The sequence below is a fragment of the Sphingomonas melonis genome, assembly GCF_013409985.1.
In the GTDB taxonomy this organism is placed as follows: domain Bacteria; phylum Pseudomonadota; class Alphaproteobacteria; order Sphingomonadales; family Sphingomonadaceae; genus Sphingomonas; species Sphingomonas melonis_A.
In genome coordinates this window covers 165,171-277,481 of record NZ_JACCBY010000003.1, presented here as the reverse complement: position 1 = coordinate 277,481, position 112,311 = coordinate 165,171, and the positions used below count along the sequence as shown (strand labels likewise).

Annotated in this window: 109 protein-coding genes, 1 tRNA gene and 1 pseudogene (2 of these 111 running past the window's edge); 48 read left to right on the top strand and 63 right to left on the bottom strand. The window is 69.1% G+C overall.

Annotation, left to right across the window (positions count from 1 at the left end):
- The 18 genes from ftsA to HD841_RS11970 all read right to left on the bottom strand — a co-directional run.
- A protein-coding gene (gene ftsA, locus HD841_RS12055; RefSeq protein ID WP_179509122.1) for a cell division protein FtsA crosses the window boundary here: on the bottom strand, positions 1-90 show its start. The gene continues 1,173 nt to the left of window position 1, outside the view; the window shows 90 of its 1,263 coding nt (coding positions 1-90); it begins with the start codon at positions 88-90; the stop codon falls past the left edge of the window.
- Positions 90-1,019: a cell division protein FtsQ/DivIB gene (locus HD841_RS12050; RefSeq protein ID WP_179509121.1), complete on the bottom strand. Its 930-nt coding sequence runs from the start codon at positions 1,017-1,019 to the stop codon at positions 90-92. The genes ftsA and HD841_RS12050 overlap by 1 nt, the downstream gene beginning before the upstream one ends.
- The gene (locus tag HD841_RS12045) at positions 1,016-1,954 is read right to left on the bottom strand and encodes a D-alanine--D-alanine ligase (protein WP_179509120.1); all 939 of its coding nucleotides are present in this window, start codon (positions 1,952-1,954) and stop codon (positions 1,016-1,018) included. The genes HD841_RS12050 and HD841_RS12045 overlap by 4 nt, the downstream gene beginning before the upstream one ends.
- A gap of 163 nt (positions 1,955-2,117) precedes the next feature.
- Positions 2,118-3,038: a UDP-N-acetylmuramate dehydrogenase gene (gene murB / locus HD841_RS12040; RefSeq protein WP_179509119.1), complete on the bottom strand. Its 921-nt coding sequence runs from the start codon at positions 3,036-3,038 to the stop codon at positions 2,118-2,120.
- Positions 3,017-3,217 (bottom strand): hypothetical protein, encoded by a 201-nt coding sequence (locus tag HD841_RS12035; RefSeq protein WP_257015480.1) that lies wholly within the window; start codon positions 3,215-3,217, stop codon positions 3,017-3,019. The genes murB and HD841_RS12035 overlap by 22 nt, the downstream gene beginning before the upstream one ends.
- Positions 3,214-4,629, bottom strand: coding sequence for a UDP-N-acetylmuramate--L-alanine ligase (gene murC / locus HD841_RS12030; protein ID WP_179509403.1), 1,416 nt, complete (start codon positions 4,627-4,629; stop codon positions 3,214-3,216). Before murC ends, HD841_RS12035 begins: the two co-directional genes overlap by 4 nt.
- A gap of 223 nt (positions 4,630-4,852) precedes the next feature.
- Positions 4,853-6,004, bottom strand: a complete 1,152-nt coding sequence (murG, locus tag HD841_RS12025; protein ID WP_373563020.1) for an undecaprenyldiphospho-muramoylpentapeptide beta-N-acetylglucosaminyltransferase — start codon at positions 6,002-6,004, stop codon at positions 4,853-4,855.
- A complete protein-coding gene (locus HD841_RS12020) occupies positions 5,995-7,227 on the bottom strand; it encodes an FtsW/RodA/SpoVE family cell cycle protein (RefSeq protein WP_257015478.1) in 1,233 nt (410 codons plus the stop codon). The genes murG and HD841_RS12020 overlap by 10 nt, the downstream gene beginning before the upstream one ends.
- Positions 7,224-8,519 carry a UDP-N-acetylmuramoyl-L-alanine--D-glutamate ligase gene (gene murD, locus HD841_RS12015; protein WP_179509116.1) on the bottom strand — a complete coding sequence of 432 codons (1,296 nt, stop codon included), beginning with the start codon at positions 8,517-8,519 and terminating at the stop codon, positions 7,224-7,226. The genes HD841_RS12020 and murD overlap by 4 nt, the downstream gene beginning before the upstream one ends.
- Positions 8,516-9,586 carry a phospho-N-acetylmuramoyl-pentapeptide-transferase gene (gene mraY / locus HD841_RS12010; protein ID WP_179509115.1) on the bottom strand — a complete coding sequence of 357 codons (1,071 nt, stop codon included), beginning with the start codon at positions 9,584-9,586 and terminating at the stop codon, positions 8,516-8,518. Before mraY ends, murD begins: the two co-directional genes overlap by 4 nt.
- A complete protein-coding gene (locus tag HD841_RS12005) occupies positions 9,586-10,980 on the bottom strand; it encodes a UDP-N-acetylmuramoyl-tripeptide--D-alanyl-D-alanine ligase (RefSeq protein ID WP_179509114.1) in 1,395 nt (464 codons plus the stop codon). Before HD841_RS12005 ends, mraY begins: the two co-directional genes overlap by 1 nt.
- Positions 10,981-11,098: 118 nt before the next feature.
- Positions 11,099-12,514, bottom strand: a complete 1,416-nt coding sequence (locus HD841_RS12000; RefSeq protein WP_179509113.1) for a UDP-N-acetylmuramoyl-L-alanyl-D-glutamate--2,6-diaminopimelate ligase — start codon at positions 12,512-12,514, stop codon at positions 11,099-11,101.
- Positions 12,515-12,524: 10 nt separating this feature from the next.
- On the bottom strand, positions 12,525-14,237 hold the full coding sequence (locus HD841_RS11995; protein ID WP_179509112.1) for a peptidoglycan D,D-transpeptidase FtsI family protein: 1,713 nt from the start codon (positions 14,235-14,237) through the stop codon (positions 12,525-12,527).
- Entirely contained in the window at positions 14,234-14,860 is a 627-nt protein-coding gene (locus HD841_RS11990; RefSeq protein WP_179509111.1) for a hypothetical protein, read from the bottom strand. The genes HD841_RS11995 and HD841_RS11990 overlap by 4 nt, the downstream gene beginning before the upstream one ends.
- Positions 14,857-15,795, bottom strand: coding sequence for a 16S rRNA (cytosine(1402)-N(4))-methyltransferase RsmH (rsmH, locus tag HD841_RS11985; protein ID WP_179509401.1), 939 nt, complete (start codon positions 15,793-15,795; stop codon positions 14,857-14,859). Before rsmH ends, HD841_RS11990 begins: the two co-directional genes overlap by 4 nt.
- Positions 15,796-15,800: 5 nt before the next feature.
- Positions 15,801-16,301, bottom strand: a complete 501-nt coding sequence (locus tag HD841_RS11980; RefSeq protein ID WP_179509110.1) for a division/cell wall cluster transcriptional repressor MraZ — start codon at positions 16,299-16,301, stop codon at positions 15,801-15,803.
- Positions 16,302-16,600: 299 nt separating this feature from the next.
- On the bottom strand, positions 16,601-16,876 hold the full coding sequence (locus tag HD841_RS11975; protein ID WP_373563006.1) for a hypothetical protein: 276 nt from the start codon (positions 16,874-16,876) through the stop codon (positions 16,601-16,603).
- Positions 16,877-16,987: 111 nt separating this feature from the next.
- Entirely contained in the window at positions 16,988-17,956 is a 969-nt protein-coding gene (locus HD841_RS11970; RefSeq protein ID WP_179509109.1) for a cysteine synthase A, read from the bottom strand.
- A gap of 187 nt (positions 17,957-18,143) precedes the next feature.
- Here HD841_RS11970 and HD841_RS11965 point away from each other — a divergent pair, with 187 nt between their 5' ends.
- From HD841_RS11965 to aat, 4 genes are all read left to right on the top strand, one after another.
- A complete protein-coding gene (locus HD841_RS11965) occupies positions 18,144-18,530 on the top strand; it encodes a hypothetical protein (protein ID WP_179509108.1) in 387 nt (128 codons plus the stop codon).
- Between the two features lie 110 nt (positions 18,531-18,640).
- Positions 18,641-19,351 (top strand): ParA family protein, encoded by a 711-nt coding sequence (locus HD841_RS11960; protein WP_179509107.1) that lies wholly within the window; start codon positions 18,641-18,643, stop codon positions 19,349-19,351.
- 37 nt (positions 19,352-19,388) lie between these two features.
- Positions 19,389-20,003 (top strand): glutathione S-transferase, encoded by a 615-nt coding sequence (locus HD841_RS11955; RefSeq protein ID WP_179509106.1) that lies wholly within the window; start codon positions 19,389-19,391, stop codon positions 20,001-20,003.
- Between the two features lie 73 nt (positions 20,004-20,076).
- Positions 20,077-20,808 (top strand): leucyl/phenylalanyl-tRNA--protein transferase, encoded by a 732-nt coding sequence (aat, locus tag HD841_RS11950; protein ID WP_179509399.1) that lies wholly within the window; start codon positions 20,077-20,079, stop codon positions 20,806-20,808.
- A 35-nt stretch (positions 20,809-20,843) separates the two neighbouring features.
- On the opposite strand, the pseudogene HD841_RS11945 reads toward aat, so the two are convergent.
- The 5 genes and pseudogenes from HD841_RS11945 to HD841_RS11925 form a co-directional block, all read right to left on the bottom strand.
- Positions 20,844-21,077: pseudogene (locus tag HD841_RS11945) on the bottom strand (DUF2155 domain-containing protein); the annotation flags it as partial.
- Positions 21,078-21,277: 200 nt separating this feature from the next.
- Positions 21,278-21,673, bottom strand: coding sequence for an NADH:ubiquinone oxidoreductase subunit NDUFA12 (locus HD841_RS11940; RefSeq protein ID WP_179509105.1), 396 nt, complete (start codon positions 21,671-21,673; stop codon positions 21,278-21,280).
- 256 nt (positions 21,674-21,929) lie between these two features.
- The gene (locus HD841_RS11935) at positions 21,930-22,427 is read right to left on the bottom strand and encodes a DUF192 domain-containing protein (RefSeq protein ID WP_257015476.1); all 498 of its coding nucleotides are present in this window, start codon (positions 22,425-22,427) and stop codon (positions 21,930-21,932) included.
- 4 nt (positions 22,428-22,431) lie between these two features.
- Positions 22,432-23,034, bottom strand: coding sequence for a cold-shock protein (locus tag HD841_RS11930; RefSeq protein WP_179509104.1), 603 nt, complete (start codon positions 23,032-23,034; stop codon positions 22,432-22,434).
- A 64-nt stretch (positions 23,035-23,098) separates the two neighbouring features.
- Positions 23,099-23,629, bottom strand: coding sequence for a regulatory protein RecX (locus tag HD841_RS11925; protein WP_179509103.1), 531 nt, complete (start codon positions 23,627-23,629; stop codon positions 23,099-23,101).
- 97 nt (positions 23,630-23,726) lie between these two features.
- Between HD841_RS11925 and HD841_RS11920 the strand changes: the two genes are divergently transcribed.
- The 4 genes from HD841_RS11920 to HD841_RS11905 all read left to right on the top strand — a co-directional run bounded on the left by HD841_RS11920 (position 23,727) and on the right by HD841_RS11905 (position 29,652).
- Positions 23,727-25,502 carry a fatty acyl-AMP ligase gene (locus tag HD841_RS11920; RefSeq protein WP_179509102.1) on the top strand — a complete coding sequence of 592 codons (1,776 nt, stop codon included), beginning with the start codon at positions 23,727-23,729 and terminating at the stop codon, positions 25,500-25,502.
- Positions 25,503-25,700: 198 nt separating this feature from the next.
- The gene (gene otsB / locus HD841_RS11915; RefSeq protein WP_179509101.1) at positions 25,701-26,447 is read left to right on the top strand and encodes a trehalose-phosphatase; all 747 of its coding nucleotides are present in this window, start codon (positions 25,701-25,703) and stop codon (positions 26,445-26,447) included.
- Complete coding sequence (locus HD841_RS11910) at positions 26,444-28,249, top strand: glycoside hydrolase family 15 protein (protein ID WP_257015474.1); 1,806 nt, start codon at positions 26,444-26,446, stop codon at positions 28,247-28,249. Before otsB ends, HD841_RS11910 begins: the two co-directional genes overlap by 4 nt.
- Complete coding sequence (locus HD841_RS11905) at positions 28,231-29,652, top strand: alpha,alpha-trehalose-phosphate synthase (UDP-forming) (RefSeq protein ID WP_179509100.1); 1,422 nt, start codon at positions 28,231-28,233, stop codon at positions 29,650-29,652. Before HD841_RS11910 ends, HD841_RS11905 begins: the two co-directional genes overlap by 19 nt.
- On the opposite strand, the gene HD841_RS11900 is transcribed toward HD841_RS11905, so the two are convergent.
- From HD841_RS11900 to HD841_RS11885, 4 genes are all read right to left on the bottom strand, one after another.
- Positions 29,591-30,694, bottom strand: coding sequence for a mechanosensitive ion channel family protein (locus tag HD841_RS11900; RefSeq protein WP_179509099.1), 1,104 nt, complete (start codon positions 30,692-30,694; stop codon positions 29,591-29,593). The two genes, HD841_RS11905 and HD841_RS11900, sit on opposite strands and share 62 nt — an antisense overlap.
- Before the next feature lie 145 nt (positions 30,695-30,839).
- The gene (locus HD841_RS11895) at positions 30,840-31,943 is read right to left on the bottom strand and encodes a PepSY-associated TM helix domain-containing protein (protein WP_179509098.1); all 1,104 of its coding nucleotides are present in this window, start codon (positions 31,941-31,943) and stop codon (positions 30,840-30,842) included.
- On the bottom strand, positions 31,940-33,967 hold the full coding sequence (locus tag HD841_RS11890; RefSeq protein ID WP_179509097.1) for a TonB-dependent receptor: 2,028 nt from the start codon (positions 33,965-33,967) through the stop codon (positions 31,940-31,942). The genes HD841_RS11895 and HD841_RS11890 overlap by 4 nt, the downstream gene beginning before the upstream one ends.
- A gap of 67 nt (positions 33,968-34,034) precedes the next feature.
- Positions 34,035-34,472, bottom strand: coding sequence for a DUF2946 family protein (locus HD841_RS11885; protein WP_179509096.1), 438 nt, complete (start codon positions 34,470-34,472; stop codon positions 34,035-34,037).
- A 99-nt stretch (positions 34,473-34,571) separates the two neighbouring features.
- Here HD841_RS11885 and HD841_RS11880 point away from each other — a divergent pair, with 99 nt between their 5' ends.
- The gene (locus HD841_RS11880) at positions 34,572-35,240 is read left to right on the top strand and encodes a hypothetical protein (protein ID WP_257015473.1); all 669 of its coding nucleotides are present in this window, start codon (positions 34,572-34,574) and stop codon (positions 35,238-35,240) included.
- A gap of 496 nt (positions 35,241-35,736) precedes the next feature.
- Here HD841_RS11880 and HD841_RS11875 read toward each other — a convergent pair whose 3' ends face one another.
- A complete protein-coding gene (locus HD841_RS11875) occupies positions 35,737-36,351 on the bottom strand; it encodes a DUF4893 domain-containing protein (RefSeq protein ID WP_179509095.1) in 615 nt (204 codons plus the stop codon).
- Positions 36,348-37,133, bottom strand: a complete 786-nt coding sequence (locus HD841_RS11870) for a 3-hydroxybutyrate dehydrogenase (protein WP_179509094.1) — start codon at positions 37,131-37,133, stop codon at positions 36,348-36,350. The genes HD841_RS11875 and HD841_RS11870 overlap by 4 nt, the downstream gene beginning before the upstream one ends.
- 104 nt (positions 37,134-37,237) lie before the next feature.
- Here HD841_RS11870 and ypfJ point away from each other — a divergent pair, with 104 nt between their 5' ends.
- Positions 37,238-38,155, top strand: coding sequence for a KPN_02809 family neutral zinc metallopeptidase (gene ypfJ, locus HD841_RS11865; protein ID WP_179509093.1), 918 nt, complete (start codon positions 37,238-37,240; stop codon positions 38,153-38,155).
- A 30-nt stretch (positions 38,156-38,185) separates the two neighbouring features.
- Here the strand turns inward: ypfJ and HD841_RS11860 are convergent, their stop codons facing one another.
- Positions 38,186-39,430 (bottom strand): N-acetylmuramoyl-L-alanine amidase family protein, encoded by a 1,245-nt coding sequence (locus HD841_RS11860; protein ID WP_257015472.1) that lies wholly within the window; start codon positions 39,428-39,430, stop codon positions 38,186-38,188.
- A 488-nt stretch (positions 39,431-39,918) separates the two neighbouring features.
- Between HD841_RS11860 and HD841_RS11855 the strand changes: the two genes are divergently transcribed.
- Positions 39,919-42,669 (top strand): Rne/Rng family ribonuclease, encoded by a 2,751-nt coding sequence (locus HD841_RS11855; RefSeq protein ID WP_179509394.1) that lies wholly within the window; start codon positions 39,919-39,921, stop codon positions 42,667-42,669.
- A gap of 177 nt (positions 42,670-42,846) precedes the next feature.
- Positions 42,847-44,568: a hypothetical protein gene (locus HD841_RS11850; RefSeq protein WP_257015470.1), complete on the top strand. Its 1,722-nt coding sequence runs from the start codon at positions 42,847-42,849 to the stop codon at positions 44,566-44,568.
- A gap of 228 nt (positions 44,569-44,796) precedes the next feature.
- Here HD841_RS11850 and HD841_RS11845 read toward each other — a convergent pair whose 3' ends face one another.
- Together HD841_RS11845 and HD841_RS11840 are read right to left on the bottom strand one after the other, a co-directional pair.
- Entirely contained in the window at positions 44,797-45,786 is a 990-nt protein-coding gene (locus tag HD841_RS11845) for an NADP-dependent oxidoreductase (protein WP_179509092.1), read from the bottom strand.
- A 110-nt stretch (positions 45,787-45,896) separates the two neighbouring features.
- Complete coding sequence (locus HD841_RS11840; protein ID WP_179509091.1) at positions 45,897-47,156, bottom strand: DUF2171 domain-containing protein; 1,260 nt, start codon at positions 47,154-47,156, stop codon at positions 45,897-45,899.
- 248 nt (positions 47,157-47,404) lie between these two features.
- Here HD841_RS11840 and HD841_RS11835 point away from each other — a divergent pair.
- The 3 genes from HD841_RS11835 to HD841_RS11825 all read left to right on the top strand — a co-directional run bounded on the left by HD841_RS11835 (position 47,405) and on the right by HD841_RS11825 (position 49,019).
- Positions 47,405-47,480, top strand: a tRNA-Ala gene (locus HD841_RS11835).
- A gap of 64 nt (positions 47,481-47,544) precedes the next feature.
- Positions 47,545-48,291: an NUDIX domain-containing protein gene (locus HD841_RS11830; RefSeq protein WP_179509090.1), complete on the top strand. Its 747-nt coding sequence runs from the start codon at positions 47,545-47,547 to the stop codon at positions 48,289-48,291.
- A complete protein-coding gene (locus tag HD841_RS11825) occupies positions 48,291-49,019 on the top strand; it encodes an extensin-like domain-containing protein (protein ID WP_179509089.1) in 729 nt (242 codons plus the stop codon). The genes HD841_RS11830 and HD841_RS11825 overlap by 1 nt, the downstream gene beginning before the upstream one ends.
- Before the next feature lie 20 nt (positions 49,020-49,039).
- Here the strand turns inward: HD841_RS11825 and HD841_RS11820 are convergent, their stop codons facing one another.
- From HD841_RS11820 to HD841_RS11805, 4 genes are all read right to left on the bottom strand, one after another.
- Positions 49,040-49,594 (bottom strand): hypothetical protein, encoded by a 555-nt coding sequence (locus HD841_RS11820; RefSeq protein WP_179509392.1) that lies wholly within the window; start codon positions 49,592-49,594, stop codon positions 49,040-49,042.
- A gap of 249 nt (positions 49,595-49,843) precedes the next feature.
- On the bottom strand, positions 49,844-50,119 hold the full coding sequence (locus HD841_RS11815) for a hypothetical protein (RefSeq protein WP_179509088.1): 276 nt from the start codon (positions 50,117-50,119) through the stop codon (positions 49,844-49,846).
- Between the two features lie 70 nt (positions 50,120-50,189).
- Positions 50,190-50,969: a transglutaminase-like domain-containing protein gene (locus HD841_RS11810; RefSeq protein WP_179509087.1), complete on the bottom strand. Its 780-nt coding sequence runs from the start codon at positions 50,967-50,969 to the stop codon at positions 50,190-50,192.
- A gap of 79 nt (positions 50,970-51,048) precedes the next feature.
- Complete coding sequence (locus HD841_RS11805) at positions 51,049-51,801, bottom strand: Bax inhibitor-1/YccA family protein (RefSeq protein ID WP_179509086.1); 753 nt, start codon at positions 51,799-51,801, stop codon at positions 51,049-51,051.
- 134 nt (positions 51,802-51,935) lie between these two features.
- Between HD841_RS11805 and thpR the strand changes: the two genes are divergently transcribed.
- Positions 51,936-52,511, top strand: coding sequence for an RNA 2',3'-cyclic phosphodiesterase (gene thpR / locus HD841_RS11800; protein WP_179509085.1), 576 nt, complete (start codon positions 51,936-51,938; stop codon positions 52,509-52,511).
- Positions 52,512-52,532: 21 nt separating this feature from the next.
- On the top strand, positions 52,533-53,069 hold the full coding sequence (locus tag HD841_RS11795; protein WP_179509084.1) for a superoxide dismutase family protein: 537 nt from the start codon (positions 52,533-52,535) through the stop codon (positions 53,067-53,069).
- Positions 53,070-53,574: 505 nt separating this feature from the next.
- On the opposite strand, the gene HD841_RS11790 is transcribed toward HD841_RS11795, so the two are convergent.
- From HD841_RS11790 to HD841_RS11775, 4 genes are all read right to left on the bottom strand, one after another.
- A complete protein-coding gene (locus tag HD841_RS11790) occupies positions 53,575-55,143 on the bottom strand; it encodes a spinster family MFS transporter (RefSeq protein WP_179509083.1) in 1,569 nt (522 codons plus the stop codon).
- A gap of 101 nt (positions 55,144-55,244) precedes the next feature.
- Positions 55,245-55,997: a hypothetical protein gene (locus tag HD841_RS11785; protein WP_179509082.1), complete on the bottom strand. Its 753-nt coding sequence runs from the start codon at positions 55,995-55,997 to the stop codon at positions 55,245-55,247.
- Positions 55,994-57,229 carry a TIGR04063 family PEP-CTERM/XrtA system glycosyltransferase gene (locus HD841_RS11780; RefSeq protein ID WP_179509081.1) on the bottom strand — a complete coding sequence of 412 codons (1,236 nt, stop codon included), beginning with the start codon at positions 57,227-57,229 and terminating at the stop codon, positions 55,994-55,996. The genes HD841_RS11785 and HD841_RS11780 overlap by 4 nt, the downstream gene beginning before the upstream one ends.
- 35 nt (positions 57,230-57,264) lie before the next feature.
- Positions 57,265-58,155: a LysR family transcriptional regulator gene (locus tag HD841_RS11775; RefSeq protein ID WP_179509080.1), complete on the bottom strand. Its 891-nt coding sequence runs from the start codon at positions 58,153-58,155 to the stop codon at positions 57,265-57,267.
- 125 nt (positions 58,156-58,280) lie between these two features.
- Here HD841_RS11775 and HD841_RS11770 point away from each other — a divergent pair, with 125 nt between their 5' ends.
- From HD841_RS11770 to HD841_RS11750, 5 genes are all read left to right on the top strand, one after another.
- Positions 58,281-59,255: a zinc-binding dehydrogenase gene (locus HD841_RS11770; protein WP_179509079.1), complete on the top strand. Its 975-nt coding sequence runs from the start codon at positions 58,281-58,283 to the stop codon at positions 59,253-59,255.
- Between the two features lie 71 nt (positions 59,256-59,326).
- A complete protein-coding gene (locus HD841_RS11765; protein WP_218845519.1) occupies positions 59,327-59,731 on the top strand; it encodes a GFA family protein in 405 nt (134 codons plus the stop codon).
- A gap of 94 nt (positions 59,732-59,825) precedes the next feature.
- Positions 59,826-59,993 (top strand): hypothetical protein, encoded by a 168-nt coding sequence (locus tag HD841_RS11760; RefSeq protein ID WP_179509077.1) that lies wholly within the window; start codon positions 59,826-59,828, stop codon positions 59,991-59,993.
- The gene (locus HD841_RS11755; RefSeq protein ID WP_179509076.1) at positions 59,986-61,341 is read left to right on the top strand and encodes a putative O-glycosylation ligase, exosortase A system-associated; all 1,356 of its coding nucleotides are present in this window, start codon (positions 59,986-59,988) and stop codon (positions 61,339-61,341) included. Before HD841_RS11760 ends, HD841_RS11755 begins: the two co-directional genes overlap by 8 nt.
- Positions 61,342-61,546: 205 nt before the next feature.
- Positions 61,547-62,587, top strand: a complete 1,041-nt coding sequence (locus tag HD841_RS11750; RefSeq protein WP_179509075.1) for an acyltransferase family protein — start codon at positions 61,547-61,549, stop codon at positions 62,585-62,587.
- Between the two features lie 100 nt (positions 62,588-62,687).
- Here the strand turns inward: HD841_RS11750 and HD841_RS11745 are convergent, their stop codons facing one another.
- The gene (locus HD841_RS11745; RefSeq protein ID WP_179509074.1) at positions 62,688-63,254 is read right to left on the bottom strand and encodes a DJ-1/PfpI/YhbO family deglycase/protease; all 567 of its coding nucleotides are present in this window, start codon (positions 63,252-63,254) and stop codon (positions 62,688-62,690) included.
- A gap of 111 nt (positions 63,255-63,365) precedes the next feature.
- Here HD841_RS11745 and HD841_RS11740 point away from each other — a divergent pair, with 111 nt between their 5' ends.
- Both HD841_RS11740 and HD841_RS11735 read left to right on the top strand, forming a co-directional pair.
- Entirely contained in the window at positions 63,366-64,382 is a 1,017-nt protein-coding gene (locus HD841_RS11740) for a DNA topoisomerase IB (protein WP_179509073.1), read from the top strand.
- Between the two features lie 11 nt (positions 64,383-64,393).
- Positions 64,394-65,602, top strand: a complete 1,209-nt coding sequence (locus tag HD841_RS11735) for a mechanosensitive ion channel family protein (RefSeq protein ID WP_179509072.1) — start codon at positions 64,394-64,396, stop codon at positions 65,600-65,602.
- Here HD841_RS11735 and HD841_RS11730 read toward each other — a convergent pair.
- From HD841_RS11730 to putA, 3 genes are all read right to left on the bottom strand, one after another.
- A complete protein-coding gene (locus tag HD841_RS11730; protein WP_373563005.1) occupies positions 65,553-65,846 on the bottom strand; it encodes a PIN domain-containing protein in 294 nt (97 codons plus the stop codon). The genes HD841_RS11735 and HD841_RS11730 overlap by 50 nt on opposite strands.
- Positions 65,847-65,959: 113 nt before the next feature.
- Positions 65,960-66,181, bottom strand: coding sequence for a type II toxin-antitoxin system VapB family antitoxin (gene vapB, locus HD841_RS11725; protein ID WP_179509071.1), 222 nt, complete (start codon positions 66,179-66,181; stop codon positions 65,960-65,962).
- Between the two features lie 102 nt (positions 66,182-66,283).
- Positions 66,284-69,259 carry a bifunctional proline dehydrogenase/L-glutamate gamma-semialdehyde dehydrogenase PutA gene (gene putA, locus HD841_RS11720; protein ID WP_373563019.1) on the bottom strand — a complete coding sequence of 992 codons (2,976 nt, stop codon included), beginning with the start codon at positions 69,257-69,259 and terminating at the stop codon, positions 66,284-66,286.
- Positions 69,260-69,418: 159 nt separating this feature from the next.
- Here putA and HD841_RS11715 point away from each other — a divergent pair, with 159 nt between their 5' ends.
- From HD841_RS11715 to HD841_RS11705, 3 genes are all read left to right on the top strand, one after another.
- Complete coding sequence (locus HD841_RS11715; protein ID WP_373563004.1) at positions 69,419-69,877, top strand: MaoC family dehydratase; 459 nt, start codon at positions 69,419-69,421, stop codon at positions 69,875-69,877.
- Positions 69,878-69,934: 57 nt separating this feature from the next.
- Complete coding sequence (locus HD841_RS11710) at positions 69,935-71,113, top strand: acetyl-CoA C-acyltransferase (RefSeq protein WP_179509069.1); 1,179 nt, start codon at positions 69,935-69,937, stop codon at positions 71,111-71,113.
- Positions 71,114-71,464: 351 nt separating this feature from the next.
- Positions 71,465-71,947, top strand: coding sequence for a pyridoxamine 5'-phosphate oxidase family protein (locus tag HD841_RS11705; RefSeq protein WP_179509068.1), 483 nt, complete (start codon positions 71,465-71,467; stop codon positions 71,945-71,947).
- Positions 71,948-71,986: 39 nt separating this feature from the next.
- On the opposite strand, the gene HD841_RS11700 is transcribed toward HD841_RS11705, so the two are convergent.
- Positions 71,987-73,219, bottom strand: a complete 1,233-nt coding sequence (locus tag HD841_RS11700; protein ID WP_179509067.1) for a polyhydroxyalkanoate depolymerase — start codon at positions 73,217-73,219, stop codon at positions 71,987-71,989.
- Positions 73,220-73,392: 173 nt separating this feature from the next.
- On the opposite strand from HD841_RS11700, the gene HD841_RS11695 reads away from it, so the two are divergent.
- Together HD841_RS11695 and HD841_RS11690 are read left to right on the top strand one after the other, a co-directional pair.
- Positions 73,393-75,162, top strand: coding sequence for an ABC transporter transmembrane domain-containing protein (locus HD841_RS11695; RefSeq protein ID WP_179509066.1), 1,770 nt, complete (start codon positions 73,393-73,395; stop codon positions 75,160-75,162).
- Between the two features lie 570 nt (positions 75,163-75,732).
- Positions 75,733-76,881 carry a saccharopine dehydrogenase family protein gene (locus tag HD841_RS11690; protein WP_179509065.1) on the top strand — a complete coding sequence of 383 codons (1,149 nt, stop codon included), beginning with the start codon at positions 75,733-75,735 and terminating at the stop codon, positions 76,879-76,881.
- 339 nt (positions 76,882-77,220) lie between these two features.
- Here the strand turns inward: HD841_RS11690 and HD841_RS11685 are convergent, their stop codons facing one another.
- Positions 77,221-77,688 (bottom strand): dihydrofolate reductase, encoded by a 468-nt coding sequence (locus tag HD841_RS11685; RefSeq protein ID WP_179509064.1) that lies wholly within the window; start codon positions 77,686-77,688, stop codon positions 77,221-77,223.
- The gene (locus HD841_RS11680; RefSeq protein ID WP_179509063.1) at positions 77,685-78,479 is read right to left on the bottom strand and encodes a thymidylate synthase; all 795 of its coding nucleotides are present in this window, start codon (positions 78,477-78,479) and stop codon (positions 77,685-77,687) included. Before HD841_RS11680 ends, HD841_RS11685 begins: the two co-directional genes overlap by 4 nt.
- Positions 78,480-78,556: 77 nt before the next feature.
- On the opposite strand from HD841_RS11680, the gene HD841_RS11675 reads away from it, so the two are divergent.
- On the top strand, positions 78,557-78,946 hold the full coding sequence (locus HD841_RS11675) for a JAB domain-containing protein (RefSeq protein WP_373563003.1): 390 nt from the start codon (positions 78,557-78,559) through the stop codon (positions 78,944-78,946).
- A 172-nt stretch (positions 78,947-79,118) separates the two neighbouring features.
- Here HD841_RS11675 and HD841_RS11670 read toward each other — a convergent pair whose 3' ends face one another.
- From HD841_RS11670 to HD841_RS11660, 3 genes are read right to left on the bottom strand one after another with little or no spacing between them, the layout of a single operon-like run.
- A complete protein-coding gene (locus tag HD841_RS11670) occupies positions 79,119-79,793 on the bottom strand; it encodes a class I SAM-dependent methyltransferase (RefSeq protein WP_179509389.1) in 675 nt (224 codons plus the stop codon).
- Between the two features lie 50 nt (positions 79,794-79,843).
- Positions 79,844-80,971 carry a peptide chain release factor 2 gene (gene prfB / locus HD841_RS11665; RefSeq protein ID WP_179509062.1) on the bottom strand — a complete coding sequence of 376 codons (1,128 nt, stop codon included), beginning with the start codon at positions 80,969-80,971 and terminating at the stop codon, positions 79,844-79,846.
- 56 nt (positions 80,972-81,027) lie between these two features.
- Positions 81,028-83,544, bottom strand: a complete 2,517-nt coding sequence (locus HD841_RS11660; protein WP_179509061.1) for a penicillin-binding protein 1A — start codon at positions 83,542-83,544, stop codon at positions 81,028-81,030.
- 414 nt (positions 83,545-83,958) lie between these two features.
- Between HD841_RS11660 and HD841_RS11655 the strand changes: the two genes are divergently transcribed.
- The 4 genes from HD841_RS11655 to HD841_RS11640 all read left to right on the top strand — a co-directional run bounded on the left by HD841_RS11655 (position 83,959) and on the right by HD841_RS11640 (position 87,962).
- On the top strand, positions 83,959-85,311 hold the full coding sequence (locus HD841_RS11655; protein ID WP_179509060.1) for a M48 family metalloprotease: 1,353 nt from the start codon (positions 83,959-83,961) through the stop codon (positions 85,309-85,311).
- Complete coding sequence (locus HD841_RS11650) at positions 85,308-86,021, top strand: DsbA family protein (RefSeq protein ID WP_179509059.1); 714 nt, start codon at positions 85,308-85,310, stop codon at positions 86,019-86,021. Before HD841_RS11655 ends, HD841_RS11650 begins: the two co-directional genes overlap by 4 nt.
- Positions 86,022-86,274: 253 nt before the next feature.
- Positions 86,275-87,204 (top strand): ABC transporter ATP-binding protein, encoded by a 930-nt coding sequence (locus HD841_RS11645; protein ID WP_179509058.1) that lies wholly within the window; start codon positions 86,275-86,277, stop codon positions 87,202-87,204.
- A complete protein-coding gene (locus HD841_RS11640; RefSeq protein WP_179509057.1) occupies positions 87,201-87,962 on the top strand; it encodes an ABC transporter permease in 762 nt (253 codons plus the stop codon). Before HD841_RS11645 ends, HD841_RS11640 begins: the two co-directional genes overlap by 4 nt.
- Here HD841_RS11640 and HD841_RS11635 read toward each other — a convergent pair.
- From HD841_RS11635 to HD841_RS11610, 6 genes are all read right to left on the bottom strand, one after another.
- Positions 87,934-88,668: a CPBP family intramembrane glutamic endopeptidase gene (locus HD841_RS11635; RefSeq protein ID WP_179509056.1), complete on the bottom strand. Its 735-nt coding sequence runs from the start codon at positions 88,666-88,668 to the stop codon at positions 87,934-87,936. The two genes, HD841_RS11640 and HD841_RS11635, sit on opposite strands and share 29 nt — an antisense overlap.
- A gap of 206 nt (positions 88,669-88,874) precedes the next feature.
- The gene (glpX, locus tag HD841_RS11630; protein WP_179509055.1) at positions 88,875-89,837 is read right to left on the bottom strand and encodes a class II fructose-bisphosphatase; all 963 of its coding nucleotides are present in this window, start codon (positions 89,835-89,837) and stop codon (positions 88,875-88,877) included.
- Between the two features lie 130 nt (positions 89,838-89,967).
- Positions 89,968-91,383 carry a carbohydrate porin gene (locus HD841_RS11625; protein WP_179509054.1) on the bottom strand — a complete coding sequence of 472 codons (1,416 nt, stop codon included), beginning with the start codon at positions 91,381-91,383 and terminating at the stop codon, positions 89,968-89,970.
- A 161-nt stretch (positions 91,384-91,544) separates the two neighbouring features.
- Positions 91,545-91,967, bottom strand: coding sequence for a hypothetical protein (locus HD841_RS11620; protein ID WP_179509053.1), 423 nt, complete (start codon positions 91,965-91,967; stop codon positions 91,545-91,547).
- Positions 91,964-92,716: a prepilin peptidase gene (locus tag HD841_RS11615; protein ID WP_179509052.1), complete on the bottom strand. Its 753-nt coding sequence runs from the start codon at positions 92,714-92,716 to the stop codon at positions 91,964-91,966. The genes HD841_RS11620 and HD841_RS11615 overlap by 4 nt, the downstream gene beginning before the upstream one ends.
- Position 92,717: 1 nt before the next feature.
- Positions 92,718-92,930, bottom strand: a complete 213-nt coding sequence (locus HD841_RS11610; RefSeq protein WP_179509051.1) for a hypothetical protein — start codon at positions 92,928-92,930, stop codon at positions 92,718-92,720.
- 369 nt (positions 92,931-93,299) lie between these two features.
- On the opposite strand from HD841_RS11610, the gene HD841_RS11605 reads away from it, so the two are divergent.
- Complete coding sequence (locus HD841_RS11605) at positions 93,300-94,487, top strand: acetyl-CoA C-acyltransferase (RefSeq protein ID WP_179509050.1); 1,188 nt, start codon at positions 93,300-93,302, stop codon at positions 94,485-94,487.
- Positions 94,488-94,859: 372 nt separating this feature from the next.
- On the opposite strand, the gene HD841_RS11600 is transcribed toward HD841_RS11605, so the two are convergent.
- Complete coding sequence (locus tag HD841_RS11600; protein WP_179509388.1) at positions 94,860-95,348, bottom strand: SH3 domain-containing protein; 489 nt, start codon at positions 95,346-95,348, stop codon at positions 94,860-94,862.
- A 101-nt stretch (positions 95,349-95,449) separates the two neighbouring features.
- Between HD841_RS11600 and HD841_RS11595 the strand changes: the two genes are divergently transcribed.
- Both HD841_RS11595 and HD841_RS11590 read left to right on the top strand, forming a co-directional pair.
- Positions 95,450-96,442: a 2-hydroxyacid dehydrogenase gene (locus HD841_RS11595; RefSeq protein WP_179509049.1), complete on the top strand. Its 993-nt coding sequence runs from the start codon at positions 95,450-95,452 to the stop codon at positions 96,440-96,442.
- A 94-nt stretch (positions 96,443-96,536) separates the two neighbouring features.
- Positions 96,537-96,734 (top strand): hypothetical protein, encoded by a 198-nt coding sequence (locus HD841_RS11590; protein ID WP_179509048.1) that lies wholly within the window; start codon positions 96,537-96,539, stop codon positions 96,732-96,734.
- Between the two features lie 25 nt (positions 96,735-96,759).
- On the opposite strand, the gene HD841_RS11585 is transcribed toward HD841_RS11590, so the two are convergent.
- Positions 96,760-97,224 carry a hypothetical protein gene (locus HD841_RS11585; RefSeq protein WP_179509047.1) on the bottom strand — a complete coding sequence of 155 codons (465 nt, stop codon included), beginning with the start codon at positions 97,222-97,224 and terminating at the stop codon, positions 96,760-96,762.
- A gap of 16 nt (positions 97,225-97,240) precedes the next feature.
- Entirely contained in the window at positions 97,241-98,644 is a 1,404-nt protein-coding gene (locus HD841_RS11580) for an NAD(P)H-dependent flavin oxidoreductase (RefSeq protein WP_179509046.1), read from the bottom strand.
- Positions 98,645-98,856: 212 nt separating this feature from the next.
- Between HD841_RS11580 and HD841_RS11575 the strand changes: the two genes are divergently transcribed.
- On the top strand, positions 98,857-99,315 hold the full coding sequence (locus HD841_RS11575) for a hypothetical protein (protein WP_257015461.1): 459 nt from the start codon (positions 98,857-98,859) through the stop codon (positions 99,313-99,315).
- Between the two features lie 32 nt (positions 99,316-99,347).
- Here HD841_RS11575 and HD841_RS11570 read toward each other — a convergent pair whose 3' ends face one another.
- From HD841_RS11570 to HD841_RS11560, 3 genes are all read right to left on the bottom strand, one after another.
- Positions 99,348-100,481 carry a glycosyltransferase gene (locus HD841_RS11570; protein ID WP_179509045.1) on the bottom strand — a complete coding sequence of 378 codons (1,134 nt, stop codon included), beginning with the start codon at positions 100,479-100,481 and terminating at the stop codon, positions 99,348-99,350.
- Positions 100,482-100,577: 96 nt separating this feature from the next.
- The gene (locus tag HD841_RS11565) at positions 100,578-101,816 is read right to left on the bottom strand and encodes a DUF418 domain-containing protein (RefSeq protein WP_373563002.1); all 1,239 of its coding nucleotides are present in this window, start codon (positions 101,814-101,816) and stop codon (positions 100,578-100,580) included.
- Positions 101,813-102,670 carry an alpha/beta fold hydrolase gene (locus HD841_RS11560; RefSeq protein WP_179509044.1) on the bottom strand — a complete coding sequence of 286 codons (858 nt, stop codon included), beginning with the start codon at positions 102,668-102,670 and terminating at the stop codon, positions 101,813-101,815. Before HD841_RS11560 ends, HD841_RS11565 begins: the two co-directional genes overlap by 4 nt.
- A gap of 37 nt (positions 102,671-102,707) precedes the next feature.
- Here HD841_RS11560 and HD841_RS11555 point away from each other — a divergent pair, with 37 nt between their 5' ends.
- From HD841_RS11555 to HD841_RS11540, 4 genes are all read left to right on the top strand, one after another.
- On the top strand, positions 102,708-104,066 hold the full coding sequence (locus HD841_RS11555; RefSeq protein WP_179509043.1) for a protein adenylyltransferase SelO family protein: 1,359 nt from the start codon (positions 102,708-102,710) through the stop codon (positions 104,064-104,066).
- A gap of 136 nt (positions 104,067-104,202) precedes the next feature.
- Positions 104,203-105,615 (top strand): succinylglutamate-semialdehyde dehydrogenase, encoded by a 1,413-nt coding sequence (gene astD, locus HD841_RS11550; protein WP_179509042.1) that lies wholly within the window; start codon positions 104,203-104,205, stop codon positions 105,613-105,615.
- A gap of 2 nt (positions 105,616-105,617) precedes the next feature.
- Positions 105,618-106,163, top strand: coding sequence for a hypothetical protein (locus HD841_RS11545; protein ID WP_179509041.1), 546 nt, complete (start codon positions 105,618-105,620; stop codon positions 106,161-106,163).
- Positions 106,164-106,170: 7 nt separating this feature from the next.
- Complete coding sequence (locus HD841_RS11540; protein ID WP_179509040.1) at positions 106,171-106,362, top strand: hypothetical protein; 192 nt, start codon at positions 106,171-106,173, stop codon at positions 106,360-106,362.
- Between the two features lie 30 nt (positions 106,363-106,392).
- On the opposite strand, the gene HD841_RS11535 is transcribed toward HD841_RS11540, so the two are convergent.
- Positions 106,393-107,106 carry an EAL domain-containing protein gene (locus HD841_RS11535; protein WP_179509039.1) on the bottom strand — a complete coding sequence of 238 codons (714 nt, stop codon included), beginning with the start codon at positions 107,104-107,106 and terminating at the stop codon, positions 106,393-106,395.
- A 344-nt stretch (positions 107,107-107,450) separates the two neighbouring features.
- Here HD841_RS11535 and cobA point away from each other — a divergent pair, with 344 nt between their 5' ends.
- The 6 genes from cobA to HD841_RS11505 form a co-directional block, all read left to right on the top strand.
- Positions 107,451-108,281: a uroporphyrinogen-III C-methyltransferase gene (gene cobA / locus HD841_RS11530; RefSeq protein WP_179509038.1), complete on the top strand. Its 831-nt coding sequence runs from the start codon at positions 107,451-107,453 to the stop codon at positions 108,279-108,281.
- Positions 108,278-108,574 carry a DUF2849 domain-containing protein gene (locus tag HD841_RS11525; protein WP_038661225.1) on the top strand — a complete coding sequence of 99 codons (297 nt, stop codon included), beginning with the start codon at positions 108,278-108,280 and terminating at the stop codon, positions 108,572-108,574. Before cobA ends, HD841_RS11525 begins: the two co-directional genes overlap by 4 nt.
- A 672-nt stretch (positions 108,575-109,246) precedes the next feature.
- Positions 109,247-110,878: a nitrite/sulfite reductase gene (locus HD841_RS11520; RefSeq protein ID WP_179509037.1), complete on the top strand. Its 1,632-nt coding sequence runs from the start codon at positions 109,247-109,249 to the stop codon at positions 110,876-110,878.
- Positions 110,871-111,302, top strand: a complete 432-nt coding sequence (locus HD841_RS11515) for a DUF934 domain-containing protein (RefSeq protein ID WP_137897461.1) — start codon at positions 110,871-110,873, stop codon at positions 111,300-111,302. Before HD841_RS11520 ends, HD841_RS11515 begins: the two co-directional genes overlap by 8 nt.
- The gene (locus HD841_RS11510) at positions 111,295-112,053 is read left to right on the top strand and encodes a phosphoadenylyl-sulfate reductase (RefSeq protein WP_179509036.1); all 759 of its coding nucleotides are present in this window, start codon (positions 111,295-111,297) and stop codon (positions 112,051-112,053) included. The genes HD841_RS11515 and HD841_RS11510 overlap by 8 nt, the downstream gene beginning before the upstream one ends.
- Positions 112,054-112,154: 101 nt before the next feature.
- Positions 112,155-112,311 carry the start of a histidine kinase famiy protein gene (locus HD841_RS11505; RefSeq protein ID WP_179509035.1) on the top strand. It continues 1,472 nt past the right edge of the window, so only the first 157 of its 1,629 coding nucleotides appear in the window; it begins with the start codon at positions 112,155-112,157; its stop codon lies off the right edge, out of view.

The window sequence follows — 112,311 nt, the reverse complement described above, 5'->3', positions numbered from 1 at the left end:
GCCATCGCCCTTCTGCGCGATCATCGCCGAGACCTTCGACGACCCGATGTCGAGCGCCGTGATCAATCCTTCCGGTGCAACCTTCGCCATTAGCCCTCAGCCCCCGCTTGCCTGTTGGTCGTATCGGTCGACGGTGTCGCCACCTCGCTCGGGTCCGGCACGTTATGCGCCATGCTCGCCCCCGGCTTGCGCGCGACCAATTTGCTCGGATCGCGCATGTCGAATCGAATCCAGCCGCGTCCGAGCAGCGGCCGCGCGCCATCGAGTTCGGCGAATTTCAGCAATGCCGCCGGCGCGCCGTCCTCGGGCAGCGCCAGCGTCTCGCCGCTGTCGAAGGTGAGGTCCCAGCGGCGGTTGCCGATCCAGGTCGCTGCCTTGACGCGCGGTTTCAGCGCGGGCGCGGCGGCGAGCAGCGCCTGATAGCCCGCCTCCTGCCGGTCGGCGCCGGGGCCGATCACCAAAGGCAGATCGGGGATCGCGTCGGGGCGCACCGGTTCGAGCAGCACGCCGTCCTTGTCGATCAGCGTCAGCTGGCCGTTGTCCTGCCACACCGCCGCCGGGCTGCGCTCGACGATATCGACGAGCAACGTATCGGGCAGCCGCCGCGAAACATGCGCGTCGGCGATCCAGCCGTAGCGGAGCAGCTTCTGGCGCACCGCCTCCAGATCGACGAGCGGCATCGCACGGCTCTGCTGGTCGAGCGCGACCGCATAGACGCTCATCCGGTCCATCCGCTTGAGGCCGGTCACCTCGATCTGCTCGACGCGAAAGCCCGCCTGCCCCGCCCCTTCGGCGATGGCGGCGCCGATCATGCCGGGAATGCCGATCCACGTCACGGCGGCGAGCGCCAGCGCGATGCCGCCGCCGGTGATCGTCCAGGTCGCCGCCTTGCGGATCGTGTCCTCGCTGACCGGCATCGCGGACACCGCGCGCTCGACCAGCGAGACCTTGCGCACCGGCTGCTTGCGCCGCCCGGTCGGCCGCTTGGGCGGCGGCCCGCGCTTGATCGTGCGGCTCATCCCCGATGGTCCTTCGCGGCGCGATCCTTGAGCGCTTCGTCGACGATCGCCTGGACCAGCTCGGCGTAGCTCATGCCGATATGGCGCGCCTGTTCGGGGACGAGGCTGAGCGGGGTCATGCCCGGCTGGGTGTTGACCTCGAGCAGGAACAGCCCGTCGACGTCGCGCTCGTCGTCCCAGCGGAAGTCGGAGCGCGATGCGCCCTTGCAGCCGAGCAGGCGATGCGCCTCAAGCGCGAGGCTCTTGCAGGCATCGGCGATGCGGTCGGGGATGTCGGCGGGGCAGACGTGCTCGGTCAGGCCGTCGGTATATTTGGCGTCGAAATCGTACCAGCCGTTCTTGGGCTTCAGCTCGGTGACGCCGAGCGCGCGGTCGCCGAGCACAGCGGTGGTCAGCTCACGGCCGCGCACATAGGGTTCGGCGAGCAGCTGCTCGAATTCCTGCCACGGGCCGGCGACGTCGCGGCCGATCGGATTGCCGTAATTGCCGTCCTCGGTGACGATCGCGACGCCGACCGAAGAACCTTCGTTGATCGGCTTAAGCACATAGGGCCGCTGCAGCGGATCGCGCTCGAAGACCTCGGCGGACTGGACGATGCGGCCGCCCGGCATCGGCACGCCGGCGGGGACGAGCACCTGCTTGGTCAGCACCTTGTCGATCGCGATCACCGAGGTGGCGAGGCCCGAATGGGTATAGGGGATGCCCATCAGGTCGAGCATGCCCTGCACGCTGCCGTCCTCGCCGGGCGAGCCGTGCAGCGCGTTGAAGACGAGATCGGGCTGCGCCTCGGCGAGCCGGGCGGCGACGTCGCGGCCCATGTCGATCCGGGTGACGCGATGGCCGAGCGATTCGAGCGCGTCGGCGCAGCCGTTGCCCGATTGCAGCGACACCGGTCGTTCGGCGGACCAGCCGCCCATGAGGACTGCGATGTGCATCAAATCCTCCCCCGCCAGGGGGAGGTGGCGCGCCCGGAGAGCGTGACGGAGGGGGAGGATACGGTGAGATTCGCGTTTGGGGAAACGCCCCCTCCACCACCCGGCTGAGCCGGGCGGTCCCCCTCCACCGCTAAAGCGAGGGAGGAATTGATCGTCGTCGCCATCACTTCGCCACCCCAACCCGCTGGATTTCCCATTCCAATGTCACGCCCGAATGTGCCTTCACCCTGTCGCGTACCTCTTCGCCCAGCGCCTCGATCTCCGCCGAGCTGGCCGAGCCGAGGTTGAGCAGGAAATTACAATGTTTCTCCGACACCTGCGCATCGCCACGGGTCAGGCCGCGACAGCCGGCGGCGTCGATCAACGCCCACGCCTTGTGGCCGGCGGGGTTCTTGAAGGTCGAGCCGCCGGTCTTCGAGCGCAGCGGCTGCGACGCCTCGCGCTCGGCGGCGATCCGGTCCATCTCGGCGGCGATCGCGGCGGGCTCGGCGGGGTGGCCGCGGAAGGTCGCCGCGACGACCACCGCGCCCGCGGGCAGCGTGCTGTGGCGATAGGTGTAGCCGAGATCGGCCGCCGCCAGCGTGCGGCGCTCGCCCGAGCGCAGCACGACGTCGCAGTCGACCAGCACGTCCTTGACCTCGCGGCCATAGGCGCCGCCGTTCATCCGCACGAAGCCGCCGACCGTACCGGGGATCGAGCGCAGGAATTCGACGCCGCCGATCCCGGCATCGCGCGCGGTCGAGGAGACGAGGATGCCGCTCGCGCCGCCGCCGCAGCGCAGCGTCGTGTCGTCGAGCCGCTCGACCTGCGCGAACGCCTTGCCGAGCCGCACCGCCACGCCGGGCACGCCGCCGTCGCGGACGATCAGGTTCGAGCCGAGCCCGAGCGCCATCACCGGCACCGCCGGGTCGAGATCGCGCAGGAAGTCGGCGAGATCGTCGGCATCCCGGGGTTCGAACAGCCATTGTGCGGTGCCGCCAGACTTGAACCAGACGAGCGGCGCCAGCGGCGCGCCCTCGGTCAGGCGCCCGCGCACGGCCGGCAGCGCGATGGTGTCCGCATTCACCAAGGGCCGACACCCCATAGTCGCGTCCACGCCTGGATCGCGGCGAGATTGGCCTCGGCGGCCTTGCGGGTCGCCTCCTGCGCCTGGACCAGTGCCTCGCCGGCGCCAATCGCATGGCTGCCGGCCTCCAGCGACTTACGCTGCGCGTCGAGCATCTGCTTCTGGAGCTTCAGCCCCGCATCGAACCAGTCGTTCATCGCCGCTCTCCGATCGCCGTGGCCAGCCCCGCCGCCCATTTGGTGATGTCGCCCGCGCCGAGGCAGACGATCATGTCGTCCGCCTGGATCGTCGCGGCGAGTTCGTCCGCCAGCGCATCGGCATCGGCGATCGTCGTCGCCGAGCGATGGCCGCGGCGCTTGAGCCCGTCGACCAGCGCCTGCGCATCGACGCCCTCGACCGGCGCCTCGCCCGCGGCATAGACCGGGGTGACGAGCACGCGGTCGGCGTCGTTGAACGCGGTCTGGAAGTCCTCCATCAGATTGCCGAGCCGCGAATAGCGGTGTGGCTGGACAACCGCGATCACCCGGCCGCGCGCGCCCTCGCGCGCCGCGGCGAGCACGGCGCGGATCTCGACCGGATGATGGCCGTAATCGTCGATGATCGTGACGAACCCGCCGTCGACCGCGACCTCGCCGACCTTGGTGAAGCGCCGCTTGACGCCGCCGAAGGCGGAGAAGCCCTGCTGGATCGTCGCATCGGGGATGCCGAGTTCGAGCGCGACGCCGATCGCGGCAAGCGCGTTCTGGACATTGTGGCGACCGGGCATCGGCAGCTCGACCCCCTCGATCGAGCGGGTGGTGCCGTCCCGCTCGCGCACGATGCACTCGAAGCGGTTGCCGCCCGGCACCGGCGTGACGTTGACGCCGCGGATATCCGCCTGTGCCGAGAAGCCATAGGTGACGACGCGGCGGTCGCGGACGCGCGGCAGCACGTTCTGTACCTCGGGGTGATCGAGGCAAAGCAGCGCCGCGCCGTAGAAGGGCACGTTCTCGACGAACTCGACGAAGGCGTCCTTGACCGCGTCGAACGAGCCGTAATGGTCGAGATGCTCGGGATCGATGTTGGTGACCACCGCGATCGTGCCGTCGAGGCGCAGGAAGCTGCCGTCGCTCTCGTCCGCCTCGACCACCATCCAGTCGCTCGCGCCCAATCGCGCGTTCGAGCCGTAGCTGTTGATGATGCCGCCGTTGATGACGGTCGGATCGATCCCGCCGGCATCGAGCAGCGCCGCGACCATCGAGGTCGTCGTCGTCTTGCCGTGCGTGCCGGCGACCGCGACGGTCGATTTGAGGCGCATCAGCTCGGCGAGCATCTCGGCGCGGCGGACGACGGGGATGCGCCGCTCCAGCGCCGCCTCGACCTCCGGATTGGTGCGGGTGATCGCGGTCGAGGTGACCACCACCGCCGCGTCGGCGACATTGGCGGCGGCATGGCCGATCGTCACTGCGATGCCCTTGTCGCGCAATCCCTGCACGACATAGCCCTCGGCGACGTCGGAGCCCTGCACGGTATAGCCGAGGTTCTTCATCACCTCGGCGATGCCGGACATGCCGATGCCGCCGATGCCGACGAAATGGATCGGCCCGATATCGGTCGCGACGCCGCGGATCATGCGCGAATCCTCGCTACGCAGGAAGAAGGCGCCGCCGATGAGACCGGGACGGGCGCCCCAAGACATCCGTCACCCCGGACTCGTTCCGGGGTCCACCGCGCCTCAACCCCACGCTCGCGCTTCAAGCCGTTCCCCTCGCCGCAGAGTGGACCCCGGAACGAGTCCGGGGTGACGGGGTAGGTGAGGACGCGGTCGGACCCGAACATGCGACGACGGGCGATCACGCGAACGCCTCCTGCCGCGAGCCGGACGTGGCGACCGGCAGGCGCGACACCGGCGCGTCGAGGCTCTCGACCAGATCGGCGAGGTCGCGGACCGCATGCGGGCGGCCGACGCTCTTGGCGCGGGTCGCGGCATTCTCCAGCGCGACCGGGTCGAGGCCGAGCTTCTGCATCTGCTTGGCCAGTTCGACCGCAGTGAATTCGGGCTGCGGGATGGTGCGCGCGCCGCCCGCCTTGGTGATCTCGCGCGCGTTGGCGGTCTGATGGTCGTCGGTCGCGCCGGGCAGCGGCACGAGGATCGCCGGCCGCCCCGCCGCGGTCAGCTCGGCAATGGTCGAGGCGCCGGCGCGCGCGATCACCAGATGCGCCCAGGCGAGCTGTTCGGGCATATCGGGGAGATAGGTGGCAAGCTCGGCCGGAATCTGATGCTCGGCATATTGCGCGCGCACCGCGTCGATATCCTCGATCCGCGCCTGATGCGTGACCTGCAACCGGCGGCGGAAGGTGATCGGCAGCATCGCCAGCCCGTCCGGTACCACCTGGCTGAGGATGCTCGCGCCCTGGCTGCCGCCGGTGACGAGGACGCGGAAGATGCCGTCCTCCTCGAGCAAAGGATAGGGCCGCGCCCGCAGCGCCAGCACCGCGTCGCGCACCGGGTTGCCGACCAGATGCACCTTGGCCTCATGCTTCGCCGCCAGCCGCTCGGTGGTGGCATAAGAGGTCGCGATCGCATCGACGCGGCCGGCGACGAGTCGGTTGACGCGGCCGAGCACCGCATTTTGTTCGTGCACCGCGGTCGGGATCTTGTTGGCGAAGGCGGCGAGCAGCGCCGGCATCGCGGGATAGCCGCCGAAGCCGATCACCGCCGCGGGCTTGAAGGTGCGGTACAATTCGCGCGCCATCGCCCGGCCGCGCAGCATCTCGCGCACCGCCGACGGCCAGCCCTGCGGCCGCTTCACCTGGAAGCGGCCGGCGGGCAGCACGTGCGTCTGGATACCGTCGAACAGGCCGGGAAAGCGGACGCCGCGCTGGTCGCTGATCAGCGCGACGCGATGGCCGCGGCGGGTCAATTCCTCGGCCAGCGCCGCGGCGGGGACCATATGCCCCCCCGTACCACCCGCGGCGAGGACGTAATGCTTGCTCAATTCGATCCCCATCTCACCACATACGGGCTGCGCGTCAGGAACGGGTTGCGCCGCGTGAACGCGAGCAGCAGCCCCATGCCGATCGACAGCGCGATCATCGACGAACCGCCGTAGCTGATGAACGGCAGCGTCATCCCCTTCGACGGCGCCAGCCCGGTATTCACCGCCATCGACACCAGCGCCTGCGCGCCGAACTGCACCGCGAGGCCCGACGCGGCAAGCAATTTGAACTCGTCCTGCTCGTCGAGCAGCTTGACGAAGACACGCACGACGATGGCGAGGAAGACGATCGCGATGATCGCGCAGGCGATCAGGCCGAATTCCTCGCCGATCACCGAATAGATATAATCGGTATGCGCCTCGGGCAGGCCGAACTTGACCGTGCCGCCGCCGGGGCCGGTGCCAGTCCAGCCGCCGCTGGTGATCGTCGCATGCGCGGCGTTGGTCTGGAAATGGTCACTCGCCCCCTCGCCCTCGACGCTCGGGAACAGGAAGGCGTCGATGCGGTTGCGCGCGGTGCCGTAGAACATGTACGCCGCGGTCAGGCCGACCGGGACCAGCGCGATGATCCCGCCGAGGACGCGCATCGGCGTGCCCGCGATCATCAGCATCGCCAGCCAGACCGTGCAGAAGATCACCGTCTGCCCGAAATCGGGCTGCAGCATCAGCAGCCCCGCGATCAGCGCGGTCAGCGCCCCGGTGATCAGCACGGTGGGCAGTTCCGGGTCCTTCGCCTTCAGCGACATCAGCCAGGCGACCGTGACGATGAACATCGGCTTGAGGAATTCGGACGGCTGGATCTGCGCGAAGCCATAGCCGATCCAGCGGCGCGCGCCGTTGATGCTGTTGCCGACGAAGGGGGTGAGCGCGAGGCAGGCGATCAGCACCGCCGCGCCGCCGAGCGCCAGCCGCCGCGCCAGCGGCACCGGCAGCATCGACACGCCGAACAGCACCGGCAGCGATACGCCGACCCAGATCAGCTGGCGCCAGAAATAATAGAGCGGCGTGAACTTGTGATGCTCGCCGGAATAGCGGACCGCGGTCGCCGGGCTCGCCGCCGCGACCGCGATCAGCCCGATCGCGATCAGGAACAGCGTCAGCAACAGGAGCATCCGGTCGATGTCCCAGAACCAGGTGCCGAGCGGCGAACGGTCGCCCCGGCCGCCGCGCCGCTTGACCTTGGCGATCAGCGTGTCGCGGTGCGCGTCGGTCATACCGGCACTGGTCATGCGAGGGCCTCCACCGCCGCGCGGAACGCGGCGCCGCGCTCCTCGTAATCGCGGAACTGGTCGAAACTAGCACAGGCCGGCGACAAGAGCACGGTATCTCCGGGGCCCGCCGCCGCCGCCGCCTGCGCGACCGCGGTGGCGAGGTCGCCGCTGTGCGTCACCGCCGGAACGCGGCCGTTCAGCAGGTCGGCGAACAGCGGCCCCGCCTCGCCGATCGTATAGGCCGCGGCGACATGATCGAAATAGGGCGCGCAGGCATCGAGGTCGTCGCCCTTGCGCTTGCCGCCGACGATCCAGTGGATGCGCCCGAACGCGCCGAGCGCGGGCGCGGTGCTTTCCGGGTTGGTCGCCTTGCTGTCGTCGACGAAGGTCACGCCGTGGCGGACCGCGACGGTCTCCATGCGATGCGGCAGCCCGGTGAAGCTGGCGAGGCCGCGATCGATGTCCGCCTCGGTCACGCCGAGCGCCTTGACCGCGGCGATCGCAGCGAGCGCGTTCTGCGCGTTGTGCGGACCTTGCAGCGCCGGCCAGCGCGACTGGTCCATGCAGACGCCGGGGGCGATCTTGGTGAGATGGTCGCCCCGCGCGGACAGGCCGCGCGCGATCTGCGCCGAGGGGGCGTCGCCGATGCCGACGATCGCGTCATGCTGCGGCGACTGCATCGCGAACAGCCGCGCCTTGGACGCGGCATAGGCCTCGAACCCGTCATAGCGGTCGAGGTGGTCGGGGGTGACGTTGAGCAGCACCGCGACCTCGCAATCGAGGCTCTGCGTCAGGTCGATCTGATAGCTCGACAGTTCGAGGACGTAGACGCCGCCGGCCGGCAGCGGCGCCTGTTCGAGGATCGGCAGGCCGATATTGCCGCCCATCAGCGTCGGCACGCCCGCGGTCTTCAGGATGTGGTGGATCAGCGCGGTGGTGGTCGACTTGCCGTTGGTGCCGGTGATGCCGACGACCTTGTGCGGCGGCAGGTCGCCACGCGCCTGCGCGAACAATTCGATATCGCCGATCACCGGCACGCCCGCCTCGCGCGCGCGCGCGGCAAGCGGATGCGTGTTGAGCGGCACGCCGGGCGAGACGACCAGTCCCGCCGCGCCGTCGAGGCTCAGCTCGGCGATATCGTGGACGATCACACCGTCGATCGCGGATGCGCGCTCGCGCGCGTCCGCGCTGGTGTCCCAGCCGACGACATAGGCGCCGCTCGCGGCGAGCGCGCGGACGGTGGCGAGGCCGGAGCGGGCGAGGCCGAGCACCGCATAGCGCCGGCCGGCGAAGGTCGGGCTGGTGATCACCGCAGCTTCAACGTCGACAGGCCGGCGAGCGCGAGCACGAGGCTGATGATCCAGAAGCGGATGACGACGGTCGGCTCGCTCCAGCCGAGCTGCTCGAAATGGTGGTGGATCGGCGCCATGCGGAAGACGCGCTTGCCGGTGCGCTTGTAGAAGAACACCTGGATGATCACCGACAGCGCCTCGACGACGAACAGGCCACCGACGATGCCGAGCACGATCTCGTGATGCGCGACGACCGAGATCGTGCCGAGCGCGCCGCCGAGCGCCAGGCTGCCGGTGTCGCCCATGAAGACCGCGGCGGGGGGCGCGTTGAACCAGAGGAAGGCGAGCCCCGCGCCGATCACCGCGCCGCAGAAGATCGCCAGCTCGCCCGCGCCGGGCACGTGCGGAATGCCGAGATAGGTGGCGAACTTCACGTTGCCGGCGAGATAGACGATCAGCATGAAGGCGACGCTGGCGATGATCACCGGCATCGTCGCGAGCCCGTCGAGCCCGTCGGTCAGGTTCACCGCATTGCCGAAGGCGACGATGGTGAAGGCGGCGAACAGCGGAAAGGCATAGCCGAGGTCGAGGTACAGCCGGTCGGTGAACGGCAGGTAGAGGTGCGGCCCGTTCTGGCCCATGATGATCCACGAGGCGATGCCGGCGATGGCGAATTCGAGCAGCAGCCGGGTCCGGCCAGAGATGCCCGCGGTGCTCGCCTTCCTCACCTTGTCGTAATCGTCCATGAACCCGATCGCGCCGAAGCCCAAGGTCACGAACAGGCACGACCAGACATAGGGGTTGCTGAGGTCCATCCAGATCAGGATGGCGAGGCTCATCGCGGTCAGGATCATCAGCCCGCCCATCGTCGGCGTGCCGCGCTTGGCGAGGTGGGTCTGCGGCCCATCGGCGCGGATCGGCTGCCCCTTGCCCTGGCGCACGCGCAGCCAGCCGATGAAGCGCGGCCCGATGATGAGCCCGATCAGGAGCGCCGTCGCGACCGCCGCACCGGTCCGGAAGGACTGGTAGCGGATGAGGTTCAGCAATCCGGTGAAGCCCAGATGCTCGGCGATCCAATATAGCATTACGTTCCGCCCCCCAGCGATCGCTGATCGCCCGCATTGGCGAGTCCCGCGACCACCCGCGACAACCCGACACCGTTAGACCCTTTGACGAGCACCGCATCCCCGGCGCGGGCCAGGTCCTTCAACCGGCCGAGCGCGGCGGCGGCGTCGGCCACATGCATGACTTGGGTGCGTCCCTCAAGGGCCTTGGCGAGCGGCGCCATCGCTTCACCGACCAGCACGGCCGCTTCGACCCGCGCGGCGAGCACCGGATCGGCGAGGTCGGCGTGATAGGCGTCCGATCCTTCGCCCAGTTCGCGCATCTCGCCGAGCACGGCGAGGTGGCGGCCCGACTCCTCGGCCAGCACCGCGAGCGTCGCACGCATCGAGGCGGGGTTGGCGTTGTAGCTTTCGTCGATCACCAGCATCTCGCCGCCCTCGACGGGCGCGACGAAGCGCGCGCCCCGCCCGGTCAGCCCACCGAGTTCGGCGAGCGCAAGGCCGGCGCGGGCGAGATCGGCCCCCGCGGCATCGACCGCGGCGAGCACCGCCAGCGCGTTGGAGACCCAGTGCATGCCGGGCTGCGACAAGGTGAACGACAGTTCGCGCTCGCCGATCTGCGCGGTGACGAACGAGCCGCCGGCGGGCAGCCGCATCGCCTCGATCGCGCGCACGTCGGCGCCCTTGGTCAGGCCGAAGGTGACGGTGCGCGCCGCATAGGGCGCCGCCGCGGCGATCAGCCGGTCGCGATGCGGGCTGTCATAGGGGACGATCGCGACGCCGCCGGGTTCGAGCGCGCGGAAGATCTCGCCCTTGGCGTCGGCGATCGCGCTCTCGTCGGGGAAGAAGGCAGTGTGCGCCGGCGCGATGGCGGTGACGATCGCGATATGCGGGCGCACCAGTTGCGTCAGTTCGGCGAGTTCGCCGGCGTGGTTCATGCCCATCTCGAACACGCCGACCCTGGTGTCGCGCGGCATGCGGGCGAGGCTGAGGGGCACGCCGGTATGGTTGTTGTAGCTCTTGACCGAGCGGTGGACCGCGCCGGGCAGCGACCGGTCGAGCGCGGCGAACAGCGCCTCCTTGGCGCTGGTCTTGCCGACCGAGCCGGTGACGCCGATCACCGTCCCCGCCATGCGCGCGCGGGCGGCGCGGCCGAGGTCGTTGAGCGCCGCGAAGGTGTCGGCGACGCGGACGTGCGGATGGTCGGTCGGGTCGGAGACGATCGCGCCCGCCGCGCCCTGCGCGAACGCCTGCGGCAGGAAGCGGTGGCCGTCGGTGCTCTCGCCGGTCAGCGCGACGAACAGGTCGCCGGCGCCGACCTCGCGGCTGTCGAAGGCGACGCCGGTGGCGGCGAACTCAGCGGAGGCGGTGCCTGCGGTAGCGGCGGCGATCTCGGCGGCGGTCCAGAGCGTCATACAAGCCCCTCCCCTTCAGGGGAGGGGTTGGGGTGGGGCGGTGTCTTACCGAGGACGCATGGGACTTCCCCACCCCCAGCCCTTCCCCTGAAAGGGAGGGGAGCAACAGTGCCGCCCTTCACGCCGCATACTCCCGCGCGACGGTGACGTCGTCGAAGGGCAGTTCCATGTCGCCGACGATCTGGCCCTGTTCGTGGCCCTTGCCGGCGATCAGCACGATGTCCTGCGGCCCCGCCTCGCCGATCGCCGCGGCGATCGCCTCGCGACGGTCGCCGATCTCGCGGGCGTTGGTGGCGCCCTTCAGGATCGCGGCGCGGATCGCGGCGGGGTCTTCGGTGCGCGGATTGTCGTCGGTGACGATGGCGAGGTCGGCCTGCATCTGCGCGACCTGGCCCATCGTCTCGCGCTTGCCGGGGTCACGGTCGCCGCCGGCACCGAAGACGACGATCAGGCGGCCGCCGGCATGCGGCTTGAGCGCGGCGATCGCCGCCTCCAGCGCATCGGGGGTATGCGCGTAATCGACATAGACGGGCGCGCCGCTGCGCGCGATCGCCGCGCGCTCCAGCCGGCCGCGCACCGGTTGCAGCCGCGCGAGATCGGCGATCGTCCGCGCCACGTCGCCGCCGGTGGCGATCACCAGCCCCGCCGCGACCAGCGCGTTCGCCGCCTGATAGCCGCCGATCAGCGGCAGCATGACGCGGTGCGTCTGCCCCTCCGCCTCGATCGTCAGCCCCTGCCCCAGCAGCGTCGGGTCGCGCTCGACCAGCCGCAGCGTGGCGCCGCGCTCGCCGACCGTCACCAGCCGGTTGCCGCGCGCCTGCGCCAGGTCGATCACCCGCGGCGCATACATGTCGTCGGCCCAGACCACGGCGGTCCCCTCCGGGCTCAGCACCTCGGAGAACAGACGCAGCTTGGCGGTGAGATAGGCGCCCATGTCGCCGTGATAATCGAGATGGTCGCGGCTGAGATTGGTGAAGGCTGCGGCGGCGACGGTCAGCCCCTCGGTGCGATACTGGACGAGGCCGTGGCTCGACGCCTCGAAGGCGACATGGGTGATCCCCTCGCGCGCGAGGCCGGCGACGTTGGACAGGAAGGTGACGACGTCGGGCGTGGTCAGGCCGGTGGTCACGCGCTCGTCGGCGGTGGTGACGCCGAGCGTGCCGATCGAGGCGGCATGCGCCCCCGCCATCCGCCACAGCTGCCGCGTCATCTCGACCGTCGAGGTCTTGCCGTTGGTGCCGGTGACCGCCACCGCGACCTCCGGAAAGGGCGCGAAGAAGGCGGCGGCGGCGCGGGCGAAGCGTTCGCGCGGATTGTCGTCGACGATCGCGAAGGCGCCCTCGACCGGCACGCCCGGGCGGGTCACCACCGCGATCGCGCCCGACCGGACCGCGTCGGCGATATAATCCTCGCCATTGACGCGTGCGCCCTGGAAGGCGCCGAAGACGGTGCCGGGGGCGACCTTGCGATGGTCGATCGCGAAGCCGGTGACGATCGCCTCTTCGTTGCCGCCGGTGAGTGCGCCCAACCTCATCTCACCCTCCTCAATTGCCGTTCGCCGTCTTGCGCGTCGGGTCCTGCCAGATCAGCGGCATCAGGTCCGACACGTCGATGTCCTGCCGCTCGTCGGGCACCACGCCGAGCATCGCGCCGACGCGCGAGATCGTCCGCCCGACGACGGGCGCCGCATTCCAGGCGGCAGTCTTCCAACCGAACGTCTCCTTCGTGCCGAGCGGCGAATCGAGCATCGCCAACACGACATAGCGCGGCGCGTCCATCGGGAAAGCCGCGGCGAAGGTCGCGACGTTGCGCGAATGGTCGTAGCCGCCCGCCACCGCCGCCTCGGCGGTGCCGGTCTTGCCGCCGACGCGATAGCCCGGCGCCTCGCCCTTGCGCCCGGTGCCGCGCAACACGATAAGTCGCAGCATCTGGCGCATCCGCGCGCTGGTCGCCTCGCTGATGACGCGGCGGCCGACCGGCGCCTTGCCTGGCTCCACCTTGAGCAAAGTCGCCGGCCGCCAGATGCCGCCATTGACCAGCGCGGCATAGGCGTTGGCGAGATGCAGCGGCGTCACCGCGATGCCATGGCCGTAGGCGGTGGTCATCGTCGTGGTCCGCGCCCAATAGGTCGGCATCAGCGGCCGCCCCTTTTCGCGCAACTCGATATCGGGCTTGGTGTCGAAACCCAGTTTGCGAAACATGGCCTGCATCTTCTGCGGCCCGATTTCGTCGGCGATGCGCGCGGTCGCGATGTTCGACGAATAGATCAGCGTCTCGGGCATCGACAGCCAGCGCTGCGGATCGCCGCGCTCGTCATGGATGGTGAAGCCGCCGACCTTCAAGGGGTGCGTCGCGTCGAACTTGCGGTTGAGCGTCACCGTGCCGGTGTCGATCGCGGTGGCGACGGTGATCGGCTTGAAGGTCGAGCCGAGCTCGAACACGCTCTGCGTCGTGACGTTGCGCAGTTCCTCCGAGCCCGCCATGCCGACGCGATTGGGGTTGAACGTCGGCAGCGAGACCATCGCGATCACCTCGCCGGTGGCGACGTCGAGGACGATGCCGCCTGCGCCCCGCGCCGAGAAGGTGTTCATCGCGCGGCTCAGCTCGCTCTCCATCGCCGCCTGCACCCGCACGTCGAGCGACAGCGCGACCGGCTGACCCGCCTTGGTCGGATCGAGCAGCCGCTCGTCGAGCACGCGCTCCATGCCGCTCATGCCGTGGCCGTCGGTGGAGAGGAAGCCGAGCGCGTGGCTCGCCATCGTCGATTGCGGATAGAGGCGCTGCGTCTCGCGCGCGAAGACCAGCGCCGGCTCGCCGATCGCATTGACCTGCTCGACCAGCGCGGGGCTGGCGCGGCGCTGCAGATAGACGAAGCTGACCGGACGGGTGAGCTGGCCGTAGAACCACGCCTGATCGCCGCGGTCGGGCATCAGCGCGGCGAGGCGGCTGGCGATCTCCATCTTGTCGCCGATGATCTGCTTGGGGTGGACCGCGATCGTCCAGGCGTCGATCGTGCGCGCGAGCGGCGCGCCGTTGCGGTCGACGATGTCACCGCGCGCGGCGAGCGCGGCGACGCGCGCCTCCGCCTCGCCGCCCGACATGATGCCGAGCATCGCCAGCCGGCCGATGACGAGCGTCACCGCCGCCGCGAACAGCATCAGCAGCATCATCAGACGCATGTGCGACGTCGCCACCAGCGCATGGCGCTGGGTGGCGTTGCGCCGCTGCTGTGCGGGCCGGGCGACGATGACGGTCAACGCTTGCGGGCCTCCGCACGCGCGCTGCTGAGGATGTCGCCGAGCGTGGTGTCGGAGAGCAGCTTCTTGTCGAGCATCGCGACCGCCTGCGGCCGCACCTTGGCGACCGCGACCTTGCCGCGCGCCGCCTCGTTGAGCTTGGCGAGCATCGGCGCGCTCTTCTCCATCGCGGCGACCTTGATGACGGCGCGCTTGGCGGTCGGCAGCGCGGCGGCGACCTGGACGACGGCGGGCGCGGGCGTGGCGGCGGGGGCGGCGACGTTGACGGTGGCGAGCGAGGGCACGACGAGCGCGGCCATCTTCGTCCCCGGCGCCGGCGCGCCGACCCGGTTGACGTCGAGGCTGGCGAGCGCGCTCTCGTCGGTCACGAACTGGCCGGCGACGGGCGCGGCCAGCGCCAGCGTCTCGCCGTTCCATTTCTCGAGCTGGGCGAGGTTGGCGCGCGTCTCGAACTCGGTCTCCAGCGCGCGGATGTCGCGCTGCGCCGAATCGATCTTGCGATCCATCGTCTCGAGCTTCTTGCGCTCCGCCGCGACCTGCAGCGAGACCAGGTAGAAGCCGAGGACGATGGCGACGCAGCCACCGAACCACCCGATCCCCTTCAACCGATACGCCGCCGTCATGATGTCACCTCCGCCAGATTGCCATTGCCCCAAGCGGGCGCCGCCGTTCGCCGGGCGGTCCGCAACGTCGCCGAGCGCGCGCGGGGATTGCGCGCGACCTCGGCCTCGCCGGCGCGCACCGCGCGGCCGACGGCCTCGAAACTCGGAGCGATGCCCGCATCCGCCTGCGGCAGGTGCCGCGAACCGCCCGGCGCATTGCCCGACCGGTCGCGCAGGAAGCGCTTGACCAGCCGATCCTCCAGACTGTGGAAGGTGACGATCGCCAAGCGACCGCCCGGCTTCAAAACGCGCTCGGCCGCGGCGAGGCCGTCGGCGAGTTCGCCCAATTCCCGATTCACGTGGATGCGGATCGCCTGGAAGGTGCGCGTCGCCGGGTCCTTCTTGTCGTGCGGGCGATGGCCGAGCGCCTTGCGCACCACATTGGCCAGCTCCGACGTACGGGTCAGCGGCCGCGCCGCGACGATCGCCCGCGCGACGCGGCGCGACTTGGGCTCGTCGCCATAGTGATAGAGGATGTCGGCGATCGCCTCCTCGTCGGCGGTGTTGAGGAAGTCGGCGGCGCTCGGCCCCTCCTGGCTCATCCGCATGTCGAGCGGCCCGTCCGACTGGAAGGAGAAGCCGCGCTCGGCCTGGTCGAGCTGCATCGACGACACGCCGATATCCATCGTCAGCCCGTCGACCGGCGAATCGAGTGCCGCCTCCAGCGCCGAGAAATCGCTGTGCACCAGCGTCAGGCCGGGCAGGTCGGCGGCGCGGCCGGCGGCAATCGCATCGGGGTCGCGATCGAAGGCGATGACCTGCGCCCCCGTCGCGAGGATCGCCCGCGTGTAGCCGCCCGCGCCGAAGGTCGCGTCGACGATTCGCTCGCCCGGGGCGGGGGCGAGCGCCGCGACGACCTCGTCGAGCAGCACCGGGATGTGCGGGGCGTCATTCACGCCGGTCACAGCGCGATGCCCTTTTCCTGGCAGTAATAGCGGCAGGCGGCGACCATCTGCGGCGCGATGTTGGGCGTCGACAGCAGGGTCTTCGGATCCCAGATCTCGATATAGTCGAGCGTGCCCCAGAAGAAGGCATGGGCCCCGATACCGGCATAGAAACGGGGAAAACCCGGCATGATGAAGCGCCCCGATCCGTCGAACGGCACGGCTTCGCCATTGGCTCCGCCGCGCTTGATATTGTGGTCGATCTTGCCGTCGGGACCGCGCGACAGCGCGACCCGCTCGTTCAGCTCGCGCTTGAGCTCGGCGAGATAGGCAGGATCGTAGGCGATCAGGCAGGGCTGGTCCTCGTGCGCGGCGATGATGACCGTGCCACCGTCCTTGCCGTCGGGGCGCGGCGCATTCTCGGCCAACGTCGAGCGGAGCGCATTGGGGATGGCGACGCGACCCTTGTCATCGACAAGGGCAAGACCGCTTCCCTGATAATCGCCCCTTTCTGCCACGCCCGTCTCGCACCCTGACGTGCACAGCCCACCGTTCCGAAAAGCGACGCGCCGTCGCCCTTCGGTCCGCTGCGATTGAACGCAACCGGTGATGCCTGCCCCGTTGACGCTGTTGGTATCAACAGCACCCCGGGGACGCAACGGGATTTTTGGGGAAATGCGGGGAAACGGCCCCGCCCCTTGCTATCCGGGCGGGCGGACGGCGCGTACGACGCCCCGCGCGGCCTTGCGCGAAGGCATTAAAATGCATCTACTTACGCAGAAAATCGCCGCGATCCCCGGATTTCCCCGGCGGATCATCAACGCGGCGCTTGGCTGTTGCTGGTCGAGGGGGCGACGCCCAATTCGGCGAGCGGCTCGCCGGAGGCACCGGCCGCGGCGGCGGCAGCGGCGCCGGTGTTGGTCATGGCGATGTTGGCGACGACATCGGCCTGCGCCGAGCCGGCGGCGGCGATCGGCCGCTCGCGCGTCGCCGAGCCGAGAATCGCGCTGGCGACCGCGATCAGCAGCATCACCGCGACCAGGCCGATCACGCCGACCTTGATCCGTTGCATCGTCTGCTGGCTGTCTCGCACGGCTCTCATCTTGCCGTATGTCTGTAACGGTTCGTCACCGCTTTGTCGAATAAGCGGTTTGCGGTGGGTTAGACAGCCGGTGCGACTCGCGCCGCCGACCCCTCCGCCGCGTTATGCCAGCCCCTTCGCGGCGCGCCATTCAGGGTCGTACAGCGACGAGAGATAGCGGAAGCCGGTGTCGCACAGGATGGTCGCGATCCGCTTGCCCGGCCCGAGATGCCCGGCGAGCCGCACCGCGCCCGCGACGTTGATCCCCGACGACAGGCCGAGGCACAGCCCCTCCTCGTCGAGCAGCCGCCGCACCCAGCGATAGCCCTCCTGATCGGAGATGCGGAATTGCGTGTCGATCGGCGCGCCTTCCAGATTGGCGGTGATCCGCCCCTGCCCGATCCCCTCGGCAACCGAACTGCCCTCGGCACGCAGCTCGCCATGCGCGTAATATTCATACAGCGCCGCGCCGTGCGGATCGCTGAGCGCGATGCAGATCCGCTCGTCCTTCGCCTTCAGCCCCAGGCCGACCCCGGCGATCGTCCCGCCGGTGCCCGCCGCGCAGGTGAAGCCGTCGATCCGCCCCTCCATCTGCTGCCAGATCTCCTCGGCGGTGCCGACGATATGCGCGCGGCGGTTGGCGACATTGTCGAACTGGTTGGCCCACAGCGCATTGTCGCGCTCTTCGGCGATCCGGCGCGAGGTGTGCACGAAATGATAGGGGCTGGCATAAGGCGCCGCCGGAACCAGCACCAGCTCCGCGCCGAGCGCGCGCAGCGTGTCCATCTTCTCGCGGCTCTGCGTCTCGGGCATGACGATGATCGTCCGATAGCCCTTGGCATTGGCGACCAGGGCGAGGCCGATGCCGGTGTTGCCGGCCGTCCCCTCGACGATCGTGCCGCCGGGATGGAGCACGCCGCGCGCCTCCGCATCCTCGACGATGGCGAGCGCCGCGCGATCCTTGACCGACGCGCCGGGGTTGGCGAATTCGCATTTGGCGAAGATGTCGCACCCGCTCTCCTCGCTCGGCCCCTTGAGGCGGACGAGGGGGGTATTGCCGATCAGGGCCAGGGTATCGGGCGTCGTGTGCATCGCCGCTAGATGGCGCGTGGCGAGGCCAGCGGCAAGCGAAGCTAAGCTTCGCCGCAGCCAAGCCGGAGCACGTCGCTTGCGGCCGCCCTGCGCCGGGCGGCGTTCGGCGCATTTTCCCGAGCTAGGTCACATACGTCAGTCATCTTGCTTGACGCTCCTTGCTGCATGCGCGAAGCGTCGCGCCGCTATGAAGAGCCCTCTCCTCCTCTCCGCCACCGCCGCGCTGCTCGCGCTGGCGGCCTGCAACTCCAAGCCCAACTCGGCCGAAGTGCTCGATTCCAACCCCGATCCGATGGCCAACGCGCTGGCCAACCGCGGCCCGGTCGAACTGCCGCCCGCGATCAAGGCGGAGAAGACCTTCCGCTGCAAGGACAACAGCCTCCTCTACGTCACCCTGTTCGAGGGCGACAAGCTGGCGCTGGTCAAGACCACGCAGACCGGCACGCCGACGCGCCTGACCGCCGACAAGGCGGGCGATCCGCTGGTCGCCGAGGGCGGCTGGAAGCTGACCGGCGATCCCAAGACGATCACCGTCACCCAGCCCGGCAAGCCGTCGCAGAGCTGCAAGTCCTAACTGCGGCACCGCACAATCCCGGGGGCCGGTGGAGCGATCCGCCGGCCCTTTTGCATGGCGGCGCTCATCCGCCGTTGCCGATATAGGTCCATTCCGGTACGCACGCGCGCATGGCGACGATTGCGATCTACAGTTCGAAGGGCGGCGTGGGTAAAACCACGCTGTCGGTCAATTTGTCCTACAGCAGCGCCGCGGTGTCGAAGCGGCGCACGATCCTGTGGGATCTCGATCCGCAGGCATCGAGCAGCTGGGTGCTCGGCCGCACGCCGGTCGGCGATCATGCGCGCGCGCTGTTCACCAAGGACGCCAAGCCCGCCGCGCATACCCGCCCCACCGACGTCCCGCTGCTCGACCTGATCGCGGCCGACGATTCGCTGCGCACGCTCGATCTGGTGCTGCACGATATCGGCAAGCGCCGCCGGCTCGATCGCCTGATCGAACAGATCGGCGACTACGACCATGTCCTGCTCGATTGCCCGCCCGGCCTGACCGAGACGAGCGAACAGGTGATCCGCGCCGCCGACCTCATCGTGCTGCCGGTGATCCCCTCGCCCTTCGCGCAGCGCGCGCATGACGAGGTGGTCCGCCACCTCGGCGGCAAGGTGCCGGTGCTGCCCGTCCATATGATGGTCGACCGCCGCCGCCGCCTCCACGCCGATGCGCTCGCCGCCCATCCCGACTGGCCCGTCATCCCGATGGCGAGCGCGGTCGAGGCGATGGCCGAGCATCGCGCCCCCGTCGCCACCTATGCCCCGCGGTCAGCGGGCGCGCAGGCGTTCGCCAAATTGTGGACGACGATCGAGGCGCGGCTGGCGAAATAACCGACGCTTCCACCCCCATCTCGAAAGGATTGGCCCCATGCGTTTGATCGGCATGCTCGATTCGCCCTTTGTCCGCCGGGTGGCGATCACGATGAAGGCGATGGACCTCGCCTTTGAACACGAACCCCTGTCCGTGTTCCGCGACTTCGACGCGTTCAGCGCGATCAACCCGACGGTGAAGGCGCCGACGCTGGTCACCGACGACGGCACCGTGCTGATCGATTCGACGCTGATCCTCGGCTATCTCGACCGTATGGTGCCGGCGGAACGGCGCCTACTGCCCGACGATCCCGCCGCCTTCCTGGCGTCGCAGCGCGCGATCGGCCTGGCGCTCGCCGCCTGCGAGAAGACCGTGCAGATCGTCTACGAGACGACGCTACGCCCCGCCGACAAGCAGCACCAGCCATGGCTCGACCGCGTACGCGGGCAATTGCAGACCGCCTACGACCTGCTCGAGGACAGCTATGCCAGGGTCGAGGACTGGCTCGTGCCCGGCCGGCGGATGCAGGCGGACATCACCGCGGCGGTGGCGTGGCGGTTCACCAGCAACGTGCTGCCGGATGCCGTACCCGCGGCACGATGCCCGGCGCTCGCGGCGCTGTCCGCGCGGGCCGAGGATACGCCCGAGTTCGCCGCGCTGCCGCTCGGCTGACCGACCCGCTCGGGCCGGGCGGCAGCGTGCAGGCCACTTGCACCACCGCCCCGCCTGCGCCACCTCAGCGGTGATGGACATGCTTGATCCGCAAACCGTGCTCGGCGCCTATGCGGTCGGCGTCTTCCCGATGGCGGACCATCGCGACGCCGCCAGCGTCTATTGGGTCGAGCCGCGCAGCCGCGCGATCCTGCCGCTGGACGGCTTCCGCCTGTCGCGCTCGCTGCGCAAGACGATCGCACGCGACCGGTTCCGCGTCACCGCCGACACCGCGTTCGACCGGATGATCCAGCTCTGCGCCGAAAGCGCCGAGGATCGGCCGGACACGTGGATCAACAGCGGTATAGAACGCGCCTTCGTCATGCTGCACCGGATGGGCTTCGCGCACGCGATCGAATGCTGGGAGGGCGACGAGCTGGTCGGCGGCCTCTACGGCCTTGCGCTCGGCCGTGCCTTTTTCGGCGAATCGATGGTCAGCCGGCGCACCGATGCCTCCAAGGTCGCGCTCGCCTGGCTGGTCGCGCGGCTGAAGGTCGGCGGCTTCACGCTGCTCGACTGCCAGTTCCAGACCTCGCACCTCGCCTCGCTCGGCGCGGTGGAGATCGACCGGTCGGATTATTGCGCGTTGCTCGCCGGGGCGCTGGAGGGGACGATCGGCTCGTCGGGCGTCGCGTCGGCATCGTCGGCGGCGGGCGACTTCTTCGCGCTCGACCGGCTGCCCGCGGGCGCACCGCCGGACAGCGATGTCGTCTCCGGCCCGGTCGCCGGCCAGGACATCGTGCAGCTCTTGGTCCAGACATCGTAGACCGGGTGCTGGACGACGTTGAGCGCGGGCCGCTCCTTGAACAGCCAGCCCGAGAAGGTGCGCCGCCACTGACGGTCGCTGCCGCGCACGTCGAGCTGGACGAAGGCGCCGGTAAGCTGGTCCTGCTCCCAGGGCGCGGTATGTTCGCAGGCGCGCAGGCGCACGATCGCATCGTCGACCCGGACCGCCTGCCCCGGCTTCAACGTGAGGTCGCGGCTGATGCCGTTGCGCTTGTTGAGCAGGCCGACCACCGCCACGCGCTGCGCCATCGGCGTGCCGCCGGTCGGCAGCGCGACATCGGTGGTTTCGACCGTCTCGATCGCCTCGCCCGGATTGGCGCCGCTCGGCGTGAAATCCTGGACGGCGACCGCGCGGTCAGCCTCCTGCGAGCGCTGCCACGCGCGAAAGCCGAACACCCCGGCCAGCCCCAGCACCACCAGCAGGACGCCGGCGGCGAGCCAGCGTCGCGTCACCCTTCCGGCGTCCAGGCTTCGTAGTCGCCGGTCGCGGCGGCGCGCTTGCCGCCCTTCTCCAGCGCGCCCGAGGGGCGATAGGCGAGCGGCGTCCCGGTCATGTTGGGCACCGGCGGCTTCTGCCACGGCCGCGGCGCGGGCAGCGCGCGATCGGGCACGTCGTCGATATGATGGTGCAGCCAGCTGAACCATTCGGGCGGCACGCGGCTGGCGTCGTTCGCGCCCTCGTAGATCACCCAGCGGCGCGCACGGCCGCTGCCGTCCTTGCCCCCCTGATAATAGACGTTGCCAAGCGAGTCGGTGCCGACCTGAGTCATGCCGCGCAGCCCGTAGAGCATCGTGCCCCAGGATGCGCCGTTCCACCAGGTAAAGGGATTGAGGTTGATGCCCATGATGCGCCTGCGCTTACCCGCTGCGGCGGCGCCCTTCAACCGGGGATCGTAGCGTTGGCGGCGTTGGGGCGGAAGCATGGTGCGGCGAACACCGGAAACCACGGCGTAGGTCGCATGTGCGGACCTGCCCCTTCAGTGCCGCCGAACCTTCGCGCCTAAGCGCCTACGCACGCCGGGAGCCGTGGTGCCTCCGTCGCGGCAATACGAAGGCCCGCCCGTATCGGGTCACAGGACAGCCCAACCTCCGCAGGTGCCGTCACTTGGGCCAGGTCACCTTGTCGCCCTCGGCGATGCCGAGATCCGCGGCGCGGCCACCGACCAGTTCGAGCACCGCGACGACCGGCTCGCGCGAGGGCACCGGCGTTTCAGAGAAGGGCACGGTGTTCTCGACCAATGTCGCGATCGTGCCGTCGGCACGGATGAACAGCATGTCGAGCGGGGTCGGCGTGTTCTTCATCCAGAAATTCGCCTCGCGCGGCGCGCCGCCGCCGGGGGGATAGGGATAGAAGAGCATGCCGCCATCGGGGTTGAGGTCGGTGCGGTACATCAGCCCGCGCGTCTGCTCCGCGGTGGTGACCGCCCGCTCGACGCGGAAGACGTGCGGGCCGTTGGCGCTGGTGATCGTCACCGGCAGCATCCTGGCCGTCGCTTCGGTCGCCGCCGTGCCGGTGAACACCCCCTGGCGGAGGGCGATCAGCGCCACGCCGATGCCGAGGACGGCGATCACCGCCAGGATCGCCTTCGATCCGATCATGATCCTAGGCCGGCTCGACGCTGACGGCGAGCGGGCCCTTGCGGCCGGCGACGATGCGCGCGCGCAGCCGCTGTTCGGGCTCGATCGCGCCGACGCCCGCGCGGCGCAGCGTCTCCATATGGACGAACACGTCGCTGCCATCGCTGTCGCGCACCAGGAAGCCGTATCCCTTCAACCGGTTGAACCATTTGACCGCGACGCCCTCGAACGGCCCCGCCTCGTCGATCAAGGCAACCGGATCGACGCGGTCGGCGGCGCGCGGCGGGCGCGGCGCCTCTTCGACGGCGTTCGACAGGTCGATCGCGACCACTTCGCGCGCCTGATAGCCACGGCCACGCTGCACCGCGAGCGTCTCGACCCGCGCGCCCTCGGGCAGGCTGCGGCGGCCATAGGGTTGCAGGACGGAAAAATGGATCAGAACGTCGCCGAGCGCGCGATCGTCGGCGACCGCGAAGCCGAAGCCGCGCGTCACGTCGAACCATTTGATCACCCCGGCGATGGTGATCGGCCCCTCGCCGTCCTTGGTCGCGGATTGCACACCAGCACGGTCGCCGGGCGTCACCCCGTCGTCGCGCTCGTCGCCCTCCCATTGCGGCTCGCTACGCATCACTGCACCCCTATTGACGCTACGCTAGCACGGTTCATCGCTGCTGCAATTGCGAAAGGGGGGTCTAGTCGAAATCTCCCAGCTCCGCTTCGTCCCGCGCTGCGACAATCCGTTGGGACAAGGCCATTGCATGTCCGGCGCGAAGCATGGCGGCGAGTTGCTTGTCGCGGACCGCGCGGTCGTCGTTGGGCGGCCCGAACGGCCCGATCCGCTTGCGGCGGGCGAAGGTCAGCGCCGCTGCCGCCGCCTGTTCGCGGATCGCCGGCGCCAGCTCTTCGGTCTCCGCCTCCCCGACCCGCGCCTGGCGCAGCGCCATCGTCACCCGCCGCGCGCCCAGCCCGCGCCGTGCCAGCGCCGCCGCCTTGCTCTCGGCGTACAGCCGGTCGTCGACATAGCCGAGATCGGCCATCCGCTGCGCCAGCGCCTGCGGATCGGCGGCCTCGCCGTCCCAGCCCCGCTCGCGGATCTTGCGGTGCAGATAGTCGGCCAATTTGCCGCGCGTCGTCGCGAACCGCTCGACATAGCGCAGCGCCAATCGCTCCAAAGCGGCGGCATCGAGCGGGGGAAGAGTGCGCCGTTCCTGCCTCATGGCCATGTTGTTGCCACACTGGCACCGGATTTAGAACGATGATCGCGCGTTATAGCGCACAGTAAGATGGTTTCGCCCGATGGCGAATGAACAGGATTTTGTGATGACCGAGCAGTCTGCGCCTTCGCCGACGCCCCAGATGGCGGCCACGCCGACGCTGGACGACCTGCCCCGTCGGTATGCCGATTTCGCCACGCTGGGCGACGCGCTCGACTATGCGGCGCAGGGCGTGCGCGGCCTCAACTTCCACGATGCGCGCGGTGCGCTCGCCCGCCCCTATCCCTTCGCCGAGCTGCGCGCCGATGCGATCCTGATGGCCTATCGCCTGATCGGCGCCGGCGTGCAGCCCGAGGATCGCATCGCGCTGGTCGCCGAGACCGGGCCGGAATTCGCCGCCCTGTTCTTCGGCGCGGTCTATGCCGGCGCCTGGCCGGTGCCGCTGCCGCTGCCGACCTCGTTCGGCGGCCGTGATTCCTATATCGAACAGCTCCGCGTCCAGCTCGCCAGCTGCGAACCCAAGATGCTGATCTTCCCGCCCGAGCTGGCGGCGATGGCGGCCGAGGCGGCCCGGCTCGCCGGCACCGAGGGGCTCGACTGGTCCGAGTTCGGCGCGCGTCCGGCGCCCGCGACGGCGCTGCCGCAGGCGGACGGGCAGGCGATCGCCTATCTGCAATATTCGAGCGGCTCGACCCGCTTTCCGCACGGCGTTGCGATCACCCACCACGCGCTGCTCAACAATCTGGCGGCGCACAGCCACGGCATGGAGATCGCGCCCGACGGCACCGATCGCTGCGTCAGCTGGCTGCCCTGGTATCACGACATGGGCCTCGTCGGCTGCTTCCTGTCGCCGATCGCCAACCAGGTCTCGACCGATTACCTCAAGACCGAGGATTTCGCGCGCCGCCCGCTTGCCTGGCTCGACCTCATCAGCCGCCACGACGGTACGACGCTGAGCTATTCGCCGACCTTCGGCTATGACATCTGCGCGCGCCGCATGTCGTCGCAGACCAAGGCGTCGCAGCGCTTCGACCTGTCGCGCTGGCGCGTCGCGGGCAACGGCGCCGACATGATCCGTCCCGACGTGATGCAGGCGTTCGTCGACGCCTTCGCCGACGCCGGCTTCAAGGCGAGCGCCTTCCTGCCCAGCTACGGCCTCGCCGAGGCGACGCTGGCGGTGTCGCTGATGCCGCCGGGCGAGGGCATCCGCGTCGAACTGGTCGAGGAGACGCAGCTGTCCGGCGGCGCCGATTCGATCGCGGCCAACGACGGCCCGCGCCCGCAGCGCTTCCGCGCCATCGTCAATTGCGGCAAGCCGGTGCGCGACATGACGGTCGAGATCCGCGAGGAGGACGGCACTCCCCTGCCCGACGGCGCGATCGGCAAATTGTGGTGCAAGGGGCCGAGCGTCATGGTCGGCTATTTCCGCGATTCCGCGGCGACCGACGCATGCATGAGCGACGGCTGGCTCGACACCGGCGACATGGCGTACATGTCGAACGGCTACATCTACATCGTCGGCCGCGCCAAGGACATGATCATCGTCAACGGCAAGAACCATTGGCCGCAGGACATCGAATGGGCGGTCGAGCAGCTGCCCGGCTTCAAGGCGGGCGACATCGCCGCCTTCGCGATCACCACGCCCGGCGGCGAGGAGACGCCGGCGGTGCTGGTCCAGTGCCGCAGCAGCGACGAGGCCGAACGCCAGCGGCTGCGCGAGGAGATCCGCGAGCGCGTCCGTTCGGTGACCGGCATGAACTGCGTCATCGAACTGATCCCGCCGCGCACGCTACCGCGCACCAGCTCGGGCAAATTGTCGCGCGCCAAGGCCCGCAACCTGTACCTCAGCGGCGACATCAAGCCGTACGCGATCGCCGCGTAACCGGGTGGACGCGGGCGAGCAGGCTCGCGCCCGCCCCCGCCGCGTCAGCGCTGCGGGCAGCCCTTTCCGTTGGGCCGGGGCGGAGTTCGCGGAGGGGCGCTTTTCGTCCCGACGTAGCGGCAACTTCGGCAAGCTTCGCGCACCGCGGCCGCCGCCGCCACCTTGACCCCCGCAGCCCAATCCCCGACACCGCGCCGCGTGACCGATCTCCCCCCGCCCCCCGCCGACCTGCTGCGTGACGCCGCGCTGTTCCTCGATTTCGACGGCACGCTCGTCGAACTGGCCGACCATCCCGAAGCAGTCGCGGTCGACGCCCGCCTCGCCGCCCTGATCGAGCGGCTCGCCGACGCGCTCGACGGGCGTGTCGCGATCATCTCGGGCCGGCCGGTCAGCGGCATCCGCGCGCTGTTCGGCGATCCGCGCTTCGCCGTCTCGGGCAGCCACGGCCTCGAAGTGCTCTGGCCCGACGGCCGCCATACCCGCGCGGAACGCCCGGCGGCCCTCGACCGTATAGTGACCGAGATGAAAGCCTTCGCAACTGCAACACAGGGTGTGCTGGTCGAGGAAAAGCCGCTGGGCGCCGCCCTCCACTATCGCGCGGTGCCCACCGCCGAGGCCGAGGCGCACGCGCTCGCCGGCCGGCTCGCCGCCGACGCCGGCCTGCACCTCCAGACCGGCAAGATGATGGTCGAGGTGCGCGTGCCCGGTGCCGACAAGGGCACCGCGCTCACCGCCCTGATGCAGAGCCCGGCGATGGCCGGCAAACGCCCCGTCTTCCTCGGCGATGACGATACCGACGAACCGGCGATGGTCGCGGCGCGTGCGCTCGGCGGCGCCGGCGTGCTGATCGGCGCGCCGCGGGCGACCGCCGCCGCCTATCGTCTCGAAAGTGTCGCACAGACCCTCCATTGGCTCGAAGCCGCAACCGAAAGCCTCGCTGCATGACCTCTACGCCCGACGCGTCCGCGATGAGCGTCGACCTCTGGCCGATCGGCAATTGCCAGGTCAGCGCGCTGATCGACCGCGCCGGTCGCTTCGTCTGGGCCTGCGTGCCCCGCGTCGACGGCGATCCGCTCTTCTCCGCTCTGGTCGGCGGTGCCGAGCCCGACAGCGGCTATTGGGCGATCGGCATCGAGAATTCGGTCAAGGTCGAACAGCATTATATCCGCAACACGCCGATCCTGGTCAGCACGCACACCGACGATGCCGGCAACGTGCTGGAGGTCACCGACTTCTGTCCGCGCTTTGTGCGGACGGGGCGCACCTACCGCCCGGTCGCCTTCGCGCGCATCGTCCGCCCGATCGCCGGCAGCCCGCGCGTCACCGTCAAGCTGCGCACCACCTGCGGCTGGGGCGGCACCTGCCGCGAGCAGATCGGCGGCTCCAACCATCTGCGCATCGTGCTCGATTCGATGCAGTTGCGCCTCACCACCACCGCGCCGATCGGCATGGTGCAGGAAGAGCGCGCCTTCCGCCTCGAACGGCCGCTGCACTTCTTCCTCGGGCCGGACGAAAGCTTCAGCGGCGACCTCGCCGAGACGGTCGAGGCGATGCTCGCGCAGACGATCACCGAATGGCAGGAATGGGTGCGCGGCCTCGCCATCCCGCTCGAATGGCAGGATGTCGTCATACGCTCGGCGATCACGCTGAAGCTGTGCCAGCACGAGGAGACCGGCGCGATCGTCGCCGCGCTCACCACCTCGATCCCCGAACATGCCGGGTCGGAGCGCAACTGGGACTATCGCTATTGCTGGGTGCGCGACGCCTATTACACGGTGCAGGCGCTCAACCGCCTGGGCGCGCTCGACGTGCTGGAGGGCTATCTCGGCTATCTCCGCAACATCGTCGACAGCGCGGCGGGCGGCCACATCCAGCCGCTGTATGGCGTGCTCGGCGAACCGACGCTGGAGGAGCGTTTCGCTCCCGCCCTCGCCGGTTATCGCGGCATGGGTCCGGTGCGCGTCGGCAACCAGGCCTATGAGCAGATCCAGCACGATGCCTATGGCCAGATCGTGCTGTGCAGCGTCCACGCCTTCTTCGACCAGCGGCTGTTCCGCCAGTCGGGTCGCGAGGATTTCGAGAGCCTGGAGCATGTCGGCGAACGTGCCTGGCAGTTCCACGACCAGCCCGACGCCGGCCTGTGGGAGCTGCGCACGCGGCAGAGCGTCCACACCTATTCGTCGGCGATGTGCTGGGCGGCATGCGACCGGCTCGCCAATGCCGCGCAGGTGCTCGGCCTCCAGGAACGCTGCGCCTTCTGGCAGGATCGCGCCGACAAGATCCGCGCCGAGATCGAATCGCGCGCCTGGCGGCCAGAGACCAACCGCATGTCGGCGACCTTCTCGGGCGACGATCTCGACGCCAGCCTGATCCAGTTGCTCGACCTGCGCTTCTTCGAGCCCGACGATCCCCGCTTCATCGGCACGCTCGACGCGGTCGAAAAGGGGCTGCGCCGCGGCAGCCACATGTTGCGCTACGACACCGAGGACGATTTCGGCCTGCCCGAAACCGCGTTCAACGTCTGCACCTTCTGGCTGATCGAGGCGCTGCACTTCACCGGCCGGCACGCCGATGCGCGTGCGCTGTTCGACGAGATGCTGGCACGGCGCACCGCAGCAGGGCTTCTTTCGGAGGATATCGACCCGACATCGGGTGAATTGTGGGGTAATTACCCGCAGACCTATTCGCTGGTCGGCATGATCAATTGTGCCGCCCTGTTGTCAAAACCATGGAGTTCGATCCGCTGAGCCGCCTGATCATCATATCCAATCGCGTTTCCGCCCCGAAGGGCTCCGACTCGGGCGCACAGGGCGGCCTTGCCGTCGCCCTCGCCTCCGCATTGCGCGAATATAAGGGGATCTGGTTCGGCTGGTCGGGCGATCAGACCGACGAATATACCGGCCAGATCACCTTCCAGCGCAACGAGGGCGTCACCACCGCGACCGTCGACCTCGAAGAGCAGGATATCGACGAATATTACAACGGCTATGCCAACCGCACCTTGTGGCCGCTGTTCCATTATCGCGTCGATCTGGCTGAATACGAACGGGAATTTGCCGGCGGCTATCAGCGCGTCAACGAACGCTTCGCCGATACCGTCCAGCCGCTGATCGAAGAGGACGACGCCGTCTGGATCCAGGACTATCACCTGTTTCCGCTCGGCGAGGAATTGCGCAAGCGCGGCGCGACCAACCGGCTCGGCTTCTTCCTGCATATCCCCTGGCCGCCGCGCCGGCTGCTGTCGATCCTGCCCGAGGCGCAGGCGCTGGTGCGCAGCCTGTTCGCCTATGACGTCATCGGCTTCCACACCGACGAATGGCTGCATTCGTTCCGGGATTATGCGCTCGCCGAACTCGGCGCGCAGATGGAGGGCGACGAGCTGGTGCTCGACGACCGCCGGGTGAAGGTGATGGCCTGCCCGATCGGCATCGACGCCAAGGAATTCGCCGGCCTTGCCACCAGCACGCGCGGCCGCCTCGCCTTCCGCCAGATGCGCGACGCCGCGGTCGGCCGCGACATGATCGTCGGCGTCGACCGGCTCGATTATTCCAAGGGGCTGGAGGAGCGGTTCCTCGGCTACGAACGCTTCCTCAACGAGCATCCCGAGGAGCGCAAGGAAGTCACCCTGCTCCAGATCGCGCCGCCGAGCCGCGCGACCGTCGGCAGCTATCAGAAGATCCGCAGCAACCTCGAGGGGCTCGCGGGGCGGATCAACGGCGCCTATGCCGATATCGACTGGGTGCCGATCCGCTACGTCAACCAGGGCTATCCACGCGACGTACTCGCCGGCATCTATCGCGCCGCCAAGATCGGCCTCGTCACGCCGCTGCGCGACGGCATGAACCTCGTCGCCAAGGAATATGTCGCGGCGCAGAACCCCGAGGACCCCGGCGTGCTGATCCTGTCGCGCTTCGCCGGCGCCGCCTGCCAGCTCACCGACGCGGTGCTGATCAATCCCTATTCCGCCGAAGAAATGTCCGACGCGATCATGCTCGCGCTGCGCATGCCGCGCGAGGAACGGATCGAGCGCTGGACCAAGATGATGGACGTCATCACCCGCGAGGATATCGGCTGGTGGCGCAAGACCTTCACCGATGCGCTGATGGGTCCGGGCCTGGAGACGGAGCAGGCGCAGACGGAGCCCGCATGATCCGCTCGCGGGGCAGCGCCTCGGGCATCTCGGCGCGGATGAAGGCGTAGATCGCCTCGCGCACGTCGCAGCGCAGGTCGAACGCGGTCGAGGCGTCCTTGGCGGTCATCAGCCCGCGCAGCTCCATCGTCCCGTCCGGCTTCGAGTCGGTCACCTGGAGGTTGAAGAAACGCTGATCCCAGCGTGGATTGGCGCGGACCACCTCCTCCAGCTTGGCGCGGATGCGCGGCACGTCGGCGGCGGGATCGAGGTACCAGAACACCGAGCCGAGCAATGCACTGGTCTCTCGGGTCCAGTTCTGGAAGCTGTTCTCGAGGAACTTGGACACCGGCACCACCAGCCGCCGGTCGTCCCAGATCCGCACCACGACATAGGTCAGGCGGATATCCTCGATCCGGCCCCATTCATTGTCGATGATGACGACGTCGTCGATGCGGATCGGTTCGGTGAACGCCATCTGGATGCCGGCGATCAAATTCTTGAGCGCGGGCTGCGCCGCGGCGCCGATCGCGAGGCCGGCGACGCCGGCGGAGGCGGCCAGCGTCACGCCGATCGTGCGGACGCTGGGAATGCTCATCAGCATCATCATCACGGTCAGCAGGATCAGCACGAACACGCCGATCCGGTGCAGGATGCTGATCCGCGTCCGCCGCCGCCGCGCGCGGAGGTTGTCGGTGGCGGTGATATCAAACCGCACCTCGCTGAGGTCGCGATAGGCGGTGAGCGCGGCGAGCAGCATCCAGCCGAACATCGCCGGGGTGAGCAGGCCGATCACCCGCTGCCAGATCGTCTCCCAATAGCGCGGCAGGTCGAGCCCCGGCCCCGACGCGGCAAGCGCGACGCCGATCATCAGCCAGAAGGTCGGCCGCCCCAGCCGGGCGATCAGGATGTCGTCGGTCTTCGTCGCGGTCCGGCTGGCGACCTTGCGCAGCACCGCGAACAGGACGCGATGGACCAGTCCCAGCACCAGCACGAACGCCAGCACCCCGGCCAGCCGCCCCGCCCATTCGGGCAACGTCACGTCGAGATAGGGGATATGCATCGCCCTAACACGCACGACACAGGTTAAGGCTCCCTTGCCTGCGGTAAATCATGTTGCAGGTGCGAAGACGGTCCACGCCGCCGCACTCCCGCATGACCATACATCCTCTCTTCGCGCCTTCGCGCCTTCGCGTGAAACCCCTTCTTCACCGGCCCGCAGACCGCGCCCGCACCCGCCACCGCCAGACACCGGTGACGAACAGCACGGCAGGCAGCAGCCCCGACACGAACACCAGCCAGCGCCCGAACAGCCCGAACGCCTCGCCGTCGTGCAGCGGACGCAGCCACGTCAGCAGCACGTCGCCGCCGCTGTCACGGCGCTCGTCGCGCACCGCGAGCACCCGCCCGTCATAGGGATCGAGCCACACGTTGCTGCGCGGGAAGCGCCGGCTCGGCTCGCCGGGCACCGCCAGATTGACCCGCACCACCCCGCGCGCATCCGCCGGCGTCTCGATCCACGCCAGCGCGGCGCCCGGCAGCACCCGCTCGGCGCGCCGCACCAGATCGTCGAGCGGCAGGAATCCCGTCGGCCGCGGTTCGCTCGCCAGCCTGGGCGTCGCGGACAGCGGTGACACCCGCGCCACCACCGGCCGGACCTGATCGGGGAGGTCGAGCAGCGCACCCGTCGCGGTCACGACGATCAGCACCATTGCGCCGCCGATCCCGCTCCATTTATGCCAGTCGTACAACCGGCGCGAGCGCCCCGCCCCCCGCTTCCACGCCAGCGAGCGCCGCCAGCCACCCGGCCGCGGCCACCATGCCCACAGCCCGCTGACCAGCAGCGCGAGCATGACGAAACCGGCGATCCCCATGGCGATCGCCCCGGGCCCTTCGAGCAGCAGCCGGTAGTGGAGGTCGTAGATCCACGTCGTCCAATATCCGCCCCAGAAGCCGCGCCGCACCACGCGCAGGCTCACCGGATCGACCCACAGCATCATCGGCGCGAACGCCCGGCCGCGCGTCTCCACGGGCTGGTAATAGCGGACCGGGATCGGCCCGCCGTCGGGCGTCACCTCGATCCGCCACGCACCCGTTCGCGCCGGCTCGGCGCGGCGCAGCGCCTCATACACCGCCTGCCACGACGGCGGCCGGGCGCCGGCTTGCACCCGCGCCAGTGCCGGATGCAGCGCAGTGTCGAGCGTGGTGTAAAAGACCAGCACGCTCCCGGTCAGTCCGGTCAGCACGAACAGCGCGCCGATGCTCAGCCCCAGCCACAGATGGATGCGCCGGACGAGGACCCGCGCCTTCACAGCGTCAGCCGCACGCTGCCATAAAGCGCGCGGCTGTCGGCGGGCGAGTGCAGCACCTGCGTTCCGTCGTACCAGACATATTCGTACCGGCGGTTGCCGAGGTTCTTGAGCTGCGCCGCGACCTCGAGCTGCGGCAGCACCCGCCACGCCACCTCGCCGGTCACCACCAGATAGGCGCCGTAGCGCGGCAGGGTGTTGGCGGGCGTCAGCTCGTAGCTCGATTGGCCATTCCCCCAGAGCGACACGCGCCACCGCTCGACAGGAACGACGTCGATCCCGCCGGAGAACAGATTCTGCGGCACGTGGTCGATCCAATTGCCCGCCTGCGACGGGGTCGCCGGATCGGGCGTGACGATCCGCGCGCGCTGATACGAATAGGCGCCCCACAGGTTCGCCCCCCGCACCGGCGTCACGCTGAGTTGCACGTCGAGCCCGCGCCGCCGCGTCGCGCCGAGATTGTCGCTGTCGCCCGAGGGATCGTTGAGCCGCCGCTTGATCTCGCCGCTCGCGGTCTGCTCCCACAGCGCGACCCGCGCCTCCAGCCAGCGCCCGCGCGCCAGCTTGACGCCCGCCTCCCAGCCCTCGTTGATCGATGGTGCCAGGTCGGTGGTGCGCGGCGGCACCTTATAGGCACCCGCGCCGACGCCGATCTGGAACGTCCGGCCGTAATTGCCATAGGCGGTGACGCCCGCGACCGGCGTGATCGCGACGCTCAGCTTGGGCTGGCTGATCGTGCCATAATCGTTGATCGGATAACGCTGCCCGTTCATCCGGTTGCGCAGCGTCCCGGACACCGTGTCGAACCGCCAGCCCGGCGTGATGCTCAGCCACGCGGTCGGCTCGATCACCGCCTGCGCATAGCCGCCCGCGACGGTCAGCCCGAACGCCTGATCGCGCGTCTGGCTGGTGATGCGGCGGTCCGCGGTCAGATAGCGCAGGCTCTCATTGTCCTGCACCTGCACGTCGCCGCCCACTTCGAGCATCAGCCGGTGCAGGACGGCGACCTTGGGATGATAATGGAGCGTCGCCAGCCCGCCATATTGATCCTCGCGCGCCAGCCGGCGCTGCTGCGCGACGGTGGCGGAGAAGCGGACGTAGCGGTCGTCGTCGAGCGCATTGGCATAGCCCTTGGCGCTCAGCGCCAGCGTGTCGGTCAGGTCGACGTCGAGGTGCAGGCTGTACTGGACCATCTGCCGCCGCCCGCCGTCGCTCGCCGACACCGCATAGGAGCGGCGCCGATCGGCATAGGCATCCGCGTCGGTGAGATAGCCGGGCTCCTGCGCCTCGACCTGCGCGTAGCGCGCGATCCCACCGAGCCGCACCGCGCCCCAGTCGTAGAACCATTTGCCGGCGAGGCTCACGCGATCGAGCCCGGCGTGATCGCGGAAGCCGTCGCTGTGCCGGTAGCCGACGAAATAATTCTGGCTGAGCCCGCCCGTCTCGAGGCCGGCGGAAAGCTGTCCCTCCGCGGTGCCGAACGCGCCGCCGAGGCCGCGCACGTCGAGGTAATTGCCGCCGATCCGCGTCGTGATATCGGCGCTGCCGGCGATCGCATGCAGGCCATATCGCGGATCGGCGGTGCCGCGCACCAGTTCGACCTGCGCGATATCGAGCGGCATCACCGCGTCGATGAACGGCATGCCGCCGTCATTGGCGTTGCTCGGGACGCCGTCGATCAGCAATTTGACCGCGCTGATCTCGCCCTCGCCGTTGAAGCCGCGGATCGAGAAGCGACCCGAGGTCGTCCCCTGGTTGAAGTCGGTCAGCGAGACGCCGGGTAGCCGCGCGAACAGCTCCCAGCTGTTGTCGACGCTCTGCCGCTGCGCGACATCGCCGCCGAGCCGGTCGATCGAGGTGACGATATTGCTGGTCGAGCGCGCCATGTCGCGCGCGGTGACGACGATGTCGCCGACCGAGAAACTGGTGTCGTTGGCGTCCGCATCATGGTCGTGTCGCTGCGCCCATGCCGGTGCCGCGAGGGCAAGCGCCACGCTCGCCGCCGTAGCGGTTCGTAAGAAGATCATGCAGGCAATTCCCGATCCTGGCGCGTGCCCTCTCCCGGGCCGCACCGTCAGTGTCGTTGTGGATGGATCAGGAGTGGCGTGGCGGTCCGCGCATCGGGGGCCGCAGATAGGCGCGGTCGCGCAGCGCCGGCCGCGGCGCCGCCCGCACGCCGAGCGCCATGACGAAGGCGATCGCCAGCACGAGCAAGGCGGGATCGACCGGCGTCGTCGCGACCTGCGCCAGCCCGGCATAGGGACAGGGCATGTCGGCAGCCGGATGATCGGACTCGCGGTGGCCGTCCCGCTCGTGATGGCTGCCGCGCACGTGATGAGCGTCACCATGCGCCATCGCCATCGCCGTTGCGGCGACCGGGCCGAAGCCGTCGCACAGTTGCAGCACCGGCCGCCCGTCGATGGTGCCGACCATGAAACCCGCCGGCACGAGCAGCCGCACCGCAAGCGCCAGCGCCGCCAGCCACAGGGCGAGCGCACGATGATCCAGCAACAGGCGGCGGAGCGACGTCACGCGAACGTCTTAGGCGACGCCACCGCAGCTGTCATCGACTTGATTTCAGTAGGATAATCGTAATGCGCGCGGGCTATTTTTCCGTCTATTATGAAGATCATGCACCGGTCCCTGCTCCGCCCGCTCCTCGCGCTGTTCCTGCTGCTCGGCACGCTCTTCGGATCGGCACCGGCCTGGGCGGCGGTGACGATCACCTTCTGGAGCCACGAGCTCGGCAACAGCTTCCCGCACACCTTCTTCACGCTCCGCGGCGTGCAGGACGCCGGTGGCCCGCCGGTCGACGTCAATTACGGGTTCACCGCCAAATCGATCTCGCCGGCGCTGCTGATGGGCAGCGTCGCGGGGCGGCTCGACATCTCCAAGCCCTTCTACATCGGCGGCAGCGACGCGCAGTTCTCGGTGGTGCTGAGCGACGCGCAATATGCGCAAATGCTGGCGCTGATCGCCGCCTGGGATGAGAAGACGGGCGACGGCCGCTACAATCTCAACGACCGCAACTGCATCCACTTCGTCAAGGAAGCCGCGCGGATCGCCGGGCTCACCAACCTCGACTATCCCAAGCTGATGAAGAAGCCGCGCTCGTATCTGCAGGCGGTGGCGGCGGCCAATCCCGATCGGGTCACGATCATCCGCATGCACGGCAAGGCCTATCTCGCCTCGCTGCCGCCGCTCGCGGCCGTGCCGGTGACCGTCGCGGCGACCGGCACGGTGCCGGCAGTCACGCCCCCGGCACCGACGGCGACCGTCCAGCCGATCCCCGCGCAGTAATCATTTCTCTAGGGGCCGGGGTCCGAAGGGCGGATGCTCCGCACGCAGCGAGAGTAAGCCCGTCAGGCGGCATCGACATTCCGTATCCCAGCGACATTCCTCCCCCGCCAGGGGGAGGTGGCATGCCGAAGGCATGACGGAGGGGGAGGTAAGCGACATCCCCCGTTGTATCTCCCCGTCCGTCGCAAATCCGCCAAGGAGAGAAATGTGATCGAAGGTCGACCCCACCCAGGTTGGTTCGACATACAAGATTCGGAGGAATGAGGCTGGCTGTCGATCCGGCCTAATCACCCCGTCGCCCCGGACGTGTTCCGGGGTCCAGCGGGCCACAAGGGAACGGTGTCCCATCAAACCTTTCTCCTCGCCGCAGGGTAGACCCCGGAACACGTCCGGGGTGACGGACAAGAAGAGGATGCCGACCGAACCACATCATTGCGGCGATAGGCGATAGCCCTCCCCCGGCGGGAGAGGGATTGGATCGAACGTCGATCTCACCCTAGCCCTGCACGATCTCCATCACGTCCAGAGTCGAATGGAAGCCGGGGAACGGCAGCACCAGCCGCCAGCGTGCCGCACCGATCCGCTCGACCAGCCCGGCCATGTCCCGCTGCCGATCGCGGCCATAGCGCATCGGCCGATCCTCGTCGCCGAGCGCCAGCGTACCGAGGAAGATGGTGCGCGAATCGGTGCTGTCGAACAGATTGCCGCTCGCCCGCTGGTCGCCATCGGTGACGAGGTGGCGGACGATCCCCGTCTCGCTGACCCGGCAGCTGGTCCAGCCGCCGCTCAGCAGCGGCTTGGACCCCGGTCCGATCCCGCCGAGCCGGTGCACGCGGCACCGATAGGCACCCGGCAACAGCGCCGCGCCCTCGATCACCCGGTCGGGATCGAACAGCACCGGGTCGCTCGCCAGCCGCTCGCGGCCCTCGGGCGTCGCGCGCACCTTGGTGAGCGCCTGCACCCAGGCATTGCGCCAGCCACGCAGCCGCTCGCGATCCTGCCGTGTCGCGACCTTGCGCCAGTCGCTGTCACCCGAATCCTGCGCGCGCACGGCGGCGGTGGCGAGCATCGCGCCGGCGAGCGTCACCACGAGGAATCGTGCCGCCTTCATGCCGCGGTCCACCCGCCGTCGACCGACAGATTGGCGCCGGTGATCGCCTTGGCCTCGTCGCGGCACAGGAACAGCGCCAGCGCCGCCACCTGTTCGGGCGTGACGAATGCCTTGGTCGGCTGTGCGGCGAGCAGCACGTCGTTCATCACCTGCTCGCGGGTCAATCCGCGCGCCCTCATCGTATCGGGGATCTGCGCCTCGACCAGCGGCGTCCAGACATAGCCCGGCGAGATGCAATTGACCGTGACGCCATGCTGCGCCGTCTCCAGCGCGACCGTCTTGGTCAGCCCGACCAGCCCGTGCTTGGCCATGACATAGGCCGATTTGTTGGGGCTGGCGACGAGGCTGTGCGCCGAGGCGGTCGAGATGATCCGCCCCCAGCCCCTCGCCTTCATATGCGGCACCACCGCCTTGGCGAGATACCAGGCCGACAGCAGGTTGATCCGCACGATCGCCTCCATCTTCTCGTCGGGAAAATCCTCGATCGGCGCGACATGCTGGATGCCGGCATTGTTGACCGCGATATCGACGCTCCCCGTCTCGCGCACCGTCCGCTCGACCAGCGCGGTGATCTGCTCGGGCTTGGTCATGTCGGCGGGGTCGTACAAGGCCGCCGCGCCGCTGGTCGCGGCGAGTTCGGCGCGGATCGCCTCGATCGCGCCCGCATCGCCGAAGCCATTGATGACCAGCGCCGCGCCCTCCGCCGCGAACGCCCGCGCATAGGCCAGGCCGATGCCCGACGTGGACCCGGTGACGATCGCGGTCTTGCCCTTGAGGAACATGGCACGTGCTCTCCTGCTACGCCTCCCGTCTGCGTCGATGTGCGCGCTGTTGCAACCGGGGGCGGGGTTCGGGCATTCGTAACGCAAGCTAAACGGAGCCTTGCATGCGCCTCGACGATTTCGATCCCAATATTGACGTCGGCGATCAGGGGAACCGCGGCGGCGGCTTCGGTGGCGGCGGCGGCGGCGGGGGCCTGCTGTTCGGCCTGCTGCCACTGATCGGCAGCCGTTTCGGCTGCGGCGGCATTGTCGTCGTCCTGCTGCTGATGGCGGTGTTCGGCGGACTGGGCAATCTCGGCAGCCTTGTCGGCGGCGGTGGCGGCGGCAGCGGCACGCAGGTGACCCGCAGTGCCCCTGCCGAAGGCGGCTCGGCCACGGCGATCTGCACATCCGATCCCGCCAAGAAGGCGGCATGCGACGCGTTCAGTTCGGCGCAGAAGACGTGGACGGCCTTGTTCGCGCAAAGCGGCCAGCGTTTCACCGCGCCCGGCCTGCGCTTCTTCTCGCAGAACGGCCAGTCGGGCTGCGGCGCCGCGCAGTCGGCGATGGGCCCCTTCTACTGCCCGACCGATCAGCGCATCTATCTCGACACCAGCTTCTTCGATGAACTCGCCAACCGCTTCGGCGCCAAGGGCGATTTCGCGCAGGATTATGTGATCGCGCATGAGTTCGGCCATCACATCCAGAATTTGCTCGGCACCTCGGACCAGGTGCAGCGCGTCCAGCGCAGCGGCAGCGAGACCGAAGGCAATGCCGCCTCCGTCCGGCTCGAACTCCAGGCGGACTGCTATGCTGGCGTCTGGGCTGCGCAGAATCGCAGCCGCATGGAGCCGGGCGATCTCGAAGAGGGGCTGACCGCCGCACAGGCGATCGGTGACGACACGCTCCAGAAGGAATCGACCGGCCGCGTCGTCCCCGACAGCTTCACCCACGGCACGTCGGCACAGCGCATGCACTGGCTCCAGCGCGGCATCCAGACCGGCGACCCCGCCCAGTGCGACACCTTCTCGGGCGCGATCTGACCTTCCGTCCCCTCCCCGCACGGGAGGGGATCAGCGGCCCGCCAGCTGCCGCGCGAAATGCACCTCGACCGCCCTGGTCACGCTTTGCGCGATGCGGTCGCGCCCCTCGTCGCTGTCGAGGAACGCCGCATCGACGGGATTGGAGATATAGCCGGTCTCGAACAGGATCGACGGCATATCCGGCGCCTTCAGCACCATCAGCGACGCCATGCGGTGGAACACCGGCTTGGTCGGAATACGCGGCTTCGCCTCGCGCCCGAGCAGCCGCGCGAAACTCGCCGAGCTGTTCATCGTCTCGCGTTGCGTCAGGTCGATCAGGATCGACGACACGTCCCGCCCGGCATTGCCGAGGTTGACGCCGGCGATCACGTCCGCCTTGTTCTCGCGCAGCGCCAGCCGCGCCGCTTCCTTGTCCGAGGCGACCTCCGACAGGGTGTAGACCGAGGCGCCGCTCGCATCGCCGCTGCCGACGCTGTCGCAATGGACCGAGATGAACAGGCTCGCCTTCAGCCGCCGCGCGATCCCGTAGCGCTCGCGCAGCACCAGGAAGCGGTCGTCGTCGCGGGTCAGCGCCACCCGCACCCGTCCGCTCGCCAGCAACGCATCGCGGATCGCGCGGGCGATGCGCAACGTCACGTCCTTCTCGCGCAACCCGGTCACCGGATTGATCGCACCCGGATCGACGCCGCCATGGCCCGCGTCGATCACCACCAACGGCCGGGTGTCGTCGCCCCGCACGCGCGGCAGCGCCACGCGCCGCGCCGGCGGCGGCACGGGAACCGAGACCTTGTACGTCGGCCGTGCGGTCCATTGCGCGAGATCGACGGCGAAGAACCGCATCGGCTCCGCCGCAGCCGCCGCGGCAAAGCGCCCCGCGGTCGCGGGCTCGATCGCCAGCGTCAGATCGCCATCCGCGTCGAAGCCTCCGTCGCCGATCACCGCCGGCCGGGCGAGATCGAACAGCACGCGCGTGCCATCGCCCCTTCGCACCTGTCGCACCCCGCTGACCGGCCCGTCGGTGACGGCACGGACGCCGGGCAGCGCCTGGGCGACGTCGAGCGCGATCTGCCGGCTGCCGCGCAGGACGGTGGCGGTCGCCTCGATCACCGGTCCGTCGAAGCGCACGATGATGCGGCCGCGATCGACCACGATGCTGCGGATCGCCGTTGCGGCATGGGCCGGCACGCTCGTGCACCAGCCGAGGATCAGGGCAAGGATCGCGAACATCGGGCGACCTTGCCGCGCCGCAAGGGCGCCGGTCCAGCGAAAAGCCATGACTATCCCTTGGACGATGGTCTCTGGCCATCGCCTGAACGGCGGCGATAGCGGGCGGGTGCCAACGGCGGGTTTCGCGACACGGTTAATGCATGATTCGGCATGCTTTGGCCGCCGATCCGGCAAATTCGTGCCAGTTGCGATACGAGAAGCGCAATGCTACCAACGGACTGCACCCGTGCGTCGCGCTTCATTCGTGCAAGCGATGCATCGGTACCCCACGCCGTCCTGGCGCGGTTTTAACCAGGTTGACGCTCGCATGACGCACTTATCCAACGCTCGACACCGCCCGGCTCCGGCCGGCGGCGTGGCGAGCGTGTGGGAGGGCCGTGCCCCCCGACGTGCGCGGCGAGCAGACGCATTTCCACCACTTCGCGCCGGTCCGCCCGGCGCCATCTATCAACGCGCATGCGCGCCCTCCGCCCCATCCCGTCCGGGATCGGCCGCAGGAGCGCCACGCGCGCGGAGACCATTCAATGACCACGCGTATGCTGATCGACGCACGCCACCGGGAAGAAACCCGCGTCGCCGTCGTCAAGAATAACCGGATCGAGGAATTCGATTTCGAGAGTGCCGAGCGCAAGCAGCTCAAGGGCAATATCTATCTCGCCAAGGTGACCCGCGTCGAACCGTCGCTGCAGGCGGCGTTCGTCGATTACGGCGGCAATCGCCACGGCTTCCTCGCGTTCAGCGAAATCCATCCCGATTACTACCAGATCCCCAAGGAGGATCGCGACGCGCTGCTGCGCGAAGAGGCGGAGCATGCCGCCGAGGAAGCCGCGCTGCGCGCCGAACATGACGGCGACGACGACGATCACGAGGGTGACGATCACGGCGACGACGACCACGACGATTTCGACGATGCCGACCATCACGACGACGGCGAGCATGACGAGGGCGACGGCGCGGCCGAGGGCACGTCGAAGAAGCCGCGCAGCGCGAACGACGAGGAGGTCGAGGCGCTGCGCCAGCGCCGCATGAACCTGCGCCGCCGCTACAAGATCCAGGACGTGATCCGCCGCCGCCAGGTGCTGCTGGTCCAGGTCGTCAAGGAAGAGCGCGGCAACAAGGGTGCGGCGCTGACCACCTATCTGTCGCTCGCCGGCCGCTATTGCGTGCTGATGCCCAACACGTCGCATGGCGGCGGCATCAGCCGCAAGATCAGCAACGCGTCGGATCGCAAGCGCCTGAAGTCGATCATGGCCGACATGCAGTTGCCGCCGTCGATGGGCTGCATCGTCCGCACCGCGGGCCTCCAGCGCACCAAGGTCGAGATCAAGCGCGACTTCGACTATCTCGCCCGGCTGTGGGACGGCATCCGCGAGGCGACGCTGAGCTCGGCGGCGCCGGCGCTCGTCTATGGCGACAGCGACCTGATCAAGCGCGCGATCCGCGATATCTACAACAAGGATATCGACGAGGTCATCGTCGAGGGCGAGGACGGCTTCCGCCAGGCGAAAGACTTCATGAAGCTGCTGATGCCCAGCCACGCACGCCGCGTCCGGCAATATGCCGACGCCGTGCCGCTGTTCCAGCGCGCGCATGTCGAGGACCAGCTCGCCGCGATGTACCATCCGGTCGTGCAGCTGAAGTCGGGCGGCTATCTCGTCATCAACCCGACCGAGGCGCTGGTGTCGATCGACATCAACTCCGGCCGCTCGACGCGCGAGCACAATATCGAGCAGACCGCCACCGCGACCAACCTCGAAGCGGCGCAGGAGATCGCGCGTCAGCTCCGCCTGCGCGACATGGCCGGGCTCGTCGTCATCGACTTCATCGACATGGACAACAATTCCAACGTCCGCAAAGTCGAGAAGGCGATGAAGGAAGCGCTCAAGGACGATCGCGCCCGCATCCAGGTCGGCCGCATCTCGTCCTTCGGCCTGATGGAAATGAGCCGCCAGCGGCTGCGCACCGGCGTGCTGGAGGCGTCGACGCGCCCCTGCCCGCATTGCGAGGGCACCGGCCTCGTCCGCACCGCCTCGTCGGCGGGCCTGTCGGCGCTGCGCCTGATCGAGGAAGAGGCCGCCCGCGGCCGCGGCTCGCTGCTGACGCTGCGCGCCAGCCAGGAAGCGACGATCTACGTCCTCAACCGCAAGCGCGCCGATATCGCCGAGATCGAGGATCGCTACGGCGTGCAGGTCGAGATCATCCCCGATCGCGAGGAAGAGGGCGCGCGCATGTCGGTCGAGGCCTCCGGCCCGCCGCCTGCTTATGCGCCGAAGATCGAGGCGCTCGTCGAAGAGGATTATGACGACGTCCCCGAGGAGATCGAGGAAGAGGAAGAGGAGGAGATCGTCGAGGCGGAGGAAGAACCCCGTCGCGAAGGCGGTCGCCGTCCCGAGCGCGAGGAGCGCGGCGAGGACGAGGGCGAAGGCCGCGGTCGTGGCCGCCGTCGTCGCCGTCGCGGCCGGCGCGGTCGCAAGGACGAAAATGGTGAGGGCACGCAGGACGAGACCCGCGTCGAGGCGGACGCCGATGAGGGCGTCGAGAGCGACACCGTCGCCGACGAGGTCGACAGCGAGGCACCGAACGGCGAGACCGGCGAGCGCCCCGAGGGCGAAGGCCGTCGTCGCCGTGGCCGTCGCGGTCGCCGTGGTGGTCGCCGCCAGGAGAATGGCGCCGATCTGGCCTCGACCGAGGACGGTGCCGAGGCCGCCGCAGCCGAGACCGCGGACGACGATCTGCCGCCCCCGGCCGATCTCGAGCCGATCGTCGAGGCGGGCGATGCCGCGCCGGTGATCACCGGCCTCAACGCTCCCGAGCCGGTCACGGTCGAGGACGAGCCGCCGGTCGAAGCGCCGAAGACGCGTCGCCGTCCGCGCGCCCGCGCCGCTGCTCCGGCGGCCGAGGTGGCAGCCGAGGTCGCCCCCGCGCCCGCGGCCCCGGAACCGGTCGCCGCGCCGGCAGCGGAGGAACCCGCCGCCAAGCCCAAGCGCACCCGCAAGAAGAAGGCGGATGCCGAGGCGATGCCTGAGGTCGTAGCGCCTGAGGCTCCCGAGGCTCCCGCCGAAGCGCCGGTCGCCGAGGAGAAGCCGAAGCGCCGTCGCACCCGCAAGGCGGCGACCGCTGACGCCGCGCCCGCCGAAACGGTCGAGGCGCCTGCCCCGACCGCGCCGACCGCCGAGCCGGCAACCGACGACGCCGAGCCGACGCCCCCGGACGCCGCCGCGGATGCCGCGCCGGACGGCGGCGAGACGCCGCGCCGCGGCTGGTGGCAGCGCACCTTCGGCGCCTGAGCCGATCCCTCCCCTCCCCTAACCGGGAGGGGGGCAAGCGTCCGGATCGACGCACAGCCATCAAGCTTACGCCGGCCGCACACCACCATCGAAGCCGTTCCCCTCCCCGCACGGGAGGGGAACAGGCCCGCCACCATCATGGACATGCCGGATCGGCCTGCCTAAGCATCGCCGGTCATGCAGGCATCGCCCCCGGGGAGCATCCGTCACACCGCCCGCCGTCTCCTGGCCGTGGTGATCGTCTACCTCATCGCCATGGCGCTGTTCTTTCGCCTGCCGATCCTGAGCGGCTTCGACCTCGGCTTTGGCGACCGCGGCGACGCGATCATCGAGATCGCGATCCTCGAACATTGGCACAACGTGCTGCGCGGCGTCGCCGCGTGGAACACGACCTTCTACTTCCATCCCTATTCCGGCACGCTCGGCTATAACGACGGCTATCTGCTCTACGGCCTCGTCTACAGCGGCTGGCGACAGGTTGCCGACCCCTTCCACGCCGACACGCTCAACATCCTGACCTTCAAGACGATCGGCTTCCTTGCCGCTTATTGTCTCGTCGCGCGGACCTTGCGCTGGGGCCGCCCCGCCGCGCTGCTCGTCGCCCTGCTCTGGACCGTCGCCAGCAACATCTCGCTTCAGGCAGTCCATGCCCAGTTGCAGAGCGTCGCCTTGCAGCCGCTCGCGATGATGCTGGCGATCGATATCGTTCGCGCCGAGCGCCAGCGCCGTTTCGGCCGCGCCCGGCTCCGCGCCGTCGCACTCGCCGTGCTGATGGCGGCATGGCTGCTGACCGCTTATTACATGGCCTGGTTCACGATCTTCTCCGCAGGTCTGTTCGTGCTCTGCTGGGCCCTTCTAAGCGGCAACTGGCGTCCCGCCGCCTGGCTGCGCCTGGTCCGCGATCATGCCGGCACGCTCGCCTGCGGCGGGATTGCCTTTGCGATCGGCATCATCCCGTTCCTCAGCGTCTACCTGCCCAAGGTCCACGAGACCGGCGGCGAGCCATTCTACGAAATGCTCGGCTATCTCGTCACGCCGGTGATCGACATGATCAACGTCGGTCCGGACAATTATCTCTGGGGATGGATCTTCCGCCCATTGTTCGCGCTGGTCCATGCCCTGCTTCCCGCCGACCCGGCGCTGCCCCGCCGCGTCTTCGGCGGCGAGCATGAGGCGGGCTTTCCGCTGCTGTTCTGCGCGTTGCTCGTCATCGCCGCGTGGCAGATCATCGTACACCGTCGCCTCGATAGCGAACGTGCTGCCCCCGTCACCCTGCGCGCCTTCGCGCTGGCGATGATCGTCGCCTGGCTGCTCACCCTGCAATTCTGGGTGCTGTCGCCCTGGGCGCTCGTGTTCGAACTCGTGCCGGGCGCCAAGGGTTTGCGCACCGTGTCCCGCTACCAACTATGGCTCACTCTGCCCTTCCTGCTCATCGCCGTCGCGGCCTGGCGCCGTCGTGCGTCGCTGCTCGCCCGGTCGAAGCCATGGCTGGCTGCGGCGATCGCGCTTCTGCTCGTCGCCGAGAATCTCAGCGCCGAGACACCCGCGCAGATCAGCCGCGCCACGCAGCGGGCCGCCCTGTTCCACATCCCCCCGCCGCTACGCGACTGCACCCGTTTCTACGTCGTCGCTGCGCGGGCCAACGAACCACTCTACATCAACGCCGAGTTGCACGCGCTCTACCCGCACAACGTCGATGCGATGCTGCTCGCGGAACTGTGGGCTGTGCCGACGATCAATGGCTTTTCCACCTTCAACCCGCCCGACTGGAACTTCGCCAAGCCCCGCGCAGCCGATTACGCCTCGCGGGTGATGACCTATGCGCGGCGCCACCGTCTGTCCGGCCTGTGCCGCCTCGACATGCGACACGCGCAGCCATGGTCGCACGTCGGCAACTGACGCCCGCTCGAACGTGACGGCAGCGGTGTCCTGTCGCGCCCAGCGGCCCGCAGGCGAGCAGCCGCCTTCTTGCGGTTAGTCCTCATGCGGCCGCAGCGTCGATCCGGACGAGCGCACCGAATGCATCATCGCCGCGACGATCAAACGCATCCGCTATCTGGACGCCGTTCGCTGACCGGGAGGCGGACCGGTGCGGAGACTCGTCCGCGCCGGTCCGCCCCCGAGCCGTCACAGCTTGACGAGCATCTTCCCCATATTGCCGCCCGAGAACAGGCCGAGGAACGCCTCGGGCATCCGCTCCAGCCCCTCGAACACCGTCTCGTTGCGCTTGAGCTTGCCGTCCTTCAGCCAGCCGCCCATGTCGCGGTAGAAGTCGGCCGAGCGATCCTTGAAGTCGCTGACGATGAACCCCTGGATGCGGATGCGATTGCCGATCAGCCGCGCGAGGTAGCGCAGCTCGGTCGCCTTGTTGCTGTTGTAGACGTCGATCATCCCGCACACGGCGAACCGCGCGTGCAGATTGGCGTGCGCCAGTGCCGCATCGAGATGATCGCCGCCGACATTGTCGAAATAGACGTCGATGCCGTTGCGCGCGACCTCGCCGAGCGCCTTCACCACCGGCGTGCCGCTCTTGTAGTCGATCACCGCATCCGCGCCGAGTGACTCCACCCAGGCGCATTTCTCCGCCCCGCCGGCCGAGCCGATGACACGGCAGCCCTTCGCCTTGGCGATCTGCACCACGGTCGAACCGACCGCGCCGGCGGCGGCGGAGACGAACACCGTGTCGCCCTCCTTGGCGCTCGCGACCTCGAGCAGGCCGAAATAGGCCGTCATTCCCGGCATGCCGAGCTGGCCGAGATAGGCCTGCGGCTCGACATCCAGTTCGGGCAAAGACTGGACCTGATCGGCGGGCAGCACCGCCTCGTCGCGCCAGCCGGCGAAATGCTGGACCGTATCGCCCTCCTTGAACCGGTCTGAGCGGCTCTCGACGACGGTGCCGATCGCGCCGCCGTCCATCGGTGCGTTCAGCGCGAACGGCGGCGTGTAGCTCTTCACGTCGTTCATCCGGCCGCGCATGTACGGATCGACCGACAGCCATTGGTTGGCGATCCGCACCTCACCTTCGCCCAGATCGCGGCGGTCGAGATCGATCAGCGCGAAATTGTCGCGCGTCGGCAGGCCCTGCGGCCGCGATGTCAGGCTCCACGCTCGTGCCATCGTTTCAGTCTCCTCAAAATGCGGCCGGCCAGTCTGGTCCGATCCGTTGCATATCGCAACGCAAAAGGCCCGGGACATGCCCGGGCCTTCGCGTGGTTCTCCGATCGGGCTCAATAGGTGCCCGAGAAGCTCCGGTTCAGCGTCCTGTCGCCATCAGTGCCGGTCGTGCCCGCCGTGCCGCCGCTCGCGGTAGTGCTGGACGAGGCGGACGACTGGCTCGCGCCGGCCCCCGTCGTCTCCGACTGGGTCGAGGCCGAACGGCCGCTCGCATAAGGCTCGCGACGCGGCCCTTCGTGGTCGTCGCCGAACAGCGCCTGGTTGCGCTCCTCGTCGCGCCACGCCCTTTTGGCTTCGGCGGCGGTCTTGCTCAGCGTCACCTTGTCGTCGACCGACTGCAGCCAGCTCGACGGGATCGAGTGGTGGCGACCACCGGCGTCGGCGTCATTCTTGGTCAGCAAGATGCGGTCGCCGCGCACCTTGTCGACGGTGCCGACATGCTCGCCGTCGGAGCCGACGACATCGGCATGTTCCTCGACCTTGTTGAGCAGATCGCGCTGCGACTGGCGGTTGGTGCGCCACGAGCTGAATTCGTTCTCGAACTTCGAGCGATGCTCGCGGCGATATTCGTCATAGTCGCGGTCGAGCGACTGGATCTGGCCGCGACGCCAGCTGTGATAATCATTGTCGCGGTCGTTGTAGGCGCGCTCGTCGAGCCGCGAGTCGAACTCGCGGCGCCGCTCCGCATCCTCGTCGCCGAACCACGAACGGACCTCGTCCCCGGCGCGCGCGAAGAAGCCGCGCTCCTCATAGTCATAGCCTTGCGGCTGGCGGCCGTAGCCCGGACGATCCCGACCCTCGTTGCGGCCCTGATCGCGCCCGGCGCGCTCGCGGCTCCGGTAATCGTCGTCATCGGCATGGCGATAGGGGCCGAAATCCTCGAACCGGCGCCCGCCTGCGCCATAGCTGCCGTGATATTCGCGCTCGCCGCGATCGCGGCCGGCGTCGGCCCCATAGCGGCTGCGCTCGACATAGCGATTGTCGGAATGGCGATCCTCGTCGTAGCGGCCGTGGCTGTCGCGGCCCTCGTCCGGATAGCGATCATAGCCACCGCGGCCGCCGTAATAGTCGCGCCCGCGGCCATAGGCCTGGTCGCGCTGCTCATACCGCTGGTTACCATATTCGCGCGCGCCATAGCTCTGGCGGTCATAATTCTGGCGGTTGCCGCCGAGGCGGCCGGCGGCCTGATAGTCGCGCGCGCTCGAATAGCTGTAGTCCCGGCCCGAGCCGTAGTCGCGGCCGTAGCCGCCGAAGTCGTCGCGCCCATAATCGTCGCCCTGCGCGTTGCTGCGAGGATAGCGTTCGTAGACCATGATCGTCTCCTTGTAGGATAGCTCCTGCGGGCGCCGGCTACGTCGTTGCTGCGCGGCCGTGCTCCTGATCCAGATAAAGATCAGGTCAGGGCTTCGTTCCTATCGTTGCGCATCGGCAACGACTTTGCGTCGCATGCTGCTATCGGTCTGTCGCACCGGAATTTTCGGAAGGAGCGATCGGGCCTGTTGCATCGCCCGCCGGGGGCCGCTAATGGCGTCGCTCTCGGGCACGGCCCGAGCCGGGGTGCGGGGCTGTAGCTCAGATGGGAGAGCGCTGCAATCGCACTGCAGAGGTCAGGGGTTCGATTCCCCTCAGCTCCACCACCACCCCGACATCTCGCCTCATCGCCGACGCTACCTTCGCCGCGCTGTCGCGTTACAGCGTGCTATGGCCAGTGTACCCATCCCCGCCGCGACGCTCGTCGTCTTCCGTGATCGTCCCGACGGCCCGCCCGAACTGTTGATGGTCGAGCGGGCGAAGGCGATGGTCTTCGCCGGCGGCGCGATGGTGTTTCCCGGCGGGCGGATAGATCCCGGTGACCAGGCGCTCGCTGTGACGATCGGCGCCGGCGACGACGGCGCGGCGCGTATCGCCGCGATCCGCGAGACGATCGAGGAGGCGGGGCTCGCCATCGGCCTCGATCCCGCGCCCTCTCCCGACACGCTGACGACGCTCCGCGCCGCGTTGCACCGTGGCGCATCGTTCGCCGCGCTGCTTGCCGAGGCCGGCATCGCGCTCGACCTCGGCGCGCTGGTGCCGTTCGCCCGCTGGCTGCCCGATCATGAGACGACGCGGGTCTTCGACGCGCTGTTCTTCCTCGCCCGCGCGCCCGAGAACGCGGCGGCGAGTGTCGATGCGACCGAGAACGTCCGCCTGACCTGGACCACCGCCGAGGCGGCGCTGGCGGAGGCGGATGCCGGGCGCACGACGATCATCTATCCCACCCGCCGCAACCTCGAACGGCTCGCGCTGTTCGCCGATTTCGACGCCGCCGTGGCACAGGCGCATGCCTATCCGGTGCGCACGATCACGCCCTTCGTCGCGACGCTCGACGGCGTGCCGCACCTCTGCATCCCGGACGATCTCGGCTATCCCGTCACCGGCGAAGCGATGACGCAGGCGCGACGCGGCTGATGCGTGCCGTGCGCCGCGCGATCGGTTGGACCGTCGCCCTTGCCGCGATCGCCACGGCGGCGCTGCTGCTATGGGCGATGGTGCGCGGGCGGCCGCAGGACATGCCGTGGACGCCGCTCGATCTCGGCGCGCCGGTCGGCCTGTTCACCGGCCGCAAGCTCACCGCGCTGACCGAGGATTTCCCGCAATGCCGCGCTTTGCTCGACCGCGCCGGGGTGCGCTACACAGTGCTGCCGCCGCGCCGGGGCGCCGGCCGGTGCGGCTATGACGATGGCGTCCGCCTCACCGCCGGCGGTGCCCGGTCGATCGCCTTCCACCCGACCGGGCTCGGCGTCGCCTGCCCGGTCGCGGCGGCGCTCGCGATATGGGAGTGGAATGTCGTCCAGCCCGCCGCGCAACGCCGGTTCGGCAGCCGCGTCGTCGCGATCGACCATTTCGGCAGCTATGCCTGCCGCCGCATCTATGGACGCGACGCGGGCACGTGGAGCGAACATGCCACCGCCGACGCGGTCGATATCGCCGGGTTCCGCCTCGCCGACGGCCGCCGCGTCACCGTCATCGGCGACTGGCGCGGCGACGCTGCCAAGGCCGCCTTCCTGCACGAGGTGCGCGACGGCGCCTGTCGGCTGTTCGCGACGACGCTGTCCCCCGACTATAACGCCGCGCATCGCGACCACCTCCACCTCGACCAGGCGAATCGCAGCGCAGGATGGCGGGCCTGCCGATAGGGCCGGTCACCGCGACACCCTCAATGCGGCAGCGCGGCGTCCGTATCGACCTTCTCCACCCAATGCGGGAAGAACGCCGGCTGCCGGTTCGACCAGCCCGACGCGGTCGCCGCCGCCTCGCTGATCGACTGGAGCAACTTGCGCCGCAACTCGGGATGCAGGTGCGGCAGTGCAGCCGCGGCGCAGAAGGCGCTTGGCAGCCATGGCCGCGCCGCCGCGCCGATCAGCCGTTCGTAGAGGAAGCGGAACGCCGAGAAGCTCGTCAGCCGCCCCTGCCCCAGATCGAAGCCGACCAGCGTCACCAGCGGCGCCAGGAACGGTTCGACCGCCGCGAGATCGGCATCGTCGGGCACCAGTTGGCGCAGTTCAGGCAGCGCGCGGTACAGCCGCGCCTGCGCGCGGATGCTCGCCGCCTCGACCACGTCGCGCGACCAGCGCGCCATCGCATCGTCACGGTCGAGCCCGATGTCGAGGCTGCGGCGGATGTACCGCTGCGTCGAGCTCGGAAACCCCGCGAATTCCTTCATCTCCGCCAGCGTCATCGCGCCTTCGGCCGGTCTGTTCTTGGCACCCATGATCGTCACCCACCCCGCCAGAGCGTCGGCCCGATCCTGCGCCGGGGTGGTGGACCACCCGTCACGCCTGACCGGCCGACGTAACAAAAGCATCATGAAAGCTGTTGCAGCGCAACATCCGATGCGACGAGCGGAGTGCGATTGGTCGCAAATGGAGCGGACGGCGGCGCCGGCGGCATCAATCGCGCCGCGCACAGCAAAACGGCGGCCCCTTGCGGGACCGCCGTTCGCTCCATTCCACCGGAAGCCTCAGCCCTGCCGGCTACGCTCCGCATCCTCGTCGAAGCCCGACGAAGGCGCAGGATCGTGATCGTGACCCGGCTGGGTCAGCGAGGGCGGATCGCTCGCGTCCATCGATTCGTCCAGCCCGGCGTCGAGGCGCGCATCGGCGCTACCGGGGTTCTTTTCCAGACGCTTGCTGATCGACTTGTCCTGCCCGGCATCCTGGCGCGGGTCACGCTCCTGGTTGCTGGCCGACGGCGCGACCGACAGGCTGTCCAGAGCCTTTTCGTCGATTCCGGTCATGGTGACACCCTCCTGAGTTTACGAACGAGCAACGATTGCCGGATCGTTTCCGTTCCTGCCGGTTGGGATATCAGGCTTTCGTCACCTGGACGCGCTGGTTGACGAACTGGGCGATGCCGAACACCGTCATGAACGCGATGTCGGTTGCGTCGCGGCCGACGCAGACGCGTGCGATCGTCTCCGCCGGCGCCATTCGCGTCGCATCCACCATCCGCCACGCCCCGTCGAGCCACAATTCGGCCACCGCATGAAAGTCGGGCGGATCGACGCCGGGGGCATAAGCCGCCACGCAGCGCGCCGGGATCTCGCCCGCGCGTGCCAGCGCCACCAGCAGATGCGCATAGTCGCGGCACACGCCCGAGCGGCTGGCGAAGGTGTCGATCGCGGTCGTCTCGCCGCTGCTGGTGTTGGCGCGATATTCGAGCGCGTCCGCCACCCAGTCGGCGAGCGCCACCGCCAGCGCGCCGCCGCCCATGCCGCCGAACTCACGCCGCACGAAGCCTTCCAGCCGATCCGACTGGCAATAGCGGCTCGGCAACAGATAGGGCACCAGCGCCCCGTCGAGCGCGCGCGCCGGCGTCGCCGGCAGAGGCGCGAGATCGACCGGCTGCCGGTCGATCTCGACGATCGCGCGATATTCCGCCTTCAGCCAGTTCTCGGCGCGGATCCAGCAGCGCTGGCCGATCCCTTCCTCGCCGCGCACCGCGACCACCGGCGTGTCGCTCCACACCGTCAGCGCCTCGGAGACGATGCGCTGGTCGGGCATCGCCGCCGCCTCGATCTGCAACAGGACGTCGGCCGGCGGCCCCATGATGGCATAATCGAGGTCGACTTCGATCGAGAGCCGCATCGGCCATTCCTTCGGGGCAAAAGAAAGAGCCCGGCGGCATCGGCCACCGGGCTCCCATCATGACGATCGAACGTCGGGCTTAGTTGCGCTGCGAACCGAACAGACGCAGTACGAACAGGAACATGTTGATGAAGTCGAGGTACAGCGACAGCGCCGACATCACCACCGCCTTGCCGACCATGTCGCTACCCGCGACCTGGAAGTACAGGCTCTTGGTGCGCTGCGTGTCATATGCGGTGAGGCCCGCGAACAGCAGCACGCCGACGGCGCTGATGACGAGGTTCATTACGCTCGACTGCAGGAACAGGTTGATCAGGCTCGCGACGATCAGGCCGACGAGGCCGATGATCAGGAAGGTGCCGAACGCCGACAGGTCCTTCTTGGTCGTGTAGCCGTAGAGGCTGAGACCGGCGAACCCCGCCGCGGTCGAGAAGAACGCACCAGCGATCGACGTGCCGCTATAGACGAGGAAGATGGTCGACAGCGACAGGCCCATCAGCACCGCGAACGACCAGAACAGCATCTGCAACGTCGAGGTCGACATGCGGCCCTGACCGAAGCTCATCGCGAAGACGACGCCGAGCGGCGCGAACATCAGCACGTAGCGCAGGATGCCACCGCCCATGAACACCTGTGCGGCCGGCGAGCTTGCCCCGCCCCAGGCGAACAGCAGCGCGACGATGCCCGTCAGCAGCACGCCCGATCCCATGTAATTGTAGACCGACAGCATGTACGAGCGCAGACCCGCGTCATAGGCACCGCTGCGCGCTGTGTCGGTGCGCGTGGCCCCGAACGGCGCGGCGCTCGGCCGGGGGTCAGACCAGTTAGCCATGGTATCCAAAACTCCTTTACCGACCAGATGTCGGATGACCGAAATATCGGCCTGCCGTGGTCCCATTTCAAGCGAAACCGACTAAGTCCCGGTTCCGAAGCAACAGAACTTTACAATGAACCGTTCGTCCCGCCATGCGCCTGTTCGTCGCCCTGCGTCCACCACCTGAAATCCGCGAGTCGCTGCTCGCCGCCACCGGCGGCGTGCCGCACGCCCGCTGGCAGGAGGACGCGCAACTCCACTGCACCCTGCGCTTCATCGGCAACATCGATCGGCCGCAGGCAGAGGATGTCGCCGCCGCGCTCGCCGGCCTGTACGCGCCGGCGCCGCAGGTGCGGATCGCCGGCGTCGGGCGGTTCGCGCACAAGGGCCGCACCGACACGCTCTGGGCCGGCCTCGCGCCGACCGACGCGCTCCATCATCTCGCCCGCAAGGTCGAGCAGGCCTGCGTGCGCGCCGGCCTGCCGCCCGAACGCCGCGCCTATCTGCCGCACGTCACGCTCGCCCGCCTGCCGCGCAGCGCCGGCGCCGCGCCCGAGATCGACGGCTGGCTCGCGGTCCATGCAGGCCTCGCCAGCCCGGCCTTCGTCATGCCGCACCTGATCCTCTACGAAAGCCGTCTCGGCAGCGACGGTGCCAGCTACGAACCGGTGGTGCGCTGGCCCCTTGCGCCGCCCGCGGAACCGCCGCAGGTCATGCCGGGTTCGTAAGGAAACCTCGGGAGACCTTTGATGCGCGCTATCCTCATCCTCGCCGGCCTGTCGTCGCTGGCACTGGCCGCCTGCACGCAGCAGGAGAAGGTCGCGGTCGGCAGCCCCACCGCCGGCGGCGCGCGCGCCACCGCGTCGCTGCGCACCAGCACCGGCCTCGACGCCGGCCGCGCCACCGCGACCGAAGTCGCCGGCGGCATCCGCTACACCGTCGACGTCAAGGGCCTGCCCGCCGGCACGCACGGCGCGCACATCCACACCACCGGCCGTTGCGACGCGCCCGATTTCACCACCGCGGGCGGCCACTGGAACCCGACCGCGATGAAGCACGGCAGCATGAACCCGCAGGGGCCGCATGAGGGCGACCTGCCCAATCTGATCATCGGCACCGACGGCCGCGGTACGCTCGGCGTGACGGTGCCCGGGGCGACGATGGCGGGCCTGCTCGACGCCGACGGCGCCGCGCTGGTCATCCACGCCGGCCCCGACGACCTGATGACCGATCCCTCCGGCAACAGTGGAGGCCGGATCGCCTGCGGCGTGTTCGGCGCCGCGTAAGGCGCCATCCGTCATCCCGGCGAAGGCCGGACTCACGGAGAGGGCCGCTGGCGTCAGCACGCCACATCCGGCCGACCGCCACCATGGGTCCCCGCTTCCGCCGGGATGACGAAACGGACGACCTTCCCCGAAATGGCGTGAGGCCCGCTCCCCAGACTATCGACAGCCGGTCCGGCGATGGCGCGGTCCAAAGCCCCCAAGGCCGGATCTACATCCAGCCTGATTCCCTCCCGCCTGGGGGGGGAGCTATCGCCTATGGCTCCGGTGATGAGGTTCGTGTCGGCGTCCTCCTCGCATCCGTCACCCCGGACTTGTTCCGGGGTCCACCGGGCGACAAGAGAACGGTGTCCCATCTAGCCTTTCCCCTCGCCGCAGAGTGGACCCCGGAACACGTCCGGGGTGACGGGGTAAAATGACAAGGCGGCGGACTCAAGCGAACGTCCACACGATAGCCTCGCCCTGCCGGGGCAGGCGTTGTCTCCGAAGCTTGAATGCCGATCCCGCCTTAGATCGCCTCCCCCACCGCCCGCGCCCGCGCCTCGCGCGACGCCTCGGCGGCAGGCACCAGCCGATACGCCGCCACCGCGCAGCCCAGAGTCACTGGCACCACCGCGAGCAGCGACAGCATCCCCACCGAAAGGCTCCCCGACAGCGTCGAGATCCGCCCCGCCAGATACGGCCCCATCGCCAGCCCGAGCAGCGTCGTCCCGATGAAGAAGGTCGCCGTCGCCGTACCGCGCATCCGCGGCAGCACCAGATCCTGCGTCGTCGCCGCCGCCGAGCCCAAGGCACCGCTCGCGGTCAGCCCCGCCAGGAACAGGCAGGGATAGAAGATCCAGACGCTGCCCGCGGTGAAGGCGGCGACCAGGAACGGCACCGGCACGCACGCGCCGACGATCACCACGATCAGCCGCCCCGCCGGGTTGGTGCGCCGCAGCCGGTCCGCGACCACGCCGCCGATCGTCAGCCCCAGGAACCCTGCCAGCGCCCCGCTGCTGCCCAGCAGCAGCCCCGCCCGCGCCGGCGTCTCGCCCAATGCGCGCAGCGCGTATGGCGCCGCCCAGAAATTGGCGGCATAGCTCAGGAAGGCGTTCAGCCCATAGGCCACTACCGTGCACAGGAACGCCGGCGTCCCGATGATCAGCGCAAAGGTCGCCGGATCGCGCCGCCGCAGCGCGCAGCCCCAGGAAAAGACCGCATAGGCGCCGATGCCGACGGCGAACCATTGCGGCTTCGGCTCCCCCAGCGCCAGCAACCCGCCGACCACCGCGACCACCACCGCCAGTCCGGCGAGATTGACCAGCAACGCCCGCGTCCCGCCCCGCGCCGCGCCGATCAGCGTCAGCGGCGGGATGATCGTCAGCAGCTCCTCGAAAAAGGCGCGGAACGGCGCCGGATGCCGCTCCGGCTCGGGCAGCCCCTCGACCAGGCCGCGGATCGGCTCGCGCAGCGTCGCGATCCACACCGCGACGAGCAGCCCGGGCAGCCCCACCGCAAGGAATGCCGCCTGCCACCCGACCAGCCCGAACGGGCCGCCGCCGGGCCAGGCCCGGTTCCAGCCCTGGACGATCAGCCCGCCGATGAACAGCGACACGCCGCCGCCGACGTACAGCCCCGCCGAATAGATCGACAGCGCGGTCGCGCGCAGCCGCTTGGGAAAATAGTCGGAGATCAGCGAATAGGCGGAGGGCGACGCGGTCGCCTCGCCCACCCCGACGCCGATCCGCGCCAGCGCGAGCTGGCCGCCGGAGCGCGAAAATCCGGACAAGGCGGTCATCGACGACCACAGCGCCAGCCCGATCGTCATCAGCCGCACGCGATGCCAGCTATCCGCCAGCCGCCCCAGCGGAATGCCGAACAGCGCATAGAAGACGCCGAACGCGGTTCCGTATAGGAAGCCGAGATCCTCATCCTTTAGCTGCAGGTCGCGCTTGATGTCCTCGGCGAGGATCGAGATCACCTGCCGGTCGATGAAATTGAGCACATAGACGACGAACAGGATGCCGAGCACATACCAGGCATAGCGCGACGCCTGCTGCTCCCCGCCCGCCGCACCCGATCCCGTCCCGGCCATCGCACCCTCCCGCGCGTTTTCCCGGAGGCTAACAGAGCGGCCCGGCTGCGGTAAGCCCGAAATCGATACCCGAAATTCTAAAGTGTCGTCAGAGTGCGCGGTTACGCCCGCAGGCGGCGCCGCGTGCTGCGTTCCAACCGATCGAGCAGCGACTCGATCGAAGGCGCCTCAGGCGGCGGGGACGACGCGGTCGGCGCCGGCGGCTCGACGGGATCGCTCGACTCCCGCGACGGCTCTTCACTGGCGGCGGCCGGCGGGCGCAGCGGCAGCACCGGGCGTACCGGCTCGCGCGGCACGTCGGGCAACGCACCCGGATGGAAGGCAGCGAGCGGCAGGTCGAGGTCGGCCGGGATCGGCTGCTCGACCGGCAGCGGCGTCCCCGCCGCACCGTCGTCGCTCCCGCTAATCACTTCATCCGACTCGTCCGGCACGGTCTCAATCGCCGACGGTACGGGGGGCGGCAGTGGCGTTCCCAGGTCCGCGGCGGACATCGGCCGGCGCGCCGGCGCATCGGGGTGCGCATCCGCGCGACGCAGCACCGGCACGCCCTCGTCGACCGTCGCGGCCACCTCCGACGCCGGCCTGGCCGCGAACAGCCCGCCCGCGCCGAACAGCAGGAACAGCGCCGACCAGACGACCGCCGCCGCCAGCCCGCCGCCACCGAGCGCCAGCACCCCGCGCGCCGTATCGCCGAGCGGCGGCGACGCCACCGCGATCAGCGCCGGCAGGCCGCTCTGCCATACCCAATTCTCCAGCATCGCCTGCGGCATCAGCAGGAACAGCGCCGCCGCGGCCACGCCGGCGAGTGCGCCGCCGGTCGGCGCGATCCATGCGGTCGATCGCGAACGCCTCATAAACCCGCCGGGGAACGCTGCCATGATCTATCCAGTGTCGCGGCTGCCGTCAGCCGCTGGTAAATTGGTTCGTAACGACAAATGTTTGACGACCAGTTACGCTCCCGCTCGACGAACGCCCGCGCCGCCACGCGCCGCGCCGTCCAGCCGCTGCGGTCGGCGAGCAGCGCCGCCAGCGCCGTCGCGATCGCCGCCGGATCGTCGGGGCGGAACAGCGTCCCCGTTTCGCCGTCGCGGATCAGCTCGCGATGGCCGCCGACGTCGGAGGCCGCCACCAGCTTGCCCTGCGCCATCGCCTCCAGCGGCTTGAGCGGGGTCACCAAGTCGGTCAGCCGCATCGCCTTGCGCGGATAGGCGAGCACGTCGACCAGCGCATAATAACGCTCGACCTCGGTATGCGGCACCCGCCCGACGAAGCAGATCGCACCCGCCGCGGGCGAGGCCGCCGCCTGCGAGCGGAGTGCCGCCTCCATCGGCCCGCCGCCGACCAGCACCAGCCGCGCGCGCGGTCGCGCCGCGACCAGCGCGGGCATCGCCGCGATCAGGTCGTCGAGCCCCTCGTAATCGTAGAAACTGCCGATGAAGCCGATCGTCTCCGCCTCGCCCAGCCCCAGCTCCGCCGCCAGCGCCGGATCGCGCGCCACCGGCGCACCGAACAGCGTCAGGTCGACGCCATTGGGCGACACGACGATCTTGTCGCCATCGATACCGCGCGCGATCAGGTCGCCGCGCAGCCCTTCGCAGATCACCGCCACCGCATCGGCGCGCCGCACCGCCCAGGTCTCCAGCGCCCGCGTCGCGCGATAGCGTGCCGAGCCGGCGCGCCCGGTGCCGTTGCCGACCGCGGCATCCTCCCAGAAGGCGCGGATCTCATAGACCAGCGGCAGCTCGCGCCGCCGCGCGACACGCAGCGCGGCGAGCGCGTCGAGCACCGGCGAATGCGCGTGGAGGATATCGGGCCGGAACGACTCGACCGCCGCCGCGATCCGGCGCGCGAAGGCGGCGATCCCCGCCAGCTCGCCGGTCACCCCGCCCCGCAACGCCGCCTGCGTGCGGTGGAAGGTCAGCCCGTCGACCGCCTCGACCGCATCGGTCACCATCCCCTGGCGCGGGCCGGTCACCGCCGCCACCTGCCAGCCGCGCTGCTCCTGCGCCTTGAGGATCGCGCGCGTGCGGAAGGTATAGCCGCTCTGCAGCGGCAGGCCGTGATCGAGGACGTGGAGGATACGCATGCCCCGCCCTTATGGCACAGCCACTTAAGGACGCGTCAATCCTCGCGCAGCGCCGCCAGCGCCATCGCGACGAAGGCGCGCAGCCCCGCGGTCATCCGCCGGTCGGGCAGATGGACGAGGCTGAGCGGCCGCGGCGCCGGCGCATGGTCCGGCAGCACCCGGCACAATCGTCCCGCGGCAAGATCGCTGGCCAGCGTCACCGCCGATTGCAGGATGATCCCGAACCCCGCCACCGCCGCCTCGCGCAGCGCCGCGCCATGATCGATCCGCAACTGCGGCGGCGGCAGGACGATATGGTGCGGCCCGTCCGGCCCGAGCAGCGTCCACGCCGTGTCCGCCTGCCATTGCGCAAAGCCGATCAGCCGATGCCCGGCCAGCGCTGCGGGCGTCGCCGGCACGCCATGGCGCGCCAGATAGGCCGGCGCCGCCGCAAGCAGCATCCGGTAGGGTGCCAGCGGATGCGCGACGAGCCAGTCCTCCTCCAGCGCGCCGATGCGGAACGCGACGTCGAAGCCCTCGTCGATCAGGTCGACCTTGCGATCGCCGAGCACCAGCTCCGCCTGCACCTGCGGATAGGCGTCGCAATAGGCCGCGAGCAGCGGCGCCACCTTGAGGCTGCCATAGGCGACCGGCGCGCTGATCCGCAGCCGCCCGACCGGCGTCTCGGCCACCGCGCTCGCCACCGCCTCGGCCTCCGCCACCTCGCGCAGCACCCGGCGGCAGCGTTCGGCGAACAATCGCCCCGCGTCGGTCAGCGCCAGCCGCCGCGTGGTACGATGCAGCAGCCGCGCCTGTACCCGCGCCTCGAGCGCATTGACGTGCTTGGCGACCATCGTCGCCGACAGGCCATGGTCCGCCGCCGCGGCGGTGAAGCTGCCGCGGTCGACCGCCGACAGGAACACCGCCATGCTGGTCAACCGGTCCATTCCGCACTCCTGGTTGCAATTGCCCTCACCCAATGGTGCTTACTCCGCCGCGGGCAGCACGGCAGACACATCGATCATCAACCCAGCCAGGAGCAATCGATCATGTCCGCTGCGGGCGCAAGCGCATGAGGGCGCTGTTCTTCGACCAGTTCGGCGACGCCGACGTGCTGCAATACGGCGACCTGCCCGATCCGCCGCTCGATGCGGCATCGGTGCTCGTCGCGCCGACCGCGATCGGCCTGAACTTCGCCGATATCTACCGCCGGCGCGGCGCTTATGTGCTCGACGGCGCGGCGCCGTGGATCGGCGGCTATGAAGGCGCCGGCCGCATCGTCGCACTTGGCGACGCGGTGACGGGCTGGCACGTCGGGCAGCGCGTCGGCTTCATGGATGTCGCCCGCGCGCAGGCCGACCGCGTCCGCGCCGATCCGCATCGCCTTGTCGCCCTGCCCGACGATATCGATGACCGGACCGCCGCGGCGCTGCTGTTGCAGGGCCTCACCGCGCAGTATCTGGTCGAGGAAAGCGTCGCCGTCCGTGCCGGCTACCATGTGCTGGTCCAGGCCGCGGCGGGCGGCGTCGGCCGCCTCCTCACCCGGCTCGCGACCGCCTGCGGCGCCCACGTCCACGCGCTCGCCTCCACGCCGGCCAAGCGCGACCAGGCCCGCGCCGACGGCGCGATCGCCGCCTATGATTATGCCGACGACTGGGTCGCGCAGGTCCGCACCGCCACCGGCACGGGCGTCGACGTCGTCTACGACTCGATCGGCATCACCCTGATGCAGAGCATCACCGCGCTCCGCCCGGCCGGCCGCGTGGTGATCTTCGGCAAGGCCGGCGGTCCGCCGCCGCCGCTCGATCCGCTCGTGCTGATGGAGGAGTCGAAGGGCGTCGTCGGCGGCGACCTGTGGACCTATCTCAACGGGCCGCAGAGCCGCCAGCACCGTGCCGACCGCCTGTTCGCCGCGTTGCGCGCCGGCACGATCACCGCGCCCGCGGTCACGCCCTTCCCGCTCGCCCGCGGTGCCGACGCCCACCGCCTGCTCGAAGATCGCAGCTTCGCGGGCAAGATCGTGCTGCTCGCCGGGCAGCCGGCGTAACCGCGCGCCATCTTGCCCCCGACCGCCAAAACCCGCAGATCGCCGCCACGCCAATGACGAGGGAGAATGATGTGGTCGACGGCTCGTGCCTGTGCGGAACGGTGCAATTCGCGGTGCAAGGCGCCCTGCCCGATCTTTACCAATGCCATTGCGCGCTGTGCCGCAAGGTCACCGGCGCCGCCGCCAATGCCGCGGTCATCGTCCCCGCCGCGCAATTCTCCTGGCGCCGGGGCGCGGACGCGATCCACTCGTTCGTGCGGGACACGGGGTATCGCAACGACTTCTGCACCCGCTGCGGCAGCACCGTCCCCAACCCGACCCGCGACGGCGCCAATTATTGGGTCCCCGCCGGCCTGTTCGACGCGGCGATCGACGCACAGGTCGGCAAGCACGTCTTCGTCGCGTCGAAAGCGGACTGGGACATCATCGGCGGCACCGCCCGCCAGTTCGACGGTCCGCCCGACAGTTGGGCGTGATTGCCAGGGCGGCCGGTCCGGCCGACGCACTTAACGTGGCATCAATCCCCCGCATCCCATAGGCTTGGCGGATGACCGCTGGCGCCCCGACCCCATGATCGACAATCTGTCGCTGGCGATCACCCATGGGCTGATGCTGCTCGCCGCCTGGCTGCTGCTCAAGCGGCCCGATCTCGATTCGGAGGCACCGCCGCCGCGCCACTGGCGCGGGCGCGGCCGGCCAGCCGAAACGCCGCCAGCGGACAGCCCGCCCGGTGCGTGACCTCGTCTTCGTCGCCTTCCTCGCCGCGCTGATCGGCATGGGGCTGCGGCGGCCGTTCCTGCTGGTGCTGGCCTATGTCTATATCGACATCGTCTCGCCACAGCGGCTAACCTACATCCTGCTCAACAGCGTGCCGATCTCGCTGATCGCGGTCGCGCTGGCGGTCGGCGGCTGGCTGCTGGTCGACGACAAGCGCGACAGCCGCTTCACCCCGCGCCAGGGCCTGATCGTCCTGCTGCTGCTCTATTGCGGCGCGACCACCGCGGGCGCCGACTTCCCGCTCGACGCGCGCGACAAATGGGATTGGGTATGGAAATGCCTCGCCTTCGCCGCCTTCCTGCCGCTCACCCTGCGCACGCGGCTGCGGATCGAGGCGCTGCTGCTGTTCATGATCCTGTCCGCCGCCTCGATCATCATCGTCGGCGGCATCAAGACCGCGGCGGGCGGCGGCGGCTATGGCCAGCTCGATCTCATGGTGAACAACAATTCGGGCCTGTACGAGGGCAGCACCATCTCCACCGTCGCGATCGCGATCGTGCCGCTGATCGCCTGGTTCATGCGCCACGGCACGATCTTCCCGCCCGACTGGAAGGTGAAGGGCTTCTGCCTGTGCCTGATCTTCGCCTGCCTGCTGATCCCGATCGGCACCTCGACGCGCACCGGCCTGCTCTGCATCGTGCTGGTCGCGCTGCTGTCGATCCGCAACGCGCAGCGCAAGATGCTGTACCTCGCGATGATCGGCGCCGCCGCGATCCTCGCGGTGCCGTTCCTGCCGGCGAGCTTCACCGACCGGATGAGCACGATCAAGAGCCACGACGCCGACGAATCCGCCTCGACCCGGATCGCGGTGTGGCAGTGGACGATCGATTATGCCCGGTCGCACCCGTTCGGCGGCGGCTTCGACGCCTATCGCGGCAACCACATCCGCTATGAGATCAAGAAGACCACCGGCACCGGGCCGGGCGCGGGGGTCGCCGAACAGGCGGTGACCGACAAGGCGCGCGGCTATCACAGCGCCTATTTCGAGATGCTCGGCGAACAGGGCTATCCCGGCCTCGCGCTCTGGCTGGCGATCAGCCTGATCGGCGTCGTTCGCATGGAGGTGCTGCGCCGCCGCTATCACGACCCCGCCGGCGCGTTCGGATGGGCGGGCCCGCTCGCCGCGGCGTTGCAGACGGCGCATCTCGTCTATCTGCTCGGCGCCGCCTTCATCGCGATCGCCTTCCAGCCGTTCGTCTACATGCTGATCGGCGCGCAGATCGGGCTCGACTCGTATCTCGCGCGTCGCCGGGCCGAGACCGCGCAGGCGCCGATGCGGCGACCGAAGACCGTGGATGCGACGGCGTGACGATCGCGCGCGGCCATCGGCGCAGGCCGAACCAGACCCCAATTTGCCCCGGCACCCCGGACTTGTTCCGGGGTCCACCGCGCCGCAAGAGAACAGTGCCTTCCCAAGCCGCTCTCCCCGCCGCAAAGTGTACCCCGGAACGCATCGGGGGTGACGGAGTCCCGATGGCAACCGCCCGAACCCCGTCCCCCACCCCGCCCCGGCAATGACCGAGTTGCGCGCGCTCACCAGCATCCGCGGCATCGCGGCGTGGCTGGTCGTCCTCTACCATATCCGCGGCGGCATCGCCGGCCTGCCTGCCGCGGCGGAGGCGGTGTTCGCCAAGGGCTATCTCGCGGTCGACCTGTTCTTCCTGCTGTCGGGATTCGTCATCTGGCTGACCTGGCACGTTCGGTTGCGCGATCCCGCCGCGATCCCGCGCTTCCTGCAAAAGCGCATCGCGCGCATCTGGCCGCTGCACGCCGCGATGCTCGCCGCGGCCGTGGCGCTCGCGCTGCTGCTTCGCGCCACCGGCCGCAACGACCCCGCCTTCCCCTTCGCCGAACTGCCGCTGCACCTGCTGCTCGTCCAGAACTGGGGGTTCACCGACGCGCTGCGCTGGAACGACCCGGCCTGGTCGATCAGCTGCGAACTCGCCGCCTATCTGCTGGTCCCGCTGCTCGTGCTGGCGATCGACTGGCGTCGGCTGCCGAGCGTCGCGCTGATCACGCTCGCCGCCGCGACGCTGCTGATCCTCCATGCCGCGATGCACGGCGCGGCCACCCTCGGCGAGGATATCCCGCGCTACGGCCTCGTCCGCTGCCTCGCCGAATTCGCGACGGGCACAATGCTCGCTGCCTTGTTCCTGCGCCGCCCGCGCCTGATCTGGCCCGCTGCGACGGCAGCGCTTGCGGGCGCGGCATGGTCGCTCGGCGCGCCGGAGACGCTCGCCGCCCCCGCCACCTTCGCCGCGCTGCTGCTACTGCTGGCGCTTACCTCGGGACGCCGCGGCCACCCACTGGAGGGACGTGTGCTGCACTGGCTCGGCGAGATCAGCTATGCGACCTATCTGTCGCACTTCCTGTTGTGGAAGGCGTTCAAGCTGCCGTTGGCGAGCCCCACGCTGTCCCCGCCGTTGGTCGCGGCCTATCTGCTCTTGGTGCTGATCGTGTCGGCGGGCCTCTACCACGGACTGGAACGCCCCGCCCAACGCCGGATCAACCATGGCTTCCGTCCCCGCCAGCGCGAGCGGGATCGTCCGGCATAGGCCGACTGGCGGAGGAGGACGACAGATGCGCTCCACGACGAAGCTCCGTCCTCCCCTCCGCCACCCTACCCGGCCGCGGGAGGGTTAGCTCAGACCGCCCTCACGCCTCTTCGCTCTCCTCGGCGAGCTCTTCGGCCAGTGCGTCGAGGATCGCCTGGTTGAACGCCGGGATATCGTCGGGCTTGCGGCTGGTGATCAGATTGCCGTCGACCACCACCTGTTCGTCGACCACGTCGGCGCCGGCATTCTCCAGATCGGTGCGCACCGACGGCCAGCTCGTGACGCGGCGGCCGTCGACCACGTCCGCCTCGACCAGCAGCCACGGTGCGTGGCAGATGGCGGCGACGATCTTGTCGTCCTCCATGAATTCGGTGACGATCTCGATCGCCCGGTCTTCCAGCCGCATCTTGTCGGGATTGCCGACGCCGCCGGGCAGCAGCAGCGCGTCGTAATCGTCGGTATCGACGTCATCCAGCGTCAGGTCGGGGGTGATGCTCTCCCCCTTCTCGCTGTCGTTGATGACGCCCTGGATCGGATCGGTCTTGATCGACGCGAGGCTGATCTGGACACCCGCGTCGAGCAGCGCCTGGCGCGGCTTGAACAGTTCGTCCTGTTCGAAACCGTCGGTGGCGAGGATCAGCACGCGCGCTTGGGCAAGGTCGGCCATGTCATGTCTCCTGTAGGGATGCGACGCACCAACCGTCGCGCCCGCCGCACGTTCCGGAACAGACGGCGACCTCCGCGCATTTTCGGATAACCCGGACACGAGGAGCAAAGGGTGGCAGCGCGAATAGTCTATTGCGACGACTCGAAACCCGGCATCACCCGCAAGAAGGTGCGCAACGGCTGGGCCTATTTCGCGCCCGATGGCGCGCGCATCACCGATCGCGACGAGATCGACCGGCTCAACGCGGTCGGCCTGCCCCCCGCCTATCGCGACGCCTGGTACTGCCCGCGCGCCAACGGCCATATCCAGGCGGTCGGCTGGGATGAGAAGGGCCGCAAGCAATATCGCTACCACGCCGACTTCCGCGAGGCGCAGGAGGCGGCGAAATACGAGAAATGCGCCGACTTCGGCCATTGCCTGCCCAAGATCCGCAAGCGCGTGGAGGCCGACCTGTCGGCGCGCGGCCTGGGCAAGGACCGCGCCATCGCCGCGGTCGTCCGCCTGCTCGACATCGGCCATATCCGCGTCGGCAACGAGGCCTATGTCCAGGCGAACGCAAGCTACGGCGCCACCACCTTGCGCAAGGATCACGGCCAGGTCCGCGGCGCGACGCTCAAGCTGCGCTACAAGGGCAAGTCGGGCAAGGAGCGCGACATGCAGGTCACCGACAAGCAGCTCGCCGCCACCGTCAAGAAGATGCAGGACCTCGACGAACAGCATCTGTTCGCCTGGGTGGACGACGCCGGCGAGGCGCATCCGGTGACCTCGTCCGACGTCAACGACTATATCCGCCGGGCCAGCGGCGGCGACTTCACCGCCAAGCATTTCCGCACCTGGGGCGCCAGCGTCACCGCGTTCGAGGCGCTCGCCTCGGCCGAGGTCGACCTCAGCCTCAAGGCGCTGCTCGCCCCCGTCGTCGAGCGGCTCGGCAACACGCCGGCGATCGCGCGCAAGAGCTACGTTCACCCCTCGCTCATCGACCTTGTGAAACAGGGGCAGAGCGCCTTTCGCAGGGCGCTCCGCCTGCCGCGCTCGGCGCGCTATCTCAGCCGCGAGGAACGCGGCCTCATCGCGTTCCTCGAAGCGGGAACCCCGGCGGCGCTGCCCGTGCTCAAGGCCGCCGCCTGAAAAGGCTCGTCATGTCTGCCAATACCACCGCCGCCGCCAAGGCGCCGATCTTCAACGCCGATCAGGTCCAGAACCAGATCGGCGACCTCTATTCGGCCAGCGAGATCTGGCTGCACACCCACTGGCTGCAGATCCTTATCGCCTTCGCGATCGGCGCGGTGATCGTGGTCGCCCTGCACGGCGTGCGCCGGCTCGGGCAAAAGCTGTGCGGCAAGGATGTCGGCCGCCGCGGCTGGGGCACGATCCTCGGCCGCGCCGTCACCCGCACCAGCAACTTCTTCATCATCATGCTCGCCGCCAAGCTGGTCGTCGGATATGCCGGCGCGCCCAGCCAGGTGGCGACCACGGTCAACTTCCTGTGGACGGTCGCCTCGGTGTTCCAGGCGGCGATCTGGGCGCGCGAGCTGATCCTCGGCGCGATCGAGCATCGCACCAGCAGCGAACATTACAGCGGCGAGGCGCTGCTCAGCGCGATGGGCCTGATCCGCCTGCTCGTCACCGTCGCATTGTTCGCGATCGCGCTCGTCGTCGTGCTCGACAATCTCGGCGTGAACGTCACCGGTCTGGTCGCCGGCCTCGGCGTCGGCGGCATCGCCATCGGCCTTGCCGCGCAGGGCATCTTCGGCGACCTGTTCGCGGCGCTGGCGATCATCTTCGACCGCCCGTTCCGCCGCGGCGACAAGATCAGCTACGGCACCACCAGCGGCGTCATCGAATCGATTGGCCTCAAGAGCACCCGCATCCGCGCCTTCACCGGCGAACTCCGTGTCATCAGCAACAAGCAATTGCTCGACAAGGAGATCCAGAACACCAGCGTGCGCGACCATATCCGCATCGGCTTCACCATCGGCGCGGCGTACGAGACCCCGCCCGAAACTCTCGCGCGCATCCCCGCGATGCTGAAGGAGATCGTCGAGGCGGAGGGCGGCACCGTCGCCCGCTCGGGCTTCGAGACGTTCGGCGCGTCGAGCCTCGACTTCGCGCTGCAATTCGACATTCCCGGCGACGATTGGGCCACCGCCCACCCGATGCGCGACCGCATCATGGTGAGCATCATGACCCGCTTCGCCAAGGAAGGCATCACCATCCCCTATCCGACGCAGACCACCTACACCGCCGCCCCCGACGGCACGCTGGTGATGCCCTATGCGGTGGCGGCCGATGCGCCGGTCAGTTCGGCGCCAGCCAATCCTCGCAGCGAAGGCCATCCACCCTCGTGAATTCGCCGAGATTGGCGGTGACGACGATCAACCCGCGGCTGCGGGCATGGCCGGCGATCAGGACATCATAGCTGCCGATCGACCGCCCCTGACGCTCCAGCGTGGCGCGGATATCGCCCGCATGCGCCGCGGCATCGGCATCGAACGCCAGCACCTCGAGCCGCGCCGCAAAGCCTTCGACCGCACGGCGGTTCTCGGCCGGACGCGCCGATTTTGCCGCGCCATGCAGCAATTCGGTCAGCACGATCGTCGAGATCTAAAGGCCGTCCGCTTCGGCGTTGAACCGTTCGCGTATGGTCTGCGGCCGATCGCGCAGGACGCGGATGCAGAGATTGGTGTCCAGCATATAGCGGAGCATCACAGCGACTCGCGCGGCTCGGCCTCCGGCTGCTCACGTTCGGCGAGCGCGATCCCGGGCGCGGCGAAGAAATCGTCCCATGCCCGATCGGCCGGCACGATCACCCGCCGCACGCCGTCCCGCAGGATCGTCACTTCCCGCACTCCGTCAGGGAATGCAACGTCCTCGGGCAGGCGAACGGCCTGCGAACGACCCGACTGGAACAAGGACGTGCGGGTCATTCTGTCTCCTTCGCAGCCAGACGGGATATGCAAAGGAATATACCAGACCGAGGCCAAGGCCAATCCGGACGTGGCGCGGCGCGTCGAGACCGCTCCCGCCGCTCAGATCCCCCCTTCGTCCAGCGACAGCAGCGTCGCATTGCCGCCGGCCGATGTGGTGTCCACCGACACCGCCCGCTCCGCGCAGAAGCGGTAGAGATAGTGCGGTCCGCCCGCCTTCGGCCCGGTGCCCGACAGGCCCTCGCCGCCGAACGGCTGCGATCCCACCACCGCGCCGATCATCGACCGGTTGATGTAGAGATTGCCCACCGCCGCCGCCGCTTCGGTCACCTCCGCGGCGCGGGCGATGCGGCTGTGCAGGCCCATGGTCAGGCCATAGCCCTTGGCGTTGACCCGCGCGATCGTCTCCTCCAGCTTACCCGCCTGCCAGGTCGCGACGTGCAGGATCGGCCCGAACCATTCGCGGTCGAGATCCTCGATCCGGTCGAGCCGCACCAGCGTCGGCGGCACGAATAGCCCCTCGGCCGGCGCCGGCAGCGTCTTGACGATCCGCTCGGTCACGCTCGCGCGATAGGCCATCAGCTTGTCGTAGGAGGCGCGGTCGATCACCGGCCCGACGTCGGTCGCCGGATCGGCGGGGTCGCCGAGCCGCAGCGTGTCCATCGCCCCCTGCAACATCTCGATCACCGTCTCGGCGACATCCTCCTGCACGAGCAGCAACCGCAACGCCGAACAGCGCTGTCCGGCCGAGCGGAAGGACGAGGTGACGACATCCGCCACCACCTGTTCGGGCAGCGCGGTGCTGTCGACGATCATCGCGTTGATCCCGCCGGTCTCGGCGATCAGCGGCACGATCGGGCGATCGTCGTCCGCCACCAGCGTCCGCGCGATCCGCTTGGCGGTCGCGGTCGATCCGGTGAAGGCGACCCCGGCGACGCGCACATCGGCGGTCAGCGCCGCGCCGACCTCCGGCCCGCCGGTGACCAGCACCAGCGCGTCCGCCGGCACCCCGGCGCGATGCGCCAGCGCGACCGCGAACCGCGCGATCTCCGGCGTCTGCGGCGCCGGCTTGGCGACGACGGTATTGCCCGCGACCAGCGCCGCCACCGTCTGCCCCAGGAAGATCGCCAGCGGGAAGTTCCACGGCGCCACCGTCGCCCACGCGCCGCGCCCCTCGATATGCAGCGTGTTGCGCTCGCCGGTGGGCCCCGGCAGTTCGACGGCGCGCAGCCGGCTGCGCGCCTCGCCGGCATAATAGCGACAGAAATCCGCGGCCTCGCGCACTTCGCCGATCGCGTCGGGGATCGTCTTGAACGCCTCCTGCACGCAGATCGCCATCAACCGGTCGCGATTGTCCTCGAGCAGATCGGCGAGCCGTTCGAGGCAGGCGGCACGCTCGTCGACGGACGTCCGCGACCACGCCGGAAACGCCGCGTGCGCGCGGCGGACGGCGTCCGCCACGAGCCCCTCCGCCTCGGCGGCGGGGGTGGACCGTCCCGCCGGCGCGTTGGGAGAGCCTGCCCCCGCAGGCGACAGCGGCGTCCGCACCGCCCGCACCGTCGCCTCGAGCGTCGCGACATCGCTGAGATCCAGTCCGCTCGAATTGCGATGGCCGGGTGCGAACAGGTCCTTGGGCAGCGGGATGCTCGGATGCCGCGCGCCGCCTACCGCGGCGATCTTCGCCACCGGATCGGCGAGGATCTCGTCCTCGGTCAGCCGCGCGTCCGCCAGCTGATGGACGAAGCTCGAATTCGCGCCGTTTTCCAGCAGGCGCCGCACCAGATAGGCGAGCAGGTCGCGATGGCCGCCGACCGGCGCATAGATGCGGCAGTGATAGCCGTTCTCGCGCACCAGCCGCTCGTACAAGCCGTCGCCCATGCCGTGCAGCCGCTGGAACTCGAAATCACGGGCATTGCCCGCCCATTCCAGGATCGTCGCGACGGTCAGCGCATTGTGGCTGGCGAAGGCGGGGCGGATGTTCTCCGCCGCCAGCATGTCCTTGGCGACCGCCAGATAGGACACGTCGGTCGCCGCCTTGCGGGTGAACAGCGGATAGTCGGCCAGCCCCTCGACCTGGGTACGCTTGATCTCGCTGTCCCAATAGGCGCCCTTGACCAGCCGCACGTTCATCACCCGGCCCAGCGCATTGGCCCAGGCGATCACCGGCCGCGCGCGCTTGCCATAGGCCTGCACCGCCATACCGAAGCCATCCCAGCCCTTCAGGCTCGGCAGCGCCGCGACCGACCCGATGATGTCGAGGCTCATCTCCAGCCGCTCGGATTCCTCCGCGTCGACGGTCAGCGCGATGCCCTTGCCCGCCGCCTGCACCGCCAGCGCCTCCAGCATCTCGGTCAGCGCCGGGACGCATTCGCTCCACCGGGCCACCTCGTAGCGCGGATGCAGCGCGGACAGCTTGACCGACACCGAATGGCCCGCCGCCGGGTCGCGGCCGACCGCGTCGATCGCGCCGACATAGGCGTCGAAATAGCGCTGGCCGTCGGCGAAGGTCCGCGCCGCCTCGCCGAGCATGTCGAAGCTCGCGGTGAAGCCCTTGTTCTCGGGCTTGCGCATCCGCCGCATCGCCTCGTCGATGGTGCGGCCCATCACGAAGATCTCGCCCATCCGCTTCATCGCCGCGCCTACCGCCTGGCGGACGAACGGCTCGCCGGCGCGACTGATCAGCCGGCGCAGCGGCCCGGACGGCCCCTCGCCGACCAGCACGCGGCCGACGACCAGCCCCCAGGTCGCGCTATTGACCAACTTGCTGTTCGACTGGCCGGCGTGCGCGCGCCAGTCGGCGTCGCCCAGCTTGTCGGCGATCAGCAGGTCGGCCGTCTCCGGGTCGGGCACGCGCAGGAACGCCTCGGCGAGGCTGAGCAGCGCGATGCCCTCGGACGAATTGAGCCGATATTCCTGCAGGAACTGGTTCACCCAGCCCCGGTTCTGCGCCGCGCGCAGGTCGGCGAGCAGGCCAGAGGCATGGCCCATGATCCGCTGGCGCGAATCAGGCGAGGTCGATGCACGGTCGAGCAGTGGTTTTAGAACATCGGGTTCGCTGGCACGATACAGTTGCGCCATGGATTTACGGGCGGCGGCGGCGGCAGCAGAGGACATGTTCAAGCTTTCGGTCAGCCAAGGCTTGCGAGGAACACCCTCCCGCGCCTAGAAGATGGGCCGCCTCTAGCGCCAAAAACCCAGCGCCAAAAGCCGGCGCCCGAACGCAGCGAAGGAAATCCGGTGACGACGATCAGCGTGCAGGAGATGCAGGGCCGGATCGGCTCCGAAACCGTCTCCGATTGGGTCGAGGTCAGCCAGGCGATGATCGACCGTTTCGCCGAGGCGACGGGCGACCACCAGTTCATCCACGTCGACCCCGTCGCCGCCGCCGCGACGCCGTTCGGCGGCACGATCGCCCACGGCTTCCTGACGCTGTCGCTGATGCCGCTGCTCGCGTCGAAGGTGCCCGATGCGCCGCAGCTCGCCGGCGCGACGATGGGCGTCAACTACGGGGGCAACAAGGTCCGCTTCCTCACCCCCGTCCGCTCGGGCAGCCGGGTGCGCGGTCGCTTCCGCCTGCTCGCCTTCGACGAGAAGCGGCCCGGTCAATATCAGCAGACGACGGCGTTCACGGTCGAGATCGAGGGCGCGGACAAGCCCGCGCTGATCGCCGAATGGATCAGCCAAGTCTTTGTTTAAATTACGTTTTTGACATCCACCGCCACGCCCTGTGCGTGAAGTTAGGGAAGTTTGCCCATGCGCTCTGCCGTCATCGTCTCCACCGCCCGCACCCCGATCGGCCGCGCCTATCGCGGCGCCTTCAACGACACCACGCCGCAGGCGCTCGCCGCCCATGCGATCAGCCACGCGGTACAGCGCGCCGGCCTCGACGGCGGCGAGGTCGAGGACGTGGTCCTCGGCGCCGCGCTCCAGCAAGGCCATCAGGCGGGCAACATCGCCCGCCAGGCTGCGCTGCGCGCCGGCCTGCCGACCGCGGTGCCGGGCATGTCGCTCGACCGCCAATGCGCCAGCGGCCTGATGGCGATTGCCACCGCAGCCAAGCAGATCGTGCTCGACGGCATGGACATTGCGGTCGGCGGCGGCGTCGAGAGCATCAGCCTCGTCCAGACCCCGCAGATGCGCGTCGCCCCCGACAAGCAGCTCATCGCGATGCACGGCGACATCTATATGCCGATGCTCCAGACCGCCGAGATCGTCGCCAAGCGCTACGGCATCAGCCGCGAGGCACAGGACGCCTACGGCCTCCAGTCGCAGCAGCGGACCGCCGCCGCGCAGGCCGCCGGCAAGTTCGACGACGAGATCGTGCCGCTGTCGACGACGATGAACGTGGTCGACAAGGCGACCAAGGCGGTCAGCACGCAGGACGTCACCCTGGCAAAGGACGAGGGCAATCGCGCCGACACTACGCTGACCGGGCTGCAGGCGCTGCAACCCGTCGTCGGCCCCGACGGCGTCATCACCGCGGGCAATGCGAGCCAGCTGTCCGACGGCGCCTCGGCAGCGGTGCTGATGGAGGAAAGCGTCGCCGCCGCGCGTGGCCTTACCCCGCTCGGCCGCTACGTCGGGATCGCAGTCGCCGGCACCAAGCCCGACGAGATGGGTATCGGCCCGGTCTATGCGGTGCCCAAGTTGCTCGAGAAGAACGGCCTGACGATGGCCGACATCGGCCTGTGGGAGCTCAACGAGGCATTCGCGGTGCAGGTCCTCTACTGCCGCGACACGCTCGGCATCCCGGACGAATTGCTCAACGTGAACGGTGGCGCGATCTCGATCGGCCACCCCTACGGCATGTCCGGCGCGCGGATGACCGGCCATGCGCTGATCGAAGGCAAGCGCCGCGGCGCCAAATACGTCGTCGTGACGATGTGCGTGGGCGGCGGCATGGGCGCGGCGGGCCTGTTCGAAGTGCTGTGAGTTGAAACGCCGGGCTGCCCGGCGTATATCCGGATCGGGCATTGTCATTGGTGCCCTCCTTGTATGGGCCTCGATCGTTGCAGCGGTCGAGGCCCAGAACGTTTGGGGCCCGGGTTGCAGCCCGAACCCCGCCCGTGTGCCGTTACCTGCGCTTATCAACGATCTCCACGGCCAAGGCCGCAAAGGCGATGATGACGCCCAGGATTTGACACAAGTCGGTCACCGTCATTGGTGGCACCTCCTTGTTCGACGGCAGGGTTGCCGCCGTCCGGGATCGTGACCGAAGCGGTCTCACCGCGCAACCAACCCCCGTTGCGCTCGTTCTCCCGGCAACCCCATAGGAGACGACGCATGGCCGATCAGCACAGCCCACAGGAAATCGCCGCCAAGTTCCTCGAGAAGCTGCGCAGCAGCCCTTACGTGATGATCGGGCTCATCGACGGCGAGCATTCCGAGCCGATGACGGCGCAGATCGACGACGATCAGCCCAATACGCTCTTCTTCTTCGCCGGCCGCGACAATCGCATCGCCAAGGGCGGCGACGCGATGGCGCAGTTCGTCGGCAAGGGCCATGACTTCTTCGCCTGCCTCGCCGGCACGGTCACGACCGACAATGATCCGGCGCTGATCGACAAGCTCTGGGACAATCAGGTCGAGGCATGGTTCCCGGGCGGCAAGCAGGACCCCAATCTCACGCTGCTGCGCTTCGACATCGACAGCGCCGAATTGTGGGAGACAGACGTATCGCTCTCCGGGCGCGTCAAGATGCTGTTCGGCGGGACCATCCGCGGCGACGAATCGAGCAGCCACGCCGTGGTCGACTCGGTCGCCTGATCCGACGCGAGGGGGCGGCCAGTGCCGCCCCCTCAGCCGTCACGCGTTGGCGGCGATCCATTCCTCCACCACCGGCGCGACGCGGTTGCGCCACTTGGACCCGTTGAAAATGCCGTAGTGGCCGGCGCCTTCCGCCATGTAATATCGCTTCTTCGCGTCGGGCAGGTTGGTCGCGAGCGTCAGCGCCGCCTTGGTCTGGCCCAGCCCCGAAATGTCGTCCCGCTCGCCCTCGATCGCCAGGATCGCGACATCGGTGATCGCGCCGGGATCGACCCGACGCCCGCGATGCAGCATCTCGCCCCTGGGCAGCGCGTGCTTCTGGAACACCAGCTCGACCGTCTGCAGGTAGAATTCGGCGGTCATGTCGCAGACCGAGCGATATTCCTCGTAGAAGCTCTTGGTCGCATCGGCGCTTTCCTCATCGCCCTGGATCAGATGTTTGAACATCTCCCAATGCGACATCATGTGGTTGCCGAGGTTCATCGACATGAAGCCGGCGAGCTGGAGGAAGCCCGGATAGACCTTCCGCCCGCCGCCCGGATACATCATCGGTACGGTCACGACCGCATTCTGCTCGAACCAGGCGTGCGGCCGCTCGGTGGCGAGCGTGTTGACCGCGGTCGGCGCCTCGCGCGTGTCCACCGGGCCGCCCATCATCGTCAGCGAGCGCGGACGGCACGGGTTCTGGTCGGCGCTCATCAGCGCGACCGCGGCATAGCAGGGCACCGACGGCTGGCAGACCGCCAGCATGTGCGTGCCCCCCTCGCCCGTGTTCGGGCCGATCGCCTCCAGGAAGGCGATGAGATAATCGATATAATCGTCGAGATCGAAGCGCCCGTCGCTGAGCGGCACCAGCTTCGCGTCGCGCCAGTCGGTGATGTAGACGTCGGCACTCGGCAGCATCCGCTCGACCGTGCCGCGCAGCAGCGTCGCGAAATGGCCCGACATCGGCGCGACGATCAGCAGCTTCGGCCCACCGTCGACACCCTCGCGGCGGAAGCGCTTGAGCTGCCCGAACGGCTTCTGCAGCACGATCTCCTCGTGCACCGCGACCTCGCGGCCGTCGACGGTCGTACGGGTCAGGCCGAAGGCCGGCTTGCCGCGGGTGGCGGAGGCATGGGCGAACACCTCCAGCGCCGAGCTGACCACCGCGCCGCCATCCATATACGACCACGGGTTCGCCGGATTGCGCATCCAGTCCGCACCGAAGCTCGCCATGGCGCTGGCCCCGGCGAGCATCGAGCGCTGCATTTCATAGGCATCGTAGAGCATGCTGTATCTTCGCCCGCAAAGGTTTCCGTATACGTAACGTATAACACGTCCGACGCAATCGGACCAATGCGCCGGTCCGATCAGTCTGAACGCCCGAGACACCGGACGAGGGCCGGCGTCGCGGGCGCCGGTGCCGTTGAGCCGCCCCGCCCCGCCTGCTAGGCGCGGTAAAGATGGCCAAATTCCCCGTACCGACCACCCGCCGCCTCGGCGACCTGCGCCTCGTCTGGGATCGCGTCCTCGCCTATCCGCGCCAGCTCGCCATCGCGCTGGCGGCGCTCACCACCACCTCGGCGGCGACGATCGGCATCCCCTATGGCTTCAAGCGCGTGATCGACCGCGGCTTTGCGCCCGGCGGGGAAGGTTCGGTTGCCGCGTCGTTCCATTATCTGCTGATGATCGTCGCGGTGCTCGCCGTCGCCACCGCGATCCGCTTCTATTTCGTCTCGTGGCTCGGCGAGCGGGTCGTCGCCGATATCCGCACGCAGGTGCAGGCGCATCTGCTCGGCCTCACCCCGCGCTTCTTCGAGGAGAACCGCCCGTCGGAGATCGCCTCGCGGCTCACCTCCGACACCGCGCTGATCGAGGGCGTCGTCGGCAGCACCGTGTCGATCGCGCTGCGCAACACCTTCACCGGCGTCGGCGGCATGATCTACCTCTTCGCGCTCTCGCCCAAGCTTGCCGGCATGCTGCTGCTCGGCATCCCGCTGATCATCCTGCCGGTCACGGTGCTCGGCCGCCGCATCCGCAACCTGTCGCGCGCGTCGCAGGATCGCGTCGCCGACGTCGGCTCGCTCGCCACCGAGACGCTGGGCGCGATGAAGATCGTCCAGGCGTTCGGCCAGGAACCGCGTGAGGCGCAGCGCTTCACCGCCGCGGTCGACGCCACCTTCGCGGCGGCGAAGCGCCGGATCGGGCTGCGCGCGGTGATGACCGCGATCATGATCTTCCTGATCTTCGGGTCGATCACGCTCGTGCTCTGGGAAGGCGCGACCGACGTCGCCGCCGGCCGCATCACCGGCGGCGCGATCGCCGCCTTCGTGCTGACCGGCGGCATCGTCGCCGGCGCGTTCGGTGCGCTCACCGAAGTCTATGGCGATCTGCTGCGCGGCGCCGGTGCGGCGGGCCGCCTCGCCGAGCTGCTGCGCGAACAGCCCGAGATCACCCGCCCCGCCGCACCGATCCCGCTCCCCGTCCCGGTCAGCGGCGCGCTCACCTTCGAACATGTCCGCTTCCATTATCCGACGCGGCCCGACGTCGCCGCGCTCGACGACTTCACGCTCGCCATCCGCGCCGGCGAGACGGTCGCCGTCGTCGGCCCATCGGGCGCCGGCAAATCGACGCTGTTCCAGCTCGCCGAGCGCTTCTACGATCCCGCCGAGGGCCGCATCCTGCTCGACGGCGTCGACCTGCGCGAAGCGGACCCCGCCGCGATCCGCGCGCAGGTCGCGATGGTGCCGCAGGACACGGTGATCTTCGGCGCCAGCGCGCGCGACAATCTCCGCTATGGCCATTGGGAGGCGACCGACGACGAACTCTGGGCGGCGGCGGAGGCGGCCAACGCCGCCGACTTCCTGCGCGCGCTGCCGCAGGGTCTCGACACCAACCTCGGCGAGGGTGGCGCGCGCCTGTCCGGCGGCCAGCGCCAGCGGGTGACCATCGCCCGCGCGCTGCTGCGCGACGCGCCGATCCTGCTGCTCGACGAAGCCACCAGCGCACTCGATGCGGAGAGCGAGCGGCTGGTGCAACAGGCGCTCGAACGGCTGATGGAGCACCGTACGACTCTGGTCATCGCCCACCGGCTCGCGACCGTTCGCGCCGCGCAGCGCATCGTGGTGATGGATCAGGGCCGCATCGTCGAGGAGGGCAATCACGCCTCGCTGATCGGCCGCGGCGGCCTGTACGCCCGGCTGGCGAGCCTGCAGTTCAACGAGGCGGCGTAAGAGGGCTAGGCGGGATCGACAGTCAAGCTCGGGCGATAGCGCCGGCTCCGGCAGGGCAAGGCTTTCGTGTCGACGTTCGCTTGGGTCCGCCGCCTTGTCATCCCACCCCGTCACCCCGGACGTGGTCCGGGGTCCACTCTGCGGCGAGGAGAAAGGCTTGATGGGACGCCGTTCTCTTGTCGCCCGGTGGACCCCGGAACGAGTCCGGGGTGACGGATGGAGGAGGACGCCGACACGAACCTCATCACCGGAGCCATAAGCGATAGTCCTCTCTCCCAGAGGGAAAGGATTGGGCTGAATGTCGATCGGGCCTAGTCCCTCCTCTCGACCGTCATCCCCGCGCAGGCGGGGATCCATACGCGTGAACCGTGCGACTCTATCGCTGACGTCAGCGGCTATGGATCCCCGCCTCCGCGGGGATGACGATGTGATGGGGCGGCGTCACGCTCCCCCTCGTCATCCCGGCGAACGCCGGGATGACGAAAGGGGGGATGAGCGAGGACAGCGGTATCTTGATCCCGCGCCCGTCCACGCCCATCACCTGTACGGACAGCAGATCAGGAGAGAGCAATGCGCGACCATGACATCGTCGTCTATGGCGCGACCGGGTTCACCGGCCGCCTCGTCGCCGAATATCTCGTCCAGCAGGGCGTGACGCGCTGGGCGATGGCCGGTCGCAGCCGCGCGAAGCTCGAAGAGGTGCGCGACCTCATCGGCGCGCCCGCGGATACGCCGCTGATCGTCGCCGACGCCGCCGACCCCGCCTCGCTCCAGACGATGGCCGGATCGACGCAGGTCGTCGTCACCACCGTCGGCCCCTATCAGCTCTATGGCGCGCCGCTGGTCGCCGCCTGCGTCGCGGCAGGCACCGCTTATGTCGATCTGTGCGGCGAGCCGGCGTGGATGCGGCAGATGATCGACGCGCACCATGCCGCCGCGCAGGCGAGCGGCGCGCGCATCGTCTTCTCCTGCGGCTTCGATTCGATCCCCTTCGACCTCGGCGTGCTGACGCTGCAGGAATGCGCTCGCGCCAAATACGGCCACCCCGCGCCGCGCGTGAAGGGGCGCGTCCGTGCGATGCAGGGCGGCTTCTCCGGCGGCACCGCGGCGAGCCTCAAGGCGACATTGGCCGCCGCGGCGCGCGATCCGTCGATCCTCGGCCTGCTCGCCAACCCGTTCGCACTGACGCCGGGGTTCAGCGGCCCGCACCAGCCGGCCGGGCTGTTCCCCGAATTCGACGCGACGCTCAACACCTGGGTCGCGCCGTTCATCATGGCGGCGATCAACACCAAGAACGTCCACCGCACCAACTTCCTGCTCGGCCACCGCTACGGCACCGACTTCGTCTACGACGAGATGATGGTCGCCGGGCTCGGCGAGATGGGCAAGGCGGCGGCGGAGGCGATCGCCAAGCTCAACCCGCTCGCCAGCGACAAGGGCCCCAAGCCCGGCGAAGGCCCGAGCAAGGCAGAGCGCGACGCCGGCCATTACGACCTGTTGTTCGTCGGCCTGATGCCGGACGGGGCGCGCTTCGACGCCGTCGTCACCGGTGATCGCGACCCCGGCTACGGCTCGACCAGCAAGATGATCGCCGAGACCGCGCGCTGCCTGTTGGAAACCGAGGGCGCCGGCGGCATCTGGACGCCGGGGGCCTTGCTCGGCACCACGTTGCGCGACCGGTTGCAGGACAAGGCGGGACTGACTTTCACCGCCGGATGATGCGCTGCGGGCGCCGGCGGCTGTGCGGACCTGGGCGGGATCGACATTCGGGCTTCGGAGAAAACGCCTGTCCCGCCAGAGAGGGCTATCGCCTATGGTCGTTCGTTCGGGTCCGCCGCCTTCCTATCCACCCCGTCACCCCGGACTCGTTCCGGGGTCCACCGGGCCGCAAGGGAACGGTGTCCCATCAAGCCTTTCTCCTCGCCGCAGAGTGGACCCCGGAACGAGTCCGGGGTGACGGATAGGAGGAGGACGCCGATCGAACCTCATCACCGCAACCATACGTCCGAAGAGAGTGCCCCCCCAATAGGGACGAATCGGGCTGGCTCTCGACCCCGCCTACGGCCGGACCAGCGTCACGAAGCTGTAGGCCGGCCGGTCGCCCTCGGCGGCGACATCCTCGCGCGCCAGCTCGCGCCAGCCGTCGAACCCGGGCATCGCCACGTCGCCCTCGGCGGCGATATGCACCTCGGTCAGTTCGATCCGGTCGGCGCGGTCGAGGAACAGCGCGAACACCTCCGCCCCGCCGATCACCGCGACGTCGTCGCCGGCCAGCGCCAGCGCCGCCGCGACGGAATGCGCCACCTCCGCACCCGGCGCCGACCAGTCGCGGTCACGCGTCAGCACGATATGCCGCCGTCCCGGCAGCGGCGACGGAAAGCTCTCGAACGTCTTGCGTCCCATCACCATCGGCCGCCCGAGCGTCATCGCCTTGAAGCGCTTGAGATCGGCCGGCAGACGCCAGGGCAGCCCCCCGTCGCGGCCGATCACGCCATTGTCGGCGCGCGCCAGATGGAAGCTGATCATACCGACACCGGCGCCTTGATATGCGGCTGCGCCGTGTAATCGTGCAGCACGAAATCCTCATAGGCATAAGCGTCGATCGACTCGGGCCGGCGCAGGATCTCGAGTCGCGGCAACGGCCCCGGCGTCCGCGTCAGCTGCAACCGCGCCTGGTCGAGGTGATTCGCGTAGAGATGGCAGTCGCCGCCGGTCCAGATGAAGTCGCCGACCTCCAGCCCGCATTGCTGCGCGAGGATATGCGTCAGCAGCGCATAGCTGGCGATGTTGAAGGGCACGCCGAGGAAGATATCCGCCGACCGTTGATACAGTTGCAGCGAGAGGCGGCCGTTGGCGACATGCGTCTGGAACAGGCAGTGGCACGGCGCCAGCGCCATGGCGTGGAGGTCGCCGGGGTTCCAGGCGGAGACGATCTGGCGGCGCGAGGCAGGCTGCGTCTTGATCTGCGCGATCAGTTCCGCGATCTGGTCGATGTGCCGACCGTCCGCTGCCACCCAGTCCCGCCATTGCTTGCCATAGACCGGGCCCAGATCGCCGGCCTCGTCGGCCCATTCGTCCCAGATGCTGACCTTCTGCTCCTGCAACCAGCGCACATTGGTGTCGCCGCGCAGGAACCAGAGCAGTTCGATGATGATCGATCGCAGGTGCAGCTTCTTGGTGGTGAGCACCGGGAAGCCCTGCGCCAGATCGAACCGCATCTGCGCGCCGAAGACGGACAGGGTGCCGGTGCCGGTCCGGTCCATCTGCGCCGCGCCGCTGGTCAGCACGCGGTCCATGAGGTCGAGATATTGCCGCATCGGCGCCGCCTACCGCGTGGCGCCGATTTGGGCGAGCTTTTTGCTGCGTAAATCCGGGTGCGTGGCAAAGGTCGATCGTGCCGGACAGTCCCGCTCCGATCGTCATCCGCGATGCCCGTGCGGCCGCCGCGCTGGTCGCCGGGCTGGCCGACGGCGCGATCGAACGCGCGGTGGTGCTGTATCTCGATCCGGAATGGCGGCTTCTCGGTCGCTCCGACTTCGTCGGCCGGGCGGACAGGGTGATGCCGCCGCTGCGCACGATCATCGCCGAATCGCTACGCCTCGATGCCGCGGCGCTGGTGCTGGCGCACAGCCACCCCAGCGGCGATACCCAGCCCAGCGCTGCCGATCTGGCCTACACCCGCGTGCTGGGCCGGGTGGCGGAGCTGCTCGACATCGTGGTGGCCGATCATCTGATCGTCGCCGGCACGCGGGTGGCAAGCCTGCGCGAGGCGGGACTGATGTGAGCGCCGGTCCGCTACGCCGCGGGCGATCGGCCAGCGGATTGGCGAACAGGATGGTTCGCGCGGCAGCGCGGAGGACGGCCGTCACGCAGCTGGTGGACAGGATCGCGAACGCCCCCACGGGCGCGACACCTCCGCGGCCTCTGCGCCTCGGCGCGGGCCATGGCGATTCGCGCTAGCGCAGCACGCAGGGCTTGATCGCGTCGGACTCCGGACGCGGGCCGATGGCGCGGAAGGTCGCCATATAGCCGCCCGCCGACGGCATCTCGGTCATCGCCACCTGCCGGTAGCCGACCGCCTCGAACTCGCAGCGCAGCAGCGCGGGCGGCGTGCCGTGGTTCTGCGTCTGGCGATCGGCATCGACCACCACCACCAGCCCGTCCGGCTTCAGCGACGGCCGCAGCCGCCACAGGAACTCATAGGGCTGCGCGATCTCGTGATACATATGGACCATCAGCACGCGGTCGAAGCTCGCATCGGGCAGCTTGGGGTCGGCCGGCGCCCCCAGCCGGACCGAGACGTTCTCCAGATCCTCGCGCGCCACCCGTTCGGCGAGCGTGTCGCGGACGCTGGCGACGATATCCTCGGCCAGCACCCGCCCCGACTTGCCGACGCGCTGCGCCAAGCGGATCGTGTAATAGCCCTCGCCCGCGCCGATGTCGGCGACGGTCATACCCTTGGCGATGCCCGCCTTGTTCATCACCTCGCTCGCCTCGTTGAGCCGGTCGCGCGCCTCTTCGTTCGACCAGCGCGACGAGACGATATGCGCCACCGGCCGATCGGCGACGGGGAACAGCATCGGCTGTTCGTCGCGCTTGATCAGCGGCTTGGACCCGTCGCACGCGGCCATCGCCAGGCACAGGACGCCCACCGTCGCCGCGCTCAGGGTCCGGCGCAGGCTCAATCCACGTCCTCCACCTCGACCTTTTCGCCGGTCACGCGCTGCGACAGCGCCGCCGCCATGAACGGATCGAGCGCGCCATCGAGCACGTCGCCCGGCGCGGTCGAGGTCGTGCCGGTGCGCAGGTCCTTCACCAGCTGATACGGCTGGAGCACGTAACTGCGGATCTGGTGCCCCCAGCCGATATCGGTCTTGGTGGCGTTCTCGGCATTGGCCGCCTGCTCGCGGATCGCGAGTTCGCGCTCGTACAGGCGGGCGCGTAGCTGGTTGTACGCCTCCGCCTTGTTCTTGTGCTGCGAACGCTGGTTCTGGCACTGGACGACGATGCCGGTCGGGATGTGCGTGATGCGCACCGCCGAATCGGTCGTGTTGATGTGCTGGCCGCCCGCGCCGGAGGCACGATAGGTGTCGATGCGCAGGTCGCTCTCGTTATATTCGACCTGGATGTCGTCATCGATGACCGGATAGACCCACACGCTCGAAAAGCTGGTGTGGCGCCGCGCCGCGCTGTCATAGGGACTGATGCGGACGAGCCGGTGCACGCCGCTCTCGGTCTTGGCATAGCCATAGGCGTTCTCGCCCTTGATCAGCAGCGTCGCCGACTTGATCCCCGCCTGCTCGCCGGCGTGATAGTCGATCAGCTCGACCTTCATGCCGCGGCGCTCGGCCCAGCGCGTGTACATGCGTTGCAGCATGCCCGCCCAATCCTGGCTCTCGGTGCCGCCCGCACCCGAGTTGATCTCGATATAGGTGTCGTTGGCGTCCGCCTCGCCGGCGAGCAGCGCCTGGATCTTGTCGCGATCGGCACGCTCGGCGAGCGCGGCGAGCGCCTCGACGCCCTCCGCCTCCATCGCGGTGTCGCCTTCGGCCTCGGCCATCTCGATCAGCTCGACGGTGTCGTCGAGCTCGGACTGGATCGCGCGCGTCGCAGTGATCGCCTCGTCGAGGCGGCGACGCTCGCGCATCACCTCCTGCGCGGCCTTGGGATCGTTCCACAGCGCCTGGTCCTCGACCCGGGCGTTGAGTTCGTCGAGACGGCGGAGCGCACGGTCCCAATCGAGGAACCGGCGCAGCAGCGCCAGCGCCTCTTTGATGCTGTCGACGTGGGACTGCGCTTCGGCGCGCATGGGAACTCTCCGGGTAAGCAAGGATGGCGAACGAAGCGCCTATGTAGGATCGGGCGCTAGTAGATTCCGCCTTGTCTTTGCAAGAAATCGTCGTCGCGCGGTGCATTGGCGGCGCGGCGCGGCGCATTGGTCGCCGCCGCGGCAGGCGTCGGGCCGCGATGGATCGCGCGGCGCGGCTCGCTTTGCGGCTTGAACGCCTCCCAGATCACCGCCGCCTTGGGATCGCTGTCGTCCGGGAAGGTGCCGTAGACCGGGCGGCCGCTGGCGCGGTCGATGCGGACCATGCGGATGCCGGCGGGCGCGCGGAAGGGCAGCTTCTCCATCCCCTCATACGCCTTGACCGCGAATTCCTTGAAGATCGGCGCGGCGAAGGTGCCGCCCTGCGCGAAGCCGCCGAGATTGGTCGGCGTGTCGTAGCCGACGTAGAGCCCGCCGATGAACTGCGGCGTGCCGCCGACGAACCAGACGTCGGTCGGGCCGGTGGTCGTCCCGGTCTTGCCGAACATCGGCCGGTCGAGATCGCGCAGCACCACGGCGGTGCCGCGCTGGACAACGCCCTCGGTGATATGGACCATCTGATAGGCGGTCATCGCGTCGATCACCTGCCGCGCCCGGTCGCCGGGACGCGGCATCGCCTTGCCGTCCCAGTCGCGCGCGTTGCAGCCGTCGCAGGCGCGCCAATTCTCGGGCAGGATCACCTTGCCGTGGCGATCCTGGACGAAGTCGATCAGCGTCGGATTATGCGCGCGACCGTTGTTGGCGAGCGTCGCATACGCGTTGACCATTCGGGTGACGGTGGTGACGCCGGCCCCCAACGCATTGGCGAGATATGGCTGATAGTCGCCCACCCCCATCCGCTTCATCACGTCGACGACCTTGGGCATGCCGGTGGTCGCGGCGGCCCGCACCGTCATCAGGTTGCGCGACTGTTCGATGCCCCAGCGCATCGTGCGTGGCCCGGCCGCGCGCGTATTGCCGAAGTTGCGGAAGCATTTCTGCCCCAGCCGCGCGCCCTGGTCGACGCAGAACGGCCCGTCGACGATGATCGACGCCGGCGTCATGCCGTTTTCGAGCGCGGCGGAATAGACGATCGGCTTGATCGTCGAGCCCGGCTGGCGCAGCGCCTGGGTGGCGCGGTTGAACGCCTGCAAGCGGCTGTCGAACCCGCCCTGCATCGCCAGCACGCGGCCGGTCGCCGGCTCCTCGACGACGAAGCCGCCCGACACCTTGGGTACCGAGCGCAGCGCATAGGCGCCACCCTCCGGTGCCACGGCGATGATGTCGCCCGGCTCGATCGCGCCGAAGCTCGTGCCCCCCTTGCCGCGCACCGGGATCTGCGCGCCCGACCGCGGCAGGCGGCCGGTCTGGCCGTCGGCGAACCCGATCTGCCACGCATCGCCGTCCCGCCCGATCACGATGCCAGCACGCCAGTCGCTGTAATCCAGCCCGATATTGGTGTTGAGCAGCGTCTGCAGCCAGGTGTCGCCGTCGATGCTCTTGTGGGCGATCGGCCCCGCCCAGCCGCGCCCGCGATCGTAGCGCAACAGGCCGTCGCGCAGCGCCTGCGCGGCGAGGTCCTGCAACCGCGTATCGAGCGAGGTGCGCACCCACAGGCCGCCCTGATAGACGCCATAGGGGCCGTCGCGCGCGGTCTCGCCGAACTTGCCGATCAGCTGGCGGCGGACCTCCTCGACGAAATAGCCGCCCACCCGCTCGAACTTCGGCGTGCGGCGCAGGATCGTGCCGAGCGGCTCGGCCACCGCAGCATCGTGCTGCGCCTGGGTGATGAAGCCGTTGCGCAGCATCTCGCCGAGCACGTAGTTGCGCCGCGTCATCGCGCGATCGGCGTGGCGGACGGGATCGTAGTTCGACGGCCCCTTGGGCAGGATTGCCAGATAGGCGAGCTGCGCGAGGTCGAGCTCGTCGAGCTCCTTGTCGAAATAGGCGTGGCTCGCCGCCTCGACGCCGAAGGCGTTCCGGCCCAACGCGATCTGGTTGAGATACAGTTCGAGGATCTGCGGCTTGGTCAGCGTATCCTCGATCTTATAGGCGAGGATCGCTTCCTTGAGCTTGCGCGTCGGCGAATAGGCGTTGCCGATCAGCAGGTTCTTGGCGACCTGCTGGGTGATGGTCGAGCCGCCCTTGGCGCGCCGGCCGGTGCCGAACTTGCGGGCATAGTCGATCACCGCGCCGCCCAGGCCCGGATAGTCGACGCCGTGATGCTCGAAGAACGTCTTGTCCTCCGCCGCGAGGAAGGCGCGGACCAGCAACGGCGGATATTCGGCGAAGCTCAGTTCGACGCGGCGCTCGCGCGCGTAGGACTGGATCGGTGTGCCGTCGATCCCGCGCACGTTGGTCGGCAACGGCGGCTCATAGGTGCGCAGCTGGTCGACCGAGGGCAGGTCGCGCAGGATCGTCACCCACAGCACGCCGTAGCCGATCGCCGCCAGCACCGCGAGGAGCGCCAACCCCTTCACCCACCAGCGCCGCCACGCGCGACGCACGAGGCCACGCACCCCGCCCTGCGCGCGGAATGTCGTGAATCGGGAGGTGCGGGGAGCTTCGGACGCCATGGTTCAGGAGCGGCCGTGTAGCAGGTTCGCGGCCGGTTGCCACCCTCACCCCCACGCCGGCGTCATCGCCCCCGCCCAGCCCATCGTCATCCCGCCGCAAGCCGGGCCCCATGGTTGCGCGTCGCCAGCTTGGCGCGATGCCGCTTACGACACCGTGTCCATGGGTCCCGGCCTTCGCCGGGATGACGACGGGGAATGCACTCCCAATTCCTCCCCCGCCAGGGGGAGGTGGCAGCGCGACGCGCTGACCGAGGGGGAGGTAAGAGCGGGAGCTTTGCCATGAAGCTCTCACCCTTACCTCCCCCGCCACTCATCCCCCGTTCACCCGGCCATCGGCATGGCCGCTTTCGCCGTGACCTCCCCACCCTCCCCGCCTATACTCGCGCCGTGACCGCCCCTACCGCCCCCAAGAGCATGAAGCGTCTCGCCCTCTTCGCCGCCGCTGCCGCGCTGCTGTCCGCCGCCCCCGTGCAGGCGCAATCGATCCTGCGCGATGCCGAGACCGAGGCGATGTTCAGCGACATGGCGGTGCCGCTGGTGAAGGCGGCCGGCCTGTCGCCGCGCGACGTCAAGGTCGTGCTGATCAACGACGAATCGATCAACGCCTTCGTCGCCGGCGGGCAGACGGTCTACGTCCACTCCGGCCTGCTCCAGGCAGCGGTCAACGCCAACCAGGTGCAGGGCGTCATCGCGCACGAACTCGGCCATATCGCCGACGGCCATGTCGTGCTCGCCGACAACGGCATGAAGCCGGCGATGCACATCACTCTGCTGTCGATGGTGCTCGGCCTCGCCGCGGTTGCCGCGGGCGCGGGCGAGGCGGGCGCAGGGATCATGGCGCTCGGCCAGTCCGCCGGCATGGCGAAATATCTCTCGTTCAGCCGCACGCAGGAATCGGCTGCCGACGCCGCCGGCGCGCGCTTCCTCACCACCGCCGGGATCACCGGCAAGGGCATGCTCAGCTTCTTCAAGACGTTGCAGCAGCAGGAATATCGCTACGGCGTCGAGAATATCGACCCGTTCATGCAGACCCACCCGCTGTCGGGCGAGCGCATCGCCAACCTCACCGCGGTGCTGCAGGGCTCGCCGGCGTGGAACAAGCCGTCCGACCCGGCGCTGGAGGAACGGTTCCGTCGCGTGAAGGCGAAGCTGGAGGGCTATGTGATGACGCCCGACCGTACGCTGAAGGATTTCCCGGAGAGCGACGGCAGCATCTACGCGCATTACGCCCGCGCCTATGCCTGGCATAAGGCCGGCTATCCCGACAAGGCGGATGCCGAATCGCTCGCGCTGATCAAGGCCAAGCCCGACGACCCCTATTTCCAGGAGATCCGCGGCCAGATCCTGCTGGAGGCGGGGCGGCCCAACGACGCGATCCCGCCGCTGCGCGCCGCGACCGAAGGCTCGCGCAACAATCCGCTGATCGCCACCACCTTCGGCCACGCGCTGATCGCGACCGAGAACAAGGCCAATTATCCCGAGGCGATCAAGGTGCTGCGCGTCGCGGTCGGCCGCGACGACGAGAATCCGTTCGCCTGGTATCAGCTTGGCACCGCCTATGAACTGACCGGCGACACGCCGCGCGCCGCGCTCGCCACCGCCGAGCGCGCCAGCATGGAGGGCGACCACCGCACCGCCGCGCAGAGCGCGCGCTATGCGCTCGCCAACCTTCCCGCCAACACGTCCGATTGGATCCGCGCGCAAGACATTGCGATGGCCGCGCAGAACGACATGGACGACAATCCGAAGAAATATAAGAAACGATGAGCCGTTTTACCCTGCCGCTGACGGCATTGCTCGGCGGCCTGATTGGTGCCGGACTCGTCTGGAGTGCCGAGCACGTCGTATCGCCCGGCGGCACCGATCAGGCGCGTATCGAGCGTGTCGTCCACGACTATGTCCTCGCGCATCCCGAGATCATCCCGCAGGCGATGCAGGCCTTGCAGGAGCGCCAGTCGGGCGAGACGGTCGCCGCTAACCGCGACGCGATCGTCACGCCGTTCGGCAGCGCCTGGGCCGGCAATCCGAAGGGCGACGTCACCCTGGTGGAATATTTCGACTATAATTGCGGCTATTGCCGCGCGTCGCTGCCGATGATCGCCGATCTGCTGAAGCGGGACCCCAATCTGCGGATCGTCTATCGCGACCTGCCCATCCTGTCGGACGAAAGCCGCGTCGCCGCGCGCGCCAGCCTGGCGGCGGCGCAGCAGGGCAAGTTCCTCGGCTTCCACGATGCGCTCTATGCGGGCGGACCGGTCAGCGACGCGTCGATCAAGGCCGCCGCGGCCAAGGCCGGCGTGACGCTGGCCGCGCTCGACACCAACACGATCGACGCCGAGATCGCCAAGAACATGCAGACCGCCGCCAAGCTGGGCATGAACGGCACGCCGAGCTGGGTGGTCGGCAACCGCGTGCTGTCCGGCGCGCTGCCGGTCGAGGAACTCGAAAAGGCGATCGCCGCCGCGCGGGGGAAGTAAGCCCCCTGCTCCCCGCACTCTGTCATCCCCGCGAAGGCGGGGATCCAGATGCGCGAGCCTCCGCGGGTAGAACCGCAACGTCAGCGTCTATGGATTCCCGCCTGCGCGGGAATGACAATGGTAGAGGAGGGTATAACCTCCCTTCGTCATCATTTTCGCCGGGAGGACGCAGGGGAGCCGTATTCCGAAGGATATCACCCCCTTACCAACCGGCACCCCCCGCCCTATCTCCGGCCGACTCCGGGGGACCTCCATGCCAGAACCGATTCTCGCCGTCGCCGGCGTCTCCAAGACGTACAAGGGTGGTTTCACCGCGCTCCACCATGTCGATCTGACGATCAACAAGGGCGAGATCTTCGCGCTGCTCGGCCCCAACGGCGCCGGCAAGACGACGCTGATCAGCATCATCTGCGGGATCGTCACCCCCTCGACCGGCACGATCCAGGTCGCCGGCCACGACGCGATCAGCGACTATAAGGCGGCCCGCAGCCGCATCGGCCTCGTTCCCCAGGAATTGTCCGTCGACATGTTCGAGACGGTGCTCGCCACCGTCACCTTCTCGCGCCGGCTGTTCGGCCGCTCGGGGCACAGCGCCTATATCGAACAGGTGCTGCGCGACCTGTCGCTATGGGACAAGCGCGATTCCAAGATCATGGAGCTGTCCGGCGGCATGAAGCGCCGCGTCCTGATCGCCAAGGCGCTGGCGCACGAGCCCGAGATCCTGTTCCTCGACGAACCCACCGCCGGCGTCGACGTCGCGCTGCGCCGCGACATGTGGAAGCTGGTCCACGGCCTGCGCGAGCGCGGCACGACGATCATCCTCACCACCCATTATATCGAGGAGGCCGAGGAGATGGCCGATCGCGTCGGCGTGATCGACAAGGGCCGGCTGTTGCTGGTGGAGGAGAAGGCCGCGCTGATGCACAAGCTCGGCAAGCGCGAACTGGATCTCACGCTCGTCGAGCCGCTGGAGGCCATTCCGCCCGGCCTCGAACGCTGGCAGCTCAGCCTGCAGAACGACGGCAAGGTGCTGCGTTACGTCTTCGACGCGACCGAAGAACATACCGGCATCCCGTCGCTGCTGCGCGAACTGGCCGAACGGCACATCGCGTTCAAGGACCTCGAGACCTCCAAATCGAGCCTCGAGGATATTTTCGTCGATCTGGTGGGACAACGCGCATGAACCTCCACGGCGTCTGGGCGATCTATCGCTTCGAAATGGCGCGCTCGCTGCGCACCCTCTGGCAGAGCCTGGTCGGTCCGGTGCTCACCACGAGCCTGTATTTCATCGTCTTCGGCGGCGCGATCGGCAGCCGCATGCAGAGCGTCGACGGCGTCGGCTATGGCAGCTTCATCGTGCCGGGGCTCATCATGCTGTCGTTGCTGACGCAGAGCGTCGGCAATGCCTCGATCGGCATCTATTTCCCCAAATTCACCGGCACGATCTTCGAACTGCTCTCCGCGCCGGTATCGGCCATGGAGATGGTGCTCGGCTATGTCGGCGCGGCGGCGACCAAGTCGGTGGTGCTCGGCGTCATCATCCTCGCCACCTCGGCCTTCTTCGTGCCGATCCGCGTGCTCCATCCCGGCGCGATGATCGCCTTCCTGCTGCTCACTGCGATCGCGTTCAGCCTGTTCGGGTTCATCCTCGGCATCTGGGCGAAGAGCTTCGAACAGCTCAATTTCGTGCCGATGCTGCTGATCACGCCGCTGACCTTCCTCGGCGGCAGTTTCTATTCGATCGACATGCTGCCGCAGCCGTGGCGGACGGTCAGCCTGTTCAACCCGGTCGTCTACCTCGTCAGCGGCTTCCGCTGGAGCTTCTTCGGCAAGGGCGACGTCGATATCGCGGTCAGCCTCGGCGTGACGCTGGGCTTCCTGATCGTCTGCCTCGCGATCATCGCATGGATCTTCAAGAGCGGCTGGCGGCTGAAGAGCTGAGCCGCCGTCGCACCCGTGCCGACAGCGCGGGCCGCAGCACGAGCGCGTTGAGGTCGACCAGCACGTGTACCGCCATCGGCACCCACAAGGCGCCGGTGCCCATGTAGAGCGCGGCAAGCAGGCCGCCGCCGACGAAGGTCGCGGCCATGCCGATCCAGCCCTGATAGCGGTGCATCGCGGCAAAGGCGGTGGTGGCGACGATCGTGCCGGCCAGCCCCGATCCGGTCGCCATCGCGACGATCAGCGGCAGCCAGAGGCGGTAGAACAGCTCCTCCGCCGTCCCCGCCGACAGTGCGAGCACCGCCGCGGGCCAGAGGTCGGCGTCGCTGGTCGGCATGACCGCGCTGACGTTGCCCGCCGCCCACGGTGCCCGCCCGCGCCGCGCCCGCCACCAGGTGAGCAGCAGCCCGAGCAGGCTGCCGGTGCCCAGTCCGATCGCGACGGTGCCGGCGCCGATCGAGCCGGGCGGTACGCCCGCACCGAACGCGAGCGCCCAGAGTTCGGCGGGCAGCAACCAGATGCCGAACAGGCGCTGCACCGCGATCAGCCCGATCAGCGCGGTGACGCCATAGCCGATCCACAAGGTCGCCGCCCATCGCAGATGCCGTGCCCGGAAGCCGACCCGTACCCAGGCGAACATCCGCCCGCGCCGCAACAGCGCGATCTGGTAGCCGATGGTCAGAACGAAAAGCAGCGTGACGAGCATTGCCGTCACTCAGCCGGGATGCGTCGCGAAGTCCACTGTCGATCGTGCGCCGGAGTTCATCATGTCGTCATCCCGGCGAACGCCGGGACCCATGGTTGCGGAGGGCTCGGCGTGGCGCACACCCTCACCGACACCGTGTCCATGGGTCCCGGCGTTCGCCGGGATGACGACATTGGGAGGGATCACCGCAAACCGGTCGCCTCCGCTCAATCGGTGCGATGCTCGCCCTTGACCCAGCGCACCGTGCCGGTCGATGCGCGCATCACCACGCTCTCGGTGGTCATCTTGCCCTTCTTGCGCCGCACGCCTTCGAGCAGCGAGCCGTCGGTGACGCCGGTCGCCGCGAAGATGCAGTCGCCCTTGGCCAGCTCTTCGAGATCATACTGCTTGTCGAGGTCGTCGATGCCCCACTTACGCGCCCGTGCGCGCTCGTCGTCGTTGCGGAACAGCAGGCGCCCCTTGAACTGGCCGCCGACGCAACGCAGCGCGGCGCAGGCCAGCACGCCCTCCGGCGCGCCACCCGAGCCCATGTAGACGTCGATCGTCGTATCCGGGTCGGCGGTCGCGATCACGCCGGCGACATCGCCGTCACCGATCAGCATCACGCCGCAGCCGATGCCGCGCAGCTCGGCGATCAGCGCCTCGTGGCGCGGACGGTCGAGCACGCAGGCGATAATCTCGCTCGGAGCGACGCCCTTGGCGGCGGCAATCGCGGTGATATTCTCGGTCGGCGTCCTGTCGAGGTCGATCACGCCGGCGGGCAGGTTCGGCCCGACCGCGATCTTGTCCATATAGACGTCGGGCGCGTTGAGCAGGCCGCCCTTTTCGGCGATCGCCAGCACCGCGAGGCTGTTCGGCCCCGCCTTGGCGCAGATCGTCGTGCCTTCGAGCGGATCGAGCGCGATGTCGATCGCCGGTCCGTTACCGGTGCCGACCTTCTCGCCGATGAACAGCATCGGCGCCTCGTCGCGCTCGCCCTCGCCGATCACCACGGTGCCGTCGATATCGAGTTCGTTGAGCGCGGCCCGCATCGCCTCGACCGCAGCGGCATCCGCCGCCTTTTCGTCGCCGCGCCCCGTCAGCGTCGAGGCGGAGATCGCCGCCGCTTCAGTGACGCGCACCATCTCGAGGACGAGGACGCGATCGAGGACCTGGCTGGCGGCTTGCATGCTATACCTCTGTTTAACGTGTATAACAGGGGTGTACCCCGGTCTTGCTGCAACGACAAGCGCGATCGAGTCCCGCGCCGGGTCTGCGACAGGAGGGCATGTTCATGAGTCCCCGGCGCTTTGCGAAGGGTCAGAGCGTGATCGCCGCCTTCATCCCCAGCACGCCGACGTCATGCGCCTCGCGGATGCCGCCGGGGTGATGGATATATTGCAGGTTGGGGCGAAGCTCGAGCCAGTCGATCGGATGGATGCTGTAATAGACCTCCGCGGCATATTCCGCGTGACGCACCGGCGTCCCCGGGATCAGCCGGTCCGCGGTCGCGGCGCGGCCGTTGACGTTGGTCCGCCCCGCCGCGACGCCGAGCACGTCGCCCGGCACCGCCGGCACCAGCCCCTTGTAGAACAGCCCCACCGACACCTGATTGTCGGTCACCGAAGTCGCCCGGTCCGCCTGCGTGATATTGGCGAACATCGACAGGCCGGTCAGCGCCTTGCCGTCCTTCGACTCGCCGGTCAGCTGCTGCTGCATCGTGCCGTAGACGCCGTAGCGACTCGTATGCTGGAGCGGTGCCAGCCCGGTCACGACGCTGGGATTGCGGTTGACGTCGAACAGCACGTCGTCGCCCTTCGCGGTGCCGAGCCACGCCCCGACCTTGTACGATCCGACGTGCCCGTCGTCGCCGCCCCGCGTCCAGCCGACCTCGACCGGGATCAGCGCGCCGGTCGCGCCATGGAAGCGCCACAGGAAGAAGTCGTTGTCGAGGTTGCGCGGATTGATCTCGTACACGCCGCCCTGCACGTAGAGGTCGCGGGGCAGGTCGACGCGGACGCGGCCGCCCCATTGGCCGATCGGCCAGTTCTGCCAATAATCGCCGACCAGATTGCCCGGCTGCGATCCGCAGAAGGTCAGGTTCATGAAATGGCACGAGAAGACCGCAAAGTCCTCGCCGGGATTGGTCCGCCCCAGCTTGATCTCGACGCGCGAGCCGATCCGCTGTTCATACCACAATTGCGTGACGCGCAGCGTCTGCCCGCGGCCATAGACCTCCTGCACCTGCTGCAACGAATCGATGCCCGCGTCCGCGGTCAGGTTGCGGCCGCGCCGCCAGGTCAGCGTCGCCTGGAAGGCGCCGCCCGTCAGGCCGACCAGCTTGTCGAGATCGAGCAGCGCGCCCGCGTCGAGCTGCCCCGTCTCGCGGAACAGCTTCCGGTCGCCGCCGGCGACGTTATAGCCGCTTTCCGATGCGTAGCGCGCGGTGACGCCGATGCCGCGTTCGCCGAGCCGGGTGCGGATCTCCTGCCAGTCGCCGATCAGGCCGGGCGGCGGCGCGCTCTGCGTATCGCCGATCAGCGCGGAGGGAGAGGTGTCGCGTGCGCGCGGGATCGCGGTACGCGGTCGGTGCTGGGTGTCGCCGCGGCTGGTATCGACCCCGGCCTCCGCGGTGTCGGGCGATGGCGCCGGTGCGCCGACATCGACCTGTTGGGCATGGGCACCGCCGGCGAGCAAGGCGGCGGTCAAAGCGGCGAAGGCGAAACGTAGCGTCATCGGATCCCATTGGAGCAGCACGGGGTCTCGCCCGCGCTACCGAGAACGGTCCAAAATGACATTGGTTCGTCAGACGAAACGAATTCTGCAACCGTGGCTGATCTGCAACGCTCCCGATGCCCGGCCGCGGCCGTCGCACCGGCTGGGGTTCGGCGGCCGCCTCAGCTTCGGCAGCCGATCAGCCCGGCGACGGGCACCGCGACGATATCCTGTCCCGGTCGCTCGATCTGCAACGACCCCTCCGGCACGCGGGCGCCCGCGGTCAGCCCGTCCTGCTGGACGATCTCCATCGCCAGCCGCACGCTGATGTCCTTGCCCCGATAGTCGATCGCATCGGCAAAGCCGAGCTTGCCCGTGCCGCTGCCGCCGGTTCGCGCCAGATCGAGCGTCTTGCCGCCGATCGACACGCGCAACAGGCCGGGCTCGGCGACCGCCATCGCCACCAGCTGACGATCGGCGGGGTTCCACAGATAGGCGGCGCAGCCTTTTCCCGGCAGCCGCTGCTGCCCGATCGGCCCGAGCACCGATGCGGGCGCGGGAGCAGCGGCGGTCTGGGCAGCCATGGCGAGCAACAACGCGATCATGGCGCGAGCCCTACCATGGCGAGCCACGCCGGGTAAGCCGCGACGCCGAGCAACGCGCCGAACGGCAGCGCGGTATCGCGGGCGATGTGCCGCCCGGTGAGATGCGCGAACAGTGCGACACCCAGCCCGATCAGGCTCGCGATCACCAGCACCGCCGGCAGCATCCGCCAGCCGAGCCACAGCCCGATCGCCCCCATCAGCTTGGGATCGCCGCCGCCCATCCCCTCGCGCCCGCGCAGCACCTTGTAGCCGATCGCGACAGCGGCGAGCGCGGCATAGCCGGCGACGCCACCGATCAGCCGATCGGGCAATGCGGGCACGAGCCCCGCCGCCCCGCTCGCCACGCCGGCGACCGCCAGCAACGCGGTCAGCCGGTCGGGCAGCCAGAAGGCGACGATATCGAGCGCCGCCAGCGCCAGCAGCAGCCAGCCGAACACCGCCCCCGCCACACCCGCCCAGCCCGGCGCGACCGCTCCCGCCGCCGCGCCGATCGCCAGCGCCGCCAGTTCGATCGCCAGATGGCCACGATCGATCCGCGCACCGCAGCTGCGGCACCGTCCGCGCTGGAGCAGGAAACTGACGATCGGCATCAGCTCGGCCGGGCCGAGCGTCCGTCCGCAATGATCGCAGGTCGACCGTCCGCGCGTGATCGACCGGCCCGCCGGCCAGCGGATCACCAGCGCCGCGATGAAGCTGCCGAAGATCGCGCCGAGTCCGCCGAGCAGCAGCGCCCAGCCGACGGCGCTCACGTCAGGCCTCGCCGGGGTCGGGCTCGCGAATCAGATAGCGGTAGACGCCGAGCATATCGATCAGCAGCAGCACCACGTTCTGCGACCCCAGCGCCCAGTCGCGCATCAGCGCCGCGCCGACCAGCCACGCGACCGCCGAGAGGCAGAACAGCACCATTGCCCAGCCGGTGTCGCGCCGCCCCCAGTCGAGCGCGACGATGGTCGCCGCAATCATCCCGCTGATCGATGCAAACCACCGGATAGGCTCGATAAATTCTTCCATCGCGGCTGAGCGTGCGGGCGCGCAAAAGTATCCCGCGCGATGCGTCCTCCCCTGCCGGACGCAGGTGACGCCACGCAGCGGTGACGAAGCAAAAGGATTGGGCAACGGCCGGGACACCAAAGCCTTCGCTGCTCCCTGCCCCTCCACCGCCGGGCGCCTGCCGAACAACCCCCGTTGCCCTTTGGGGGGAGGATCGATGACGGCCGCCGGCCCCGCCCCCCTCATGCCGACCCGCAGCCACGCTGGGCCTGCGATATCCCGTCATTGCCCCGCCCACTCCCGCACCCTAGATCGCCCCCAACTAGAAACACCGGAGAGCCCATGTCCACCGATCCCGTCGTCATCGTCAGTTATGCCCGTACGCCGATGGGCTCGTTCCAGGGTGCGCTCGCCGGCGCATCGGCGACCGAACTCGGCGCCACCGCGGTCAAGGCCGCGGTCGCGCGCGCCGGCGCGTCGGCCGAGGCAATCGAGCGCATCTACATGGGCTGTGTCCTTCCCGCGGGCCTCGGCCAGGCGCCGGCCCGGCAGGCGGCGATCGGCGCCGGCCTCGGCACGCATGTCGAGGCGACGACGGTCAACAAGATGTGCGGCTCGGGCATGCAGGCCGCCATCCTCGCCGCCGATGCGCTTGCCGCAGGCTCGGTGGACCTGCTCGTCGCGGGCGGCATGGAGAGCATGACCAACGCGCCCTATCTGTCCCGCAAGCATCGAAGCGGTGCACGCATCGGTCACGACACGCTCTACGATCATATGTACCTCGACGGGCTCGAAGACGCCTATGAGCCCGGCAAGCTGATGGGCCATTTCGCCGAAGATACCGCCGCCGACTATCAGTTCACGCGTCAGGCGATGGACGATTATGCGATCGAATCGCTCCACCGCGCGCAGCGGGCGCAGGCGTCGGGCGCCTTCGACCGCGAGATCGTCGCGGTCGAGGTGGCCGGCCGCAAGGGCACGACCACCGTCGCGCTCGACGAACAGCCGGCGAAGGGCGACGTCGCCAAGATCCCGACGCTCAAGCCCGCCTTCTCGCGCGACGGCACGATCACGGCGGCCAACGCCTCGTCGATCTCCGACGGCGCCGCCGCGCTGGTGATGACCCGCGCCAGCATCGCCGAACGGCTCGGCCTCACCCCGATCGCCCGCGTCGTGTCGCATGCCGCGCACGCCCACGACCCCGCCAAATTCACCACCGCGCCGGTCTTCGCGATGCGCAAGGCGATGGAACGCGCCGGCTGGGGCCGCGACGACATCGACCTGTTCGAGGTCAACGAGGCGTTCGCGGTCGTCTCGATGATCGCGATCCACGACCTCGGCCTCGATCCGGCGCGGCTCAACGTCCACGGCGGCGCCTGTGCGCTCGGCCATCCCATCGGGGCGAGCGGCGCCCGCATCCTCGCGACCTTGCTGTCGGCGCTGGAAACCAACGGTCAGCGCCGCGGCCTGGCGTCGCTGTGCATCGGCGGCGGCGAAGCGACCGCGATGGCCGTCGAATTGATGAACTAGGCGGGATCGACGTTGGGGGCTCGGAGATAACGCCGGCCCCGGCTGGGCAAGGCTATCGTGTGGACGTTCGCTTGACGCCGCCGCCTCCCAATTCCACCCCGTCACCCCGGACTCGTTCCGGGGTCCACCGGGCCACGAGGGAATGGTGGCCTATCATGCCTTTCCCCTCGCCGCAGAGTGGACCCCGGAACGAGTCCGGGGTGACGGATACCAGGAGGACGCCGACACGACCCTCATCACCGGAGCCATAGGCGATAGTCCTCCCCCTGGCGGGAGAGGAATTGGCCTCTAAGCATGACCGTCGATCCGGGCTGACACCCTGGGCAGAGAGGCTCCCTTCCCTTCACGCAAGAGAGGGGCGCACGTCGTAGATTACGGCAGGCGTTCGCCCGCCTCGACACCCCACAGGCTGCCCACCTCGACGAAGCCGGCCTGCCCGCGCACGTCGAACCGGCACCAGCCGCCGCCGCACGCGCTCAGCCGGCCGACCACGCCCGGCGCCGCGCGCCACAGCAGCTTCGCGCCCGCCGACGGCCGATCGTGCAGCTCGACCGGCTGCTGGCCGCGCACGATTGCGGTCCGCCGCTCGCTCAGCAACGCCGCCAGCATCCAGCCCTGCGTGCCGTCGGGATCCTCGACCTTGCGCCATTGCTTGAACGTCGCGACCACCCGCACCGGCAGGTCGGCGCGCTGGTACAGCCAGCTCGCCGGATAGGTCTTGTCCGGGCCGGTGCGCATCCGCGCGCGGCCGGCGTTGATCGACGCGAAATAGGGCAAGGTCTTCTTCGCATCGGCGGCCAGCGCGCCGCCGTCGGCGACCAGCATCGCCAGTCCCGCGACCGCTAAAGCCCAATGGCGCATCATAACATTCCTCAAACTGGAAGCCCCCTCTCTAGCGTGGCCGCGGACAGGAGCAACGATCCGTTGACGCAACCCACGCGCTCCGCCAAGCCGATGCCGCGATGCCAGAGCCCCGCAAGACCCCCAAGGTGATCGTCACCCGCGAGCTCGCCGACACCGTCATGGACCGGCTGGAGGCGCTGTTCGACACGACCAACAACCGCGGCGACGCGGTGATGACGCGCGACCAGCTCGCCGCCGCGATGGCGGATTGCGACGTGCTGGTGCCGACCGTCACCGACGAGATCGATGCCGATCTGATCGCCGGCGCCGGCGAACGCCTGCGCCTCATCGCCAATTACGGCGCCGGCGTGAACCATATCGCGCTCAAGGCGGCGCGCGCCCGCGGCATCATCGTCACCAACACGCCCGGCGTGCTGACCGAGGATACCGCCGACATGGCGATGGCGCTGATCGTCTCGGTGCCCCGGCGGCTGGCGGAGGGCGAGAAGCTGGTCCGCTCGGGCGAATGGCACGGCTGGAGCCCCGGCGGGATGCTCGGCCACCGTATCGGCGGCAAGGCCCTGGGCATCGTCGGCATGGGGCGGATCGGGCAGGCGGTGGCGCGACGCGCGCGCGCGTTCGGCCTGTCGATCCACTATCACAACCGCCGCCGCCTGCCCGCCGTCGTCGAGGCGGAGCTGGGCGCGACCTATCATGCCGATCTCGACGAACTGCTCGGCACCGTCGACATCGTCAGCATCCACACGCCGCTCAACCCCGACAGCCGCGACCTGATCGACCGCCGCCGCATCGGCCTGATGCGCCGCCACGTCTATGTCATCAACACCTCGCGCGGCGGCATCCTCGACGAAGCGGCGCTGGTCGACGCGCTCGAAGGGGGCCGGCTCGCCGGTGCCGGGCTCGACGTCTGGGAGCACGAGCCGCGCATCGATCCCCGCCTGCTCGCGCTGCCCAATGTGGTGATGACCCCGCATATGGGGTCGGCGACGCTCGAGGGCCGGCAGGCTTCGGGGGAGCGCGTCATCCAGAACATCCGCATGTGGGCCGACGGCCATCGCCCGCCCGATCAGGTGCTCGAAGGCTGGGCGTAACTGCCCGCCCGATCGGTGACAAAATGTTGCCCGTCGGAACATCTTGCTGCGCAGCACCATTTACGCTGCTTCGAATCAGCAAGGGAAATCAACGATGAAGATCAAGCCGCTCGCCGCGTCCGCGCTCCTGCTCGGCACCGCGATCAGCCTGTCGGCCTGTTCGACGCTGAAGGGCGCCGGCATCGGCGCTGCGGGCGGCGCGGGCGTCGCCGCGGCGACCGGCGGCAGCGTCGAGAAGGGCGCGGCGGTCGGCGGCGCCGGCGGCGCCGTGGTCGGCACCGTCGCCGACTAACCGAGGTTCGGGAGCGCCGAGCGCCTCAACCCGGCGTTCCCGTACACCGTGCAAGGATCCGCGCCCGCGCGTGATCCTTGTCACGGCCGAAGCGGGTGAGGATCGCGATCATCTCGTCCCGCGCAGGCGCATATACCGTCTCACTGCCGATGCCGACCGCCACGCGCGTGCCCGGCACGAGTTCGGACCAGCTCCCTTCGGCGGCGAGCATGAATCCGCCCATGATCTCGACATCTCGGTCCGGCCGCCGCCAGCGCGCGAACAGCCGCGAGCGGAAGCGCGGATCGACATCCGGCGGCGAGACGACGATGCCGAGCCGCGCCACGAGGGCAGCGGCGTCGCGCTCGCTGGTCAGCAGATCGATGTCCGCCACCGCGGTGTCGCCGCCCAGCAGCACCACCGCGGCGCTCCCGATGATCCACCAGGGATCGATCGCGGGGCGCATTGCCCCGGCCACCGCGATGAGCGCCGCCTCGACCCCCGCGTCCATCGTGCCGGCGGCCCGCTCAGTCCCCGGTCAGGATGCGATCGACCAATTGCTTCACCGTCGGCACGAAGCCGTTCGAGTAGAACGGATCGCGCTTGAAGTTGTACGCGGCATGCCCGGCGAACATCAGATTCTGGTCGATGTCGCCGCCATGCGCGATGTCCTGCAAGGTCTTCTGGATGCAGAAGCTGCGCGGGTCGGCGAGCCGGCCGGTCGAATTGGTGTCGGTATCCGCCCAGCTCGAGAAGGAGCATTGCGACAGGCAGCCCATGCAATCCGCCTGATCCTTGCGGATGATGCCCTTCTCGACCGGCGTCACGAAGACGAGCGTGTTGTCCGGCGTCTTGAGCGCATCGGTATAGCCTTCGCCGAACCACTGGCGCGCGCGCAGCAGGTCGTTGCGCGTCACCCAGAAGTTCCTGCCCTTCACGCCGACGTCGAGCTGGAAGACGTGGTCGCCCGCCTCCTGCGTCGAAAAGGCGATCTGCCGCTCCGACCGCGCCTCGAGGTTGCGGAGGAACGGATTGCGCACCGCCGACGAATAGAAACCGGTCGGCGAGAAGCGATGCAGCAGCACTTCGCCTTCCTCGATCTCGGTCAGCTTGGCCTTCCATTCCTGCGGGATCGGGCTTTCCTGGGTCAGCAGCGGCCGCGTGCCATATTGGAAGGCGATCGTGCCGAGTTCCGGATTGTCGAGCCAGTCGTTCCAGTCGCGCAGGTACCAGACGCCGCCCGCCATCACGATCGGCGTGCTGTCCGGGATCCCGCCCTCGCGCATCACCGCGCGCAGTTCGGCGACCCGCGGGAACGGGTCCTGCGGCTTCAACGGGTCCTCGGCGTTCGACAGGCCATTGTGGCCGCCGGCGAGCCAGGGGTCCTCGTAGACCACCGCCGCCAGCCAGTCCGCCGCCTTCGAATAGGCGCGCTTCCACAATGCGCGGAAGGCGCGGCCCGACGACACGATCGGCAGATAGGAGACGCCGTACGACGCCGTGATCTCCGACAATTTGTACGGCATGCCGGCGCCGCAGGTGACGCCCGCGACCATGCCGCGGGTCCGCTCCAGCACACCGTGGAGGATGCGCTGGGCACCGCCCATTTCCCACAGCACGTTGATGTTGATCGCGCCGCGACCGCCGGCGATCTCATGCGCGCGCTCGACCTGCTGCACCGCGCCCTCGATGGCATATTGGACCAGTTCCTCATGCCGTTCGCGGCGGGTCAGCGCGCGATAGACCTGGGGGATGATCTTGCCGTCGGGATCGTAGCTGTCGGCGTTGACCGCGGAGACCGTGCCGATGCCGCCCGCGGCGGCCCATGCTCCCGCAGAGGCATGATTGGTCGCGGCGACGCCCTTGCCGCCCTCGACGAGCGGCCAGACCTCGCGGCCATTGTAGACAATCGGCTTCAGGCCCTTGAACACGGAAAGCTGCACCTCATTCGGGGGTAAATACGGCCGGCTATACAAGAAGGATGCAGGGATGCGAAGGAATTGCGCTTCGCTGCGGCCGAAGCGGCCGTTTGCGACCAAATGCCGCACCGGCGCGGCGAGATCCCGCGCATCCTTAGTAGCTGGTTAACGCCCTTGCGGCACATCCGGCCCGGACAGGCTTGCGAGGGGGGGAAGCAACACCGATGGAGGTCCTCAATCATCTGATCGCGCCGCGCCGGACGGCGGTGATGCGGCTGCCCGACCGGCCGCGCTCGCCGCTCGGCGCGCTGCTGCTGCCGCAGTTCGAACGGCTGGGCTGCGTCGCGGGGGCGCTGCCGCATGATGGCCCGACCGGCTCGGCCTGGTCGCGCGCTTATATCCTCGGCGCCGCCTGCGCCGCGCTCCAGCAGCACGGCCCCACGCCGATCAGCGACCAGGATTGTTTCGCCACCGCGCTGCACGCCTTCGCGCTCACCTATGGCGAGACCGAAGCGCACGACATCCTCACCGCCACCATCGCCGCGGCCGAGGCGCAGGAGCCGGAGGTGGAGGACGGCCTGCTGCAAGGCGCCGTCGACCTCGCGCTGGTCGCCTCCGGCGATTGCGGCGCGTCGCTCCATTTCGCGCTGCGGCTCGAAGAGGAATTGACCCAGGAGGCATAGTCCCAGCCGCCCCATAGGGGCGGTGCAGCAGCCTAGCCCAGCGCCCCCGGCCGCCCCATCGCGCCGGCGTACAGCGCCTTGTACCGGGCGATCATCGCGCGCTCGTCATAATCGGCCCGCGCCTTCGCCTGGTTCGCCGCGCCCACCCGCGCGCGCAGATCGGCATCCGAAACCAGCGCCTGCAACGCATCGCGCAGCAGCACCTCGTCGCCGCCGGTCACGAAGGGCGCATTCTCCGCCGCGACCATGCGGGGCACGTCGCCGACCGGCGTGCTCACCACCGGCAACCCGGCCGCCATCCCCTCGACGACGCTGATCGGGAACTGTTCGCTCGCCGAGGACAGCGCGAGGATGTCGAAATGTCCGACGAAGCGGTGCGGCTGGCCGAGAAAGCCCGGCAGCACCACGCGATCCGCGATCCCCATCGCCCGTGCGGTCGATTCGATCGCCGCGCGCTCGGGCCCCTCACCGACGATCACCAGCCGGAACCGGCCGGCGATCCCGCCGCAGGCGCGCACCAGCAGCGGCAGGTTCTTGACCTCGCGCAGCCCGGCGAGCGCGCCGATCACCACCTCCTTGCCGTTCGGCACGAAACCGGGAATCGCTCGCGGGTCCGGCTTCTGCGCGTAAAGCGCGGTGTCGATGCCGTTGGCGATGCGATGCACCCGCGCCGCCGGCTGCTTCCACGTCCGTCGCGCGATCGTCTCCAGCGCCTCCGATGGCACGACCAGCGCATGCGCCGCGCCGAGGGCGATGCGGCGATAGACGTTCCGCTCGATCTTCAGGCCCCTCGCCTCGTCGGCGTTGAAACCGTCCTCGTGATGGACGAGCGGCGGCGCACCCTTGGGAAACACCCGCCGCGCCATCACGCCGTCGATCGCGCCCCAATTGTAGGTCAGCACCAAGTCGAACCGCCGCATGAACGCCGCCAGCGCCTCGTAGCGCGCCACCGACGGCCGCCCGGTAAGCGACGGCGGATCCTGTGCGATCTCATAGCGTATGCCCTTGGCGATCGATGCGCGCGCGCCGAGCTGATCGGGCACGCCGCTGACGATCGTATGCCGCGCCACATCGCCGAACGCGTTCATCAGCCGCACCGCCCGCGCCTCCTTGCCGCCCAGGCTGAAGCTCGAATGGAGGTGCAGGATGTGAACGGGTTGCGGCATGACGTATCGTGTAGCGGCGCCGCGCGCTTCGCGGAAGAACGCTTGGTGCCCGTCAATCGCCCCCAGCCACGCGGCTGGTGCCTCCTGCCGTTCTCCTCACCGCAGCCGCAGCCAGCGCCCCTCGACCATTGAGCGCCACGCCCATTCGACCGGCGCGATGCGGAACCGCCGCACCCACAGGACGGCAGCGCACAGCAGCACGGCATCCACCACCAGCGCCAGCGCCATCATCGCCGCCCAGCCCATCCGCCCGTAGAGGCCCAGGCCGTAGGGCGAGAATATCAGCCACGACACGATCAATGTCTGCGCGACGTACAGCGTCAGCGCGGTCCGCCCCGCCGCGGCGAACGGCGCCAGCCACCGCCCGCCGCGCGCGCTCGCGACCAGCAGCGCGATCGCCGCGACATGGCCGCAGGTCATCGCCAGCCGCGCGATATCCTCCCACATCCAGGCGATCTCGCCGCGACCGTCGAAGCGCGTGGCCTCCCACGCGCCGTACAGCCGCAGTGGCAGCCCGATGCCATAGCCCCAGGCGAGCATCCGCCGGTAGCGCCGCCGGGACCAGCCGCCCTGCAACGCGCCCAGCCGGAACAGACCCGCCCCGATCAGCATCGTCGCCGCGGCCTCCCAGACGTAGACGACCTCTTCGCCGCCGAGGCGTTCCAGCGCCACCCGGCGCTGTCCGGCCGTCCAGTCGGCGCGCGTGCCGTGGCCGAAGCGATCCTCGCGCGCGACCGCCGCGGCGTTCGCCTGCGCCATCTGCACGCGCGCCGCCGCCGGCACCTCCGCCGTCAGCCCGCTCGCCAGCGTGAACGCGGCATAGGACAGGCCGACGGCGAACAGCGCGCGCGTCGACAGCGTCCGGAACGCGCAGGCGAGCAGCGCCGCCACGGCATAGGTGTGCAGGATATCGCCCGGCCACAGCAGCAGAAACATGTGCGCGATGCCCAGCGCCCACAGCACCAGATTGCGCCAGCCGTAGCGCAGCGACACCGCGAGCGGATTGTCCGAGGCCGCCGCGATCCGATCGGTGAGGATCAGCATGCCCGCGCCGAACAGCATTTCGAGCAGCGCCCGCGCCGTCCCCTCGACCAGCACCGTCTGCAACCACCACGCCGGCCGGTCGGCGCCGCTCCAGCCGATGTGGCGGATGTCCGCCCAATTAGCGGTCATCGACGCGCCCATCTCGCTGACGTTCATGAACAGGATGGCGAGGATCGCCACCCCGCGCAGGATGTCGAGCAGCACCAGCCGCGGCGCACCGTCCGGCTCGTCGCCGCCCGCAGCGACGGCGGGCAGCGCCGCCGCCGCGCCGCCCTCCGCCCCGCGGCTCACGCCTCGGCGCGCGCGAGCAACCGGTCGATCGGCTCCTGCAACGCCGGCTCGCTCAATGTCGGCGCATGGCCGACCCCGGGCAGCGTCACCAGCTCGCCCTGGTCGAGCGCCGCCAGCATCCGCTCCGCCACCGGCTGCGACAGCACGTCGGAGCGGCCGCCGCGGACGATCAGCACCGGCACCGCGCGCAGGCTCGACAGCGCCGCCCACATGTCCGGCCCGCTCTCGTTGCCCGGCGTCTTGAACGGCTCGGCGATCTTCAGGTCATAGTCGAGCACGATCCGGCCGCTGCTGGTCAGCCGGTAGACGCGCTTGGCCATCGCCAGCCAGTCCTCGATCTTCCAGTCCGGATAGACGTCGGCATGGGCATCCTGCAGCGTCCGCGCCGCGTGCATCCAGGTCGGGCAGCTGCTGCCCTTGCCGACATAGCCGCGGATGCGGCTGATCCCGGTCGCCTCGATCTCCGGCCCGACGTCGTTGAGCAGCGCCGCGGCGATCCCCGCGCCCGCCTGCGCCAGCAGCATCGTCACGATCCCGCCCAGCGAGGTGCCGACCGCGACGAAGCGCGTGATCCCGCGTTCGGCGAGCAGCGCCTGCACGTCCGCGACATAGGTCGCGGGGACATAGGTCATCGGGTCCTTGGCATAGTCGCTCTTGCCGCGACCGCGGAAATCGACCGCGATCACCTGCCGCCGTCCCGACAGCCGCGCCGCCAGCGCGTCATAGTCGCGCGCGTTGCGGGTCAGGCCCGGCAGGCACAGCACCGGCGGCAGTCCCTCGTCGCCCGGATAGAAACGGTAATGCAGCTTCAGCCCGTCGGCAGACAGCCGATAGCAGTTTTCATAGGCGGCCATGGTTGCGTCCTGAGGTTGGCGACCTCCATATCCACACATGCCCACCCACCCGCAAGCGTACCGCCCCGAAACCGCCCTGCTCGATCTCGGGCCGACGCTGTCCGATCCCGTCCAGGCCGCGAGGTTCCCCGAAACGCGGCTGCGCTTCCGCAACGATCGCGCCGCCGCCGAGGTGGGGCTCGACACGCTGACCGACGGCGAATGGGCGGCGGCGTTCGGCCGCTTCGTCCCCCTCCCCGGCACGCTGCCGCAGCCGCTCGCGCTGCGCTATCACGGCCATCAGTTCCGCCAGTACAATCCCGATATCGGCGATGGCCGCGGCTTTACCTTCGCGCAGCTGCGCGATGCCGACGGCCGGCTCATGGACCTCGGCACCAAGGGATCGGGCACCACGCCGTACAGCCGCTTCGGCGACGGCCGGCTGACGCTGAAGGGCGGGGTGCGCGAAATCCTCGCCACCGAGATGCTCGAGGCGCTCAATGTCCCCACCAGCCGCACGCTGTCGCTGATCGAGACCGGTGAGGAACTGGTCCGCGGCGACGAGCCGTCGCCGACGCGTTCGGCGGTGCTGGTGCGCCTGAGCCACGGCCATATCCGCATCGGCAGCTTCCAGCGGCTCGCCTATCATCAGGACGAGGCGGGTATGCGCGCGCTGGTCCGCTACGTCCTCGGCCATCTCTACGGCGAAGAATCGGACGATCCGTTGCGCCTCCTCGACCTCGTCGTCGGCCGCACCGCCACGCTCGCCGCGCGCTACATGGCGGCGGGGTTCGTCCATGGCGTGCTCAACAGCGACAATATCAACGTCACCGGCGAGAGTTTCGACTACGGGCCGTGGCGCTTCGCCCCGACCTGGGACCCCGCGTTCACCGCCGCCTATTTCGACCATGCCGGCCTCTATGCCTTCGGTCGCCAGCCCGAGGCGATCTATTGGGACGTGATGCAGCTCGCCGCCTCGCTGCGGCTGATCGCCGAGAGCGATCCGCTGATCGCCACGCTCGAAACGTTCGCCGCGCGCTACCAGCCTGAGATCACCGCGGCGCTGCTCTGGCGGCTCGGCGTGCGCCCGCGCGGCGGCGAGGAGGATCGTGCGCTGGTCCAGACGATGGAACGGGCGCTGCGCAGTTCCGAAGCACCGATGGACCGGTTCTTCTTCGACGTCTTCGGCGGCGTGCTACCCGACAGCTATGGCGCGGAGTGGCAGCCGTTCCGTGACGCACTCACCGCCTACACCCCGCGCAAGGACCGCAGCCACGCCTATTGGCAGGGCGAGCCGTGCAGCATGCTGATCGACGAGGTCGAGGCGATCTGGACGCCGATCGCCGACGCCGACGGTTGGACCGCGCTCGATGCCAAGGTCGCGGCGATCAGGCAGATGGGCGAGGCGCTGGCGTAACCAACGCCTTCCTTCCCTCTCCCTCCGTTAGGCCTGACGGAGGGGGAGAACACGGCACACCCGCGATCCCCCCGCCCCCACCTTGCCGCCCCGCCGCCATTCGCCTAACTCGTTGAACTGGACAGACAGGGTACGCATGGCCGACGCGATCATCTCCTACGAACCCGCGACCGGCGCCGAGCTGTGGAGCGGCGCGATCGGCGACGCCGATGTCGAGGTCGCCGCCGCGCGCGGCGGCTGGGCGCGCTGGGCTGCGCTGCCGCTCACCGTCCGGATCGAGACGATGCGCCGCTTCGGCAACGTCGTCCGCCAGCGCCACGAAGCCTTCGCCGACCTGCTCGCGCGCGAAACCGGCAAGCCCCTGTGGGAGGCGCGGACCGAGATCGACACGGTCATCGCCAAGGTCGACATCTCCGTCAACGCCTATGCCGAGCGCACCGCGCAGCGCCGCCTCGAATCGCCGATGGGCAGCCGCATGGCGCTGCGCCACAAGCCGCACGGCGTGCTCGCGGTGCTCGGGCCGTACAATTTCCCCGCGCACCTGCCCAACGGCCATATCGTCCCCGCGCTGCTCGCCGGCAACGCGGTGGTCTTCAAGCCGTCGGAAAAGACGCCCGCCACCGGCGCTTTCCTCGTCGATTGCTATCGCGCCGCCGGCGTGCCCGAGGCGTGCGTCCGCCTGCTGATCGGCGGCCCTGCCGAGGGCAAGGCACTGGCCGATCATGACGATATCGACGGGCTGCTGTTCACCGGCTCGGCGCGCACCGGCCTTGCGCTCAACCGCGCCTTCGCCGCCAAGCCCGAGAAGATCCTCGCGCTCGAAATGGGCGGCAACAACCCGATCATCGTCTGGGACACGCCCGACCTCCATTCGGCGGCGGTGCTGGTCATCCAGTCCGCCTTCACCACCGCCGGCCAGCGCTGCACCGCCGCGCGCCGGCTGATCGTCGAGGACCGGCTCTACCAGCCGCTGATCGACGCGATCTGCGCGATGGTCGGCCGGCTGATCGTCGGCAGCCCGCACGACGATCCGCAGCCCTTCATGGGCCCGGTCATCGACAACGTGGTCGCCGACCAGCTCAGCGAGAGCTTCCTGGAATTGCTGATGCGCGGCGGGCGACCGATCCGCCACCTCGAACGCCCGGTCGCCGACCGGCCGTTCCTCACCCCGGCGCTGATCGACATGACGGCGGCCACCGAGCATCCCGATATCGAATTGTTCGGCCCGATCCTCCAGGTCTATCGTGCCGCCGAGTTCGACGAGGCGATCGCGATCGCCAACAACACGCGCTACGGCCTGTCGGCGGCGTTGGTCAGCCAGACCCCGGCCCTCTACGACCGATTCTGGGCGAGCATCCGCGCCGGCATCGTCAACTGGAACCGGCCGACCAACGGCGCCTCCTCCTCGGCCCCGTTCGGCGGCATCGGCTGGAGCGGCAACCACCGCCCGAGCGCTTATTACGCCGCGGATTATTGCGCCTATCCGGTGGTCAGCAACGAAGCCGAATCGGCCCGCGCCAACATCGGCATCGGCCTGCGCGACGCCTGACGATGAGCCTGCCGGACGACTATATCGCCGTCCTGGAACATCTCGGCAGAGCGTTCGCGCAATACAGACGGACGACCTCCAGCGATGCCGTGCTGGTCGGTGGCGCCGCCACCGCACTACGAACGAGTGGCGCCTTCATGTCGGCGGATTTCGATGTCGTGGCCGCAGATGATGAGGCTTTCTCCCGCGCCATGATCCACGCAGGTTTCATCGCCGAAGGAGGAACCGGCCATCTCGCTGGCGGCTTCCGCCACCCGCAGCATCGCAATTACGTCGTAGAACAGGTCAGCGGCCCCTTGTTCGATGGCCTGACCGACCCACGGCGGATGATCCGCCTGGTCACAGCCCATGGTGGCGAGATCGTTCTTCCGGCCATAGAAGACTTGATCGCGGATAGATTAGGTCAGCACGCCGTCGCCAGCGTGTCCGACCCGTCGCGCCTTCTCCAGGCGAGGGCGTTACTCAAGATGGCGGAGACGATCGACCGGGAATATCTGCATCGACGGATCGTTCAGGAAGGTGGCGATCCGGCCCTGATCGGGCTATAGTCGATCCATGCAGATCGTCGCGCTGGCAACATTTTTGGCCGACGTAGAGAAGCGCGCGCAGGCAACGGGCGTGGCGGATATTCCTGTCGATGCGCTGCGCAACAAAGGCGCCGGTCGAACCGCTAAGAAACGCGACCTGCTAGCGCGCGCCGCGGAACACGATTCCGACGCTGGCACGATCGTGAAAAGCTACTTCTGATCAGGTCAGCGGTCCACCGCGACGCCCGCCTCACCCCACCGCGACGCGGCGCACCTCGGGCAGGGTCACCGTCGGCAGGCACTTGAACCCCGGCTTGGCGAGCAGATAGCCCTGGATATAGCGGATGCCGAGCGCACGCAGCACCTCATATTCCGCCACCGTTTCGACCCCCTCGGCGATCACGGTGATGTCGAGCGACTGGGCGATCCGCACCACGCCCTCGACGATCATCCGCCGCGGCAGGCTCTGCTCGATGCCGCGGATCAGGTCCATGTCGAGCTTGATATAATCGGTCTGGAACTTGGCGAGCAGGCCGAGCCCCGCGTGACCCGCGCCGAAATCGTCGATCGCGGTGCCGAAGCCCATCGCGGTATAGGATTCGACGATCGTCTTGACGTGCGCGGTGTCGGTCATCTCCTCGTTCTCGGTGAATTCGAAGATCAGCCGGTCGGTCGGAAAGCCGGTCGCATGCGCGGTCTTCAGCGTCAGCTGGATGCAGGCGAGCGGCGAATAGACCGCGTTTGGCAGGAAGTTGATCGACAGCCGCGCCTCGGTATCGAGGATCCCTGCCGCCACCGCCCCCTCGATCGCCGCGACCCGGCATTGCTGGTCGAAGGCGTAGCGGTTCTCCGGCGTCACCTGCGCCAGCACCGTGCCCGCCCCGGCCCCGTCCGCGCCGCGCACCAGCGCCTCATAGGCGAACGGACGGCCGGTGGTGACATCGACGATGGGCTGAAATGCCATGGCGATGGCAAACGGATGCTGCTCCGCCCGACATCCCTGACATCCGGCTGGCGTGACGTGCTTCATAGCATCGGGCCGTAGCCCGGCGGATGCTAAGGCTTCGTAAATGCGAGATTATCCTTTTCCGGCGGCTCAGCGAACGCTCGCCGCACCGCCGCCTGCCGCCTGCTCAGGCCCGGCGGCGGCGACAGCGCCGCTGGGGCACCCTCCTCCTTGGCTATGCGGATGATCCCGGCGCTGCCCACGCCACTCCCGCCGCCCGTCATGCCCGCCGAAAGCTCCCCTAACCCCCGCGAAAGCAACGCTGGCTTGTCGCCCTGCCCGCACCGGCCCATCTGACGATCATGGCCACGCTTCTCGATCCGAACGCCCGCGGGCGCGTCATTCTGGTCGGTGCCGGTCCGGGCGATCCGGGCCTGCTCACCGTCCGCGCCGTCGAGGCGCTGCGCAGCGCCGATATCGTCGTCCACGACGGCCTGATCGACCCGCGCGTGCTCGACATCGCGCCGCCCGCGGCGCAGCGCATCTCGGTCGCCAAGCGCCGCGCGCGCCACACGCTGCCGCAGGAGGCGATCAACGCGCTGATCGTCGCGCATGTGAAGACCGGCGCGATCGTCGTCCGCCTCAAGGGCGGCGACCCCTTCATCTTCGGCCGCGGCGGCGAGGAAGTCGAGGCGGTGCGCGCCGCCGGCCTGCCGGTCGAGGTCATCCCCGGCGTCTCGGCGGCGCTCGGCTGCGCGGCGGAGGCGATGCTGCCGCTCACCCATCGCGACCACAGCAGTGCGGTCAGCTTCGTCGCCGGTCAGTGCAAGGGCCTCTCCGATCAGGGCTGGTCCGGCCTCGCCGGTCAGGGCCGTACGCTGGTGATCTACATGGGCGTCGCCACCGCGGCCGATATCGCCGACAAGCTGATGGCCGATGGCGTCGCCCCCGACATGCCGGTCGCCGTGCTCGAACGCGGCACGCTCGCGGGCAGCCGCGCGATCCGCACCTTGCTCGCCGATCTCGGCCCGATGGTGACGCGCGAACGCGTGCAGAGCCCGGCGATCATCGTCGTCGGCGAGGTCGTCGAACTCTCCGACGCCGAGGACAAGCTCGCCCGCTGGGCGCGCATCGCCGAGGGCACCCACGACGGTCATACGGTCGTAGGGCCTGCCGAGGAGACCGCGGCATGAGGCTCCTCACCGGCAACGATCTCCCGACCGGCGACGTCGTGTGGTGGACCGGCACCGGCTGGTCGCGCCATGTCGAGGACGCGGTCGATGTCGGCACCGAGGGCGAAGGCATCCTGCGCACCGAGGAAGGCGCGCGGCGCGTCAACGTGCCCTATCTCATCGACGCGATCCCGACGCCCGACGGCCCGCGCCCGGCGCATATCAAGGACCGCATCCGCGCTCTGGGTCCGACCGTGCGGCCTGACCTGACGCTCAAGCCGGCCGACCCGTCGGCGGGAAGCTGGGTGATATGATGCGCGCGAAGCCGCGAAGCCGCGAAGGGACGGTTCTGGTTCGCGCAGAGGCGCGGAGGCGCGGAGGGGTTGCGCCTGCCGGTACTGGCGCGCTTATTCGCGAAGGACGGGTGACCGGACCGTGGCTGGCGCGAGCACACGCCCGCCCCACCCCGATCGTCATCCCGACCGCCCCTGTAGCGATCCCGACCTCCCGGATCGCGATCACGACCGCCCGTTTCGCGGCCCCAACCTCCCCAATCGCGATCACGACCGCCCGCTTCGCGGCTCCAACCTCCCCAATCGCGCTGACGACCGCCCGTTTCGCGGCTCCAACCTCCCCAATCGTCATCCCGACGAAAGTCGGGACCCGTGGACACGATGCTGCCCGTGAGACGCGGAACGGCAGCAACGGCCATGCCGCTCCCGCCCGGTTGTGGCCGAGCCCGTCGCAGCGCGGTGAGACCCAAATCACCCAAACCAAGCCACGCGCCCGTCCCCAAGCGGAACCGCAACCATGGGTCCCGGCCTTCGCCGGGATGACGAAGGAGGCCGGCGTCCACCCCGCGCACCACCAGCGCGACACCTCCGCGCCTCCGCGCCTCCGCGCGAACCAAAACCCTCTTCTCCCCACATTGCGCCTGCGCGCGAACCCAGCAGCCCTCGCCACGCACGCGGGCCGGAAAGCCGATCATGTATAAATACGACCAATACGACCAGGCGATCGTCGATGCGCGCGTCGATGAGTTCCGCGACCAGGTCGAGCGCCGCCTGTCCGGCCAGCTCACCGAGGATCAGTTCAAGCCGCTGCGGCTGATGAACGGCCTCTACCTTCAGCTGCACGCCTATATGCTGCGCGTCGCCATTCCCTATGGCACGCTCGATGCGCGGCAGATGCGCATGCTCGGCAGCATCGCGCGCGACTATGACCGCGGCTACGGCCATTTCACCACGCGCCAGAACCTCCAGTTCAACTGGATCAAGCTCGCCGATACGCCCGACATCCTCGCCCGCCTCGCGACCGTCGAGATGCATGCGATCCAGACCAGCGGCAATTGCATCCGCAACATCAGCGCCGACCAATATGCCGGCGCCGCCGCCGACGAGGTCGCCGATCCCCGCCCCTGGGCCGAGCTGATCCGCCAGTGGAGCACCTTCCACCCCGAATTCAGCTACCTGCCGCGCAAGTTCAAGATCGCGGTGATCGCGTCGGCGGAGGATCGTGCCGCGATGCGCCTGCACGATATTGGCATCCAGCTTGTCGAGCGCGACGGCGAACTGGGCGGTGCGATCTATGTCGGCGGCGGCATGGGCCGCACGCCGATGGTCAGCCACCTGATCCGCGATTTCGTCACCGCCGACGATCTGATGAGCTATCTCGAGGCGTGCCTGCGCGTCTACAATCGCTACGGCCGGCGCGACAATATCTACAAGGCACGGATCAAGATCCTGCTCCACGAGATCGGCCCCGACGAATATCGCCGCCAGGTCGAGGAGGAGTTCCTCGCGGTCAAGCAACTCGGCATCGATCCGCCGCGTGCCGAGCTCGAGCGGATCACCGCGATGTTCGCGCCGCCGGCCTTCGCGACCGACGTGCCGACCGAGGTCGATCGCAGCGAACCCGACTTCGCGGTCTGGCTCGACCAGAACGTCGCCGCGCACAGACAGCCGGGCTATGCGATCGTCAACGTCAGCCTGAAGCCCGCCGGCGGCATTCCCGGCGACGCCAGCGCCGACCAGATCGACCTGCTCGCCGATCTGGGAGAAAGGTTCTCCTTCAATGAGTTACGGGTAACGCACGCGCAGAACATCGTCCTGCCGCACGTCGCTATGCGTGACCTTGGTGACGTTTGGCGGCGGCTGTCGGACGCCGGTCTCGCCGAACCCAACCTCGACCTGATCACCGACATCATCGCCTGCCCCGGCCTCGATTATTGCAGCCTCGCCAACGCCCGTTCGATCCCGCTCGCGCAGAAGATCGCCGCGCGCTTCGCCGACCGCGACCGCCAGCGCGAACTCGGCGAACTGAAGCTCAAGATCTCGGGCTGCATCAACGCCTGCGGCCACCATCACGCTGGCCACATCGGCATCCTCGGCGTCGACAAGAAGGGCACGGAGAACTACCAGCTCTCGCTCGGCGGCTCGGGCGCGGAGGACGTCAGCCTCGCCAAGATCACCGGCCCCGGTTTCTCGGAAGACGGCGTCGTCGACGCGATCGAGCGCGTCACCGACCGCTATCTCGCGGTGCGCGAGCCGGGCGAGCGGTTCCTCGACACCTATCGCCGCATCGGCTTCGAACCGTTCAAGGAGGCGATCTATGGTTGATGCAGCCCTGCTCCGCTTCCGCGACGACGAGCCGCACGACGAGCCCGCGGTGACGCTCGATGCCTTCCTCGGCCAGAGCAACGCCACCGCGGTCCGCCTTGAGGCCGGCGAGGATGCCCGCGCGCTGTTGCCGCAGCTCGGCCAGCTCGCGCTGGTCGAGGTCAGCTTCCCCTCGTTCCGCGACGGCCGCGGCTACAGCGCCGCACGCGTCCTGCGCGAGGCGGGCTATACCGGCGAGCTGCGCGCCGCGGGCGACGTGCTGGTCGACCAGCTGCCGCTGATGCGCCGCTGCGGGTTCGACAGCTTCGCGCCCGAAGCGCCGATCGACGCCGACACGCTGCAACGCAGCCTCGACCGCTACGACTATCGCTACCAGCCCGCCGCCGACGCGGTGGTGCCGGTATGGAAGCTGCGTCATGGGTGAGCCCGCCCGGGCGCTCGACGTCCTCGATGTCGCCCCGCCCTTCACCGCCGCCGACGCCGCGGCGATGCAGATCCGCTTCGCCGGCGTCCCCGCCGCCGACATGCTGCGCGAACTGCTGACCGGCGAGCTTGCCGGCCGCATCGCCTCGGTCTCGTCCTATGGCGCCGAATCGGCGGTGCTGCTCCACATGGTGGCGAGCATCGACAAGGACGTGCCGGTCATCTTCACCAACACGCAGAAGATGTTCGGGGAAACCCTCGCCTATCGCGACGAACTGTCCGAGAAGCTCGGCCTTACCGACCTGCGCGTCTTCCGCCCCGATCCGCGCATGCTCGGGCTGAAGGATGCCACCGGCATGCGCTGGTCCTACGACCCCGACGGCTGTTGCGAGATCCGCAAGGTCGAACCGCTGCGCCGCGCGCTGGCACCGTTCGATGCGTGGATCTCGGGCCGCAAGGGCTTCCAGGCGGGCACCCGCACCGCATTGCCGCGCTTCGAGGAGGACGAGGGCCGGCTCAAGCTCAATCCGCTCGCCGATTGGTCGAAGAGCCAGCTCGACGCCTATTTCGAGGAGCACGACCTGCCGCGCCACCCGCTGGAGGCACAGGGCTATCTGTCGATCGGCTGCGCGCCGTGCACCAGCAAGGTCAAGCCGGGCGAAGACCCGCGCGCCGGCCGCTGGCGCGGCTGGGACAAGGTGGAATGCGGCATCCACGTCTCGACGCTCCCCGGCGACGATCCGGCGTTTTAAACTGGATCGTCCCGGTCCGGGAACAACGGCAAGCCAAATGGGTTTTTCGCACCGATCGGCGATGCCATAAGGCCAAGCCCTACTCTAGCGCTTGGGACGTCATGGCCGACGGAACGCCGGAAAAACCGCGGGGCGGGCCGCCCCCTCACCTGCAAAGCGTCGTCAACCACGACATGGCGGACGACAAGAACGGCATCTTCTTCGCGGCGGTCTCGACCACGCGGATGCCGATGATCGTCACCGATCCCAATCAGCACG

Excerpts from the sequence above, each read along its gene's own strand:
- HD841_RS11710 (WP_179509069.1), top strand. The coding sequence starts at position 69,935 with ATGCGCTCTGCCGTCATCGTCTCCACCGCCCGCACCCCGATCGGCCGC.
- vapB (WP_179509071.1), bottom strand. The coding sequence starts at position 66,181 with ATGACCCGCACGTCCTTGTTCCAGTCGGGTCGTTCGCAGGCCGTTCGC.
- HD841_RS11545 (WP_179509041.1), top strand. The coding sequence starts at position 105,618 with ATGAGCCTGCCGGACGACTATATCGCCGTCCTGGAACATCTCGGCAGA.
- HD841_RS11955 (WP_179509106.1), top strand. The coding sequence starts at position 19,389 with ATGCGTTTGATCGGCATGCTCGATTCGCCCTTTGTCCGCCGGGTGGCG.
- HD841_RS11575 (WP_257015461.1), top strand. The coding sequence starts at position 98,857 with ATGGAGGTCCTCAATCATCTGATCGCGCCGCGCCGGACGGCGGTGATG.
- mraY (WP_179509115.1), bottom strand. The coding sequence starts at position 9,586 with ATGCTATATTGGATCGCCGAGCATCTGGGCTTCACCGGATTGCTGAAC.
- HD841_RS11555 (WP_179509043.1), top strand. The coding sequence starts at position 102,708 with ATGCCCACCCACCCGCAAGCGTACCGCCCCGAAACCGCCCTGCTCGAT.
- HD841_RS11970 (WP_179509109.1), bottom strand. The coding sequence starts at position 17,956 with ATGCACACGACGCCCGATACCCTGGCCCTGATCGGCAATACCCCCCTC.
- HD841_RS11520 (WP_179509037.1), top strand. The coding sequence starts at position 109,247 with ATGTATAAATACGACCAATACGACCAGGCGATCGTCGATGCGCGCGTC.
- HD841_RS11585 (WP_179509047.1), bottom strand. The coding sequence starts at position 97,224 with ATGGACGCGGGGGTCGAGGCGGCGCTCATCGCGGTGGCCGGGGCAATG.
- HD841_RS11815 (WP_179509088.1), bottom strand. The coding sequence starts at position 50,119 with ATGACCGGAATCGACGAAAAGGCTCTGGACAGCCTGTCGGTCGCGCCG.
- HD841_RS11600 (WP_179509388.1), bottom strand. The coding sequence starts at position 95,348 with ATGCGCCATTGGGCTTTAGCGGTCGCGGGACTGGCGATGCTGGTCGCC.
- HD841_RS11930 (WP_179509104.1), bottom strand. The coding sequence starts at position 23,034 with ATGCGTAGCGAGCCGCAATGGGAGGGCGACGAGCGCGACGACGGGGTG.
- HD841_RS11745 (WP_179509074.1), bottom strand. The coding sequence starts at position 63,254 with ATGGCCGACCTTGCCCAAGCGCGCGTGCTGATCCTCGCCACCGACGGT.
- HD841_RS11775 (WP_179509080.1), bottom strand. The coding sequence starts at position 58,155 with ATGGACCGGTTGACCAGCATGGCGGTGTTCCTGTCGGCGGTCGACCGC.
- HD841_RS11660 (WP_179509061.1), bottom strand. The coding sequence starts at position 83,544 with ATGGCGTCCGAAGCTCCCCGCACCTCCCGATTCACGACATTCCGCGCG.
- HD841_RS11735 (WP_179509072.1), top strand. The coding sequence starts at position 64,394 with ATGTCTGCCAATACCACCGCCGCCGCCAAGGCGCCGATCTTCAACGCC.
- HD841_RS11515 (WP_137897461.1), top strand. The coding sequence starts at position 110,871 with ATGGTTGATGCAGCCCTGCTCCGCTTCCGCGACGACGAGCCGCACGAC.
- HD841_RS11770 (WP_179509079.1), top strand. The coding sequence starts at position 58,281 with ATGAGGGCGCTGTTCTTCGACCAGTTCGGCGACGCCGACGTGCTGCAA.
- HD841_RS11965 (WP_179509108.1), top strand. The coding sequence starts at position 18,144 with ATGAAGAGCCCTCTCCTCCTCTCCGCCACCGCCGCGCTGCTCGCGCTG.
- glpX (WP_179509055.1), bottom strand. The coding sequence starts at position 89,837 with ATGCAAGCCGCCAGCCAGGTCCTCGATCGCGTCCTCGTCCTCGAGATG.
- HD841_RS11845 (WP_179509092.1), bottom strand. The coding sequence starts at position 45,786 with ATGGCACGAGCGTGGAGCCTGACATCGCGGCCGCAGGGCCTGCCGACG.
- cobA (WP_179509038.1), top strand. The coding sequence starts at position 107,451 with ATGGCCACGCTTCTCGATCCGAACGCCCGCGGGCGCGTCATTCTGGTC.
- HD841_RS11830 (WP_179509090.1), top strand. The coding sequence starts at position 47,545 with ATGGCCAGTGTACCCATCCCCGCCGCGACGCTCGTCGTCTTCCGTGAT.
- HD841_RS12020 (WP_257015478.1), bottom strand. The coding sequence starts at position 7,227 with ATGACCAGTGCCGGTATGACCGACGCGCACCGCGACACGCTGATCGCC.
- HD841_RS11785 (WP_179509082.1), bottom strand. The coding sequence starts at position 55,997 with ATGAGGCGTTCGCGATCGACCGCATGGATCGCGCCGACCGGCGGCGCA.
- HD841_RS11690 (WP_179509065.1), top strand. The coding sequence starts at position 75,733 with ATGCGCGACCATGACATCGTCGTCTATGGCGCGACCGGGTTCACCGGC.
- HD841_RS11870 (WP_179509094.1), bottom strand. The coding sequence starts at position 37,133 with ATGTTCCTCAAGGGCAAGACCGCGATCGTCACCGGGTCCACGTCGGGC.
- prfB (WP_179509062.1), bottom strand. The coding sequence starts at position 80,971 with ATGCGCGCCGAAGCGCAGTCCCACGTCGACAGCATCAAAGAGGCGCTG.
- HD841_RS11890 (WP_179509097.1), bottom strand. The coding sequence starts at position 33,967 with ATGATCTTCTTACGAACCGCTACGGCGGCGAGCGTGGCGCTTGCCCTC.
- HD841_RS11625 (WP_179509054.1), bottom strand. The coding sequence starts at position 91,383 with ATGACGCTACGTTTCGCCTTCGCCGCTTTGACCGCCGCCTTGCTCGCC.
- HD841_RS11670 (WP_179509389.1), bottom strand. The coding sequence starts at position 79,793 with ATGGCCGCGTGCGACGGGTCCAAGCCGCTGATCAAGCGCGACGAACAG.
- HD841_RS11760 (WP_179509077.1), top strand. The coding sequence starts at position 59,826 with ATGATCGACAATCTGTCGCTGGCGATCACCCATGGGCTGATGCTGCTC.
- HD841_RS11535 (WP_179509039.1), bottom strand. The coding sequence starts at position 107,106 with ATGGCATTTCAGCCCATCGTCGATGTCACCACCGGCCGTCCGTTCGCC.
- HD841_RS11880 (WP_257015473.1), top strand. The coding sequence starts at position 34,572 with ATGCACCGGTCCCTGCTCCGCCCGCTCCTCGCGCTGTTCCTGCTGCTC.
- HD841_RS11825 (WP_179509089.1), top strand. The coding sequence starts at position 48,291 with ATGCGTGCCGTGCGCCGCGCGATCGGTTGGACCGTCGCCCTTGCCGCG.
- HD841_RS11595 (WP_179509049.1), top strand. The coding sequence starts at position 95,450 with ATGCCAGAGCCCCGCAAGACCCCCAAGGTGATCGTCACCCGCGAGCTC.
- thpR (WP_179509085.1), top strand. The coding sequence starts at position 51,936 with ATGCGCCTGTTCGTCGCCCTGCGTCCACCACCTGAAATCCGCGAGTCG.
- HD841_RS11960 (WP_179509107.1), top strand. The coding sequence starts at position 18,641 with ATGGCGACGATTGCGATCTACAGTTCGAAGGGCGGCGTGGGTAAAACC.
- HD841_RS11990 (WP_179509111.1), bottom strand. The coding sequence starts at position 14,860 with ATGACGGCGGCGTATCGGTTGAAGGGGATCGGGTGGTTCGGTGGCTGC.
- HD841_RS11925 (WP_179509103.1), bottom strand. The coding sequence starts at position 23,629 with ATGGCCATGAGGCAGGAACGGCGCACTCTTCCCCCGCTCGATGCCGCC.
- HD841_RS11705 (WP_179509068.1), top strand. The coding sequence starts at position 71,465 with ATGGCCGATCAGCACAGCCCACAGGAAATCGCCGCCAAGTTCCTCGAG.
- HD841_RS11560 (WP_179509044.1), bottom strand. The coding sequence starts at position 102,670 with ATGGCCGCCTATGAAAACTGCTATCGGCTGTCTGCCGACGGGCTGAAG.
- HD841_RS12000 (WP_179509113.1), bottom strand. The coding sequence starts at position 12,514 with ATGAGGTTGGGCGCACTCACCGGCGGCAACGAAGAGGCGATCGTCACC.
- HD841_RS11695 (WP_179509066.1), top strand. The coding sequence starts at position 73,393 with ATGGCCAAATTCCCCGTACCGACCACCCGCCGCCTCGGCGACCTGCGC.
- HD841_RS11685 (WP_179509064.1), bottom strand. The coding sequence starts at position 77,688 with ATGATCAGCTTCCATCTGGCGCGCGCCGACAATGGCGTGATCGGCCGC.
- HD841_RS11850 (WP_257015470.1), top strand. The coding sequence starts at position 42,847 with ATGCAGGCATCGCCCCCGGGGAGCATCCGTCACACCGCCCGCCGTCTC.
- HD841_RS11655 (WP_179509060.1), top strand. The coding sequence starts at position 83,959 with ATGAAGCGTCTCGCCCTCTTCGCCGCCGCTGCCGCGCTGCTGTCCGCC.
- HD841_RS11910 (WP_257015474.1), top strand. The coding sequence starts at position 26,444 with ATGACCTCTACGCCCGACGCGTCCGCGATGAGCGTCGACCTCTGGCCG.
- HD841_RS12050 (WP_179509121.1), bottom strand. The coding sequence starts at position 1,019 with ATGAGCCGCACGATCAAGCGCGGGCCGCCGCCCAAGCGGCCGACCGGG.
- HD841_RS11940 (WP_179509105.1), bottom strand. The coding sequence starts at position 21,673 with ATGGGCATCAACCTCAATCCCTTTACCTGGTGGAACGGCGCATCCTGG.
- HD841_RS12005 (WP_179509114.1), bottom strand. The coding sequence starts at position 10,980 with ATGACGCTCTGGACCGCCGCCGAGATCGCCGCCGCTACCGCAGGCACC.
- HD841_RS11640 (WP_179509057.1), top strand. The coding sequence starts at position 87,201 with ATGAACCTCCACGGCGTCTGGGCGATCTATCGCTTCGAAATGGCGCGC.
- HD841_RS11700 (WP_179509067.1), bottom strand. The coding sequence starts at position 73,219 with ATGCTCTACGATGCCTATGAAATGCAGCGCTCGATGCTCGCCGGGGCC.
- HD841_RS11860 (WP_257015472.1), bottom strand. The coding sequence starts at position 39,430 with ATGGCTTTTCGCTGGACCGGCGCCCTTGCGGCGCGGCAAGGTCGCCCG.
- HD841_RS11590 (WP_179509048.1), top strand. The coding sequence starts at position 96,537 with ATGAAGATCAAGCCGCTCGCCGCGTCCGCGCTCCTGCTCGGCACCGCG.
- HD841_RS11610 (WP_179509051.1), bottom strand. The coding sequence starts at position 92,930 with ATGATTGCGGCGACCATCGTCGCGCTCGACTGGGGGCGGCGCGACACC.
- HD841_RS11605 (WP_179509050.1), top strand. The coding sequence starts at position 93,300 with ATGTCCACCGATCCCGTCGTCATCGTCAGTTATGCCCGTACGCCGATG.
- HD841_RS11900 (WP_179509099.1), bottom strand. The coding sequence starts at position 30,694 with ATGCATATCCCCTATCTCGACGTGACGTTGCCCGAATGGGCGGGGCGG.
- HD841_RS11795 (WP_179509084.1), top strand. The coding sequence starts at position 52,533 with ATGCGCGCTATCCTCATCCTCGCCGGCCTGTCGTCGCTGGCACTGGCC.
- HD841_RS11935 (WP_257015476.1), bottom strand. The coding sequence starts at position 22,427 with ATGATCGGATCGAAGGCGATCCTGGCGGTGATCGCCGTCCTCGGCATC.
- HD841_RS11540 (WP_179509040.1), top strand. The coding sequence starts at position 106,171 with ATGCAGATCGTCGCGCTGGCAACATTTTTGGCCGACGTAGAGAAGCGC.
- HD841_RS11840 (WP_179509091.1), bottom strand. The coding sequence starts at position 47,156 with ATGGTCTACGAACGCTATCCTCGCAGCAACGCGCAGGGCGACGATTAT.
- astD (WP_179509042.1), top strand. The coding sequence starts at position 104,203 with ATGGCCGACGCGATCATCTCCTACGAACCCGCGACCGGCGCCGAGCTG.
- HD841_RS11750 (WP_179509075.1), top strand. The coding sequence starts at position 61,547 with ATGACCGAGTTGCGCGCGCTCACCAGCATCCGCGGCATCGCGGCGTGG.
- ypfJ (WP_179509093.1), top strand. The coding sequence starts at position 37,238 with ATGCGCCTCGACGATTTCGATCCCAATATTGACGTCGGCGATCAGGGG.
- HD841_RS12045 (WP_179509120.1), bottom strand. The coding sequence starts at position 1,954 with ATGCACATCGCAGTCCTCATGGGCGGCTGGTCCGCCGAACGACCGGTG.
- HD841_RS11645 (WP_179509058.1), top strand. The coding sequence starts at position 86,275 with ATGCCAGAACCGATTCTCGCCGTCGCCGGCGTCTCCAAGACGTACAAG.
- HD841_RS11620 (WP_179509053.1), bottom strand. The coding sequence starts at position 91,967 with ATGATCGCGTTGTTGCTCGCCATGGCTGCCCAGACCGCCGCTGCTCCC.
- HD841_RS12035 (WP_257015480.1), bottom strand. The coding sequence starts at position 3,217 with ATGAACGACTGGTTCGATGCGGGGCTGAAGCTCCAGAAGCAGATGCTC.
- HD841_RS11875 (WP_179509095.1), bottom strand. The coding sequence starts at position 36,351 with ATGAAGGCGGCACGATTCCTCGTGGTGACGCTCGCCGGCGCGATGCTC.
- aat (WP_179509399.1), top strand. The coding sequence starts at position 20,077 with ATGGACATGCTTGATCCGCAAACCGTGCTCGGCGCCTATGCGGTCGGC.
- HD841_RS11525 (WP_038661225.1), top strand. The coding sequence starts at position 108,278 with ATGAGGCTCCTCACCGGCAACGATCTCCCGACCGGCGACGTCGTGTGG.
- HD841_RS11635 (WP_179509056.1), bottom strand. The coding sequence starts at position 88,668 with ATGCTCGTCACGCTGCTTTTCGTTCTGACCATCGGCTACCAGATCGCG.
- murB (WP_179509119.1), bottom strand. The coding sequence starts at position 3,038 with ATGGGGTGTCGGCCCTTGGTGAATGCGGACACCATCGCGCTGCCGGCC.
- HD841_RS11790 (WP_179509083.1), bottom strand. The coding sequence starts at position 55,143 with ATGGCCGGGACGGGATCGGGTGCGGCGGGCGGGGAGCAGCAGGCGTCG.
- HD841_RS11805 (WP_179509086.1), bottom strand. The coding sequence starts at position 51,801 with ATGGCTAACTGGTCTGACCCCCGGCCGAGCGCCGCGCCGTTCGGGGCC.
- HD841_RS11680 (WP_179509063.1), bottom strand. The coding sequence starts at position 78,479 with ATGCGGCAATATCTCGACCTCATGGACCGCGTGCTGACCAGCGGCGCG.
- HD841_RS11570 (WP_179509045.1), bottom strand. The coding sequence starts at position 100,481 with ATGCCGCAACCCGTTCACATCCTGCACCTCCATTCGAGCTTCAGCCTG.
- HD841_RS11510 (WP_179509036.1), top strand. The coding sequence starts at position 111,295 with ATGGGTGAGCCCGCCCGGGCGCTCGACGTCCTCGATGTCGCCCCGCCC.
- HD841_RS11780 (WP_179509081.1), bottom strand. The coding sequence starts at position 57,229 with ATGCGTATCCTCCACGTCCTCGATCACGGCCTGCCGCTGCAGAGCGGC.
- HD841_RS11855 (WP_179509394.1), top strand. The coding sequence starts at position 39,919 with ATGCTGATCGACGCACGCCACCGGGAAGAAACCCGCGTCGCCGTCGTC.
- HD841_RS11650 (WP_179509059.1), top strand. The coding sequence starts at position 85,308 with ATGAGCCGTTTTACCCTGCCGCTGACGGCATTGCTCGGCGGCCTGATT.
- putA (WP_373563019.1), bottom strand. The coding sequence starts at position 69,259 with ATGGCGCAACTGTATCGTGCCAGCGAACCCGATGTTCTAAAACCACTG.
- HD841_RS11905 (WP_179509100.1), top strand. The coding sequence starts at position 28,231 with ATGGAGTTCGATCCGCTGAGCCGCCTGATCATCATATCCAATCGCGTT.
- HD841_RS11820 (WP_179509392.1), bottom strand. The coding sequence starts at position 49,594 with ATGGGTGCCAAGAACAGACCGGCCGAAGGCGCGATGACGCTGGCGGAG.
- HD841_RS11810 (WP_179509087.1), bottom strand. The coding sequence starts at position 50,969 with ATGCGGCTCTCGATCGAAGTCGACCTCGATTATGCCATCATGGGGCCG.
- HD841_RS11920 (WP_179509102.1), top strand. The coding sequence starts at position 23,727 with ATGACCGAGCAGTCTGCGCCTTCGCCGACGCCCCAGATGGCGGCCACG.